The sequence below is a fragment of the Dactylosporangium sp. NPDC051087 genome (assembly GCF_055586325.1).
In genome coordinates this window covers 318,671-432,132 of the sequence record NZ_JBVJIJ010000002.1, presented here as the reverse complement: position 1 = coordinate 432,132, position 113,462 = coordinate 318,671, and the positions used below count along the sequence as shown (strand labels likewise).

Genomic DNA, 113,462 nt, shown 5'->3' with positions numbered 1-113,462 from the left:
AAGGCGACCGTGCTCTTCCAGTACGACACCGCCAAGAAGCAGTGGCTCGCCATCTCGGGCGGCACCGACAGCGTCTGCGCCGGGCACGCGCCGGCCGCGGTCGTCAAGAAGCTCAAGAACTGCTGATCGCCGGGGCTGCCCAATAGTCCCGCTTTATGGTCACATAGGTCATGGATCGTGAAGTACTGCTCCGGCTCCTCGACGAGGCGCCGGGGGAAGCGTTCGTGGCCTGCAAGGACGCGATCAGGGCCGGCGCGGACTACGTCGTGTGGGACGACACCGTGCCGGCCGACCAGCTCGCGCGCAGCTATTCGCGGCGGGCCCAGCACATGGCGAAGATCGGCACCCCGATGCTCGGCGGCGACGACGCGATCGCCGAGCTGCGGGTCTCGGGCGACCGGCCGCTGCGCATCGGCGAGGCGAAGGTCGAGGACCCGCCGACGCACTTCCAGCTCTTCCTCACCGCCGACGCAACCCGCGTCGTGGCCTGTTTAGGCATCGACCAACGTTGACGTAGCAGGATGTCAGGGTGGACGCACTGCTCGACGCCGACGGTCTCGCCCGACTTCGTGAGGCGCTGACCTCCGCCCGGTACACCTCCCAGGGCATCAAGGACCTGCTGGGTGAGCCCGCGACGGCCGCCCTCGCCCGTAACGACTTCCGCGCCGCGCTCAAGCGCACCGAGGAGCAGCCGGGCCGGCTGTCCACCCTCGTGCGGCTGTTCGTCTGCGGCCAGACCGAGCCGCTCGACGCGGTCGCCGACGCCCTCGCACCCCTGCCGATCGCGGGCGCCCTGCCGCTGCTGGAGGCGGACGGTGCCGGCGTACGGGCCGCGGTGGAGCTGGAGCCGTACGGGGACTGGTGGGTGGTGGCCGACCTGTCCGCCGGCATGCGCCCCGGGCGGCCGCTGCCCGGCGACCACGTGCTCGGCATCGGCGGCGCCTCCACGACCCTGGCCGCCGCCACGCTGCGCGGCCCGGTGGCCACGGCGCTCGACCTGGGGACCGGCTGCGGCGTGCAGGCGCTGCACCTGTCGACGCACGCGGCGAAGGTCACCGCGACCGACCTGCTCCCCCGGGCGCTGCGGTTCGCCGCGACCACCGCCGCCCTCAACGGCCTGGACTGGGAGCTGCTGCACGGGGACCTGACCGCGCCGGTCGCCGGGCGCCGCTTCGACCTGGTCGTGAGCAACCCGCCGTTCGTCGCCGGGCCGGGGACGACGGATCACACCTACCGCGACTCCGGCCGCCCGGGCGACGCGGTCTGCGCCGAGCTCGTCGCCGCCGCGCCGGGGCTGCTCGCCGACGGCGGGCACATGCAGTTCCTGGCCAACTGGCTGCACGTCACCGGCGAGTCGTGGGAGGACCGGGTCGCCGACTGGCTCGCCGGCACCGGACTCGACGCGTGGGTGATCCAGCGTGAGGTCTCCGACCCGGTGGCGTACGTCAACCTGTGGCTCAGCGACGCCTCCGAGGACCCGTCGCGCCAGCCGGCGATCGCCGCGGCGTGGCTGGACTGGTTCGACGCGCAGAAGGTCGACGCGGTCGGCTTCGGCCTGATCACCCTGCGCGCCGGCGGGCACGACGACCCGACGGTGCGCATCGAGGACCTGCGGCAGACCGTCGACGGGCCGCTCGGGCCGCTGATCGGCGACTGGTTCGCCCGGCAGGACTTCCTGCGCTCCGGCGACCTGCTCGGCACGCGCTTCTCCGCCGCGCCGGGCCTGCGCCTGCGGCAGGAGGCGACCCAGGGCCCCGACGGCTGGGAGGTGGGTCAGCAGGTCCTCAGCCTGCCCGACGGCCTGCGGTGGAGCGAGGAGGTCGACCCGGTCGCCCTCACCCTCGTCGGCGCCTGCGACGGCACGGTCGCGTTGCGCGACCAGGTCGACATCCTGGCCGCGGCGCACGAGGTACCGGCGGCCGTCCTGGCCGACGTCGCGGTGCCGCTCGTCGCGCACCTCGTGGAGCGCGGCATCCTCCTGCCCGCCTCATGAGGGCGCTGGTGCAGACGGTCGGCCGCGCGTCGGTCACCGTCGAGGACCAGGTGGTGGGATCCATCGGGTCCGGCCTGCTCGTCCTGGTCGGTGTCACGCACACCGACACGGCCGCGACCGCGCAGACGCTCGCCCGGAAGGTGCACGAGCTGCGCATCCTGCCCGAGGAGCGGTCCGCGGCGGACCTGGGCGCGCCGCTGCTCGTCGTCTCGCAGTTCACGCTGTACGGCGACGCGCGCAAGGGCCGGCGCCCGACGTGGATCGCCGCCGCCCGCCCCGAGGCCGCGGAGCCGCTCATCGAGGCGTTCTGCCAGCATCTGCGAGATCGGGGCGCAACGGTGGAAACCGGCCGCTTCCGGACCCACATGCTGGTCGAGAGCGTGAACGTCGGACCGCACACGGTGATGCTCGAAATCTGAGACTCACGGATTCGTGCCACGGCTCCGCCGCCTCACCGCCACTTCACGCCCGCTGGGCGAAGCTTCTCCCGTAGGAATGATCGCGCCACTTGTCAAGGCAGCACACGGGAGGCGAGCGAAGTGGCCCAGCCGCTGAGTGACACCACGGAGTTCAACGCAGTCGACGTCGAGACCGACGAGCAGCACGAGCCCCAGATCGACAACACGGGCGTCTCAGCGGACCTCGTTCGCGCATATCTCAACACCATCGGGCGCACCAAGCTGCTCACCGCCGAGCAGGAGGTCGACCTCTCCAAGCGGATCGAGGCCGGGCTCTACGCCGAGGAGAAGCTGTCCGCGGGCAACGTCCACCCCGCCTGGATGAACACCTACGAGGTCGTCGTCCGCGAGGGCCGCGCCGCGAAGGCGCACCTCCTCGAGGCCAACCTGCGGCTCGTGGTCAGCATCGCCAAGCGGTACACCGGCCGCGGCATGGCCTTCCTGGACCTCATCCAGGAGGGCAACCTGGGCCTCATCCGCGCCGCGGAGAAGTTCGACTACACCAAGGGCTACAAGTTCTCCACCTACGCGACCTGGTGGATTCGTCAGGCGATCACCCGCGCCATGGCCGACCAGGCCCGGACCATCCGGATCCCGGTCCACATGGTCGAGCAGGTCAACCGCATGGTCCGGGTCCGCCGCGACCTCGCCGCCACCCTCGGCCGCGAGCCGGTCGTGGCCGAGGTCGCCGCCGCGCTCGGCATCGAGGAGTACCAGGTCATCGAGCTGATCTCCTACGACCGCGAGCCCGTCAGCCTCGACCAGGCCGTCGGCGAGGACGGCGAGAGCGCGCTCGGTGACTTCGTGGCCCGCATCGACCCCCGCGAGGAGCCCGCCGACAGCGTCTCCCAGGGCATGCTGAAGTCCGAGGTCGAGATCGTGCTGTCGACCCTCTCCCAGCGCGAGCAGGCCGTGATCCGGCTGCGCTTCGGCCTGGACGACGGCCGCCAGCGCACGCTCGACGAGGTCGGCCGCGAGTTCGGCCTGTCCCGCGAGCGCATCCGCCAGATCGAGAAGGTCACCCTCCTCAAGCTCCGCCACCCGTCGCGCGCCAAGCGCCTCGAGGCCTACGCCAGCTGACGTTCACCTCACTCAACGCGCCTTGATCGACAGGAACCTGCGGCTGCGGCGACAGCCGGACGTCCCTGTCGATCAAGGCGTTCGCCGTCTCCGCGCCCGGACGCCACCGGCTTCAGGACGGGACGAGGCGGCGGGGGCCGCTGTCCGGGCGAGGGATCGGGGACGCGAAGGTCGCGGTGGCGTGCAGGACGGCGAGGCCCTCGGGGCGGGCCAGGATCGGGTTCAGGGACAGGGAGGACAGCGCCGGCTGGTCGTCGACCAGGCGGCCGACGCGCAGGAGCAGGTCCGCCAGGGCGTCCAGGTCGACGGGGGCGGAGCCGCGGTATCCGGTCAGCAGCGGCGCCGCACGCGGGGCGCGGACGAGGTCGGCCGCGTCGTGGTCGGTGAGCGGCGCGGGGCGCCAGGCCCGGTCGCCGAGGAGGTCCGCGGCCTCGCCGCCCAGGCCGAAGCCCACGACCGGGCCGAAGGCGGGGTCGTCCACGACCTCGACGACGCAGGCGACGCCCGGGGCGACCATCGGCTGGACGAGGACCTCGACGCCGCGGCCGAAGAGCCGTTCGAGCTCCTGGTACGCCTCGGCGACGAGGTCCGGCGACGTGAGGTTGAGCCGGACGGCGCCGAGGTCGAGGCGGTGCCGCCAGGGCTTCGTGGCCACCTTCAGCGCGACCGGCAGGCCCAGCGCCGCGGCGACCGGCACGACCTGGTCGCCGGCGGCCGGCCGGGAGGGGACGACCGGGACGCCGTACGCGGCGAGGAGGTCGTCGACGTGCTCGACGAACGGCGCGGGCGGGAACGTGGGCACGGTCCCGACGGGTGATCGGCGCCAGGCGGCGTAGCGGGCGACCCGGCCCAGGGCGCGCACCGCCTCCTCGACCGCCGGGTAGGTGGGCAGCGCGGCGGGGTCGCCCGAGCGGTACGCGGGGGCGACCGCGAACGACGGGTCGGCGGGCAGGACGACGGCGAGGGGCCGGCTGGACTCGAGGGCGGAGGTGCGCAGCAGCTCCGCGACGCCGAACTCGCCGGGGACCGCCAGTGCGGGGGCGTACGCGGCGACGACCGCGTCGACCGAGTCGTCCGCGAGCGCGTCCCGCACGGCCCGGACGAATTCCTCGTCGCCGACGGAGGGGCCGAGGTCGCGGACGGAGGCGACCCGCAGCCCGGCGGCCGGGGCCTTCGCGACGGTCAGGACGCCGAGCGCGGCGGCGTTGGTGACGACGGCGATGCGGTCGCCGGTCGGCAGGGGCTGACCGGCGATGAGCAGTCCGACGTCGAAGAGCTCGGCGACGGTGTCGACGCGGATGACGCCGGAGCTGGCGAAGAGGGCGGCGACGCCGCGGGCGTCGGGACCGGTGGTGACGGCGTCGAGCGCCGGCGGGCGTACGGGGCTCGCGACGGCCGCGACCGGTTTGCGCCGGGCCAGCTCGCGGGCGATGCGGGCGAACTTGCGGGGGTTGCCGAAGGTCTCCAGGTAGAGCAGGACCGCGTCGGTCTGGGGGTCGTCGCGCCAGTACTGGAGTGCGTCGTTGCCCGACACGTCGGCGCGGTTGCCGGCCGAAACGAAGGTCGACAGCCCCAGGCCGCGGCGGTCGGCCTCGGCGAGCAGGGCGGTGCCGAGCGCGGCGGACTGGCTGAAGAAACCGACCCGCCCGCCCCGCGGCAGCAGCGGCGCGAGGGTCGCGTTGAGCGCGACGCCGGGGTCGGTGTTGGCGATGCCCAGGCAGTTGGGGCCGACGAGGCGCATCCCGCGGCTGCGGACCGCGCGCAGCAGCGCCGCCTGCGCCTCGGCGCCGGCCGGGCCGGACTCGGCGAAACCGGCGGAGACGACGACGAGCCCGTGGACCCCCGCCGACGCGCAGTCCTCGACCACGGACGGCACCGCTTCCGCCGGTACCGCCACCACCGCCAGATCGACGGGGGCCGGATGACCGGCGAGGGCGGCCACCGCCGGCAGCCCCCCGACCTTGGCCGCCGACGGGTGGACGGGGACGATCGGGCCGGCGAACCCGGCGGCCTTCAGGTGGGCGAGGATGGCGGCGCCGATGCCGGTGCCGTCGGACCGGGCGCCGTAGACGGCGACGCCGCGCGGGTTGAGCAGGCGGCCGATGGAGCGGGCCTCGGCGCGCTGCTCGCGGGCCCACTGCACGCGCAGCGAGTCGGGGGTCGCGGCGATCGGGAACCACAGGTGCACGACGCCGTCGGAGAACTCGCGCTCGATGCGGAAGCCGGCGGCGACGAAGACGCGCAGCATCGCCTGGTTGATCGGCAGGACGTCGGCCTCGAACTCGGTGATGCCCTCCTGCGACGCGGCGGCGACGAGGTGCTCGATGAGGACCGAGCCGATGCCGCGGCCCTGGTGCGCGTCCTCGACGACGAACGCGACCTCCGCCTGGTGCGATCCGGTGCCGAGCCGCTCGTAGCGGCCGACGGCGATGAGCTCGCCGCCGTGCTCGATGACGAAGGCTTCCCGGTCGTGGTGGTCGACGTTGACGAACCGGTCCAGGTCGCGCTGGGGGATCCGCGGGTACGCGGAGAAGTACCGCAGATACCGGGTCCGCTCGGAGAACCGCGAGTGCAGTGCGACGATCCGGTCCGCGTCGTCGGGGCGGATCGGTCGCAAGTGGACGGTCGTGCCGTCGGAGAGCAGGACGTCCGCGGCCCGCTCCGGTGTTTCGGTCACGCCTTCATGGTGCCACCGTCCGGTTTAGTACCGTGTCCGGATGATGCTCACCCCTGCCGACGTGCAGGCCGTCCGGTTCACGAAGGCGGCGTTCGGCAAGCGCGGCTACGACGAGGACGAGGTCGACGCGTTCCTCGACGTGGTGGCGCAGGCGCTGACCGCCTTGCAGGACGAGCTGTCGATGCTGCGGGGCACGCCGTCGCCGGACACGTCGTTCGGCACGTCGACGGCGGCCGAGTCGGCGATGCTGGCCGAGCTCGACCGGATCAAGCAGCGCCTGACCCGCCTCGAGGAGGCGGCGGTCCGCAGCTAAGGCGTGTTTGGTCAGTGGATGCCGGGCTGCGGCGGGTCTCGCTCCGACCCCACTGACCAAGCACGCCTTAGTCCCGCGGGTCGTGGGGGTCCAGGCCGAAGTACGGGAAGGTCGCCGTGCGGGTCGCCATGACGGCCCGGTCGACGGCGTCCGGGGTCTGCCCCGGCACCCACGGCGTCCACTCCCCCGAGCCGCCGTCGGTCATCGACGCGGGCACCGGGTGCCCGGGGCGTCGCCTCGCCGCGAGGGACCGCCACGACTGCGGGGTCTCGGTCGCCGGGTCGAGCGCCTCGCCGGTGACGACCGCGAGGAGGTGCGTCCAGGCCCGCGGGACGCATTCGACGAGCGCGTATCCCCCGCCGCCGCTGGCGACCCACTTGCCGCCGGCCACCTCGGTCGCGAGGTCGCGCAGCGCGAGGTACGCGGCCCGCTGCCCGTCCACCGTCAGGCGCAGGTTCGCCAGGGGGTCGTGCCGGTACGTGTCGGCGCCGCACTGCGTGAACAGCAGCTGCGGCCGGAACGCGCGCAGCACCCCCGGCACGACGGCGTGGAACGCGCGCAGCCAGCCGGCGTCGTCCGTGCCGGCGGGAAGCGCGACGTTGACGGCCGAGCCCTCCGCACCCGGCCCGCCGGTCTCGTCGGGGAAACCGGTCCCCGGGAACAGCGACCGCGGCGACTCGTGCAGGCTAACGGTGAGGACCCGCGGGTCGTCGTAGAAGATCTCCTGCACGCCGTCGCCGTGATGGACGTCGATGTCGACGTACGCGACGCGTTCGGCGCCGAGCTCCAGCACCCGGGCGATCGCGACGGCGGGGTCGTTGTAGACGCAGAAGCCGGCGGCGCGGGCGGGCATCGCGTGGTGCAGCCCGCCGGCGACGCTGACCGCCCGGTCGGCCTCGCCGAGCCAGACGGCCTCGGCGGCGGCTCGGGTGGCGCCCGCGATCAGGGCGCTGACGTCGTGCATGCCGGCGAACGTCGGGTTGTCCGACGTGCCGAGGCCCATGATGTTCAGCCGCCGGCCGGTCGACGCGGCCCTGACCACGGCGATGTAGTCGGGGTCGTGCACGGTGCCCAGGATGTCGTCGCCGGCCTGCTCCGGGGCCCGCAGCGTGACCCCGTCGCGGTCCAGGACGCCCAGGTCACGGGCGAGCGCCATGGTCAGCTCCACCCGGACCGGGTCCAGGGGGTGCTCGCCCATGTCGTACCGCAGCAATGCGTCATCCCACATGACCAGCGTGTTCACGTGACCGCCCCCTCCTCTGCAGTGTGCGCAGGCACCCTGCGCGCGCCGGTAGGATTGAGCGAAGCGGAGACCCCCGCTTCCCACACCAGCTCGGCGACGACGGCACCGTCCAAGATCGCTTGGTTGGCTGTCACGTTCCAATCTTGACGTACGCGACGATTACCATCGCGTACCGGGAGGGCAAGGCAGTGAACGACCTGGTCGATACCACCGAGATGTATTTGAAGACGATCCTGGAGCTCGAGGAGGAGGGCGTCGTCCCCAAGCGCGCCCGCATCGCCGAGCGGCTCCACCAGAGCGGCCCCACCGTCAGCCAGACCGTCGCCCGCATGGAGCGCGACGGCCTGCTGATCGTCGAGGGCGACCGCCACCTCGCACTGACCGACGAGGGCCGCGTCCACGCGGTCGCCGTCATGCGCAAGCACCGCCTCGCCGAGCTGCTGCTGGTCAACGTGATCGGCCTGCCGTATGAGGAGGCGCACGAAGAGGCGTGCCGCTGGGAGCACGTCATGAGCGACGCCGTCGAGCAGCGGGTCTATGAGCTGCTGGGCCGCCCGACCCGTTCGCCGTATGGCAACCCGATCCCGGGACTGGAGGGCCTCGAGGGCAGCGCCACGCCCAAGGACCCGTCCGACCCCGAGCGCAACCTCGCCTTCCCCGGCCTCGCCGGCGCGGTCGTGGTGAGCCGGATCTGCGAGAGCGTCCAGACCGACGCCGACGTGCTGCGCCAGCTCCACACCGCCGGCATCGACCCGGGCGCCACGGTCACCGTCGCCCAGGAGCGTGACGGCGTCAGCATCGACCGGGCCGGCGAGCGCATCCGCCTGCCGCGCGAGGTCGCGTCGCGGGTGTTCGTAGCAGCGCACTGATGCATCCCGGCTGCACCGTCCAGGAGCTCGTGGACCGGGTCGCCGGCAAGTGGAGCGTGTGCATCCTCGTGGCGGCCGCCGACGGCCCGATCCGGTTCACCGAGCTGGAGCGGGCCATCAGCGGCATCAGCCGCCGCATGCTGACCCTCACGCTGCGCAACCTGGAGCGTGACGGGATGCTCGTGCGGACCGTCTACCCGACGGTCCCGCCACGGGTCGAATACACCCTCACCCCGATGGCCGCCGAGCTGCACGCCGCCCTCCTCGCCATCACCACCTGGGCAGAACGCCACCGCGAGGACGTCGCCGCCGCCAGGGCGCAGTACGACGCCCGCACCTGAGCTTGCATGAGCATATGGCCGTATGTAGGCTCGGCGGCGCGTGGCGTGCCCTAAAATGGGCTGGACGAGGAAGGAGCACGGCATGACCGCCGTCCCAAATCTGCCGCTCGGGTCGCTCACGTTGCAGGACGTGACAGCGCTCGCCGCGGCTGATGACCAGCACCGGTTCGAGCTGGCCGAGGGGAATCTCATCGTCATGCCGCCGGGGACCTTAGGGCACCAACGGATCAGTGCGCGGCTACATATCTGGCTCGACCGAACGTTCGGGGAACGTGTTTACGCCACCCCCGGCGTCCAGACGTCCGAGGACAACCGCAACGGACGCATTCCCGATCTCGTTGTGACGCAAGGCGACATCTCACCGCACGACGTGTGGCTCGCTCCAGCGTCGGTGCTGCTCGCGGTCGAGATCGTGTCGCCAGGGTCGGAGCGGACCGACCGTTGGTTCAAGCCGGCCGAGTATGCCGATGCCGGGATCGAGCACTTCTGGCGGGTCGAGCCCGACGACACGGTGCTGCGGTTTCAGCTCGTCGACGGGGCGTACAAGGAGATCGGCCGGGAGCCGCTGGAGGCGCTGCTCGCCGGGGAAGTGTCCGACCTGGACTGAGACGCGGGACACACGGTGTCACGTTCGGCGGGCTGAGCCGTCAGGTAGGCCATGAAGCGAACAGTGCTCGTCACCGGTGCGACCGGGACGCTCGGGCGGGACGTCGTCGACGTCCTGCGGGAACGTGGCCATGACGTGCGGGGTCTCAGCCGGTCCAAGCCGGGCTACGCGCACGGCGACCTGCTCACCGGCGAAGGGCTCGCCGCGGCCCTCGAAGGGGTCGACGTCGTGGTGCACGCGGCCACCGACGGGCGCAGGGACGTCGCCGCCACCGGGACGCTGATCAGAGCGATGAAGGATCATGGCGGCCCGCAGCTGGTGTTCGTGTCGATCGTCGGGGTCGACAGGATCCCGTTCGGCTACTACAACGCCAAGGTCGCCATCGAGAGGATGGTGGCCGCGTACGGCGGGACGAGCCTGCGGGCGAGCCAGTTCCACGACCTGGTGCTGAGCTTCGCGAAGGTGATGACGAAGCTGCCGCTCGTCGGGTTCTACCCGGCGTTCGACCTGCGGCCGGTCGAGGTGCACGACGTGGCGGTGCGGCTCGCGGACATCGTCGGGGGTGAGCTGCCGGCGCGGCCGGCGGACCTGTCCGGGCCCGAGCGGCGCAGCGCCCGCGACCTGTGGCGGGCGTATCTCGCCAGGGCCGGGAAGCGGCGGCTGCTGATCCCGGTGCGGCTGCCCGGGAAGGCGTTCCGCGCGCTGCGGGCCGGCGCCGGCACGGGACCCGGCGGCGGCACGGGCACGTGGGAGCAGTACCTGTCACGCACCCTGTGAGTGGCGGATCCGCCGCAGCCCCACGGCGGCGGCGACCCCGGCGGCGGCCACGTCGGCGACGGTGAAGAGCAGGCGCGACACGAGCGTCAGCGCCCACGCCGTCGCCCACGGCACGCCGAGGCCGGCCAGCGCCAGCGCCATCAGGAACTCCCGCGCGCCGAGGCCGGACGGTGCGACGATGACGAACGTGCTGATGCTCATGGCGAGGGCCATCGCGAACACGCTGCCGGCGACGCCCGAGACGCCGGGCAGGTGCGAGCGGACCAGGAACCACACGTGCACGCCCGCCGCGAGATAGCCGGCGACGCACCACGCGGCGCTCGACAGGATCGGCCGCCAGGTGATCGGCCGGTCCAGCGGCGGGCGGCGCAGCACCCGCATGGCCCGCCCGACGATCCAGGTGAGCAGCGGCGGGTAGCAGCAGGCGACGGCGAACGGCAGCAGGATGATCGACGCCCACACGGCGAGCGAGCCGAACACCTCGTGCCCCGAGGCCTTGATGCCGTCGAGGGCGGTGCCGAAGCCCGGCGCGGTGAGGACCAGGCCGGCCGTGACGCCGAGGCCGCTGACGAGGACGGAGCCGATGAAGACCTTCGCCCGGGACACCCCGGCGCGGCGGCCGAGCTCCATCTGCACCACATACGCCCACACGGAGCCCGGCAGGTATTTGCCGAGCGAGCCGACGAGCATGATCGGTGCGGCGTCGCGGACCCGCAGCGGGTGGTCGATGCTGCCGACCATCGCCCGCCACGCCATCATCGTCGTCCACAGCGAGACGACGGCGGCGAGCAGCGAGACGATCAGCGACGGCCACGACAGTGCGCGGAACGTCGCCTGGACGTCGGGCCACTGGTCGACGGTGGTGGCGACGATGAAGTAGACGATGCCGGCGGCGGCGAGGACCCGGACGGCGGTGATCAGTCGGGCCCGCCACGGCCTGGCCGGTGCCACTTCGACGACAGGCTGACCCACGGACGGGAACGCTAGCACGGCTACGATGCGACAGTTGGAGCCCAAGGAGGCAGCGTGCGGTACGTGGTCATCGGCGGGGGCATCGTCGGCCTTGCGACGGCGCACCGGCTCACCCTCGAACACCCCCACGCCGAGGTCACGGTCGTGGAGAAGGAGCAGACCTGGGGGGCGCACCAGACGGGGCACAACTCCGGCGTCATCCACGCGGGCGTCTACTACAAGCCCGGCAGCCTCAAGGCGACGCTGTGCAAGGCCGGCAGCGCCTCCATGGTGGACTTCTGTCGGGAGCACGACATCCCGCACAAGGTCACCGGCAAGCTGATCGTGGCGACCGACCCCGCCGAGCTGCCCCGGCTGCGCAGCCTGCACGAGCGGGCCGTCGCCAACGGGCTGCCGGCCAGGCTGGTCGACGCCGACGAGGCCCGCGAGTTCGAGCCCGAGGTCGCCTGCGTGCAGGGCATCCACGTCGCCTCGACGGGCATCGCCGACTTCGGCGCCGTCTGCGTGACCCTCGCGACACTGCTGGAGAAGGCGGGCGCGACGCTGCGCCTCGGCGCGCGGGTGACCGGCATCTCGACCCTGCACGGCGAGACGGTCGTGCACACGACGGTCGGCGACATCTTCGCCGACGTCCTCGTCAACTGCGCGGGCCTGCACGCCGACCGGGTCGCGAAGATGGCCGGGATCCACCCGCCCGCCCGGATCATCCCGTTCCGCGGCGAGTACTTCGAGCTGCGACCCGACCGGCGGCACCTGGTCAACGGGCTGATCTACCCGGTCCCGGACCCGCAGTTCCCGTTCCTCGGCGTGCACCTGACGCGCATGGTCGACGGCAGCGTCCACGCCGGCCCCAACGCGGTCCTCGCCACCGCCCGCGAGGGCTACTCGTGGTCGCGGATCCGCCCCGGTGACGTCGCCGACACGATCGCCTACCCCGGCATGTGGCAGCTGGCCCGCCGGCACCTGCGGTACGGCCTCACCGAGGTCCGCCGTTCCCTGTCCAAGAAGCGCTTCGCCGACAGCCTGGCCCGCCTGGTGCCCGCGGTGACCGCCGCCGACCTGGTTCCGGCGTCGGCGGGTGTACGAGCACAGGCCATCACCCGGGACGGGGCGCTCGTCGACGACTTCCTCATCGTCGCCGAGGGCAGGCAGGTCCACGTGCTCAACGCCCCGTCACCGGCCGCGACCAGCTCACTGGAGATCGCGAAACACATCGTCGACCGCCTGCCGTCCTAGGCGGTAGGGTGCGCGCGTGCGAACGGTGGTCGCCGCGCTGGCGGTGCTGATCCTGCTCACTGGCTGTGACGACGCGGGCGCGAACCCGCCTGCCGCCGCGCCGTCGACCGCCCCGGCCGCCGCCGCGGGCGGCGCGTGCCAGCTGCTCGACTTCCCGGTCGTCAACGCGAAGCTCGGCCTCGACCTGGGTGTCGCCGCGGCCGCGACGCAGGAGAACACGTTCACCTGCGTGCTCCAGCCGGCGAAGGCCGCCGCCCCGGACCTGATCCTGTCGGTGACCGCCACCACGATCGGCGCCGACATCTACACCGGCGCCGTCCAGCCCAAGGGCGCCGACTCGGTCGAAGGCCTGGGCGCCGCCGCGTACCAGCGCCCGACCCCGGCCACGGCAGCCACCGGCCCCGGCGCCGAGGTGGGCTGGCTCGCCGGCAACAAGCGCATCATCCAGCTGTCGGTGCGCCTTCCCGCCGGTACCGGCGACGACAAGGCGGCCGAACTGCTGCCGAAGCTCGTCGAGCTCGCCAAACTCATCGACCTCAGCAGCCTGTAGGCGCCGGCGCGGCCGCTCCGGCGAGGTCGCGGACGATGTCCAGGAAGTCGGCGACCGGGGGTGGGACCGTGCGGCCGGCGAGGGTGGCGGCCAGGACGGTGCGGGGTGGGACCTCGTCGGGGTGCAGGGCGAGGAGGCGGACGTCGGCGGGGGCGGCGCGGGCGGCCAGGGCCGGCACGAGGGTGACGCCGAGCCCGGCGGCGACGAAGCCGAGCTTCGCGGTCCACTCGGCGGCGACGAAGTCGATGCGGGGCCGGAAGCCGAGTCGCACGCTCGGCCCCAGCAGGGTTTCCTCCGGTGACGCCGAGCCCGCGATCCACGCCTCGTCCGTGAGGGCGGCCAGCCGTACCGGCGACGCGGACGCCAACCGGTGCTCCCGCGGCACGGCGAGGAGGACGGGCTCGTCGAGGACGTGGTGGGTGCGCAGGCGCGGGTCGTCGAACGGGCGGTCGGCGCCGGTCGTCACGAGGACCACGTCGGCGTCGCCGGCGAGCAGTGCGGCGAGGAGGCGGCCGGTGACGCCCTCGACGAGCGAGAGGCGGACGCCGGGGCGGGTGGCGCGGAAGCGGGCCAGGGCGCGCGGGACGAGCGCGGCGTCGGCGGTCGCGAACGCGCCCACGCGCAGCCGGCCGGCGGTGCCGGCGTGGACGGCGGCGACGTCGCGGCGGGCGAGGGCGAGCCGGTCCAGGATCGCGGTCGCGTGCTCGAGCAGGCAGCGGCCCTCGTCGGTGAGGGCGACGCCGCGGGGCAGCCGGTCGAACAGGCGCGCGCCGACCTCCAGCTCCAGGGCGGCGATCTGCCGGGACACGGCCGACTGGGTGTAGCGCAGGGTCGTGGCGGCGCCGGTGATCGAGCGCTGCCGGGCGACCTCCCGGAACACGTCCAGCATCTCCGTCTGCATGCCGTCGACATTCGCATAGCGCATGGCAGCGATGCCAGACATTCGCTGGTCGCATCGCTGGGTCGCGCCTACGGTCGACGGCATGCAGAAGATCGCCGTGCTCGGACTCGGGCACATGGGGGCGCCGATCGCCCGGCGGCTGGCGGCGCACGGGTTCGCCGTCGCGGGCTGGAGCCGCACGCCACGCCAGGTCGAGGGGGTCGTCATGGCGGGGTCGGCGCGGGAGGCCGTCCGCTCCGCCGAGGTCGTCATCACGATGCTCACCGACGGGCCGGCCGTCCTGTCCGTCGCCGCGGGAGCGGGCATCCCGGCCACCGCGACGCTGGTGGACATGTCGACGATCGGGCCCGACGCGGTCCGTGCCCTCGCCCGCGCGCTGCCGGCGGGGGTGGACCTGGTCGACGCGCCGGTCGCCGGCAGCACCGGGGCCGCCGAGGGTGGCACGTTGCGCATCTTCGCCGGTGGTACGACGGCGGCCGTCGACCGGGTCGCGCCGGTCCTCGCCACGCTCGGGGAGGTCCGGCGGTGCGGCCCGCCGGGCAGCGGGGCGGCGATGAAGGTGGTCCTCAACACCGCGCTCGTGACCGCGATCGCGGCCCTGACCGAGGCGCTGCAGGTCGCTGACGCGGTCGGGGTGCCCCGCGCGGACGCGCTCGAGGCGCTGCGCGCGGGACCGCTGGGCAACGCGGTCGCGCGCCTGTCCGGCGGGCGGGTCGCGCACTTCCCCGTCCGGCTGGCGGCCAAGGACCTGGCGCTCAGCGTCGCCGGCCGCGACCTGCCGGTGGCCGCCGCCGCCGGGCTGCATCTGGCCGCCGCGGACCCGGAGGCGGACCTCACCTCGATCGTTGCTGGAGGATCCTGATGCTCACCATCGACAACCCCGCCGGCGTGGCGCCGCCCGTCGGCGCGTATTCGCAGGTCGCCCGCATCGACGTCGGCACCGGGGCGCTGCTGTTCCTGTCCGGGCAGATCGCCCTGTCCGACGACGGCGAGCTCGTCGGCGCCGGTGACATGCACGCCCAGGCCACCCGCGTCTTCGAGCTGATCGGCGCGCTCCTGGCGGCGCACGGCGCGGCGTTCGGCGACGTGGTCAACGTCCGCACGTTCCTCACCGACATGTCGACGCTGCCGGAGTACGGCCGGGTCCGCCGCGCCCTGTTCACCGGCGTCCCGCCGACCAGCACCACCGTCGAGGTGTCGAAGCTCTTCCGCGACGGGGCGCTGCTGGAGGTCGAGGTGGTGGCGGCGGTCGCCGCCTGACCCGTCCTGACCTGATCCTTACGTTGTCCCGCGGGGAGCGCTTACCCGCGGGACACACCATTTCCGCCATGAGACGAACCATCGCCGTCGCGCTCGCGATCGGGCTGCTGTTCGCCGGCGGCTGCGCACGTCAGGCCCGCCGCGACGCCGTTTCCACCCCGTCCACCGTGACCGTGCCGGCGTCCACCGGTCCCGTGCGGCCGTCGCAGGCGACCGACGCCGGTTCCGGCTCCGGTGCCGCATCGGTGGACGAGCTGCTCGACCAGATCGACGCGCAGCTGTCCGGTGACGCCCAGCCCGCCGACGACGAAGACTGAGAGGGACCGACACCGTGAAGCGCACCCTGATCGCCCTGACCCTGATCCTCACCGCCGTGCTGGTCCCGGGCACCGCCTCGGCCGAGCCGTCCGCGCGGCCGCTGGACACCGCCAAGAACGCCGTCGTCACCCGGATCGACAAGCGGCTCGACGCGCTGAAGAAGTTCGAGACGACCCTGGCCGCCGCGAAACAGGTCCAGCCCGCGCACCGCGACAACCTCACGAAGCTCATCAGCGACCAGCGCGCCGGCCTGACCACCCTGAAGACGAAGGTCCAGGGCGAGACGACCGCCGCCGCCGTGAAGGCCGACGCCCAGTCGATGGTGTTCGACTACCGCGTCTTCGTCCTCACCGGCCCGAAGGTCCGCCTCACCGCGGCCATCGACACCGAGCTCGCCGTCATCACCAAGCTGCGCGGCCTGCCGGGCGCCGACACCGCGAAGCTCGACACGATCGAGTCGACCCTCAAGGGCAAGGTCGACACCCTCCTGGGCGTCAAGCCGGGCCCGGACGCCACCGCCGTCAAGTCCCAGCTCCAGCCGGTCCGCGCCGCCGCCAAGACCGCCCACACGGACCTGAAGGCCCTGCGCAAGACCAAGAAGTAGGCGCCGCCCAGGATCAGGCGCGGAGGATCTCGATCCTCGCGGTGGGGTGGCGGAGACGGAGTGACTCGGCCCGGTGCTGGGCGTCGTCCGAGAGGGCGAGCAGGCGCATCGGGCCGGGCATTCTCGCGACCACGGCGTCGAGGCGGTCCGGGGAGTTGATCGGGCCGACGTGGTACGTGGCCGTGGCCATCTCGCCCGAGGTGCGGTGCAGGGTCGAGATGAACAGGGTCAGCCGGTACGAGTCGTAGCCGGGGTCGTCGCCGATGACGACGGTCGGCGGGCCGGGCGGGACGGCGAGGGCGGCTCTGGCGTAGAAGAGCTGGTCCGGGCCCGCGCCGGCCAGCCAGGTGGAGCTGGTGTCGAGGTGCTCGCGCTGCTCGCCGGCGCGTTCGCCGCCGATGAGGGCGACGATCGCCATGAGGACCGACGCGGTCCGCAGGTGGGACGGGGTCAGCCCCTGGCGGGGCAGGTGCAGGGCGAGCGCGCCGGCGCCCGCCAGGAGCAGGGCCAGGACGAGGAACAGGGCCTTGTTGGCGTAGTACCCGCTGCCGGACCCGAAGAGCCGCTGCACGGCCAGCATGCCGACGGCGAAGCCGGCCACGGGGACGAAGATCAGGGCGTACGAGCGCCAGATCCGGCTCTTGCGGCCGCGCCTGGTCAGCATGCCCGACGCGACGAGGCACAGCAGCACGACGAGGCCTTCGCGGCCGACCTTCAGGGAGCCGACGCTGAGCAGCGCGCCCGCCTGGCCCGCGACGAGGACGCCGATGGCCAGGGGCACGGCGCTGGTGACGGCGATGGCGAGCGCGAGGGCGGGGATCGCCCGGCCGTGGTGCCGCCGGCGTTCCCGCATCAGCCACAGGATCGCGGCGAGGCCGACCGGCGGCAGGTACAGGTAGTACGTGAACCCGACCGCCGCCAGGAGGGACGCGACGAGCAGCAGCTGCTGGCGCCGCCGTGGCACCGGCCGGACGAGGACGGTCAGGAGCATGAGCGCCTCGGCGAGGCCCAGGACCTGGCTCGGGTAGCCGAACCGGACGAGGTCCAGCAGCTCGCCGAACGCGCACAGCCCCGCGATCCCGGCCGCGACGACGGCGGTGCGGCCCGGGGTGAGGCCGCCCGCGCCGATCCACTGCGCCGCCCAGACGAGGGTGGCGGCGAGCAGCACGTACCCGGCCGCGACGAACGCCAGGTAGTGGTCGAACATGCCGGCGCCGGTGCCCTGCGCCGCGGCGGAGGACCTGACGAACCCGTCGAGCAGCGCGGCCGTCAGGTGCTCGCCCTGCGGGTAGGACACCATGCCCTCGTAGATGAGGGACTTTCCTGCCTCCGGGCGCTGGAAGACGTACCCGCCGACACGGCGGATCGCGTCGAACAGCGCCGCGTGCCGGGCGAGGTCCTCGCCGTCCATGACGAGCCCGAGCCGCCCGGCGCGGCCGCCACGCAGCAGCGGCCAGGCGACCACGGCGCCGACGGCGGCGACCGCGAGCAGGGCGATCCCGTCGGTGGCACCTGGGCGCGGCAGCCGGGGCCGGCGGCCGGTCCTCGCGGCGGCGACGATCAGCACGGTGGCGCCCGCGCCGCCGGCGGTCACCGGATGCAGCCCCCACGGCCAGACGGCGAACGCGAGCGCGGCGAGGCAGGTGAGGCCGAGCAGCAGCCCGGTGGCGAGCATCAGCCGGTCGAGGACGGTCCTGCCGCCCCGCAGGAGCGCGGCGGTGCCGACCAGGAGCAGCGGCGGCACGAGGTACGCGACCCCGGCGAGGTACAGCAGGGCGATGACCAGCCACGCGCCCGCGACCAGGGCGGCGATGCGCAGTTGCTTGGGTGGGTTCCGCGTCGTGAGCGCGTCTGTCGTGAGGGTGTCCGTCGTGAGGGTGTCCGTTTTGGGGGGAGCGGATACTGACACAACTCACTTAACGACGAAGTCGGTCATCTGGTCGTTTGTCAGGATGTGTTGGCTGACCGGTACTCGCCCCGCGCGAACGCTCTCGGGTTCCTGCGGTTGTGTCTCGCCCTCGCGGTCCTGGCCGGCCACTCCTGGCCGCTGGGCGCGGGCCGGGCGACGCCGGGACTGGACCTGTCCCGCGGTCAGGCGGACGTGGGAGCCCTGGCGGTCGACGGGTTCTTCGTCCTGTCCGGCTTCCTCGTCACGGCCAGCGCGGCCCGGCTGGGCGCGGTCCGCTTCGCGTGGCACCGCTGCCTGCGGATCTTCCCCGGCCTGTGGGCCTGCCTGCTGCTCACCGCCGCTTGCGCCGGATTTTTCACGACATTTCCTGAGGCATTCTCGTTCGCCTGGGGCAACGCGCTCGGGCAGCCGCACCGGTGGGGCATCGGCACGCTGTTCAGCGACACCCCCTACGGCCGGCTGACCGGCGGCGGGTCCGTCGTCAACGGCTCGCTGTGGAGCCTGTCGTTCGAGCTCTTCTGGTACGGCGTCTTCACCGCCCTCACCGCCTGCGGCGTGATCCGCCGCTCCCCGCGCCTGATCCTGCTGCTCACCGCCGGCGCGTACGCGGTCCTGCTCAGCGACTTCCTCCACCAGCTGCCGCACACCGCCCGCACCGTCCCACAACCCCGCGGCGCCTTCGGCCCGATCCCGCTCTTCGGCTCGCTCAACACCCAGACCCTCGTCTACCTCGGCTTCCTGTTCCTGCTGGGTGCTTCGGCGCAGCTGTACCGACACCGCATCCCGATGAACGGGATCCTGGCGGCCTGCGCGGCCGCGGTGCTGCTGACCACGCTGCGGTTCGGCGCCTTCCACGTGCTCGGCTACCCCGCGTACGCCTACCTGCTGCTGTGGCTGGCCTGCACGCTGCCCCCGTGGACCCACCGCATCGGCCGCACCCACGACTACTCGTACGGCATCTACATCTACGCGTTCCCGACCCAGCAGACCCTCGCCACCCTCGGCGTGCACCACTGGGGCCTGCCCGCGTACGTCGCCGTGTCCGCCCTGGCCACGACGCTGCTCGCGGCCGCGTCCTGGCACCTGGTGGAGCGCCCCGCGCTGACCTTCAAGGACTGGACCCCGGGCCCCACCCACAGCGACCCACCCCGACGCCCGCCGGCCCCTGAACCGGCCGCCTCCGGGATCACACCTCGTGATGTCCGGCTGGGGCGATAGCGGCACCGGTTTCATCATTGGCGATGCCGAACGGGACATGGACGCTCGGCGCCGCCCGCGAGGTCGACAGCAGGTGCGTCGGCTGGTCATCGAAGAAGATGTGCGGCTTCAGGATCTCGACGACCTTGCCCTTGTCCACCCCGCCGAGGAAGAAGGCGTCGTTGACCGTCACACCCCATGCCTTGAGACTGGCGACCGCCCTCTCGCGTGACGGCGCGTTGCGCGCCGTCACGATGGACACGTGCAGGCGTATGCGATATTTCTCGTCGGCTGACTTCCTCGCCTCTTCTCGCCGCTGGATCTGGTTGACCTGCCGCAAGAAGTCCCGCAATGGCCCTGGCGAATGCGGAGTCCCCGCATTCGCCTGCAGAGGTCGTTCAGCGAGAGAAGGCGCTTGATGAACGGGAAGGCAACACCCGGGGCGAGGAAGTTGTTCAGGTTCTCTTCCTGATACTTCCGGTAGGCCTCCTCGCCATCTCGACGGAAAACCTCATCCGACGCCTTCAGGTCGAACAGCGCACTGGACGCGATTCCGACCACCAGACAGTTGTCGAGGTCGTAGGCCATCTGGTCTCCAGGAAGTGCGCGATCAGTTCGGGCGGAAACCGGCGACCGCCCGGACCCTGTGTGGGCCCGGGCGGTCGTGGTGCAACGAGGACCTGTCAGCTGCAGCCGCTGGTGGAGCCGCAGCCCTCGCAGACGTAGCAGCTGCCGGCCGGGCGCATCTTCGTGCCGCAGGTGAAGCACAGCGGAGCGTCGGCGGCCTTGCCCTGGACCAGTTCGAGCAGCTCGGTCGACGAGCCGACCTTGCGCGGCGCGGCGACCTCGACCGGCTTCGACGCCGGCTTCGTGGCCGCTTCAACCGGGGCGGAGTTGCGCATCTCGGTCAGGTCGACGTCGGGCTCGCCGGCCTCGGCGCGCAGCTGGGCAGCCCGCTCCGCGGACGTGAGGATCCCCAGCTCCGACCGGGTGTCGAAGTCCAGGAAGTCCAGGGCGAGGCGCCGGAAGATGTAGTCCATGACGGACGACGCCAGGCGGATGTCCGGGTCGTCGGTCATGCCGGCCGGCTCGAAGCGCATGTTGACGAACTTGCTGACGTAGGTCTCCAGCGGTACGCCGTACTGCAGGCCGATGGAGATCGCCACGGAGAAGGCGTCCATGACGCCGGCCAGGGTGGAGCCCTGCTTCGACATCTTGAGGAAGACCTCGCCGAGGCCGTCGTCCGGGTACGACGACGCGGTCAGGTACCCCTCGGCGCCGGCGACGGAGAACGACACGGTCGAGCTCGGGCGCTTCTTCGGCAGCCGCTTGCGGACCGGGCGGTACTCGATGACCTTCTCGGTCTTCACGACCTCCTGCACGACGGGCTCGGCCACCTCCGGAGCCTTCTTCGCGGCGGAGGAGGACACCGCGGACAGCGGCTGGCCGACCTTGCAGTTGTCACGGTAGATCGCGAGGGCCTTGAGGCCGAGCTTCCAGCCCTGGAAGTAGATCTCCTCGACGTCCTCGACGGTGGCCGCCTCCGGCATGTTGACCGTCTTGGAGATGGCGCCGGAGATGAAGGGCTGGATCGCCGACATCATCCGGACGTGGCCCATCGGGGCGATGGTGCGCTCGCCCATGGCGCAGTCGAACACGCTGTAGTGCTCGGCGCGCAGGCCGGGGGCGTCCACGACGTGGCCGTGCTCGGAGATGTGCTCGACGATGGCCTCGACCTGCTCCTCCTGGTACCCCAGGTTGCGCAGGGCGCGCGGGACGGTCTGGTTGACGATCTGCATCGAGCCGCCGCCGACGAGCTTCTTGAACTTGACCAGGGCCAGGTCCGGCTCGACGCCAGTGGTGTCGCAGTCCATCATCAGGCCGATGGTGCCGGTCGGGGCGAGCACCGAGGCCTGCGAGTTGCGCCAGCCGTTGCGGGCGCCGATCTCGTTGCCCCGGGTCCACTCCGCCGTCGCCGCGGCCTTGATCGCGACGTCGACGCCGCCGACCGTGCTGATCGCGTCGTTGGCGGTGGCGTGCTGGCGCATGACCCGCTGGTGCGGCGTGGCGTTGCGGGCGTAGCCGTCGTACGCGCCGACGATCCCGGCGAGCTCGGCCGAGCGGCGGTACGCCGTGCCGGACATGAGGCTGGTGATCGTCGCGGCGACCGCGCGGCCACCGTCGGAGTCGTACGCGAGGCCGCTGGCCATGAGCAGGGCGCCGAGGTTGGCGTAGCCGATGCCGAGCTGGCGGTACGCGCGGGTGGTGGCGCCGATCTTCTCGGTCGGGAAGTCGGCGAAGCAGATCGAGATGTCCATCGCGGTGATGACGAACTCGACCGACTTCACGAACTTCTCCACCGCGAACGTACCGTCGGCGTTGAGGTACTTCATCAGGTTGAGCGACGCGAGGTTGCAGCTGGAGTTGTCCAGGTGCATGTACTCGCTGCACGGGTTGGACGCGGTGATCCGGCCGGTCTCCGGGCAGGTGTGCCACTCGTTGATCGTGTCGTCGTACTGGATGCCGGGGTCGGCGCACTCCCACGCGGCCTGGGCGAGCTTGCGGAACAGCTCGCGGCCCTTGACCGTCGACACGACGCTGCCGTCGAGGCGTGAGCGCAGCGCGAACTCGGCGTCGTCCTCGATGGACTGCATGAACTCGGCGGAGACCCGGATCGAGTTGTTGGCGTTCTGGTACTGGACGCTGACGATGTCCTTGCCGCCGAGGTCCATGTCGAAGCCGGCGTCACGCAGGGCGCGGATCTTGTTCTCTTCGCTGGCCTTGGTCTCGATGAACTCCTCGACGTCGGGGTGGTCGACGTCCAGGATCACCATCTTGGCCGCGCGGCGGGTCGCGCCGCCGCTCTTGATCGTCCCGGCGGACGCGTCAGCGCCGCGCATGAAGCTGACCGGGCCGCTGGCGGTGCCGCCGCTGCTGAGCAGCTCCTTCGAGGAGCGGATGCGGGACAGGTTGACGCCGGAGCCGGAGCCGCCCTTGAAGATCAGCCCCTCTTCCTTGTACCAGTCGAGGATGCTGTCCATCGAGTCGTCGACGGCGAGGATGAAACAGGCGCTGACCTGCTGCGGCGACTGGGTGCCGACGTTGAACCAGACGGGCGAGTTGAAGCTGAACACCTGGTGCAGCAGCATCCACGTGAGCTCGTGGGCGAACACCTCGGCGTCGGCGGGCGTCGCGAAGTAGCCGTTGTCCTCGCCGGCCTTGCGGTACACGGTCACGACGCGGTCGATCAGCTGCTTCAGCGACCACTCGCGGGCGTCGGTGCCGACCGCGCCGCGGAAGTACTTGGTGGTGACGATGTTGGCCGCGTTCACGGACCAGGAGTCCGGGTACTCGACGCCGCGCTGCTCGAAGTTGATCGAGCCGTCGCGCCAGTTGGTCATGACGATGTCGCGACGCTCCCACGTCACCTCGTCGTAGGGGTGGACCCCCTCGGTCGTCCACACCCGCTCGACGCGCAGGCCCTGTGCCTCTTTGCGCGACGCTGCCTTGGTCTTCGTCTCCCCCGCCATCCGCGGCCCCCTCAGTGTCTTCTCTTTTGTGTTGTCGTTCTCGGCGTTGGTACGACCTGCGCTCAGCCGACCGGTTCGGCGGCGCGCTCCCCCTGTGACGGTGCTGCCTGATGCTGTGTGGCGCTGGCCGGCCGGTTCGACGCGGCCCGCAGCGACGCGATCTCACGTTCGAAGTCCTGCAGCGAGTCGAACGACCGGTAGACGCTCGCGAAGCGGAGATACGCCACCTCGTCGAGCTCCCGCAGCGGCGCGAGGATGGCCAGGCCGACCTCGTGGCTCGGCAGCTCGGCGGCGCCGCGGGCGCGGACGGTCTCCTCGACCTTCTGCGCGAGCACGGCGATCGCGTCCTCGTCGACCGGGCGGCCCTGGCACGCCTTGCGGACCCCCGCAATGATCTTGGTACGGCTGAACGGCTCCGTCACACCGCTGCGCTTGACGACGGCGAGGACGGCTTCCTCAACGGTGGTGAACCTGCGGCTGCATTCGGGACAGGACCGACGCCGGCGGATGATCTGGCCGTCCTCGGCTTCCCGGGAGTCGACCACCCGTGAGTCGGCGTGGCGGCAGTACGGGCAGCGCATGCGGTGGCCTTCCAGTCTACGTCGGATATGTCCGGATAAAACGCACGCGAACGCCCAGCGGGCGGCCTTTGGCGCTGGCCTCCGCTGGTTGTCACCGTTGGTAAGGGTGATTGCCGAATCCACAACCTGTGGACGACTTACAACCCTGTAACTACTACATCTAGGGGTAGACGCTATGCCGACGCCTACGCGGACGCAAGTTGATCCGCGAATTCCACCCCACGCGTGTCACGCGCCACATCATCTGGCGTTGGCGTGATGTTCGTTTGCCCTGATCAGCGTTGCCGTGGCAGGGTCAGCCGCTGCCCGGCGTCGACACTGTAGCCGTCCAAGTGGTTGAGACGGCGGATCTCCTCCATGGTCGCGTCGCGCCCACGGCCCCCCGAGTGCCGGGTCGCGATGTCCCACAGGGTGTCGCCCGGCTGCACGATGACGACCGGCGCCGCCCCCGGCGGGTCCGCCGCCTGCCCCGGCACCGCGACGAGCGTGAAAATCCCGCCCGCGACGGCGAGCAGCAGGCAGAAGAGCACGACACGTCCCCTGCGGGTGAGCCGGATGGGTGGGTTTCGCGGGTGTCGTCGCATCTCAGCCCTCGATTCCGTACAGCCGTTCGATCGAACGGACGTACGATGGTCTACCAGAGCGGGAAGACCCGAGTCCAGCAACACGCCGAAAAATCGGCGCGCCACGTAGTACAGATGTTTGAAACTGTCACACCTCGGCGATACGGTGATCCACACACGATCGAGACGATTGATCGGGATACCCGAAATTTGCGACAGCCGGTGCCGTCACATCCGGTGACGGACGAGGTGGCGGGCCGACCCAACGGCCCGTCCGCACCAGCGGCCTCCCACCGCTGGTGCCAACAAGAGGGAGGACGACGTGTCAGCCGACGACCGCACCGACGATTCCGCCGAGGTCACCGCGATCGGCAGCGGCACCAGCCGCCGGGCCGGCACCCGCCGCCGCGGAGGCGAGCCGGAGATGCGCGCGGTCACCGCGGTGGTCAGCGCCTTCCCAGACCTGTTCGCCGCCGACCTGACCGTCCGCCAGCGGCGCATCCTCGAGTTCATCCGCAGCGCCGTGGACCGCAACGGCTATCCCCCGAGCGTCCGCGAGATCGGCGAGGCCGTCGGCCTGGTGTCCCCTTCCAGCGTCGCCTACCAGCTCAAGGAGCTGGAGCGGAAGGGCTACCTGCGCCGCGACCCCAACCGCCCCCGCGCCGTCGACGTCCGCCCGCCGAGCGAGCTCGTCTCCGTCGACGAGGAGGCCGAGCGCGCCGCCCGCCCCGCCCCCGCCTACGTGCCCGTCCTGGGCCGCATCGCCGCCGGTGGCCCGATCCTCGCCGAGCAGGCCGTCGAGGACGTCTTCCCGCTCCCCCGCGAGCTCGTCGGCGAGGGCACCCTCTTCATGCTCCAGGTCAAAGGCTCCTCCATGATCGAGGCGGCCATCTGCGACGGCGACTGGGTCGTCGTCCGCCAGCAGCCCAACGCCAACAACGGCGACATCATCGCGGCCATGATCGACGGCGAAGCCACCGTCAAGACCTACCGCAACCGCGACGGCCACATCTGGCTCATGCCGCAGAACCCGGCCTTCGACCCCATCGCCGGCGACCACGCCACCATCCTCGGCCGCGTCGTCACCGTCGTCCGCCGCATCTGACCCACTCCCGGCCGCCGGCCCCACCGGTGGCCGTCTCAGCACCGCACATCCGCCGTTCCGGGGCGTTGCCCGGGGCCGGCGGTCGCCGGGACCGTTGTCGGACCGGTCCCGGATCGAGAATGGCCCGCTCGGCCTCGCCAGGCCGAGGCGGGCCTTCGCGTCTCCGCCCTTTGCCTGCCGCCCACGTTCGCCCTTGCCTGTCGCCGGCCCATGCCTGTCGCCCCGCGCTGTGGCCGGCCCGCGCTGTGGCCGGCCCGCGCTGTGGCCAGCCCGCGCTGTGGCCAGCCCCTGCTTATCGCCCACGCTGTGGCCGGCCCTCGTTCGCCCGCGCTGTGGCCAGCACCTGCCTGTCACCCACGCTGTGGCCGGCGCTTGTCTGTCACCCACGCTGTGGCCGGCGCTTGTCTGTCGCCCGCGGTGTGACCGAAACGAGCGGCCCCGCCGTGCGACTGGATGCCGGACAGGCGACCAGTCGGCCTGCGGCGCCCTGCGTTCGGCCACGCTGCTGTCCGGGCGGCGGTTGCACCCGTATCCGGGCGGCAGTCGCACCCGTGTCTGGGTAGTGCGTGCATCCACCGACGCCGGGTTCGGCCTGGTCGAGCGGCTCGCTCACGGCCGCAGAGGGCACCGCGTCCAGGCCCGGGCCACCGCCTCGGCCCGGCCGCCACAGAAAGCACTACGCCGGGTCAGCCACCGCCTTGATCTGCCCGCCGCCGGGAACACCGCCTCCGGCCAGCCACCACTCCGGTCCACCCGCCGCCGGGAGCAGAGCATCCCAGCCAGCGCCTCGATCGGCTCGCCACAGAGACCACCGCACCCGGCCGGCCACATCTCGGCCGGCTACAGCTCGCTCGACCCGCCACAGAGACCACCGCACCCGGCCGGCCACCATCCCGGCCAGCCACCGCCTCGCTCAGCCCATCGCAGAACGCCTGGCCAGCCACCATCCCGGCCAGCCACCGCCCCGCTCGACCCGCCACAGAGACCACCGCACCCGACCAGCCACCACCCCACTCAGCCCATCGCAGAGAACACCCCCACCTGGCCTCCATCACCCGGGCCAGCCACCGCCTCGGTCCGCCCGTCGCAGAGAGCACCGCACCGGGTTCAGCCGCGACTCCCGCCTGCCGGCTGCTGAGGTCGCGGCCCAGGTCTCCCGGACACGACGGCCATCGCCTCCGACTGGCCGCCGCGGTTCCCAGCGCCACCGCCAGCGCCTCCAGCCGTCCCGCGGCGACCGGCGGACCCGGCCAGGGCCGCCAGGTCCGCTCACGGGCGCGCTCACCCGAATGAGCCGGCCGCACAGCTCCGGTCAAGCCGTCCACCTGCGAGTCCAGACCCGGCCGCGGCGCCGTCCGGCCTTCGAGCGGCATCCACCGGCCGCCGAACGGCCCGGCGCTCCCCTCCCGCAGCAGCCGCGGGGAGGCGCGACTGCCCGGAAAACGACGTTGACCACTACACGCCGCGGCGTGTAGTGGTCAACTTTTCTATGTCGGACGGGCTCGGGGTCCCGTCACTGGAGAAGTCGCGGGTCAGCCGGTGTGCTCGGCCATGGCGAGGAACTTGCGCTTGGACTCGAGGGCCTTCTCGGCCTCCTTGATGCGGCGCTGGTCGCCGGCGGCCTGGGCGGAGGCGAGCTGCTGCTCGGCCCGGGCCACCTGCTCCCGCATCTGGGCGAGCAGGGGGCTCGCCTCCGGCGGGGTGCGGCGCCAGGCGGCGTCCATCGCGGTCTTGACCTTGTCCTCGACGACGCGGAGGCGGCGGTCGAGGCCGGTCTGGGCCTCGCGCGGGACGCGGCCGACCTCGTGCCAGGCGGCCTGGATGTCGCGGAGCTTGGCCTGGGCGCCCTTCGGGTCGCCGTCGACGTCGAGGGCCTCGGCGTCGACGAGGAGCGCCTGCTTGGCGTCGAGGTTGCCCTTGAACTCGGCGTCGCGGGCGGTGAAGACCTCGCTGCGGCGCTTGAAGAAGGAGTCCTGGGCGGCGCGGAACCGCTCCCAGAGCTTCTGCTCCGTCTCCTTCGCGGCGCGGGGGGCGGCCTTCCACTCGGTCATGAGGTCCTTGAGGCGGGCGGCCGTCGCGTTCCACTCGGTGGACTCGGCGATCTGCTCGGCCTCGACGACCAGCTCCTCCTTGCGACCCTGGGCCTGCTTGCGGCTGGCGTCCAGGGTGGCGAAGTGCGCGCCGCGGCGGCGGGTGAAGGCGTCGCGGGCGGCCGCGTAGCGCTTCCAGAGCTCGCTCTCGGCCTTCTTCTCGACGCCGTGGATGGACTTCCACTCGTCGAGGATCTCCTTGAGCCGGTCGCCCGCGGTCTTCCAGCCGGTGGCGTCGGCCGCGATGGCCTCGGCCTCCTCGACCAGGGTGGTCTTGCGGGTGAGGGCCTCGGCGCGGGCGGCGTCGCGGGCCGCGCGGGCGGCGCCCGCCTTCTCCTCGGCGATCGAGGTCAGCTTGTCGAGGCGGGCGGCGAGCCCGTCGATGTCGCCGACCACGTGGGCCTCGTCCAGGCCGCTGCGCAGTCGCTTGATGGTGGACAGCGACTGACCTGCGTCGGCCGCGCCGCTGCCGAGCCGTGCCTCGATCAGGTCGACCTCGGTCACCAGGTCGGCGAACCGGCGGGCGAAGTGGGCGAGGCCCTCCTCCGGTGTGCCGGCCTGCCACGATCCGATGGCCCGCTCTCCGGCTGCCGTCTTCACGAAGACGTTGCCGTCAGCGTCGATCCGTCCAAACGTCGTAGGCTCGCTCATCTGCCATCCTCGCTCCCGGCGTCCGTGGGATCGGGTATCCCACCGTTACGCCGCCATCGCACAGCAAAGTTCCCCATGGCATTCTCACAGGTGTGCCCCGGGGCTGGTCGAGGGCCTGCGGCCGAACCGTGACCATTCCGGTGCCGAATGGGTCGCGCGATGCCGCCGAGACCGTCCCGACTACCGTTGTCCCGTGCCGTTCGCCGCCGCCGCAGTCTGCCCACATCCGCCGATGCTCGTGCCCGAGGTGGCCGCTGGGGCCGCCGGGGAGCTCGACGAGCTGCGTGCCGCCTGCCGCGTCGCGGTGGCGCACCTGGCCGGCGCCGAGTCACTCGTCGTGGTCGGTGCCGACACGATGACGGTACGCCGTGAACCCCCGTTCGGGGGAACCCTCTCCCCCTGGGGCATCGACATCCGGGTCGGCGCGCCCACCGGGGACCCGCTGCCGCTGAGCCTGCTGATCGGCGCCTGGCTGGTCGAGGACGACAAAAACCGAAATTTCGGAAATGTTCAGTACCAGAGCATCGCCGCCGACGCGACGCCGGACGAGTGCGCGGCCCTGGGCAGGAGCATCGCCGGCACCGGCGCCGCCATCCTCGTCATGGGCGACGGCTCCGCCTGCCGGGGTGAGAAGTCACCGGGTTATGACGACCCGCGGGCCGAGGGCTTCGACACGGCCGTCGCCGACGCCCTCGCCAAGGGGGACACCAGGGCGCTGCTCGGCCTGGACCCCGCCCTCGCCGCCGAGCTGCTGGCCGGCGGCCGCGCCGCGTGGCAGGTGCTGGCGGGCGCCGGCGCGGAGCAGGGCACGGGGCACGGCGCGGGGCACAGGACGACCGAGCTGCTGCACCACTCCGCCCCCTACGGCGTCGGCTACCTCGTCGCGAGCTGGCGGTGACCCGCGTCGTCGCGGTCGTCGGCCCCACCGCGGCGGGCAAGTCCGCGCTGAGCATCAGGCTCGCCCACGAGCTCGGCGGTGAGGTGGTCAACGCCGACTCGATGCAGCTGTACAAGGGCATGGACATCGGCACGGCCAAGCTCACCCTGACCGAGCGGGACGGCGTGCCGCACCACGTCCTCGACATCTGGGACGTGACCGAGCCGGCCAGCGTCGCGGTGTATCAGGAGCTCGCCCGCGCGGCGATCGACGACATCGCCGCCCGCGGACGGGTCCCGCTCCTGGTCGGCGGCTCGGGCCTCTACGTGCGGGCCGTCCTGGAGGACTTCGACTTCCCCGGCACCGACCCCGCCCTGCGCGCCGCCCTGGAGCAGGAGCTCGCCGAGGTCGGTCCGCGGGTGCTGTACGACCGGCTGCGCAGCACCGACCCGGAGGCGGCCGAGCGCATCCTGCCCGGCAACGGCCGCAGGATCGTCCGGGCCCTGGAGGTCAACGCGCTGACCGGCACGACGTTCACGGCGAGACTGCCTTCGCAGCCGCGGCCGGTGTACGACGCCCTGCAGCTCGGCGTCGACGTGGACACGGCGGTGCTGGACGCGCGGATCGAGGCCCGCGTCGACGGGATGTGGGCGGCCGGCCTGGTCGACGAGGTGCGCGCCCTGGAGGCCAAGGGCCTGCGCGACGGCAGGACGGCCGGCGCCGCGCTCGGCTACAAACAGGTGCTCGACGACGAGGCCACCGCCCGGGCGGAGACGGTGCGGGCCACCAGGCGGTTCGTGCGCCGGCAGCGGTCCTGGTTCCGCCGGGACGACCGGATCGTGTGGCTCGATGGTGGCGCTGACGACATCGCCGCAGCGGCGCTGGGGGTCGTGCGGCAAGATTGACGCCATGCGCTTCGCCAAGGGACATGGAACGGGCAACGACTTCGTCATCCTGCCCGACCCCGACGGCGTGCTGCCGTTGACGCCCGCGTTCGTCGCCGCGCTCTGCGACCGCCGGCGGGGCATCGGCGCCGACGGCGTCCTGCGCGTGGTCCGCAGCGCCGCCCACCCCGACGCCGAGGCGTCCGCGGGGACGGCCGAGTGGTTCATGGACTACTGGAACGCCGACGGCTCCCAGTCCGAGATGTGCGGCAACGGCGTGCGCGTCTACGCCCGCTATCTCGCCGAGGCCGGCCTGGTCGCCCCCGAGGGGTCGTTCAACCTGGTCACCCGCGCGGGGGTGGTGCCGGTGACCATCGGTGAGGAGATCGCCGCCGGCATGCCGATCCCGCGGGTGTACGTCCGCAGCGAGGCCACCAGCGAAGGCCGCACGTTCGGCGGCACGGCCGTGGACGTCGGCAACCCGCACCTGGTCTGCCCCGTCGACGAGCCCACGCTGGAGCGGCTGGACCTGACCCGCGCGCCCGGCATCGACCCGCTGATCTTCCCGGCCGGCGTCAACGTCGAGTTCGCCGCCGCCGGGTCCCCGCCGGCCGGCGCCGACCTGTACCGGCGGATGCGCGTCTACGAGCGCGGCTCCGGCGAGACGCAGTCGTGCGGCTCCGGGGCGTGCGCGGTCGCGGCGGTCGCCCTCGAGCACGCCGGCCTGGAGACCGGCGTGGTCGTCGTGGACGTGGCCGGCGGCCGGCTGACGATCACGCAGACGGCGTCGGAGTTCCTGCTCGCCGGCCCGGCCGTGATCGTCGCCCACGGTGACGTCGACGCCCAGGCGATCCGCCAGCTGGCCCCGACCTTCTAGACCCGCGGCCCGGCTCCCGCGCGTTCCACGACCGCTCCGCCCGGCGTTCCGGCCGCGCTGGTCGGCGGGCAAGCCCCGCTGGTCGGCGGGCCACAACCGCTCCGCCCGGCAGGACACCCGGCACCGCGTGGCTGCCCGGCCCTGCCGCTCTGATCGGCGCGCCACAACCGCTCCGCACGCCGGCCGCGCTGGTCGGCGCGCGACAACCGCTCCGCCGGGCGTTCCGGCCGCCCTGGTCGGCGCGCGACAACCCCGCCGCCCGGCGCGACGACCAAAGCCGTCGGCGCGCCGGGACGCGGCAGGGGCAGGTCAGGGCCGCTCGACGGGGGCCGGGATCGTGGACGGCTCGCCGTCCACCGTGCTGTCCAGGTGAGGACCCTTCGCGGCGGCCCTGACCGCGGCGGCGACCGCGGGGGCGACCCGCGCGTCGAAGACGCTGGGCACGATGACGCTCGGGTTGAGCTTGTCCTCGCCGACGGAGTCCGCGATCGCCCGGGCCGCCGCGATGGCCATCGCCTCGGTGAACTCGCGGGCCTGCGCGTCGAGCATGCCTCGGAACACGCCGGGGAAGGCGAGGACGTTGTTGATCTGGTTCGGCTGGTCGGAGCGGCCGGTGGCGACGATGGCCGCGTGCTCGCGGGCCTCCCGCGGGTCGACCTCCGGGTCGGGGTTGGCCAGGGCGAACACGATCGAGTTGGGCGCCATCGTGGCGAGGTCGTCGCCGGTGAGCAGGTTCGGCGCGCTGACCCCGATGAAGACGTCCGCACCGCGCAGCGCGCCCTTGAGGTCGCCGGCGTAGCCGGTCTTGTTGGTGTGCTCGACCAGCCACGGCCAGGCGCCGGTGAGGCCGGGCAGGTCGCGGTGCAGGGCGCCGGGCCGGTCGGTGGCGATCACGTCGCCGACGCCCTGGCGCAGCAGCAGCTTGATGATCGCCGTGCCGGCCGCGCCGGCGCCGCTGACCACGACCCGGATGTCGCTCATGGACTTGCCCACGACGCGCAGCGCGTTGGTGAGCGCGGCCAGGACGCAGATGGCGGTGCCGTGCTGGTCGTCGTGGAACACGGGGATGTCCAGCATCTCCCGCAGCCGCTCCTCGATCTCGAAGCAGCGCGGCGCGGCGATGTCCTCGAGGTTGATGCCACCGTACGCCGGGGCGATCGCCCGCACGATCGAGATGATCTCCTCGGTGTCCTGCGTGTCGAGCGCGACCGGCCACGCGTCGACGCCGCCGAACCGCTTGAACAGCGCGGCCTTGCCCTCCATGACGGGCATCGCGGCGGCCGGGCCGATGTTGCCCAGGCCGAGCACGGCGGAGCCGTCGGTGACGACCGCCACCGTGTTGCGCTTGATCGTGAGGCGGCGGGCGTCGTCGGGGTTCTCCGCGATCTGCAGGCACACGCGGGCCACGCCGGGCGTGTACGCCCTGGACAGCTCGTCACGGTTGCGCAGCGCGACCTTGGGAGTGACCTCGATCTTACCGCCGAGGTGCAGCAGGAACGTGCGGTCCGAGACCTTGCGCACGTCGACCCCGTCGAGCTTCTCCAGGCAGGCCACGACCTGCTCGGCGTGCGCGGAGTCGGCGGTGTCGCAGGTCAGGTCGACCACGACCGCGGTGCTGTCGGAGTCGACGACGTCGACCGCGGTGACGACGCCTCCCGCCTCACCGACCGCGGTGGTGAGCCTGCCGATCGCCGAGGCGTCGGCACGGACGGAGACACGGATCGTGATGGAGAACCCGGCGCTGGGCAAACGGTGCGTGGCAGTCGTCACGTCACCCATTCTTATCCCCCGGCCCGGGTGACCGGTGCGGGGGGACATATCAAGTGCCACAAAGCCGGTGAGGTGTCACGATTGGGGGGTCATACAGATCGGAACAAGGAGAACCTGTTGCGAGCAACCGCCGCAGAAACCTGGGAGATCGCCGATGACGGCGACGGCCTGGAGCTCGAGGAGCGGCATGCGCTACGCCGTGTCGCCGGTCTGTCGACCGAGCTCGCCGACGTCACCGAGGTCGAATACCGCCAGCTGCGCCTCGAGCGGGTCGTGCTCGTCGGGGTGTGGACCGAAGGCACCGCCACCGACGCGGAGAACTCCCTCGCGGAGCTCGCCGCCCTCGCCGAGACCGCCGGGTCGCAGGTCCTCGACGGGCTGATCCAGCGCCGCGGCCGGCCCGACTCCAGCACCTACATCGGCTCCGGCAAGGTCGACGAGCTGCGGGCCGTGGTGCAGAGCACCGGCGCCGACACGGTCATCTGCGACGGGGAGCTGTCCCCCTCGCAGCTGCGGACCCTGGAGGCGAAGGTCAACGTCAAGGTCATCGACCGGACGGCGCTGATCCTGGACATCTTCGCCCAGCACGCGAAGAGCAAAGAGGGCAAGGCCCAGGTCGAGCTCGCGCAGCTGCAGTACTTCCTGCCGCGACTGCGAGGCTGGGGTGAGGCGCTGAGCCGGCAGGCCGGTGGCTCGGCCAGCGGCAACGGCGGCGTGGGCCTCCGCGGTCCCGGTGAGACCAAGATCGAGACCGACCGGCGCCGGATCCGCACGAAGATCAGCCGGCTCAAGCGGGAGATCGCCGCGATGGCGACGATCCGCGACACCAAGCGGGCCACCCGGCGCCGCAACAGGGTGCCCAGCGTCGCGATCGCCGGCTACACCAACGCGGGGAAGTCGAGCCTGCTCAACCGGCTCACCGGCGCGGGCGTGCTGGTCGAGGACGCGCTGTTCGCCACGCTGGACACCACGACGCGGCGCTCGCGCACCGACGACGGCCGGCTGTACACGCTGTCGGACACCGTCGGGTTCGTCCGGCACCTGCCGCACCAGCTGATCGAGGCGTTCCGCTCCACCCTGGAGGAGGTCGCCGAAGCCGACCTCGTCCTGCACGTGGTGGACGGCGCCCACGCCGACCCGGAGGAGCAGGTCCGCGCCGTCCGCGAGGTCCTCGCCGAGGTCGGTGCGGATGCCGTACCGGAGCTGCTGGTCGTCAACAAGATCGACGCCGCCGACGAGGAGACCCAGCTGCGGCTGAAGTCCCTGTGGCCGGACGCGGTGTTCGCCTCGGCGCGCACCGGCTCGGGCATCGACGCGGTCAAGGCGGCGCTGGAGCAGCGGCTGCCGTGGCCGGCGATCGAGCTGACGGCCGTGGTGCCGTATGAGCGCGGCGACCTGGTCGCGAGGGTTCACACGATCGGGGAGGTCCTCGAGACCGCGCACCTGGCCGAGGGCACGCGGATCCGGGCGCGGATCAACGAGACCCTGGCCGCGGAGCTCGCCCCATTTGCCGTGAAGTCGTAGATTCGTCCGATCACTGCGAGTGAGAGCCGGACCGGGCGCACCCACATCTGGTCCGGCTCTGCCAGACTTGTCCGATGCGACAGCGGGTTGGCCTGGCCATCGGTGCGGCTTGTAGTGCGGTGACGAGTCTGTTCCTGGGGCTTGCGGCGCCCGCCGCGGCGGCCCCGAGCCCCTCGGCCAACACCGGCCAGGCACCGGTTGAGGGTGCGGGTCAGAAGGTCTGCACCCCCGACTCGTCCAAGATCAACGAGATCTCCGGCCTCGTCGCGACCGCCACCGGCTACTACGCGATCAACGACAGCGCCCCCGCCGGCGGCAAGGCCAGGATCTTCACGCTCGACGCCGCCTGCAAGGTCGTCGGCACCCCGGTCAACTACGACCCGACCGCCCGCGACCCCGAAGACCTCGCGATCGACAAGAACGAGACGCTGTGGATCGCCGACATCGGCGACAACACCGAGGCCTCCGGCGGCAGCGCCACCCCCCGCCCGACCGTCGCGGTGTGGACCCTGGCCAAGGGCGCGAAGGCACCGGTCATCAACCGTCTCGCGTATCCGGACGGCAAGAAGCGCGACGCCGAGGCCATGCTCCTGGGCGGCGACGGCCTGCCGATCATCATCACCAAGGACCCCATCGGCGAGGTCTGGGTCCCCGAGGGCCCCCTGCAGCCCAACACCAGCAAGGGCGTCAAGCTCAAGCAGGTGGGCACGTTCGCGCCCCAGGAGACGAAGACGCCCAACCCGCTCTCCTTCCTCGGCGTGAAGGCGATCACCGGCGCCGCCTCCTCCCCCGACGGCTCCCGGGTCGTCATCCGCACCTACTCCGACGCCTACGAGTTCGACGTCCAGGGCGGCGACGTCGTCAAGGCCATCACCACCGGCAAGCCGCGCATCACGCCGCTGCCCAACGAGGCCCGCGGCGAGGCGATCACCTACTCGACCGACGGCAAGCAGTTCATCACCGCCTCCGACGTGCCCTCCGAGCAGACGGCGCCGATCCTCAAGTACACGCCGCAGAACGTCACTCCGGGCAAGGGCGGCGGCGCGGTCCTGCCCACCCCGAAGCCCGACGACCGGTCGTTCCTGGAAGACCTGACGCTGCAGGACATCACCTACATGGTGGCCGCCATCGGCATCGTGGGGCTGCTGCTCGTCGTCGCCGGCATCATCGGCATCCGCCGCTCCCGCGCCACCCGCCGCGCCGCCGCCGGGTCCGGCCCCGCCCGCGGCTCGGCACCCCGCCCCACCGGCGACGACCTGCCGCCCGACGACGGCGGCACCGGCAACGTCTACGGCGCCCGCCCGGCCGCCTCGGCCGCCCGCGGCGCGACCGCCCCCGGCGGCACCGTCTACGGCGCCGGCGGCGGCCAGTCCGACCCGCGCGACTTCGACCACCAGCCCGGCTATGACCAGCCGCGCGGCTACCCGCCGGGCCCCCAGCAGGGCGGCGGCGTGTATGGCGCCCCGCAGGGCGGTTACGACCAGCGCGGCGTCTACGGCTCAGGCCGCCCCGGCGACCAGGGCGGCTACGAACGCGGCTACGCCCCACACCGCTGACCCGCACGCTCGCAGCCGTGGCGGCGGCCGGCTACGGGTCCGGGGTGCGCGCGAGCGCCCATCGGCCGAATCGCACGCCGCCGCTCAGCTCGACGCCCGCACCCTCACGGCCGCAGTCCGCGCCCATGACGGCGGCCGGCCACGGGTCCGGGGTGCGCGAGCGCCCATCGACCGAATCACACGCCGCCGCTCAGCTCGACGCCCGCATCCTCGCGGCCGCGGTCCGCGCCCGTGACGGCGGCCAACTACGGGTCCGGGGTGCGCGTGAGCGTCCATCGGCCGAATCGCACACCGTCGCTCAGCTCGACGTAGGGATCGGCCGCGAGCCGGTAGTCGCCGGGGTCGAGGTCCAGCAGGATTCCCGGGGGCACCGTCGGGCGACGTCCGGGGCGCAGCATCGGGGACGGGGCCGGGCACGGCAGGGACGAACTCGCTGCCGTAGGGGCCGAAGCCGTCGAGGGCGGCGGTGAACACGGCGAGGCAGCCGCTGCGCAGCGTGATCGCGTCGGCGCCCCAGGTGCCGAGGTGCCGGTGCCCCAGCGCGGCGGGCAGGGTGATCGGGTAGTTGCGCCCGGCGGCGAAGGCGAAGGCGACCGTGCCGTGGCCGAAGACCACCCCTCGTCGCTGGGGCGGCCGTCGATGGCGATGAGCGCGGCGCGGCCGGCCCCGACCGGGATGCTGGTCACGTCCTCGTCGAGCTCGCAGACCGCGTCATATGCGTCGTCGGTGTGCCCGAGCCAGGACGCGCGCAGCGTCGCGTCCACGGCCATGAACACGTCGCCGTTGGTGTACACCCGGCCGGCGTGCACCCACACCACGGCGGCCCTCCTCAGCGGCGGGTCAGCAGGAGCGGGCGGGTGCGGCCGACGGGGGCGGGGTGCCGATGGTGGGCATGCCGAGGGAGACACCCGGGGTGCGGGTGACCCGGCCGGCCTCCCAGGCGTCGCCGGCGCGGGTGCGGCGGTGGGACAGCAGGGGGCCGTCGGCGTTGAGGTGGTGCGGGGCGGCATAGGTCACCGTGGTGTGCACGATGTCGCCGGGGCGCAGGGTGAGCGACGGGTCGGCGGCGAAGTGCACCAGGCGCCCGTCCCGCGCGCGGCCCGACATGCGGCCGGTGGCGCCGTCCTTGCGGCCCTCACCGACGGCGACCAGGACCTCGACCGGCGTGCCGACGAGCTTCTTGTTCTCGTCCCAGCTGATCTCCTCCAGGGTGGCGATCAGCCGGTCGTACCGCTCCTGCACGACCGCCTTCGGCACCTGCAGGTCCATGGTGGCGGCGGGCGTGCCCGGGCGCTTGGAGTACTGGAACGTGAAGGCGCTGGAATACCGGGCCTCGCGGACCACGTCCAGGGTGCGCTCGAAGTCGTCGTCCGTCTCGCCGGGGAAACCGACGATGATGTCGGTCGTGATCGCGGCGTCGGGCATGGCGGCCCGGACCTTGGCGATGATGCCCAGGTAGCGCTCGGCGCGATACGAGCGGCGCATCGCCTTCAGGACGGGGTCGGAGCCGGACTGCAGCGGCATGTGCAGGGAGTGGCAGACGTTGGGCGTCTCGGCCATGGCGGCGATGACGTCGTCGGTGAAGTCCTTCGGGTGCGGGCTGGTGAAGCGGACCCGCTCCAGGCCCTCCACGTCGCCGCAGGCCCGCAGGAGCTTGCCGAAGGCGAGCCGGTCGCCGAACTCGGCACCGTAGGAGTTGACGTTCTGCCCGAGGAGGGTCACCTCCAGGACGCCTTCCGCCGCGAGGGCGCTGACCTCGGCGAGGATGTCGCCGGGGCGGCGGTCCTTCTCCTTGCCGCGCAGCGCGGGCACGATGCAGAAGGTGCAGGTGTTGTTGCAGCCGACGGAGATCGAGACCCAGCCCGCATAGGTCGACTCGCGCCGGGTAGGCAGCGTCGAGGGGAACACCTCGAGCGACTCGAGGATCTCGACCTCGGCGGCCGCGTTGTGGCGCGCGCGCTCCAGCAGCACCGGCAGCGAGCCGATGTTGTGGGTGCCGAAGACGACGTCGACCCACGGGGCCTTCTTGACGATGTCGCCGCGGTCCTTCTGCGCCAGGCAGCCGCCGACGGCGATCTGCATGCCGGGCTGGGCGAGCTTCGTCGGGCGCAGGTGGCCGAGGTTGCCGTAGAGGCGGTTGTCGGCGTTCTCCCGCACGGCGCACGTGTTGAACACGACGACGTCCGGCTCCGCGTCGGCGGGCACCGGGACGTAGCCGGCGTCCTCGAGCAGGCCGGAGATGCGCTCGGAGTCGTGGGCGTTCATCTGGCAGCCGTAGGTGATGACCTTGAAGCTGCGAGGGGTCTCAGTCATAGCAGCGAGAAGTCTAGCCGCCGACGTGCTCACCGGCGGTATCCACCAGCCCCGGCAGCACCACGTCGGACGCTTCGCGGGGCGGGCGGATCGCGCTGACCGAGACGTAGCCGTCCAGCAGCCACGCGTCGTCGCTGCCGGGCTCCGCACCGTGGTCGCTCTGCTCGAGGGACATCCGCACGTACCCGTGGCCCTGCTCCATCAGGACCATCTGCACGGTGCCGAACTGCGCGAGGGTCGCCCGGCGGATGCCGCGCAGGTCCCCGGCCTCCAGGTTGGGCACGTTGACGTTGAGCACGTATTCGTCGGACAGCAACGGCAGCAGGTCGCCGGCGACCTCGGCCGCGGTGTCCCAGTACTCGTCCTGGTCCCCCTCAGGCGCCCGGAAGGGGATGTCCAGGGAGACCGCCATGGCGCGGCAGCCGTTGGCGACGGCGGTGAACGCGGCGCCGACCGTGCCGGAGTGCAGGACGGCCGCGCCGGTGTTGGGTCCGCGGTTGATGCCGGACAGGATCACGTCCGGCTCGGCCCCGTACGCGCCCCTGGTCGCCATCAGCGCGATGAACGCCGGCGACGCGGAGACGGCGTACGTCGGCACGCCCGCGAACAGCGGCGGACGGACCTCGGTCGCGATCAGCCCGTCGGCCTCGACTCCGGTGAGCGAGCTGCCCGAGCCGCTCGCCTCGCGGGCCGGGGCCGCCACCACCACGTCGTGCCCGAGACGGACCGCCATCTCGGCGAGGGCGTGCAGGCCGGGGCTGTCGATGCCGTCGTCGTTGGTCACCAGGATGCGCATGGTCATCATTGTGACAACTCCCGGCCGTTATCCGTCCGTGACCGCTATGCGGCCGTTCGTGGGCATCGCCACCGCTACCGTCGAGCCACCGAAAGAGCCGAGACGCGATGGGGCGGATGATGACGGACGAGCCTTTGATCGTGCTCAGCGGCGTCAACAAGTGGTTCGGCGAGCTGCATGTCCTCAAGGACGTCAATCTCTCGATCGCCCGCGGCGAGGTCGTGGTCGTGATCGGCCCGTCGGGCTCGGGCAAGTCGACGCTGTGCCGGGCGATCAACCGGCTGGAGCCGATCAACAACGGCGACATCGTGTTCGACGGCACCAGGCTGCCGGAGGAGGGCAAGCCCCTCGCGCGGCTGCGCAGCGAGGTCGGCATGGTGTTCCAGTCGTTCAACCTGTTCGCGCACAAGACCATCCTCGAGAACGTGATGCTCGGGCCGGTCAAGGTCCGCAAGGAGAAGGCGGACGTGGTGCGGGAGCGCGCCATGGGCCTGCTCGACCGGGTGGGGATCGCCGCGCAGGCGCAGAAGTATCCGGCGCAGCTGTCCGGCGGCCAGCAGCAGCGGGCCGCGATCGCCCGGGCCCTGGCGATGCAGCCGAAGGCGATGCTGTTCGACGAGCCGACGAGCGCGCTGGACCCGGAGATGGTCGGCGAGGTGCTCGACGTCATGACGGGCCTCGCGGGCGAGGGCATGACCATGGTCGTGGTCACGCACGAGATGGGCTTCGCGCGGCACGCCGCGAACCGGGTCGTGTTCATGGCCGACGGCCAGCTGGTCGAGGAGGCGGACCCGAAGACGTTCTTCGCCAACCCGCGCACCGACCGGGCCAAGGACTTCCTGTCGAAGATCCTCACGCACTAGAAGACCTCCTAAAGCACACGAACGACGCTCTATAGGCGCACGAAGAAGCAAGAGACCCACCGGAAGGGGATAGCGACCATCATGCGAATCACGCGGATCGCCGCGGCAGCCGCCGCCGTCACGCTTGCGCTCGGCCTGGCCGCCTGCGGCAAGGAGGGCACGCCCGCGCCTTCGGCCGAGGGCGGCAGCTCCGGCGCTGCGGCGCCGGCCAGCGACGCCTGCACCTCGTCGGGCACCACGTTCACGCCGGCCACCGGCGTGGCGATCACGGGCAGCCCGACGTTCGACCGGATCAAGGCGGCCGGCAAGGTCGTCATCGGCGTCAAGTTCGACCAGCCCAACCTGGGCTACAAGGACGCCTCCGGCAAGCGCTGCGGCTTCGACATCGAGATCGCCCAGCTGATCGCCTCGAAGCTCGGCTTCGACGCGTCGAAGATCGAATACAAGGAGATCGCCTCCGCCAACCGTGAGACGGCGATCAAGGGTGGCGAGGTCGACTACTACGTCGGCACCTACTCGATCACCGACAAGCGCAAGGCCGACGTCTCGTTCGCCGGCCCGTACTTCGTCGCCGCGCAGGACCTGCTGGTCCGCAAGGACGACTCGTCGATCACCGGCTCCGACTCGCTGCAGGGCAAGACCGTCTGCTCCGCGACCGGCTCCACGCCGATCCAGCGGGTCCGCGACCAGAAGCTGACCGACAAGATCGTGGAGTTCAAGACCTACTCCGAGTGCGTGTCGCAGCTGCTGGACAAGAAGGTCGACGCGGTCACCACCGACGACGCGATCCTGAAGGGCTTCGCGGCGCAGGCGCCGTCGCAGCTGAAGGTCGTCGGCAAGCCGTTCCTCGACCCGACCACCGGCAAGGCCTACCCCGAGAAGTACGGCATCGGCCTGGGCCACGACGACAAGGCCCTGCGGGACTTCGTCAACGCGTCCCTCGAGGCGGCGTTCGGCGACGGCACCTGGCAGAAGGTCTACGACGGCACGCTCGGCAAGTCCGGCTCGGCGGGCAGCCCGCCGGCGCTCGAGAAGTACTGATCCTGCAGTAGTACGGGGCGCCGCCCGGCAAGGCGGCGCCCCACCCTTATGCGCGGCGAAGCGGAGGTGACGGCGTGAACGAATTTCTCCACGTCCTGACGGACAACTGGGATGTCATCGGCTCCCACTTCTGGGAGACGGTCCAGCTCTTCCTGATCTCCGCCGTCGGGTCGATGGTGGTCGGCACGCTGCTGGCCGCGATGCGGGTCTCCCCCGTCCCCGCGCTGCGCGCGTTCGGCAGCTCCTACGTGCTGCTGCTGCGCAACACGCCACTGACGCTGGTCTTCGCGCTGCAGGTGTTCGCGCTGCCGAAGCTCGGCGTCACGTTCGAGTTCTTCACCGGCGCGTGCATCGCCCTGACCGCCTACACCAGCGCCTTCGTGTGCGAGGCGCTGCGCTCCGGCATCAACACGGTGCCCGTCGGGCAGGCCGAGGCGGCCCGCGCGCTGGGCATGACGTTCACCCAGGTGCTGACCAACGTGGTCCTGCCGCAGGCGTTCCGCACGGTCGTGCCGCCGCTGGTCAGCGTGCTCAACGCGATGCTGAAGAACACCACCGTCGCGGCTGGCTTCTCGGTCGCCGAGGCGGGCGCGATCACGTTCTACCTGTCCGAGCGCGGCGAGAACCAGATCTACGGGCTGCTGTGGGTCGCCATCGGGTTCCTCATCCTCGTCGTGCCGCTCGTGACCCTGCAACGGATGCTGGAACGACGCTGGAAGGTCGCGCGATGAGCGGGCCGCAGCGGAGCGAGGAGCCGCTCATCATGATCGCAGCATTCGGCTCAGGCCGACGCCGGAGCGCAGCGGAGGTGGCGGTATGAGCAACGTTCTTTACGACCTGCCCGGCCCGAAGGCGCGGCTGCGGTACCGCCTGATCGGCATCCTGAGCGCGCTGGGCATCGTCGCGCTGATCGCCTACATCGTCTGGCGCTTCTACGACACCGGCCAGTTCGAGCCGATCCGCTGGGAGCAGTTCGAATACGCGCAGACCCAGCGCGACCTGATCGACGGCTACCTGACCACGCTGCGCGCCGCCGGCACCGCCGCGGTGCTCGCGCTGGCCCTCGGCGCGCTGCTGGCCACCGGCCGGCTCAGCGACCACGCGGTCTTCCGGGCGCCGACCTCGGCCTTCGTCGAGCTGTTCCGCGCGATCCCGCTGCTCATCCTGATCTTCTTCGCGTACTACGGCCCGATCCAGCTCGGCTACAAGGTCGGCGCGTTCTGGCCCCTCGTCATCGGCCTGACCCTCTACAACGGCGCGGTCCTGTCGGAGATCTTCCGAGCCGGCATCATCGCCGTCGCCCGCGGGCAGTCCGAGGCCGCCTACGCGCTCGGCATGCGCAAGACCCAGGTGATGACGTCGATCCTGCTGCCGCAGGCGGTCCGGGCCATGCTCCCCGCGATCATCAGCCAGCTGGTGGTCCTGCTGAAGGACACGGCGCTCGGCTTCATCATCCAGCTGCCGGAGCTGCTGTACTACGGCAAGCAGTACGGCGGCCGGTTGACCTTCGGCTTCCCGTACGTGCCCGGCTACCTCGTCGTCGCCGCCGTGTACATCGGCACCTGTGCCCTGCTGTCATGGTTCGCCTTCTGGCTGCAGAAGCGGCTCATGGGCGGCCCGAAGCAGGTCAAGACGACCGCGAAGGCCGTCAAGCTGGCCGACGTCGGACAGTCCGTGTGAGCCACCCGGTTGATTGGCAACGTTGCGCGTAATACGTACGCTGCGCGGGTGGCGGACACCGGCTTTCGTTTGGGCATCGACTTCGGCACCTCGAACACCGTCGCCGTGCTCCGCTGGCCGGACGGCCGCACGAAACCGCTGCTCTTCGACGGCTCGCCGCTGCTGCCCTCCGCCGTCTACGTCAACGCCGACTACAGCATCCTCACCGGCCGTGACGCGGTGCACTCGGCGCGCCTGCAGCCGCACCGGTTCGAGCCGTACCCGAAGCGCCGCGTCGAAGAGGGCACCGTCTGGCTCGGCGAGCAGGACGTGCCGGTCATCGACCTCGTCGCCGCCGTCCTGCGCCGGGTCGCCGCCGAGACCTACCGGGTGGCCGGCTCGCTGCCCAGCGAGGTCAACCTGACCCACCCGGCGACCTGGCCGCCGCAGCGCCGCCAGACGCTGTCGCAGGCCGCGACGTCCGCCGGGTTCCCCGGGCCGTTCCTGTCGTCGGAGCCGGTCGCCGCCGCGTCCTATTTCGTCGGTACCGTCGGCACCCACGTCCCGGTCGGCGGCATCGCCGTCGTCTACGACTTCGGTGCCGGCACCTTCGACGCGAGCGTGGTCCGCCGCAACGCGGGCGGCGGCTTCGACGTCCTCGCCAGCGAGGGCCTGCCCGACGCCGGCGGCCTCGACGTCGACGCGGCCGTCGTGGCCTACCTGGGCCGGGCGTTCACCGGCCGCGAGGGCGACCAGTGGCACCGCCTCACCAACCCGGAGAGCGAGGCCGACCGGCGCGCCGCGTGGCAGCTGTGGGAGGACGCGCGGCTGGCCAAGGAGATGCTCAGCCGGGCCGCCACCACGTACGTGCACGTGCCGCTCTTCGACGAGAGCGTGCCGATCGGGCGGGAGCAGCTGGAGCAGCTGGCCCGGCCCATCCTGGACCGGACCGTCACGGCGACGCAGCTGGCGGTGTCCGCGGCGGGTGTCTCCGGGCAGCCGCTTGCGGCGGTGTTCCTGGTCGGCGGGTCGTCGCGGATCCCGCTGGCCGCGACGCTGCTGCACCGGTCGTTCGGGCTGGCGCCGACGGCGATCGAGCAGCCGGAGCTGGTGGTCGCGGAGGGCGCGCTGCACCTGGCGCCGCCGACCGGGCGGGCGCACGTGGCGGGGATGCCGGCGGGGCCTGTCTCGGGTGCTTCGGGGCCGTTCGGGCCGGTGCCGTCGTCGCCCGGGCCGTCGTCCGGTGGTGCCGCACCTACGTCGGGGGTTCCCGCGTCGGGGGTTCCCGCGTCGGGGGTTCCCGCGTCGAGCGCACCGTCGTCGGGCGGGCCTTCGTCGGGCGGGCCGGTCAGCGGGGATGTCGCGGCGGCGCCTGTTTCGGCGACGCCGGTGTCGCCGGGGTTCAGCATGCCGTCGATGGCGCCCGGGTTGCCGCCGCTGCTGCAGACCGGGTCGATGCCGGTGGTGCCGGGTGCGTCGCAGCAGCCGCCGGTGTACCAGCAGCCGCCGGCGCAGCAGCCACCCGTGCAGCAGCCGCCGGTGCCGCCTCAGGTGCAGCAGCGACCGCCAGTGGTGCCACCTGTGCAGCAGCCGCCCGTGCAGCAGCCGCCGGTGCCGCCTCACGTGCAGCAGCGGCCGCCGGTCGTGCCGCCTGTGCAGCAGCCGCCCCTTTACCAGCAGCCACCCCTCCAGCAGCCCCCCATGCAGCAGCCCCCCGTCCAGCAGCAGCCGCCCATGCAGCAGCCGCCGTTGCAGCGGCCTCCCGTGCAGCAGCAGCCGCCGGCGATCGGGTATCCGGGGGCGGGTCAGCCGCCCGTGTCAGGGCCGCCCACGCCGCCGCCGGCCGTGGGGTTGCCGCCGTTCGGGGCGCCGGCCGGTGGCCGCCCGATCTCCGGTCCCCCGATGACCGGGCAGCCGCCGATGGCCGGGCAACCGCCGATGGCCGGGCACGGCGCCGCTGGGCCGCCGGTGTCCGGGGTGCCGTCCGTTTCCGGGCCGCCCGCGCAAGGGTGGCCGGGCGGAGGGCAGGCGTATCCGGTCCGCCCCGCTCGGGGGCGCGGCGCGGGCGCGCTCATGGCGGTCGGCGGGGGCGTCCTCGCGCTGCTGCTGCTCGTCGGGGGCATCGTGTGGTTCGCCAACCGGGACGGCGGCGGGGGTGAGCCGGGCGGTGGTGGCACCGGGCCGTCCAACCAGGCCGGGCCCGCGGCGTCGCCGGCCTGCGGGCACAAGGTCGCGTTCCTGGGCATCCTCGCCGGGACCGGATCCAAGGACAGCAACGGCATGCGCAACGCCGCCAAGCTGGCCGTCGACGACTACAACGCCAAGCACGCCGGGTGCAACGTCGGGTTCGCGGAGTTCGACACGAAGGGCACCGAGGAGGGCAGCAAGCTCGCCGCGGAGGACCTGGTCGCCGACAGCGAGGTGATCGGCGTCGTCGGCCCGGCGTACCGCACCGAGCTCCTCGCCGCGGGCCCCATCCTGGAGAAGGCGGGCGTGCCGTTCTTCACGCCGTTCGCGCCGGACGTCGACCTCTCGGCGAAGGGCTGGACCACGTTCCACCGGCTCGTCGCCACCGACAAGGAGCAGGCCGCGGCCGGCGCCCGCTACATCAAGAGCACCATCCGCGCCTCGAAGGTCGCCGTGGTCTACGACGACTCCGACTTCGGCGGCGTCGCCCGGCAGGCCGTGTCGGGCGCGCTCGGCAGCGCGGTCACCACGAGCGTCGCGATCCGCAAGGCGGACAAGGACTTCACCGCCCCCGTCGGCCAGGTCACGAACGCGAGCCCCGAGGTCGTCTACTACGCCGGCGAGTCCGACGCCGGCACGCCGTTCCTGAAGGCGCTGCGGACCGCGAAGCCGACCATCCAGATCATCGTCAGCGACCGGCTGTTCACCCAGCTGTTCGTCGACACGCTGGTCAAGGCCGCCGACGGCATCATCGTCACGTGCCCGTGCATCCCGAGCGACCGGGCCGGCGGTGACTACGCGTCGCGCTACCAGGCCGCGTACAAGACGACCGCCGGCTACTACGGCCCCGAGGCGTACGACGGCGCCAACATCATCCTGGAGGGCTTCACCGCCGGGAAGGCGACGCGCTCCGACATGCTGGCGTTCGTCGGCAAGTACGAGGGGAAGGGCGTCGCGCGGTCGTACAAGTTCGCGTCGAACGGCGACCTGGCGGTCCCCGACCCGGCGATCTGGTCCTACAAGATCACCAGCCCGTACACGTCCGCCGAGGCCGTCATCGCCCCGTAGCCCGTCCCCATGATCCGGAAGAGTTTTCGTCGCTATGACGACCAAAAGTCTTCCGGATCATGGGGGTGCTCGCGGTCGATCACGGCCGCAGGTCGTGGCCGGGCAACTGACGGCGGCGGGAAAGGTCAGGCCCGCCAGGGCCTGACCGGCGGCTGACGGGAGCGACGGACCCCCGCCACGACGGACGTGAGCAGGGATGCGCTTGCTCTTGTTCTTGCTCTTGTTCTTGCTCTTGTTCTTGCTCTTGGGCTTTTCAGCGGGCGATCTCGGTGACCCTCGACTCGCGGACGACGGTGACGCGGATCTGGCCGGGGTAGGTCAGCTCCTCCTCGATCTGCTTCGCGACGTCGCGGGCGAGGACGGCGGCGCCGATGTCGTCGACGTCGTCGGGGCGGACCATGACGCGGATCTCGCGGCCGGCCTGCATCGCGAAGACCTTCTCGACGCCCGACTTGCCGGCGGCGATCTCCTCGATGCGTTCGAGGCGCTTGACGTACGCCTCGAGGCTCTCGCGGCGTGCGCCGGGGCGGCCGCCGGAGCAGGCGTCGGACGCCTGGGTGAGGACGGCCTCGATGGTCTGCGGGAGGACCTCGTTGTGGTGCGCCTCGATGGCGTGCACGACGTCCTCGGACTCGCCGTACTTGCGGGCCACGTCCGCGCCGATCAGCGCGTGGCTGCCCTCGACCTCGTGCGTGAGCGCCTTGCCGATGTCGTGCAGGAACGCGCTGCGCTTGATCGGCTTGGGGTCCAGCCGCAGCTCGCTGGCCATGATGCCGGCGATGTGGGCGGTCTCGACGAGGTGCTTGAGCACGTTCTGGCCGTAGGAGGTCCGGTACCGCAGCCGGCCCAGCAGCGTCATCAGCTCCGGGTGCAGGTCGGTGATGCCCACCTCGACGAGCGCGTCCTCCGCGGCCCGCATGCAGAGGCGTTCGACCTCGTGCTTGGCCTGCTCGAACACCTCCTCGATCCGGTGCGGGTGGATCCGCCCGTCGAGCACCAGCTTCTCCAGCGTGAGCCGGCCGATCTCCCGGCGCACCGGGTCGAAGCACGACAGCAGGACCGCCTCGGGCGTGTCGTCGATGATCAGGTTGACCCCGGTCGTCGACTCGAACGCCCGGATGTTGCGGCCCTCACGGCCGATGATCCGGCCCTTCATCTCGTCGCTCGGCAGGTGCAGGACGCTGACGACGCTCTCCGCGGTCTGCTCGCTGGCGACCCGCTGGATAGCGTCCACGACGATGTGCCGGGCCCGCTGGTCGGCGGTGTTGCGGGCGTCGTTCTCGATGTCACGGACCAGGAGGGCGGCCTCGCGCTTCGCCTGCGCCTCGATCGTCTCGATGACCTCGACCCGGGCGGCGTCGGTGGTGAGGCCCGCGACCCGCTCCAGCTCCTCGCGGTGCCGCTCCTCGCCCGCGGCGATCTCGACCTCCCGGCGGGTGAAGGCCGCCTCCCGCTCGAGCAGGTCGGCCTCGGTGCCGGTGATGCGCCGGTCGCGCTCGGCGAGCCGCTCGGCCTCCTCGGCGAGCAGGCGCTCGCGCTCGTCCAGCCGGCGCTGGCGCCGCTCCGCGTCCTGCGACTGCTCCTTGGCCACGGTGGTGAGCTGGCTGACCTCACGCTCACCGGCGCGGCGCGCGGCGGCGCGGGCCTGCTCGGCGTCGACCTCGGCCTGCCGGTGGGCGCGCTCCAGCAGCGAGTCGGCCTCGGCCCTCGCCCCGTCGAGGATGCGTCGCGCCTCCGACCGCGCGGAGCTGGCTTCCGCTTTGGCGGCGGCCGCTTCGGTACGGGCAGCGGCGGCCACCGCCCGTGCCTCGTCCACCGCCGCGGTGGCGTCCTCGGCGGCGGTCCGCAGTGACGCGAGGGAGTGCTCCTGCCGGTCCTTCTCGGCGAGGAACGCGGGATCCTCGGCGACGGGCTGAACGGGCACGGTGGCGGCGGAGTGCAGCCGGCGCATGACCTTCAGCGAGACCACCAGCGCGGCGAGGACGCCGAGGCCGATGACGACGACCACGACGACGAGCGCGGCCTGCAGGCCGGTCACGCGGTCACCTCGGCTGCGGCGGTAGCGGCTTTCGTTTCGCTCGCGGGTCCCGTTTCGCTTGCGGGTCGTGCTCCGCTTGCGGGTCGTTCGCAGAGGATGACAGGGGCGCACTCCGTCACGACGTCACCTCGCTCCGCTCGGCGCTGCGCAGGGTCGCGCAACGCGGGATGTTGTGGAGGAGACGCCCGACCACACACACTGCCATCAAGATGTATCAATATCGGGACACAGGGTGACCCCGATGACCGGTCAACGGCCGCCACCTCCCGCAAGGCGCGGCGCTTATATGTCGTGCGTAAACGTTGCTGATCTGTGACGCGATCTATGTTGTGCGGTAAACCCGCGGTGGTTGGGCGGTCTCCATCTGGTAACGCCGAGGCTAGGTCTTGAAGGGCGCTTCGGTCAAGGACTCATGATCGGGCACCATAAGGGACGTACGTCCGTCAAGACCCTTGCCAGCCGAAACACCCTACCAGCGACATTTGACCAGAACTTTCCGGCATGTCGGTCGCAGACGGGTCGAGATTGTCGACGACCTGTAGTCACCCGGACGCGCGGCGCTGAACTCCTACCTCCGTACGTCTGCAATCATTCCACCACACACGGTGCGCCGACCAGCCACCGCATCGACGCCTGTCGCATTCCTAGGGTTCTCCTCAGCACGGCCCGGGGTCGGTTCCATGTGGCGGACAGCCATATGGCGGCACATGGCCGCACGTGACCGCGCGGACACGACGGTGAACGCTCACATCCGAAACTCGTCGGTCACGCACGGTGCACGCGACGACCGGTCAGGACGGTGCGCCGGGGACGGCGCTCACCCTCGTGGCAGCGGCGCCGACGACGGTTGCGCCGGGTCGTTTCGGACGCGACGTCGTGGAGTCAGCATCCGGACACAGGACGGTGCCGATCGGCCACTGCCCGACCTCGCGCCGCCGGCGCCCGGGCGTGTGCATCACCTCCCGCAGGCGACGTGCTCCTCACTGCCGGTCCTGCCTCGACCCGCGGTCTGCACGGCCCGCGCTTCATCGGGCCCACGATCCCGCCGGCTTGCATCTTGGCCGAGCTGTGCGGCTTTGCGAGGGCAGGCCGCGTACGTCCACGTGTCGACCAGGTGACTCCTCCAGTCCATCGGCGCGGGCCGGCCAGCGGGGGCCGGGGTCAGCGCGGGACCGGGTCAGCGCGGGTCGGGGTCGATGGCGGCGTCGGCGAGGGCGTCGGGGTCGATGCCGTCGGCGAACTCGGCGGCGTCGGCTCGTTCGGCGAGGCCTTCCTTGACCAGGCGGATGGCCAGGCCGGGTGGGTACCCCTTCCTGGCCAGCATCCCGACCAGCCTGCGGAACACCGCCTCGGGGGCGGCGTTGGACTCCACACGGAGCCGCCTGGCGACCAGAGCTCTGGCGGTCTGCTCCTCCACGTCCGGGTCGAGCTCGTCGAGCGCCTCACCGACCTCGTCGGAGGAGACACCTTTGCGGCGCAGCTCCCCCGCGAGGGCCCTGCGCGCCAGGCCCTTGCCGTGGTGCCGGCTGGCGACCCACGCCCGGGCGAACGCGGCGTCGTCGATGATGCCGACCTCGTCGTACCGGTCGAGGATCTCATCGGCGATCTCCTCCTCGACACCGCGCTTGCGCATGGCGGTGGCGAGCTCGAGCCTGGTCCTCGGCCGGACGGCGAGCTGACGGAGGCAGATCTCCCTGGCCGCTTCCCTCGGATCGAGCGGCGCGGGCGGTGGCCCACCCCGCCGCCGGGAACCACCGCTCCGGCCGGACGCGTCCTGCGGCTCGCGGTCGCCCTGAGGGTCGGAGCCGTCGTTCTGCTGCCTGGCGCCGCCCGACCAGGCGGGACCACTCTTCCGCCCGGAGCGCCGGCCACGGCCCCTGCCGGAACGTTCGCCGGAGTCGTAGCCCTCCCCCGAACCGAATCGCCCCCCGGTGGCGGGTTCCTCCGCCGAGCCGAACCGCCCGCCGGTGGCGGGATCTTCCGCAGGGTCGGGGTGTCCGTCCGGGTCGCGGTCCACTGCCGGGTCGGGGCGTCCGCCGGCGTCACGCTTCCTCGCCGGGCTGCGGCGTCCGCCGGCGTCACGGTCAACCGCGCGCCCGCCCGGGTCACGGTCCACCGCGCGGCCGCTGGTGTCGCGGTCCGCTGCCGAGCCGGAGGCGGACGACGACTTCCCGGCGGCCGGGGACGTGGAGCGGCCGGGCGGGATCTTGCCGGCGGTCCCGGTCTCCGGGTCGGCGAGCCAGGCGGGCAGAGGGATGGGGCCGGTGGACCCGGTCGCCGGAACTCTGGACCGGCCGGGCGGAACCTGGCCGGGAGGAGCGTCGAGCCAGGCGGGAGGCGGCACACGTTCGGGCGGCTCAGCCCCGGGAACGGCCGGCCAGCCGGGTGGGATCTTCTCCGCGGTCGCCGGCCAGGGGGACGGACCGTCGCCGGTGTCGTCGGATCGAGGCGCGGGGGGCGCGGCACCGCCAGGCCCGGGAGCCGTCCGCCACCCGGGCGAGGTGTCGTCGGCGGCGTCCCGTGAAGGCGCCCGGCGCGGGTCCGGCGCGGTGATGGCGCCGCCCGGCTGGGCCTCGGCGGACAGCCAGGGGTTGTCGTCGCTCATGTCGGCGAACCGCCAGGGCTTGCCACTCGCGGGCGCGGCGGACCTGGGCCCGTCCGGCAGATCAGCACCTGATCCGGGGTCACCCGACGCGGAAGCACGTGGATCGGACGAGGAGGCGGCGACCTCAACGTCCGCAGACGCAGGAGCCACGGACGGCCCGGAGCCAGGCGCACCGGACGAAGAGGCTACGACCTCCACGTCCGCAGAATCAGGAGCCACGGACGGCGCGGAACCAGGCGCACCGGACGAGGAAGCGGCGACGTCAACGTCCCCGGAAACGTCCGCAGACGCAGGGACCGCTGGCGGCGCGGGCTCGCCCGGCGCGGCAGCAGGAGGCGCAGACGCAGCAGACCCCTGCCCGCCCGGCGGAACATCGGGCGGAACCGCGGCAGGCTCAGCGGTGTCGAGCGGGTCGGTCGGCTGCTGGCTGGGACTGCTGGAACGCCGCCTGCCCGGCACGGGCACACCTCCGAAACCGCGAACCGCTCCTGCCAAGCGTCACGGCGAGCGGCGAAACCTGCATGACAAAGCCCTCACAAGACCCTCCGCCAACACCGCGGGCGGGGCCGGCCGCGGGACAAACCTCCAGAAGAAGCGGAGGTCCTCCCGCGGACCGGCACCGAACGCCGTGGGTCGCGCGAAGGTTGGAGCGGGCGAGGGAAGGCGCCGGTCAGAAGTCGACCGGGACCACCTCGGGGCCGCCGGCCGCGTCGGTGGCCTGGCCGACCCCGACGCCCAGCTTCTCCTTGATCTTCTTCTCGATCTCGGCGGCGACGTCGGGGTTCTCCCGCAGGAACTTGCGGGAGTTCTCCTTGCCCTGGCCGAGCTGGTCGCCGTCGTAGGTATACCAGGCGCCGGCCTTGCGGATGATCGTCTGCTCGACGCCGACGTCGATGAGGGAGCCCTCGCGGGAGATGCCCTTGCCATACATGATGTCGAACTCGGCCTGCTTGAACGGCGAAGCGACCTTGTTCTTCACGACCTTGACGCGGGTGCGGTTGCCCACCACGTCGGTGCCGTCCTTGAGGCTCTCGATGCGGCGCACGTCGAGGCGGACCGACGAGTAGAACTTCAGCGCGCGGCCACCGGTCGTGGTCTCCGGGCTGCCGAACATGACGCCGATCTTCTCGCGGAGCTGGTTGATGAAGATGGCGGTGGTGCCGGAGTTGTTGAGGGCACCGGTGATCTTCCGCAGGGCCTGGCTCATGAGGCGGGCCTGGAGACCCACGTGGCTGTCGCCCATCTCGCCCTCGATCTCGGCGCGCGGCACGAGGGCGGCGACGGAGTCGATGACGATGATGTCGAGGGCGCCGGAGCGGACCAGCATGTCGACGATCTCGAGGGCCTGCTCACCGGTGTCCGGCTGGGAGACGAGCAGCGCGTCGGTGTCGACGCCGAGGGCCTTGGCATAGTCGGGGTCGAGGGCGTGCTCGGCGTCGATGAACGCCGCGATGCCGCCCTGGGCCTGCGCGTTGGCGATGGCGTGCAGCGCCACGGTCGTCTTACCGCTGGACTCCGGCCCGAAGACCTCGATGACCCGGCCGCGGGGCAGCCCCCCGATGCCGAGCGCGACGTCCAGCGCGATGGAGCCGGTCGGGATCACGGACATCGGAGCGATGACCCGCTCGCCGAGCCGCATGACCGAGCCCTTACCGAACTGCTTGTCGATCTGCGAGAGGGCGAGCCCGAGCGCCTTCTCCCGGTCAGGTTGCACTGCCATGTCCGTCACCCCTGAGTTCGCGGTCTTCGTCGGCGTTCGTTTATTCACGCTGACAAGGTAAGCGCCGGGTATGACAAAAAACCGGCACCGACGCCTGAGGACACTACCCGTACATCTGTACGATCAACGAAGCGACACGCCAAAATTCATCACCGCAGCCTGCTGGGAACACGCTCCGGGTATGCGGCGACCACAGCGCGCCACACGACGGCGGTGTCCTCGCCACCTGCGAGCGCTTCCTTGATGGTCCGGCCGTCGAGTTGGGTCAGCACCTGGTCGTTGGCGACGCTGCCGGCGTATGCCACGCCGAACACCTCTTCCAACCGCTGCCAGAAATCCGTCAGTCGCACGCGGCCAAGACTAAGACCTCCGCAGCACCGACGCCGCCAGCGGCACCACGGCGATCCCCGCCAGGATGGACAACGTGGCGAAGCCGGACAGGTCGACCACGACCCCGGCGAGCGCACCCGCGGCGGCCGCCGAGACGCCCATGATGACGTCGGACAGGCCCTGCACGCCGGAGCGCTCCGCGACGGGCACGGACTCCGACAGCAGCGTGGATCCGGCCACCATCGTGCAGCCCCAGCCGGCCCCGAGCAGGCCCATCCCGATCGCCAGCCGGACGGTGTCCTCTCCGGCCGTACCGCTGAGCGCGCACGCCGACGCGAGCAGCACGACGCCCGTGAGGATCACCGGTTTGCGGCCGAACCGGTCGGCGGCCCAGCCGATGAGCGGCGACAGCGCATACATGCCCGTGATGTGGATGCTGATCACCAGCCCGACGATGCGCAGCAGGTCGCCGTGCGCGTGCACGTAGTCGCCGATGTGCACGGGTGTCATCGACATCACGCCGACCATCACCACGTGCCCGACCGCCACCGCGGACACCCCGAGCCGCGCGCCGGCGCTCGCCCGTACCGTCGCGAACGCCGACTTCCACGAGGCCGGCCGCTCCGAGGGGTCGGACGCGGCCGCCGACCGCCGGGCCGTCAGCAGCGGGTCCGGGCGCAGCAGCACGAACAGGGCGACGGCGCCGAACGTGAACGCCACGGCGCTGAACAGGTACGGACCCGCGTACTCCGGCAAACCCCACGGCATCGTCACCTGGTCCGCGAACGGCGCCAGGTTCGGGCCGGCCACCGCCCCCAGCGTCGTCACCCACACGACCAGCGACAGATGCCGCGCCCGGCGGTCACTGTCGGCGAGGTCGACCGCCGCGTACCGCGACTGCAGGTTCGCCGCCGACGCCCCGCCGAACAGGAACGTGCCCACGAACAGCAGCGGCACCGACCGCAGCCACACCGCGGCGACCACCAGCAGCGATCCGAGCACGCCGGCGCTGTAGGCGAAGACCAGCCCGGGGCGCCGCCCGCCGGTGCGCATCAGCCGGGTCGCCGGGATCGCGATCAGCGCGGCGCCGATGACCGCGGCGCTGCCGGACAGCCCCGCCGCGGCCGGTCCGGCCATGTCCGCGGCGAGCAGCGCACCGATCGACACCCCGCTGGCGACGCCCAGCCCTCCGACGGCCTGCGTGGGGATGAGCAGGCCGAGGGTGCGTCGCTGCAGCGCGGGGATCTCAGGGGCGTCGATCACGGTGCCATCCTCGCGTAGGCACCGCGACGCGCACCACTCCTTACTTCCGACGGGTCGCGACCTAGACGCACGCCTCCAGCAGTGCCGCCAGCGCCAGCACCGCGTCGGCCGCGTCGTCGCCTGTGGCGGACACCACCACCGGCGTGCCCGCGCGCGCGTTCAGCCCCATCACGCCGAGGACGCTCCGGGCGCTGACCCGCCGCTCCCCCGCGATGATCTCGACGGTGCTGGTGAAGCCCGCCGCCGCCCGTACCAGTGCCCCGGCCGGTCGGGCGTGCAGGTCCGCCGGGAGCACCACGGTCGCCTCAGAGCTTGCGGACATCGCGGGCCTCCGTCGCGGCGGAGATGCATTCCGCGAGGTCGGCGCCGGTCCCGGCCAGTACCGCGGCGGCCACCGCACCCTCGACGAACGGCGCGTCGACCAGGGTGGCCGTGTTGGCGACCCGGTCCTCGAGCACGGTCTGCGCGGTGAGGACGGCGCTGCCGAGGTCGGTCAGGACCAGCACCCCGGCACCCCGGTCGGCCCGGTCGATCGCCACGAGGATCCGGTCGTAGCTGGTGCCGAGGCCCCCGTCGTCGGTGCCTCCCGCCGCCTCGATCGGCACCTCATCGCCCGCCACCTGCACGAGCATGTCCCGCAATCCGTGCGCCAGGCGTTCGCTGTGCGAAACCAGCACTATTCCCACCATGTGTGCCACAGGGCAATGCTATGCAGGGTCGGTACCGCCAAAATGCTAGGCATGAAGAAGTTCATCAACGATCCGGACGACGTCGTCCGTGAGGCGCTCGCCGGGATGGCCGCCGCGCACCCTGAGCTGCGCGTGGACCTCGACGAGCAGATCATCGTCCGCGCCGACGCGCCCCGCCCGGGCAAGGTCGGCCTCGTCTCGGGCGGCGGCTCCGGTCACGAGCCGCTGCACGGAGGGTTCGTCGGGCCCGGGATGCTCGACGCCGCCTGCCCCGGCGAGATCTTCACCTCGCCCGTCCCCGACCAGATCCTGGCCGCCACCAGGGCCGTCGACGGCGGCGCCGGGGTCGTGCACATCGTCAAGAACTACACCGGCGACGTCATGAACTTCGAGATGGCCGCCGAGGACGCGGAGATCCCGGTCGAGAGCGTCCTGGTCGACGACGACGTCGCGGTCGACGGCTCCACCTGGACCGCCGGCCGCCGTGGTACGGGTGCGACGCTGCTGGTCGAGAAGATCGCGGGCGCGCTCGCCGAGGAGGGGGCGGCCCTCGCCGCGGTCGCCGCGGTCGCCCGGGACGTCAACGCGCGGTCGGCGTCGTTCGCGATCGCCCTGACCGCCGGCACCACCCCGGCCGCCGGCAAGCCCGGGTTCGACCTGCCCGAGGACGAGATCGAGGTCGGTGTCGGCATCCACGGCGAGCCCGGCCGCGCCCGCGAGAAGCTGCGGCCCGCGCGTGAGCTCGCCTCCCGCATCGTGGAGCCGATCCTGACGGCCAAACCGCTGGAGGCCGGAAGCCAGGTGATCGTGCTCGTCAACGGGCTCGGCGGCACGCCGCTGCTCGAGTTGTACCTGATGTTCAACGAGGTCAACCGGTTGCTGGCCGACGCGGGTGTACAGGTCGTGCGCAGCCTCGTCGGCAACTACGTCACCAGCCTGGACATGGCCGGGATCTCGCTGACCGTGTGCCGGGCCGACGACGAGCTCCTGCGGCTCTGGGACGCCCCGGTCCGCACCGCCGGCCTGCGGTGGGGTGCCTGACGTGGACGCCGCACAGGCCCGCGCGTGGGTCACCGCGATCGCCGCGTCCGTCACCGAGCACGCCGCCGAGCTCGGCGACCTCGACGCCGCGATCGGCGACGGCGACCACGGCGTCAACCTGCGCCGCGGGTTCGACGCGGCGGTCGCCGCCCTGGCCACGTCCGATGCCGACACGGCCGGGGCGGTGCTGACGAAGACCGGCACGACCCTGGTGTCGAAGGTCGGCGGCGCGTCGGGACCCCTGTACGGCAGCATGTTCCGGGCGCTGGGCAAGGCGTTGTCGTCCGGCGACGCCTCCTTCGCGGACGGTCTGCAGGCCGGGCTGGACGCGATCGTGCGGCTCGGCAAGGCCTCGCCCGGGGACAAGACGATGGTCGACGCGCTGACTCCGGCCGTGGCCGCCTACGCGGCCTCGGGACCCGACGCCGCCGCCGAGGCGGCCCGGGCGGGGGCCACCGCGACGATCCCGTTGCAGGCGCGCAAGGGCAGGGCGTCCTACCTCGGCGAACGCAGCACCGGCCATCAGGACCCCGGTGCCACGTCCACCGCGCTGATCTTCGCCGCGCTCGCCTCGGTCTCGGGCTGACCTGGTCACACGCCCAGGCTGCGGCCGATGATCTCCTTCATGATCTCGGTCGTGCCGCCGTAGATGGTCTGCACGCGGCTGTTCAGCCAGGCCTTCGCGACCGGGTACTCCATCATGAAGCCGTACCCGCCGTGCAGCTGGACGCAGCGGTCCGCCACCTTGTTCTGCAGCTCCGTGGTCCACCACTTCGCCTTGGCCGCGTCGGCGACCGTCAGCCGCCCGGCGTTCTGCTCGACGATGCAGTGGTTCAGGAACGTCCTGGCGATCGTCACCTCCGTGTCGAGCTCCGCGAGCACGAACCGGTTGTGCTGGAACGACCCGATCGGCTTGCCGAACGCCTGCCGCGTCTTGGCGTAGTCGAGCGTGATCGCCAGGACGTGCTCGGCCGACGCGACCGCGGCGACGGCGATGCCGAGCCGCTCCCTCGGCAGGTTCGCCATCAGGTGGTAGAACCCGGAGTTCTCCTGGCCAAGCAGGTGGTCGGCGGGGATGCGGCAGTCGTCGAAGAACAGCTCGGCGGTGTCGTTGGCCTTCAGCCCGACCTTCTCCAGGCGCCGCCCGCGCGTGAAGCCCGGCGTGCCCGTCTCGACCACGAACAGACTGATGCCGTGCGCCCCCTGCGCCGGGTCCGTCTTCGCCACGACGATGACGAGGTCGGCGAGCTCACCGTTGGTGATGAACGTCTTCTGCCCGTTGAGGACCCACTCGTCCCCGTCCCGCACCGCCGAGGTCCGCACCCCGGCGAGGTCGCTGCCGGCGCCGGGCTCGCTCATCGCGATGGCGGTCACGATGTCCCCGGAGCAGAAGCCGGGCAGCCACCGCTTCCGCTGGTCCTCGGTGGCCAGATCCGTCAGGTACGGCGCGACGACGTCGTTGTGCAGCCCGAACCCGAGCCCGGACGCACCCGCGGCGACGATCTCCTCGACGAGGACCGCGTTGAACCGGAAGTCCTTCTGCCCGCCGCCGCCGAGCTCCTCGTCGACGTCCATGCCGAGCAGCCCGGCCGCGCCGGCCTTGCGCCAGACGTCCCGGTCGACGATGCCGGCCCTGTCCCACTCGTCGTTGTGCGGCACCGCCTCGCGGGCCAGGAACGCCTTGCACAGTTCCCGGAAGGCTTCGTGCTCGGCTTCGTAGAGGTGCTGTTCCATGACGTGCAGTGTTGTCCGTGAGACGCGGTCTCGCCTAGGCCCCGCCCCCGCGACCGCACCGCCGCGGCTTCACGGGTCGCTGGTCAGAGGCCGAGCATGCCGTAGAGGTGGTCGGGGAGGGGTTCGGCGCCGGTGGGGGCGGTCGTGGTCATGGTCGTGCCGAAGTCGGAGTAGGTGGCGGTGACCGGGTTGTCGGGGATCTCGACCTTCACGGACACGAGCCGGTCCTGGTCGTCGACGGCCGCCTCGAACGGGATTCTCCTGGCGACGTCGCCGAGCTGCATCACCTGCGGGATGTTGACGGGGCCCCAGGTGGTCACGCGGGTCATGTCGACGGTGCCGGTGTAGGAGCGGTTCTCCCGGCGGATGTCGTGGGTGGCGGCGATCAGCGCCTGCACGCCGGTCGGGTCCTTGGTGGCGCTGAGGCCGAGCGACCCGGGCCTGGTGATGCGGGCGGGGTCGACGCGGAACCAGGTGGCGCCGTCGAAGCCGGGCAGCGGCAGGCCGGTCAGGCGCGTGTACGCGGAGCCCCGCACCCCGAGAGTGTCGATCTTCAGGGTGGCGCCGTCGGAGGTGACGCTGACCGTGGCGTCGAGCAGGTCGGCGATGGGGTCGACGCCGCCGGTGTAGCTGCCCTCCTTGGCGACCACCTTGAACTTGTAGCCGCCGGTGGTCAGGGCGCGCAGGCTCTTCGCCAGCTCGCTCTGCGTCGGCGCCACCGACGGCCCGGTGTCCGGCCGCGGCGACCCGTCCTTGCCGAACGAGCACCCGGCCAGCGCGACCGCCGCGACCAGCGCGGTGACCAGCGCGGCGGTCAGCACCCTGGCACGCCCGGCGGTCACCGCCCCGGCGCGCCCGCCGGCCAGCACCCCGGCGCGCCCGGCGGTCGTCGCCCCAGCGCGCCCGGCGGTCAGCACCGCGGCGTGCGCGGCGGTCACCGCCCCGGCGCGCGGGGCGGTCCGTGGGCGGGCGGTCGGGCGCCCGGCGGGGGACGGTCGTCGCGGCATCGGGGTCAGCCGTTGAGCAGGCCGTAGACGGCGGCGGGGGCGGCGAGCACGTCGGCGGCCTTGGGCGCGGCGACGGTGACCGGCTGGCCGTGGCCGGTGTAGTCGACGGTCAGCGTCTGCTCGGCGACCGTGCCATAGGCCGGGACCGTGATCTTCAGCGAGACCAGGTGCTTGCCGTCGAGCGTGGCGGTGAACGGCGCGGACTTCGCCTTGTCGCCGAGCGCCTGCAGCACGGCGGCGTCGTCGATGCCGAGGTCACCGCCGCCGGTGAGGTCATAGGTGCCGGTGATCGTGGCCGGGTCGGACTGGGTCGCGGTGGTGACCCGCCCGAGCACGCCCTGGCTGGCGGTGGGGTCCTTCGTCTCGATGAGCCCGATGATCGCGTCCTTCTTGATCTTCGAGCGATCCAGCTTGTACCACTTCTTGGCGTTGACGCCCGTGGTCGGGATGCTGGTCTTGAAGTAGTAGTCGGCGCCGAGCGCGATGCCCTCGATCGTGTATTTGACCCCGCCGGCGGCGACCCCGTCGACCTTCACCTGCTGCTTGCCGGTGGGGTCGATCGAGCCCGTGAACGTGCCCTCGGGGATCTTCATCGAGTAGCTGTAGGTGCCGGCGCCGAGGTCCTGCACGGCCGCGGCCAGCGTGTCCTTGGCGGCGGGGGTCTGCGACGCGCCGCCGGCGCCCTTCGAGGCGCTGCTGGTGGTCTTGTCGTCGTCGCCCCCGCAGGCGGTCACGAGTGCCAGTGCGACCGCCGTGACAGCGATGCCGACCGTCCTGAACGTGCTGGTGCGCATGTCATTCCCCTCCTTGATGACGCGCCCTGAGAACGCCACTGTCTACCCAACAGCCCGCGGACGACTTCGGGTGCGTCGATGGCCACGGAACCCTGCGACCACTCACGGAGACTAGCCGCCGGGTCCGACAATTCCGCCCCGCGGGTCACACCTGCCGCCGGGACGAGCCGGTGAGCCGGCGCGTCACCGCGTCGGCGACCCGTCCCGCGTCGCGAGGGTCGAGGGTGGCCGTGGTGATACGGATCGCAGGGGGTGTGAGCAGCCGGTACATGGATCCTGGTGCCACGGCGATGCCGTCCTCGCGCAGGCCCGCGACCATCGACGTCTCGTCGGGGACCGGCAGCCAGACATTGATCCCGCTGACGCCGCGGGCCGGCAGATCGCCGAGCGCGGCGCGCAGCGCCTCCCGCCGGGCCGCGTAGACGTCGCGGGCCCGGTCGACCGCGGCCGTGGCGTCCGGGTCCTGCCACAGCGCGACGACGAGGCGTTGCAGGACGGTGGAGACCCATCCGGCGCCCAGCCGCATGCGTCCCTCGATCCGGGCGATGGTCACGTCGTCGCCGACGACCGCCGCGACCCGCAGGTCCGGCCCGTACGGCTTGGACAGCGACCGGATGTAGGCCCACGCACCGGATGATCCGACGAGCGGGTGTGCTCTGTCGTGCGCCAGTTCGGCCGCGTGGTCGTCTTCCAGGACCAGCAGCTGGCGGTACGTGCCGAGCAGCCGGCGAAGGACGGCGGCCCGCCGTGCGGAGATCACCGCGCCGGTGGGATTCTGGGCGCGGGACGTCACGACCAGTCCGGCCACGCCGGCGCTCAGCGCTGCCCGCAGGCCCTCCTCGGTGGGTCCCTCGTCGTCGACGGGGACCGGCACGGGGGTGAAGCCGAGCGCCGCGACCAGGTCCAGAAGGTTGGCCCAGCCGGGGTCCTCGACCGCGACCTTGTCGCCGGGGCGCAGGTGGGCGACGAGGGCCCGCTCGATCGCGTCGAGCGCCCCGCCGGTCACGGTGAGCCGTCCGGAGGGGATGCCGTCGGCGGCGAAGCGCTCCCCCGCCAGGTCGAGCAGCTCGGGCAGCGGGCCGCCACCGGCGTAGCCGACCGCGGGCATGGCCTCGGCGAGCCGGATAAGATGTGGCGCGTACATCGGCAGCAGGCTCTGGTCGGGGCCGCCGCTGGCCAGGTCGAGGGCGCCGGAGGGCACGGCGAGCCCGTGGAGGCTCCGCCTGGCGACCGGCGGGCGTGGCCGGACCCGGGTGCCGCCGCGGCCGGCCGTCTCGACCAGCCCCCGCTCGCGCAGCGCCCGATAGGCGGCGGCGACTGTGGCTGGGCTCACACCGAGGTCGCCCGCGAGGGCCCGGACCGACGGCAGCGCGGCGCCCGGGTCCAGCTCACCGGTGCGGATGCCGCTCTCGACGCTGGCCGAAATCTGGGCTGCCGTGGCGCCCGTCGGCTGATACTGTACTGCCACAGTTTCGAGATTGTACTAGAACAAACGAGGTCGCGGTGGAAACCTATCAGAAAACACCACGGACGACGCCCAACCGGATGAGCGAGCGCGCGTCGTATGACGCCGACCTGGTGCACACCGTCCTCGACGAGGCCTACGTCTGTCATCTCGGGTTCGTCGTCGATGGCGAGCCGCGGGTGCTGCCGACCCTGCACGCGCGCGTCGGCGACACGGTCTACCTGCACGGATCGACCGGGAGCCGGGCGCTGCTCGCGGCGCGTGACGGCGGTCTGCCGATCTGCGTGACCGCGACGCTGATCGACGGACTGGTCCTGGCCCGTTCCCAGTTCCACCACAGCGCCAACTACCGGTCGGTCGTCGCGCACGGCACCGCGCGCCTGGTCACCGACCCCGCCGAGCGGGAGCGGGCGTTCGCGGCCCTGGTCGACAAGGTCGCGCCCGGTCGTGCCGCGGACAGCCGCCCGCCCAACGCGAAGGAGCTCGCGCAGACAGCGCTGCTGGCCCTGCCGTTGCGGGAGGTGTCGGCGAAGGTCCGCACAGGCGGCGTCAGCGACGATGAGCAGGACCTGCCCTTGTCGCATTGGGCGGGTGTGGTGCCGCTGAAGCTCGTCGCCGGGGTGCCGGAGCCGGCGCCGGGCGTGCTGGTGCCGGTGCCGGCATACCTGCGCCCTTCCGGGTCCGGCTGGCTGGGCGCGCCGACGCTGCGCGGACAGCACGTCGTGATCGAGCCGCTCGACGCGTCGCACACGGCGGGCCTGTTCAAGGCCCTGGACGACGCCGAGGTCTGGACGCATCTCACCGTCGCCCGGCCCGCCTCGGCCGGGGAGATGGCCGCGATCGTCGACGCCGCGCTCAAGGACCGGACGCGCACGCCGTTCGTCCAGAAGGACCCGCGGACGGGAGAGATCCTCGGCAGCACCTCGTACTACGCGATCGACGAGGCCCGCCGCTCGATCGCGATCGGGCACACGATGCTCGGCCGCCCGCACTGGCGCACGGCGATCAACACCGAGTCGAAGCTGCTGCTCATGTCGCACGCGTTCGACACCCTCGGCGCGATCCGGCTCGAGTGGCACACCGACATCCGCAACGAGCGCTCCCAGAAGGCGATCGCCCGGCTCGGCGCCGAGCGTGAGGGCGTGCTGCGCGCGCACCGGCAGCGGCCCGACGGCAGCTGGCGCGACACGGTCTGCTTCGCGATGCTGGCCGGCGAGTGGCCCGCCGCGCGGGAGCGTTTGACGGCCGGGGTCCGCTGACGCTCGGCGTGACCAACCCGTGGACCTATCTGCTCGGCACCGCCGCCATCGTGCTGCTGCCCGGGCCGAACTCGCTGTATGTGCTGTCCGTGGCCGCCCGCCGCGGTGTCCGGGACGGGTATCGCGGCGCCGCCGGGGTCTGGCTCGGCGACGCGGTGCTCATGACGCTGTCCGCCGGGGGCGTGGCCTCGCTGCTGCACACCTATCCGTGGCTGTTCGTCCTGGTGAAGTACGCGGGAGCCGGCTACCTGGCGTATCTGGGCATCCGGCTGGTGCTCGACACGGTCCGGCGGCTGCGGGCGCCCGTCGCGCCGGGGCCGCAGGAGCGGGAGGAGCCGGCGGACCGGCCGTTCCGGCGGGCGCTGGTGATCAGCCTGCTCAACCCGAAGGCGATCCTGTTCTTCGTGTCGTTCTTCATCCAGTTCGTCGATCCGGAGTATCCGTATCCGGCGGTGAGCTTCCTGCTGCTGGGCATCGTCGCCGAGGTGCTGAGCGCGATCTACCTGACCGTGCTGATCTTCGCGGGGCGGTATCTCGCGGAGCAGTTCCGGTCTCGGCGCGCGCTGGCCGCCGGGCTGAGCACCACGGTCGGCGGGCTGTTCCTGGCGTTCAGTCTCAAGCTGGCGACGGCGAGCCTGTCGTAGCGTCCGCGCCCCGCAACGCATGGAGGGTCCCCCACTGGTTCATGGGGGACCCTCTTCGCTGCCCGGCCAGGCAAGTTCTCTCAGTGCTCCACGATCAGGTCCGCTCGCCCCAGTTCGCGGAGGAGGTCGTTGACGACGCGGTCGTCGTCGCCCTGGCGGCGGCGCTCGGCGGGGGCGCGGCCACCGGTCAGCAGCGCCAGTCGGGCGCCTCCGCCGGATCGGGCCGGACCGGCACCGGCGCCGCGGTAGACGAAGTAGTGCACGGCGGCCCGCACGCGGGCCCGGTCGACCGCGCTCGACCTGGCGGTGTCGGCGATCAGCTGGCGCAGCGCGGTGGCCATCCGTTCGGCGTGCCCGACCTCCGCGGCGCCGCGCCCGGTGCGCATGGCGGCGAGGTAGGCGTCCAGCTGGCGCAGCAGCACTTCCGACTCCTGGCGGACCGCCCGCTGGGCGATCGTGCGCTGTGCTGCCACCGGCTGCTCCTGTGTTCTGGGGATTGGCACACTTTAGCCAAACTCCCCCTTTCGTACAAATCGGACTAATCCTATCGGCGGCGTCGGCCGGTCCGGGGAAAGTGTCGTACCCCGGGGGCAGGATGGAGGCATGGATGAGCTGGGTCGGTTCGGGGCGGCGACACGTGAGTGGTTCGGTGCGGCGTTCGCGGCACCGACCGCCGCACAGGCCGGGGCGTGGCAGGCGATCAGCGCCGGCCGGCACGCCCTCGTGGTCGCGCCGACCGGCTCCGGCAAGACCCTGGCGGCGTTCCTGTGGTCCCTCGATCAGCTGGCCGCCAAGCCTGACGTGGAGGCGGCGAAGCGCTGCCGGGTGCTGTATGTCAGCCCGCTGAAGGCTCTCGCGGTCGACGTCGAGCGCAACCTGCGGGCGCCCCTGGCCGGCATCCGGCAGGCGGCCGCGCGGCTCGGCCAGGAGCCACCCGACATCAAGGTCGGCATGCGCACGGGCGACACCCCCGCCGACGAGCGGCGGGCGTTCACCAAGACCCCGCCCGACATCCTGATCACCACGCCCGAGTCGCTGTATCTGCTGCTCACCTCGCAGGCCAGGGAGTCTCTGCGCAGCGTCGAGACGGTGATCGTCGACGAGGTCCACGCGGTCTGCGCGACCAAGCGCGGCGCGCACCTGGCCCTGTCCCTGGAGCGGCTCGACGCGCTGCTGGAGCGCCCGGCGCAGCGGGTCGGCCTGTCCGCGACCGTCCGCCCGATCGACGAGACCGCCAGGTTCCTCGGCGGGTCCGCGCCCGTCGAGATCGTGCAGCCGCCGAGCGCCAAGACCATCGAGGTCGAGGTGCAGGTGCCCGTCGAGGACATGACCGCCCTCGGTGAGAGCGACCCGTCCGAGGACGACGACGGGGCCCCCCGCTCCGCCTCGATCTGGCCCGCCGTGGAGGAGCGGGTGCTCGACCTGATCGAGGGTCACCGCTCCACGATCGTGTTCACCAACTCGCGGCGCGGCGCCGAGCGGCTCTGCGCGAGGATCAACGAGCTGGCCGCCGCCCGCGCCGGCATTCCCACGCCGGCCGCGCCGAGGACCCCGGCGGAGATGATGGCGCAGGCCGGCACCGCCAACGGCGCGGCGCCCGTCGTGGCCCGCGCCCACCACGGCAGCGTGTCCCGCGAGGAGCGCAAGCACATCGAGGAGGCCCTCAAGTCGGGTCAGCTGCCGGCGGTGGTCGCCACCTCCAGCCTGGAGCTGGGCATCGACATGGGCTCCGTCGACCTCGTCGTGCAGATCGAGGCGCCGCCGAGCGTCGCCGCCGGCCTGCAGCGGGTCGGCCGGGCCGGGCACCAGGTCGGCGCCGTCTCCCGCGGCGTCGTGTTCCCGAAGCACCGCGGCGACCTCGTCTCCTGCGCCGTCGTCGCCGAGCGGATGGTCGAGGGCGGCATCGAGGAGCTGCGCTATCCGCGCAACCCGCTCGACGTCCTCGCCCAGCAGATCATCGCGATGGTCGCCATGGAGCCGTGGCACGTCGACGAGCTGGCGGCCCTGGTGCGCCGCACCGCCGTCTTCGCCGACCTGCCCGAGTCCGCGCTGTTCGCGGTGCTCGACATGCTCGCCGGGCGCTATCCGTCGACCGCGTTCGCCGAGCTGCGCCCGCGCGTCGTGTGGGACCGCACCGACGGCGTCCTCACCGGCCGGCCCGGCGCCCAGCGCCTCGCCGTCACCAGCGGCGGCACCATCCCCGACCGCGGCCTCTTCGGCGTGTTCCTGGCCGGCGCGGAGAAGGCCGCCCGGGTCGGCGAGCTCGACGAGGAGATGGTCTACGAGTCACGCGTCGGCGACGTGTTCCTGCTCGGCTCCACCTCGTGGCGCATCGAGGACATCACACCCGACCGGGTGCTGGTCTCACCCGCCCCGGGCGCCGCCGCGAAGATGCCGTTCTGGAAGGGTGACTCCCCCGGCCGACCGGTCGAGCTGGGCCGCGCGATCGGCGCCCGGTTGCGCGGTTTCGTGAAGGCCGGCGACGAGACCGCCCACGCGCAGCTGCGCTCCGGCGGGCTCGACGAGTGGGCCGCCGACAACCTCCTGGCCTATCTGCGCGAGCAGCGCGAGGCGACCCGCCACCTGCCCGACGACCGCACCGTGCTGGTCGAGCGGTTCCGCGACGAGCTCGGCGACTGGCGGATGACCGTCCACTGTGTCCTCGGCGCCCGGGTCAACGCGCCGTGGGCGCTCGCGATCGCCCGCCGGCTCAACGAGCGCTACGGGGTCGACGCACAGGTCATGCCCAGCGACGACGGCATCGTGGTCCGGCTGCCCGACGTCGCCGACGAGCCGCCGGGCGCCGACCTGGTCGCGTTCGACCCCGACGAGATCGCCGGCATCGTCGAGGAGACCGTCGGCACGTCGGCGATGTTCGCCGCCAGGTTCCGCGAGTGCGCCGCCCGCGCCCTGCTGCTGCCCCGCCGCGACCCGCGCCGCCGCCAGCCGCTGTGGCAGCAGCGGCAGCGCTCCGCCCAGCTGCTCGACGTCGCCCGCGACTACGCAGACTTCCCGATCACGCTCGAGGCCGCCCGCGAGTGTCTGCAGGACGTCTTCGACGTCGCCGGGCTCGTCGGCGTCATGCGCGACATCGCCGGCCGCAAGCTCCGCCTCGTCGAGGTCGAGACGCCCCGGCCGTCGCCGTTCGCGCGGTCGCTGCTGTTCGGCTATGTCGGCGCGTTCCTCTATGAGGGCGACTCCCCGCTCGCCGAGCGGCGCGCCGCCGCGCTCGCCCTCGACCCGACGCTGCTCGCCGAGCTCCTCGGCCGGGTCGAGCTGCGCGAGCTGCTTGACCCCGAGGTCGTCACCGAGACCGAGCGGACCCTGCAGTGGCTCGGCGAGCAGCGCACCCCGCGCGACGCCGAGGACGTCGCCGAGATGCTCCGCGTCCTGGGCGACCTGTCCGACGCCGAGCTCACCGCCCGCGGCGCCGACCCCGCCTGGGCCGCCGAGCTCGGCGCGCAGCGCCGCGCGATCCAGGTCCGGGTCGCCGGCGAGCCGCGCTGGGCCGCCGTCGAGGACGCGGCCCGCTTCCGCGACGCGCTCGGCGTGGCCCTGCCCGTCGGCCTGCCCACCGCCCATCTTGAGCCGGTCGCGGACCCGATCGGCGACCTCGTCACCCGCTATGGGCGCACGCACGCCCCGTTCAGCGCGGCGACCCTGGCGGCCCGCTTCGGCCTCGGTGTCTTCGTCGTCGAGCAGGCGCTGCGCCGCCTGCCGTCGATGGTCTCCGGCGAGTTCACGCCCGGCGGCGCCGGCACCGAGTGGTGCGACGCGGAGATCCTGCGGCTGCTGCGCCGCCGGTCCCTGGCCGCGCTGCGCCGCGAGATCGAGCCCGTGCCGCCCCGCGCCCTGGCCCGCTTCCTGCCGCAGTGGCATCAGGTCGGCTCGTCCCGCGCCCGCGGCATCGACGCGGTCGCCGCCGCCGTCGAGCAGCTCCAGGGCATCCCGATGCCGGCGTCCGCGTTGGAGCGGCTGATCCTGCCCGCCCGCGTCGCCGACTACACGCCCGCCTATCTCGACGAGCTGTGCGCCTCGGGCGACCTGCTGTGGTCGGGCGGCGGCGCCATCGGCGAGCACGACGGGTGGGTCAGCCTCGCCTTCGCGGACACCGCGCCGCTGCTCCTGCCGGCACCGGCCGAGGTGGGCGGCCCGGTGCACGACGCGATCCTCACGGCGCTCGCGGGCGGGCAGGCCCTGTTCCTGCGCACGCTCGGCGAGCGGGTCAACGAGATCCTCGCGTCGGCTCCGCCCGCTGCGGCGCTTCCGCCCGAGCCAGGGTCCGCCGCAGGCGCCGCGGGACGTCCGGCCCGGTCCCGGAAGGCCGCCTCGACGCCTCCACCGACGATCGTCGCTTCGTCTTCGTCTTCGTCTTCGTCTTTGCCTTTGCCGCCGCCCGCCGCGTCGGGAGCCGCGTCGCCCGCGCCCGGGACAGCGTCACCCGCCGGTGCGGTCCACGCGGAGGACGGGGAGGTCGTGCCGCCGCCGATCCCCGTCGCGAGGCTGCGGAGGGCCAAGGCGGTGCCGGGCTCCATCAGCGACACGCTGCGAGGTGTGGAGGCGTCGCTGCACGCCGCCGCGACAGATCCGCCGGGCGGTGGCACAGCAGGCACCCGCACCGACGGTGCCGGGCCGGCGGGCATCGGAGCCGCAGGCATCGGAGCCGCGGGCATCGGAGCCGCGGGCATCGGAGCCGCGGGCATCGGGTCGGCGGGGTTCGTCAGTGAGGCGGAGCTGCTGGACGCCGTGTGGGACCTGGTGTGGGCGGGCCTGTTGTCCAACGACACGCTCGGGCCGTTGCGGGCGAAGCTCGGCGGCGGCGGGGCGCACAAGGCGAAACCTGCCGCACCCCGGTCGCGGTATCGGCGGGCCGGGATCGCGGCGGCGCGGGCGTCCCTCGCGACCGGGCGGTCCGGGCCGCCGACGGGGGCGGGCCGCTGGCACCGGCTGCCGGACCGGGACCTCGACCCGACCCGGCGGGCGACGGCCAACGCCGAGCTGCTCCTCGACCGGCACGGGATCGTCACCCGCAGGGCGGTGATGGCGGAGGACCTGCCGGGAGCGTTCGCCGGCGTGTATCCGGTGCTCGCCGCCATGGAGGAGCGCGGCGCCGCCCGGCGTGGCTACTTCGTCGAAGGGCTCGGGGCGGCGCAGTTCGCGCTGCCGGGCGCCGTCGACCGGTTGCGGGGCGGCACCGACAGCCGCGACGCGCTGGTGCTGGCCGCCACGGACCCGGCCAATCCGTATGGCGCCGCGTTGCCGTGGCCCGAGCGGGTCGTCGACGCCGGCGACGGGGAGCGTTCCGGGCACCGGCCGGGCCGCAAGGCGGGCGCGCTCGTCGTCACCGTGGGCGGCGACCTCGTCATCTATGTGGAGCGCGGCGGCAGGACCCTGCTGTCGTATGTCGAGGACACCGACCTGCTCGCCCTCGCCGCGAAGGCGCTCGCCGACGCCGTCCACGGCGGAGCGCTCGGCGCCATGTCGGTCGAGCGCGCCGACGGCGAGTCCATCCACGCATCGGCACTCGGCGAAGCACTGTCCGCCGCCGGGTTCCGCACCACGCCGAAGGGACTGCGCCTACGCAACTGACCCACCACACTGGGCAGGACGACGGCGGATGGGCTCCGCCTACGCAGTTGAGCCACAAGGCGACGGACTCCGCCTGCAGAGTTGAGCCACTGGCGACAGGGTTCGCCTGTCGCAGTTGAGCCGCAGGGCGACGGGCTCCGCCAGCGGAGCCGAGCCACGGGCGGCGAGGCGAGCGACAGAGCGACCACAGCGACAGAGCGACCACAAAAGCAGAGCGACCACAAAAGCAGAGCGACCACAAAAGCAGAGCGACCAGAAACAGGAGAGGGGGCCGGCGCGGTGATCGAGTCGGTGGACGGGCGGCGGGAGTCGCTGTTCGAGTATGCCGGTGGGGCGCCGGCGTTCCAGGCGCTGGCGGCGGCGCTGCATGAGCGGTGTCTGGCGGATCCGGTGCTCAACCATCCGTTCTCGCATCCGGGGCAGCATCCTGAGCACGTCGAGCGGCTCGGGATGTATCTGGCGGAGGTGTTCGGTGGACCGCCCGTGTATTCGCAGACGTGCGGCACGCACTTCGGGGTGCTGGACCTGCACGCACGGCAGGGGGCTGACGACGACCTCGGGGAGCGGTTCCTGCGGTGCTTCGTGCTCGCCTGTGACGACGCCGGGCTGCCCGGCGATCCGGAGTTCCGCGGTGCGCTGCGGGACTACATGACCTGGGCGGCGGCGGACGTCATGCAGTATTCCCCGGCCGGGTCGCAGGTGCCCGCCGGCGTGCGGATGCCGCACTGGACCTGGGAGGGACCGCGCTGAGCCGGCCCGTCAGCCATGTGGGCGGTGCGGCCGGTCGGATGTGGCCGGTCGCCGCGTAGAGGCGTTCGGCCGGCGGGTCCGCAGCGTCGTGCGGATGTGGCCGAGTCCGTGGACCGCGCGGAAGCCGTGCAGGTGTGGCCGAGTGCGTGGACCGCGCGGAAGAGGTGCCGGCCGTAGCCGCTCATCGCGTCGGGCTCACCGGATGCGGCCCGCCCGGCTGCGACAGCGGGCGACGTGGCGATCAGGACCTGGGCGGCGAGCTTCTCCGTGACGCGGTCCGGCGTTGTGGGGTGGGAGGGAGACCACGGGCCAGACCTCGACCTCCGCAGCGTCACCACTGCAGCACCTGGCGGGTCAGTGGGGTCAGCCGCTGGCAGAGGGCGGGTCGGGGCCAGGTGACGTCGCGGAGCTCGTCGTCGTACGAGCGCCAGTACAGGCCGCTGCCGTCGTGGTCGAAGTAGGCGTGCGACTCGTACGCGGAACGGTGCAACGGATCCCGGATCCAGGCGTTCGGGTGCATGAGGCCCCAGGACGGCGGGCCCATCGGCATGTAGCCGCTGACCAGCAGCGCGCGGTGGTCGCCGATGGCGCGCAGGGCGTCGACCGCCTGCTGGGAGGCGCGTTCCCAGAGCAGGGCACCGGCGCGGCCGTCGGCGGCGAGGCGGGTCGGTTCGTTGAGCAGGCCGAGGCCGATGACGGCCGGGTCGTCCGCGGCGGGCGCCATGCGGCGCCAGAAGTCGGCGAGCGCGGACGTCGGCAGGCCGGGGCCGCCGAGGCGCAGCAGGGTCTGCTGGTGCGGGCCGCCGCCGAGGGCGAAGTCGCCGTATCCGTGCAGGTCCAGCACGACGAGCAGCCCGGCCTCGCTGGCGTGGGCCAGCGCGCCGCGGACCCGGGCGACCTCGGAGGAGGACAGCGGTCCGAAGGGGACGGGCTGGAGGCGTTCCCAGTTGACGGCGAGCCTGATGAGTTTGACGCCGCGTGAGGCGAGGAACTCGTAGCTCGACGGCGTCTCGTAGGTGTAGTCGGCCCCGTACCGGCCGGGGTTGGCGCTGCCGAAGCCGCCGTTGACCTCGGAGGTGGCGAAGGAGCCGGCGGCGAGGTTGACGCCGCGCAGGTAGCCGGCGGTGCTGGGGTGCCGTTCGACGACGTGTGCCTGTGGGCCGGCGACGTCGACGTCCATGCCGTGCGCGACGGGACGGTAGACGGCCATCGGATAGTTCGCGGGCCAGGTGCCGGCGGCCCACGCGGTGACGGGCAGCCCGATCGCGTCGGCGGCGGAATACCACGCCTCGGCGACCCCGGTCCACTGCGCGGCGTCGCGGTCGGCGGGCCAGCCCATCTCCCCGATGAAGCCGGTCGCGTCGTTGCGGCGCAGCCAGGCGGAGAAGTTGGCGAGCCCGGCGACGGCCCTGGCCTGCACGACGTCCCGCGTGCACACGGTCTGCGGCAGCCGGGGCCACGTCACCGGCACGAGCAGCGCCACCATCAGCAGCAGCACCATTGCCAGCGCCGGACCTTTGCGTGCCACGGCACGCCACTGCCCGGCGCCGCGCGGGTCACACCTTCCTTGCGACGCCCCCGTATACGGAGACCTGGGTGTCGGTGACGTCCGGCGACACCTGCGCGTCGGGGCGCCACTTCGTGACCAGGGGCAGGCCGGGCTCGACGAGCTCCAGGCCGGTGAAGAAGCGGGCGATGTCGTCGTGCGGGCGGACCTGCATCGTCACGCCCTGCCGGGCGTAGATGGCGGCGACGTGCTCCCAGGCGACCGGGTCGAAGTCGCCGGTCAGGTGCGACAGCGCGAGGTAGCTGCCCTTCGGGAGGGCGTCGACGAGCTCCTGCACGATGGCATACGGCTCGTCGGCGTCACCCACGAAGTGCAGGATCGCGATGAGCAGCAGCCCGACGGGCCGGTCGAAGTCGATGACCTCGCGCAGCTGCGGCGAGTCGAGGATGCGCCGGACGTCGCGGAGGTCGGCGTCGATGTATTCGGTGCGTCCCTCCGGTTTGCTGGTGAGCAGGGCGCGGGCGTGGGCCAGGACGATCGGGTCGTTGTCGACGTAGACGATCCGGGAGTCCGGGGCGATCGCCTGGGCGACCTCGTGCACGTTGGGTGACGTCGGGATGCCGGTGCCGATGTCGAGGAACTGCCGGATGCCGGCCTCGCCGGCCAGGAACTCGACGGCCCGGCGGAGGAAGGCCCGGTTCTCCCGCGGGGGGATGCGGCTGTTGGGGTTGGCGCGCAGGCCGGCCTCGGCGGCGCCGCGGTCGGCGGGGAAGTTGTCCTTGCCGCCCAGCAGGAAGTCGTAGACCCTGGCCGGGTGCGGCCGGTCCGCCTGCAGGTCGACCGGCTCATGGGTCTCGTCCGGCTTGGGCTTCATCCAGTCGGCGCCCGACATGTCCCACGCTCCGTCACAATCGATCTGTTTGGCCGCCTGGATCATATGCCGGACATCACCCTCGGTCACTCCTCCGCACGTACTGCGGCCGCATCGTCACGACGGGTGCGTGACGGTGACGTGGTCGCCGGCCCGGACCCGCAGCATGTCGGCGGCGCTGCCACCGTTGACGGCGACGGCGAGGTGGCCGGCGGAGTCGGTGAACGCGACCAGCCCGCCGGGTGGGGCGTCGCCGAACGTCCCGCCGACGACCGCCGGGCGGCCGTTGACCAGCACGTCGCCCCCGTCGAACGGCGTGGTGGCGGCGAGCTGCAGGTTGCCGAAGCGGTCCACCGTCAGCACCTCGGCCGATACGCCGCCGGGCAGGGCGAGCAGGTGCGGCGGCGGTAGTCGTACCAGCGCGGCGGCCTCGTCCCCGGCGGCCGGCAGCCCGGCGCCCGTGGCGAGCCGGGCGGCGACCGGCGCGAAGACGTCGCGACCGTGGAACGTGCGTGACACCTCCGGCGCGAACCAGGCCGTGTTCGTGAGGTGGACGGCGCGCCGGATGCCGCCGAGGGCCTCCGCCGCCGGGATCAGCAGGCCGTTGTCCGGTCCGACGAGGAACCCGCCGTCGGCGGCCTCGATCGCGATCGGGCGGCGGGCGGTGCCGACACCGGGGTCGACGACGGCGAGGTGCACGCCGCGCGGCAGCGACGGCACGGTCTGCGCGAGGACGTGCGCGCCGCGTGTGACGTCGCCGGGCGGCACGAGGTGCGTCACGTCGATCACTCTGGCCGCCGGGGCGAGGCGCGCGATTACGCCGTGGCAGGCTGCGACGAACCCGTCGTCGAGCCCGTAGTCGGTGGTGAACGAGATCCAGGCGGGGTCCATCGGGATAGTGTCTGACGCATGCGGCTCTGCGTCTTCATCGAACCCCAGCTCGGCGCGACGTACGAGGACCAGCTGGCGTTCGCCCAGCGGGCCGAGCGGCTCGGGTTCGAGGGCTTCTTCCGCTCCGACCATTACATGGCGACCCGTGGCGGTGCGCCCGGACCGACCGACTCGTGGGTGACGCTCGGCGCTCTCGCCCGTGAGACGTCGACGATCCGGCTCGGCACGCTGGTGTCGTCGGCGACGTTCCGCTACCCCGGGCCGCTGGCCGTCGCGGTGGCGCAGGTCGACGCGATGAGTGGCGGCAGGGTCGAGCTGGGGCTGGGCACCGGCTGGTACGACCGCGAGCACGCCGCGTACGGCATCCCGTTCCCGCCCGTCGGTGAGCGGTTCAGCCGGCTCGAGGAGCAGCTGGAGATCCTGACGGGGTTGTGGTCGACGCCGGACGGCGACACGTTCAGCTACGAGGGTCGCTACTACGACCTCGTCGAATCGCCGGCGTTGCCGAAGCCCGCGCAGCGGCCCGGACCGCCGATCATCATCGGCGGCAAGGGGCTCAAGCGGACGCCGAGGCTGGCCGCGCGGTTCGCCGACGAGTTCAACGTGCCGTTCTCGTCGCTGGCCGAGACCAGCGCGTCCTACGACCGGGTCGTCGCGGCGATCGAGGCCGAGGGGCGCGACGGGCGGGCGCCGATCGTGTTCTCGTTCGCGCAGACCGTCGTGTGCGGCGCGACGGACGCCGACGTCCGGCGCCGGGCCGAGGCGGCCGGGCTCGACCCGAACGGGCCGCCGGCGTCCGGCGGGCAGCTCTACGGCACCCCGGCGCGGATCGCGGAGCAGCTGTCCGACTTCGTGAAGGCCGGCGCGTCGCGCGCGTTCCTCCAGATCCTCGACATCCACGATCTCGACCAGCTGGATCTGCTCGCCGAGGAGACGGCCCCGCTGCTCCCATAAGGTAGGCAGGTGCCCGAAGGCGACACCGTCTGGAACACCGCCCGCGTGCTCGACACCCTCACCGGCCACGAGCTGACCCGTAGCGACTTCCGGGTGCCGAAGCTCGCGACGACGGACCTGTCCGGCTGGCGGGTCGCGGAGTCCGCCAGTCACGGCAAGCATCTGCTGCTCCGGCTCACCCGCGAGCCCGGCCGGGCCTTCACGCTGCATTCGCATCTGCGGATGGACGGCGCCTGGCGGGTGTACCGGCCGGGCGAGCGCTGGACCGGCCGGGCCGCGCACCTGATCCGGGTGGCGTTGCACGCGGAGCCGGCCGTCGCCGTCGGCTTCCACCTGCACGAGCTCGCCCTGGTGCCGACCGCGGAGGAGCACCGGCTGATCGGCCACCTCGGCCCCGACCTGATGGGCGACGGCTGGGACCCGGCCGAGGCGGTCGCCCGGCTCGCCGCCCGGCCCGACCGGCACATCGCCGACGCGCTGCTCGACCAGCGCAATCTCGCCGGCATCGGCAATTTGTACAAAGCGGAGGTGCTGTTCCTGCGCGGCGTCAACCCGTGGACGGAGGTCGGCGCGGTGCCGGACCTGCCGGCGATGGTCGGTCTCGCGCACCGGCTGCTCAATTCCAACCGGGGCCGGTGGACGCAGACGACGACCGGTTCGCTGCGCCGGGGGGAGACCAACTGGGTGTTCGAGCGCTCCGGACGCGCTTGCCGCAGGTGTGGTACGACCATCGAACGCTGGACCGGCGGCGACCATGACCGGATCACCTACTGGTGCCCGCACTGCCAGCCGGTTGTCGGAGCGCCACCCGGCCCGTAGGCTGCGAACCCGCTGGTCACCGCGCTTTCGCGGCGGCGCAGGGCGAGGGAGAAAGCGGACGTGCAGGGACTTCACCGGCTCGGTGCCACGGATCGGACGTTGCTGTGGGGCACCGCGGCGCTGATCGCGTTCACGCTCGGTGCCGTCACCGTCGCCCGGTCCAGCGGCGGGCCGGGCGTGGGCGGCACCGACGAGGCACGGCTCTGCTACAACTCGGCGGGCGTCGGCTCCGCGTGCCTGCCGTCGGCCCCGGCGGAGTTCGAGCCGGTCGCCGTCCCGTCCTCGACAGGGTCGCCGGCTCCCCCTGCCCCTCCCCCGGTGTCATCCCCGGCCGGGACACCGTCGCCGGCTCCCTCGGGCTCCACGGTCGTGGTCAAGCCGCCCGTGACCACCCGGCCGCCCGCTCCCAAGAAGACCGGGCCCGCCGCCTGGGCCGCCGGCGTCGCCTACCGGGCCGGTGCGCAGGTCACCTACCGGGGCGGCGTCTATGCCTGCCTGCAGCCGCACACGTCGCAGAGCGACTGGTCGCCGGTCGCGGCACCCGCGCTGTGGAGCCGAATGTCGTGAGGTTTACGCCCGCGCAGTGATCATTGCGGGCACGCTGTAGGGTCTTGGGCGTGACGCTGGGTGTGGTGTTGTACCGGTGGATCACCGGCTGAGCCGGCGGGGCCTGTTCGTCGGCTCGGCGGCCGCGTTTCTGGCTTCCGCGCTCGGCGCCTGCGACGGGACCCCGCTCATCACGCCGAGCCCGACGCCGACGGTGCGCCCGCCGGACGGCACGCCGCTCGCCGTCTGGGAGCTGACCGGCGGGCTCGTCGGCACGGCGATGCTCGCGCTGAAGGCGCCCCGGCTCGTCGTCTTCGGTGACGGTGACGCGATCGCCGACGCCGCGTACCGGTCCCGGCTGGACCCCGACCAGTTGCAGAGCCTCGCCTCCGGCCTGGTCACCGATCTCGGCTCCGACGACGCGAAGAAGCCGCGCAGCGCCGCCCCCGCGACGGCCGGCGCGCCGGTGACGAAGGTGACCGCCTGGTCGCCGGCGGGCACGCTCACGTTCACCGCCGAGGGTCTCGACGAGCTCAAGACCGACCACGTGTACGCCGACGTCCTCTACGACGCCCGTGACCGCCTCGCCGCGGTGCACAAGTCGGTGGCGGCGACGGCGCAGCCGTACCTGGCGGACCGGGTCAGGCTGGTCACCATGCCGGTCGACGGCGAGCCGGCCACGGTCAGCACCTGGCCGGCCGACGTGACGCTGCCGGCGGCCGACGCGGGCGGGCTGCGCAAGGCGGACCTGTCCGGCGACGCCGCCCGGGCGGTGGTCCGGGCGTTGACCCGTGACCTGGACCAGCGCGGCGCGTGGCCCGCCTACCAGACGACGGCGGGCGAGACGGTCCGGGCCAGCTGGCGTTACCTGCTGCCCTACGAGTAGCCCCGGGCCGCGCCGTGCGGTCAGGCAGTGGTCGGCCGCGGCACGGTCCGCAGGTCCGACAGCGCCTCGGCGACACCCTTCAGGAACGCCGTCGCGTCCGCGAGGTTGCCGATCGTGGCGCTGTCCTCCGCGACGCACCCGGCCGCCGCCGTGACGAACTGCTCGTATGCCGTGACGCCCTGCTCCAGCTGCGCCGCCAGGGCCGCGTGCGCGGGACGCAGCGACTCGCCTGCCGCGCCGAGGCCCATGGCCCGCTCGACCGACGCGGTCCGCTGGGCGAGGTCCCGCAGCGACTGCTCGGCGAGGGTCGCGTCGAGCACCGCCGCCTCCGCGTGCGGGCCGAGCCGCCCGACCAGCCCGGACAGCATCGTCGAGGCCCGGTCGAGGCGCCGCCACGGCTCGGCGACGGTGAGGCCGCGCAGCTTGAACGAGTCGCGTTGCCGGCCGAACTCGGCGATCGCGGTGCGTCCCGCGGGCATGCGGGCGACGATGCCGACGAGCTTCTCCTTGGTCTGGGCGCCGATCACGGCCGGGTCGGGCTCCGGCGGCACCGGCAGCGCCCGGAAGGCGCGCAGGTCGATCCACCGCCAGACGGCGATCGCGATCGAGCCGCCGGCTCCCGCGGCCCAGAACGCGTCGGGCAGCCCGAGGCCGCTGTACGGCACGAGGACCGCGGTGGCGCCGGTGAGCAGCCCGGCCCGCACGGACCAGCCGCGCGCGGAGCGGTGCAGCTTCCGCAGTCGCTTCAGGTGCTTGGTCCGGTCCGATGCCATGGCCCCCGCTCTCCTTTCAGAAGGGTGCGTCGTCAGCTCGCGCTGGCGGCGTCCCCGGCCTGCTTGTCCTTGCTCAGCCCGGCCCGGATCTCGTCCAGGCGGGCGACGCTCGCGTCCTTCGGGCCGGCGGCCGTCGCGGACGGCGTGCCGGGCGCGGCGGCGAGCTGCTCGCCGGCCATGCTCGCGCGGATCTGGTCCAGCCGGGAGCTGCCGGCCATGTCGAGCGTGGTGCGCTGGACCTCCAGCATCCGCCCCTCGACGGAGTTGGAGGCGAGCTCGGCGCGGCCCATCGCGTTGGCGTAGCGGCGCTCGATCTTCTCGCGCACCTCGTCCAGCGACGGCGTGTTGCCGGGGGCGGCGAGGCCGCTCATCGACTCCAGGGACTTCGCGACGGTCTCCTGCATCTTGGCCTGCTCGAGCTGGCTGAGCAGTTTGGTGCGCTCGGCGAGGCGCTGCTGCAGCAGCATCGCGTTGTTCTCCACCGCGCGGCGGGCCTGCGCGGCCGCGTTGAGGGACTGGTCGTGCAGCGTCTTCATGTCTTCCATGCCCTGCTCGGCCGCGACGAGCTGGGTGGCGAAGATCTGCGCGGTCTGCTCGTATTCGGCGGCCTTCGCCTCGTTGCCCTCGGCACGGGCCTTGTCGGCGAGCAGGAGCGCCTGCCGGGCGGAGCCCTGCAGCTTCTCGACCTCGCCCATCTGCCGGGACAGCCGCATCTCGAGCTGCCGCTGGTTGCCGATCACGGCCGCGGCCTGCTGCACCAGGGCCTGGTGCTGCCGCTGCGCGTCCTCGATCGCCTGCTGGATCTGCACCTTCGGATCGGCATGCTCGTCGATCTTGGCGCCGAAGAGCGCCATCAGGTATTTCCAGCCCTTAACGGCGGGATTGGCCATCTCGCGGTCCTCTCTGCGCCTGCACTACGAAGGTGCGCCTTCCATCGTGTCAGGCGAGCGCTAGAGCGTCACGCCCGATGGGTGGTCAAACGGGGGAAGAAACCGGTTATATCTGTACAAATGGCGCGCACCTCAGGGTGATCTCAGGGAAGCGCACTACTGCGCCTGCCCTCCCGCCAGGGTCGTCCGCGACAACCGCTCCGCCTCGGCCAGCCCCTGCCTCAACCCTTCCAGGTCCCCGGTGAGCTCGGCCACCTTCACCGCGGTCAGCGACGCCCCGCCGTCCGACGTCGCGTGCAACGCGAGCAGCTCCGCCATCCGCGCGACGAGGCCTTCCAGCCCCAGTACCGCCGCCTGCATCCGAGCCAGGAGCATCTCGCGGGCGTCGTGCAGCCGGCGGGCCACGTCGAGCTGGTCGGTCACCGCGCGCAGCGCCCGCTCCCGCTCGGCCCGCAGCGGCCCCGGCGCCAGGCCCTGCAGCCCGCGCCGCAGCTGCGCCCGGTCGTGCTCCAGGCGCGCCAGGTCGATGCCGGCCGCCGTCCGCTCGATCACGGTGACCTGACCGGCGAGCTTGGCGAGATCGTCGAGCGCCTCGGCCGCCTGCCCGTCGACCCCGGCGACCTGCGCCCGCACACCGGCGTCGGCCGGGCTCTCCGCTTGCCGGTGCAGCGTCTGTACGGCCACCCGGGCCCGCTGCGACCACCGGTCGGCGTCGCCACCGCGGGACGGGGCAGGCAGGCCCGGCACCGTGAGCGGCCGCGCGGGCGTGCGGTCGGTGAGCACGCCGAGCCCGACCCGGATGCCGTAGACGGCCGCGGCGACGGCGAGGCCCACCGGCACCCCGGCCAGCAGCCCGGCCGGGGACAGGGCAGCGGCGACGGCACCGCCCAGGCCGCCCAGCACACCGGCCGCGACGAGCCCCCACGGCTCGGTCAGCTGCTCCCTCGCACCCACTCGCCCTCCAGGGATCAGAAGTTGCTCAGGACGTTCACGAGCACCTTGTCGATGGTGGTCGGGTCACTCGCGTCGTACGCCGCGGCCCGCGACGCCGCCGAGATCCGCTGCAGGACACCGAGGTCGGCCTGACCGCCGTACGCGATGGTGAACACCCGCACCGGGACCTCCTTCTCGGCCGTGTCGACGTCGCGCACCAGCGCGGCCAGGTCGCTGTCCTTGGCGTACTCGTTCTTGCCGTCGGTCAGCACCACCACCGCGTTGATCCGGGACGGGTCCGCCGACGCCGCGAGCTTCTGCTGCGCCGCGCGGGTCGTCGCGTACAGCGCCGTCCCGCCCTCGGCGCTCAATCCCTTGACGACCTGCTCGATCTTCGCCCGGTTCGCCGACAGCGCACCGACCTCGACCCGCGACATGTACGGCGTCGCCGCCCCGCCGACCTCGGTCGAGAACGTCCACAGGCCGACCTCGTCGTCCGGCGCGAGCAGCCCCAGCGCCTGCAGCGCCGCCGACTTCGCCAGCTCCAGCCGGGTCTGGAGATTGCTGCCGGCGCTGGTGTTCATCGAACCCGACACGTCCAGCACCAGCAGCACCCTGGCCCGCTTGCGCTGCGAGTCCCAGGTCTTGAGCGCCCTGTCCAGCACCACCGGCGACGGCGGGTCGATCACCGTGAACGCCGCGTCCGGCAGCAGCCCATTCGCCCTGCTCAGTCCCGCGCCGCCCTTGCCCTCGTACGTGCGGAAGGCCGCGTCGGTGAACCGCCGCTGCCGCTCGGGGTCCCGCACGAACGCCAGGAAGTCCTCGGCGGCCGCCTTCTGCTCGTCGCTCGCGGTGCTCAGCACGACGAACGGGTGGTCCGACAGGAGCGTGCCCTCCTTGGGGTACACCGCGACCAGCGGCACCCGCGGCTTCGCGCCCTTGCCCGCGAGGGCCGGGTCACCGGTCGGGTTGCCCTGGTTGAAGTCGTAGACCGACTTCTCCTCGATCGCGACCGCGCTGATGTAGTTGAGCCCGCGCCCGGCCTGGTCGGCGGCCGCGAGGTTGGACAGGAACGTCAGCGTCGTGTCGCCGTAGTGCACCACGCCCGACTCGACCGACCGGACGTACTGCAGCACCTTCGGGTCGGCGAGGTCCTTCTCGGTCAGGTCCGTCGACCGGCCCGTCGCGGCGAAGTACGCGCCGACGGTCGCGTTCAGCCCGGACGTGGAGAAATGCGGGTTGGTCTTGCCGAGCTTGAACCGGCCCCACTCCGGGTGCCCCTTGGAACCCCAGCCCTGCGGGTCGTTGCTCAACCCCAGCACGTCCGACCAGCCGATCGGCTTGTCCGGCCAGCCCAGCGCCTCGGCCATCGGCTTGGGCAGGGCGAGCACCAGCGGCGACTGCGCCACCGTCGGGATCTTCCCGTCCGGCACCAGGCCGCCCTTGTCCGTCACGGACAACCGCTGCCGCAGCAGCTCCACCCACGACGAGGCCGCGGGCGTCCACACCTGCGGGACCGGCCCGTCCCGGCCCTCGTCCCAGCCGGCCGCCAGCGCGTCGAGGGCCGCGCCGGACGCCTTCGACGTCACGTGCGGGTCGGTGCACTTCCCGCCGAACCGCCGGTCCGCCCGGATGTACTCGTCGGCCATCTGCCCGAGCAGCGCCGCCTTCTCACTCGACGCGCTGATCTCGAGCGGGACGCACCCCTCACGCCGCTGCGCCGACCGCCCCTCCGGATCGCCGCCGCCGCTGTCCCGCTTGGCGAGCACGATGTACACGCCGAGGATCGCGACGATCCCGACCACGATCGCGATCACGATCGGAAGAGGATTGCGTCGCCGGGCCGGGGCGGGGAAGGTCACGGGTCGCCTCCACGAGGTTGATCACGCCGTCCGGCGTGTGACCAGTGTGGCAGGTGCGCTCTACGCCACCCGCCCACCTGCGCCTCCGCAAGCCCCCACCCGCCCCTGCGGGCCTGATGGAAGCTCTTGAACCAGCGACGGCGGCGCGCCACGACGTCGGCACCTCGACGGCGGCGCCGGGACGAACGGATCGCGTCATGGTCGTTTTGTTTTGCACCAGCGACGGCGGCGCGCCACAACACAGGTACCTCGACGGCGGTCAGGGGTGAGCGCGGAGGTGGGACGTCACCCCAGGCACGGCACCCAGGGTGACCACGCCACCCCATCGCGCGGCCGCCAGGCCGCGCGGAACCATCGGCCCAGCGAATGGCCGCCCCCACACGGGCCGGAGAACCGTAAGCGCCGTCGCTGGTTCCATACCCACGATGGGCTGAGCTGTTGAACCCGAACGACGGGCATGCGGCAGCCGGCGATCGGCGTCATGGGCACGTCGCTGCGAGCTTGCGGTCAGGTTGTGGTCACGCTGCGACCATGTCCGGTCCAGCGCACATGTCGTGGGGTCAGGCGGCGTAGACGACTTCCCGCGGGTTGCGCGTGGCGCGCAGCGTGGTGCGGAGCGGGCCGTCGTGGTGGACCGCGACCGACAGCTTCGCGTCCACGCTGACCTTGGACTTCGGCGCGCCCCGGCCGCTGATGCGGGCCTCCGGCGCCGATGGTCCCGCGGCGGCGGGAGCGGGCTCCGGCACGGCGGACTCCGACGCGGCGTCGGGCGCACCCACCGGGACGAGCACGCGTGGCAGGTCCTCGGCCGTGGCGAGCGTGTCGCTCACATCGCGCAGCACCTCGGACAACGCGGCCCCGAGCGCCTCACAGATGGCGGCCAGCAGCTCGCTGGACGCCTCCTTCTGCCCGCGCTCGATCTCGGACAGATAGCCGAGACTGACGTTGGCGGCGGTCGACACCTCGCGCAGGGTCCGGTGCTGGGCCTGCCGCCGCGCACGCAGCGCGTCACCGATCACTCGACGAAGCAGCACCTTGGCACCCCCTCTGAGGCAGTCCGCGAATGGCTTGCCCGCGAAAACTGGTACCCGCCACGGTACCTGGTGCGGCGCCGATCGACACCCTACCCCGCCGTTATCGCGAGGTGATGGTGATCGCGAGCCGCTCGGCGAGGAGCGTGACGGCAGCGTCGACGGCCCCGGAACGCACCTGCGGGCGGTCACCCGGGAGGGTGAGTTCGCGGACCGCGGCATGTTCGGGGAGGGGTCCGGCGACGGCGACGTAGACCCGGCCGACGGGCTGGTCACCCTGCGGATCAGGGCCCGCGACGCCGGTCGTGGCGGCGGCCCAGTCGGCGCCGCAACGCTCCCGGGCCCCGGCGGCCAGGGCGGCCGCGACGGACGGATCCACGGGTCCGTGTGCGTTCAGCAGCGGCGTCGGTACGTCCAGCAACGCCGCCTTCAGTTCGGTCGCATACGCGACGACGGCGCCGCGGAACACCGCGCTCGCTCCTGCCACCGCGACGAATTCGGCGGCGAGGAGCCCGCCGGTGAGCGATTCGGCGACGGCGAGCGTCTCACCCCGGGACTTGAGGGTGGCGAGGACGTCCGCCGCGGCGGTCATGCGTCCTCGCTCCGCTCCGGGCGCCTGACCCACAACCGACCCGCCCATGACCGGCCCGAGCCGCTGCGCTGGCCGGTCGGTCATGCGACGGGCTCGTCCGCGGCCGGGGCGACGGCGGGCGCCGCGACCGGGGCGCTGAGCATAGGGTCCTGCGGCGCCAGGCGGTCGGTGCCGCCGAAACCGTCCTGGCCGCCGCCGGCGGCTCCGTCGGAGTTCCCCGCGCGCCGGCGCAGGGAGTCGCGGCGCACCCGGTACGCCCGCAGGACGTAGTCGAGGCCGGTGACGACGGTCACGATGAGCGCGCCGGCCATGAGCCACGGACCGACCGCGGCGAGCCAGTCGGGCAGCGGGGTGAGATACCACCCGATCGCGAGGATCTGCAGCGCCGTCTTCGCCTTGCCGCCCCGGCTCGCGGGGATGACGCCGTGCCGGATCACCCAGAAGCGCAGGGCGGTGACCCCCCACTCGCGCACGAGGATGAGGACGGTCACCCACCAGGGCAGCCGCTCGTACAGCGACAGCAGGACCAGCGCCGCGCCGGTGAGGGCCTTGTCGGCGATCGGGTCCAGGACCTTGCCGAACGAGGTGACCAGGTTGTGGGTGCGGGCGACCCACCCGTCGACGTAGTCCGTCGCCGACGCGACCACGAAGGTGAGGCCCGCCGCGAGCTGCCAGCCGGTGTCGGTCATCCGGCCCGCGACGACGAAGACGACGAAGACCGGGACGAGCACCATCCGCACGACGGTCAGGACGTTGGCCGCGTTGAGCAGAGGGACGGGCTTCACCACCGTCATGAGTCCGCCGGACTGATCATCTCGATCGGGACGGCGACCAGGTCGACGCCGACGCTGTCGACGACCTTGGCCCGGACCAGGTCGCCGGGGCGCAGCTGGAACGGGTCGAGCCCGTCCCCGGCGACGAGGGTGGTGGAGCCGTCGACCTCTGGCGCCTGGTGCGCGGCGCGGCCCTCGACCGAGTCGTCGAGCTGGTAGTCGACGAGGACGTCGACGTGCGAGCCGATCCGGTCGGCGGCCCGCTGCGCGCAGAGCTCCTCGGCGAGGGCGCTCATCCAGTCGTACCGCTTCTTGATGTCGCTCTCGGACACCTTGTCGGGCAGGTCGGCGGCCTCGGTGCCGTCCTCGTCGCTGTAGTCGAACACGCCGACCGCGTCGAGGCGGGCCTCGGTGAGGAAGCGGGCCAGCTCGTCGACGTCCTCGCGGGTCTCGCCGGGGAAGCCGACGATGACGTTGCTGCGGGCGCCGGCGTCGGGGTCGAGCTTGCGGACCGACTCGAGCAGCTCCAGGAAGCGCTCGGTCGAGCCGAAGCGACGCATCCGCCGCAGCACGGGCTCGCTGGAGTGCTGGAACGACAGGTCGAAGTAGGGCGCGACGCCCGGCGTGGTGGCGATCGCCTCGACCAGGCCGGGGCGGGTCTCGGCGGGCTGGAGGTAGGACACCCGGACCCGGACGATCCCGCTGACGGCCGCGAGCTGCGGCAGGAGACGCTCCAGCAGGCGCGGGTCGCCGAGGTCCTTGCCGTACGACGTGGAATTCTCGCTCACGAGGACGAGCTCCCGGACGCCGGTGGACGCGAGCCACTCGGCTTCAGCGAGGATCTCGTCGGGGGTCCGGGACACGAACGCGCCACGGAACGACGGGATCGCGCAGAACGTGCACCGCCGGTCACAGCCGCTGGCCAGCTTCAGCGGCGCGACCGGTCCCTTCTCCAGGCGCTGCCGCATCACGCCGCGCAGGTGCGCCGGCAGGTTGCCCGCGGCGTGTCCCGGCACGACCACCTCGGCCGTCGCCGCCTGCTGCCGGGCGACCGGGGTCAGCGGGAGCAGGGTGCGCCGGTCGCGGGGCGCGTGCGACGCGATCGTCTCGCCGGCGAGGATCGCGTCGAGACGCGCCGCCATGTCCGGATAGTGGTCGAAGCCGAGCACCGCGTCGGCCTCGGGCAGCTCCCCGGCGAGCTGCTCGCCGTAGCGCTCGGCGAGGCATCCGGTCGCGACGACCTTGGCGCCGGTGTCGGCCGCCGCGAGCAGCGTGTCGATCGAGTCCTGCTTCGCCTTGGCGACGAACCCGCAGGTGTTGACGACGACGACGTCGGCGTCGGTGCCGTCGGTGGTGACCGCCCAGCCACCGGCGGCGAGCCGGGCCGCCAGCTCCTCGGAGTCCACCTCGTTGCGGGCGCAGCCGAGGGTGAGCAGGGCGACGCGACGCTCAGCGTTGGTGGGCATGCTGTCGAGGGTACCGGGCGGATCGGGGCTCAGGCTGCGGGGAAGGGGTCGCGGAACGTGAACGCATCGGGTGACGCCCCGTTGCGCCGCAGCAGGTCCAGCCGCTGCCCCGCCTCGACCACGGTGGGAACGTGCCCAGCCGGGATCCACCAGTTGACGGCATACACGTCCCCGAGTGGCACGAACCACTCGCGCCGCCGTCGCAGCACGTCGAGGTGACCGCTGCGGAACGTGAAATCGCGCAGCGCGTCGAGGCTCTCCCACACCGACAGGTTGACGATCAGGTCGTCCCCGAACGGCCGCAGCGACGTCGCGTCGGCGCCCCCCTCGTCCACGAGCCGCCAGACGAACCCGGGCCACCCGTCGGCGAGGGCGTTGATGCGGTCCAGGTCGCCGTAGAAGCCGGCCATGCGGGGGTCGTCCTTGGGCCCGACGGTCCGCCCGATGTTGAGCTGCGCGAGGTGTGAGGTCATGCCGGCATTCTAAAACCAGTAGTCATTGTTTTTGGTACCGCTGAACGGTCACACAGCACCCCTCCGGCCGGGGATCGATGCTCACGCGGTCACCGAGAGCCCCCTCCAGCATCGCGAGATTCGCCCCGCACACGAGCGCCGCATGGGTCCTCGCCACACCGTCGAACGGGCAGTTCCGCAGCCGCCACACGGCACCGTCCTCGTACGGCTCGTACCCCAGGCCCCTGAGCAGCGCCTCGTCGTCCTCCGGGCTCCCCGGCGCCAGCCGGGCCCCCTGCCGGCGGGCGGCCTCGTACAGGACCGGCTCGATCCCCGCCTCCTCGACGGCGTCGGCGAACACGGTCGCCAGAGTCCGGTAGTCCCGCGGCGGCAGGCTCAGCTCATGCTCGGCGGCGGCCCTCCTGTACAGCTTCGACGGTCGCCCCGAGCCCGGCCCGCTGCGCCCGTTGACCCGCGCGAACGACACCTCGACGAGCCCCGCCTCGGCCAGCCGGTCCAGATGGTGCGCCGCGAGGTTCCGCCCGATGCCGAGCGCGTCCGCGACCGCGTTCCGGCTGACCGGCGCCCCGGCAGCGGCCACGTGCTCGTACACGGCCCGGCGCTGCGGCTCGGCGAGCGCGGCGATCGCTGCGGCATCCACCCGACCAACTATCCCAGCAGGGCCGCCACCACCGTCAGGGTCACCATCGACACCGCCGTCGAGGCGACGACCGCGTCACGGGGGAAGCGGCCGTCGACCCCGTACGCGCGGGCGAACACGAACGTGTTCTGCGCCGTCGGCAGCGCCGAACACAGGACCGCCGCGAACACCGCGTCGCCGTGCAGGCCGAAGACGTACCTGGCGAGCACGAGGCACACGACCGGCTGCACACACGACTTGAGCAGCACCGACAACGCCACCTCGGCGGGCCGGGCCGGAATCTGGTCGGGGGCGGCGGTGCGTACCAGCGACAACCCCAGAGCGACGAGCGCCGACGGCACGGCCGCGTCGCCCAGCAGCGTGACCACCCCGGCCAGCAGCCGCGGCAGGTCCACCCCGGCGGCGCCGAGCAGCACCCCGGCCACACAGGCCAGCATGACCGGACTGCGCAGCGGCACCGTGGCCAGCCGCCGCCACCGCCCCGCCCCCTGCTCGTGCCGGGCGAGGTCGAGCGTCCCCAGGATCACCGGCGTCAGGACCGTCGTCTGGATCAGCAGCACCACCGCGATGAACGACGCGTCCCCGAGCACCTGCACCGCCACGGGGATGCCGAGGTTGCCCGCGTTGACGTACCCGGCCGCCATCCCGGCGATGGCCTGCTCCCCCAGCGGCCGGTGGAACACCCACCGCGCGACACCGATGCCGACCGCGCCGACCACGACCGTCGCCCCCGCGAACGCGGCGACCCCTCCACCCGCGAGCCCCGTGATCGGCTGCCTGGTCAGCGTGTCGAGCAGCGCCGCCGGCATCGCCACGTAGAACACGAACCGCCCGAGCACGTCGACCGCGCCGAACCCGAGGACACCCGTGCGCCCCGCCACGTACCCGACGCCGGTGAGTGCCCAGATCGGCACGAACGCCGCTAACACGCCCGCACCGGACGATCCCGGGCCGGCGGCGGCTGGTGACCCGTCACCGGCAGGTCCCGGCGGTCCGGGGGCAGCATGCCTGCCCTGCCTGCCCGTCCGCCCACGTCACGTCACCTCGCCTGTCGCCGTGCCGCCCTCTCCCCCGGACCTTCGCACCCGTCCACCCGGCGGCTGCCGCATCCCCCGCCCGGAGTGCGCAACAGCACTGGCTTGCGCCGCGACCGGTTGCCCCACGCCCGTGGACCTCTTGCCGACCCCGCCGGGCGGACCCTGCCCGTCGTGCACCTCGCACACGTCCTGCGGACTTGCACGAGCCGCCTCCGCGGGACGGGCAGATCACCGCCCTCGAAGGCCCGACGTACGCGGCGCAGACCGGCCGGCGGCTCGCGGTCTTCGCGGCCGAGGCCATGCGCACCCGGCGCCCGTGTGGCGGCGTATCCGGCCACTGCCGGTCGGACCACCGTCATCACGACCCGGCATGTACTGCCGCGACGATCCGGGCCCGCAGGTTCGTGGTCGACCGGGGCGGACCAAGGGCCATCCGCGGCTGCTCGGCCGCCGCGCGGGCAGCGGACGATCCCCTCGACCGGCTTCGTGGCCGCCGGGTCTGCGTGGCGGTCCGGCGGCCACGGGCGGAACGGAGCCTCGCAGCCCCCGGGCATCACGAGGGCACCGACGACCGTCGACACCTCACCGGCACGGCCCGCGCCACCGGACCCGCCGCGCCGGAAGCACTCACCACCAGGAACGCGAACCGAGCAGCGGCGCAGCCGACCGCCACCGACAATCGCCTGCACCTCACCCGGCTCGGCCAGCGCCGCGCCGTCAACCCCTCACCACCAGGACCACTGGCCGACAGGAACAGCGCGACCCGGCCGGTGCAACGGGCCGGCCCGCGACGGCACACGCGTCCGGTGCGGTGGGCGACCTCAAGCGTGATCGGGAAGTCGCCGTGGTCGCGGGCGACGTCGAGCAGCGATGGTCGGCATCTCACGGCGGACGAGCCGGGTGCGCTGCTGGGCCGACCGCTGCCGCAGCTGCCACACCGGCTGGCGGTGGCAGGCCCGCGAGCCCCTGGCGTCCGCACCACCCGAGAACGGGTCGCGGCGAGACAGGAGCAACGCGGGGGCGGAGCACTGCCACAGCGGCCAGCGGCGCGGGTCGCGGGGCCCTCGGCGCCCGCACCACCCGAGAACGGGTCGCGGCGGGACAGGAGCAACGCGGGGGCGGAGCACTACTGCTACCACAGCGACTGACGGCGGCACGGGTCACGCGAGGCAGCAGCGCACGGGCGGAACCTCGCGGAACCTCGTGCCGACGGTCTCCTCGACAACTCCGGCGATCCCACCGGGGTCGAACGCGACAGGTCAGCGCCGGGCGGCTCGTCAGCCACGTCGGGCAGCCGGACCACGATGCCGTCATCACTGGGCATCACCTGAGCGTCGACCCCATGACGCTCGTCGGGGCGGCGGGCGATCGCGAGCGCCCACGACACGTCGACAATGCGGCCGCGGGACCGACGAGCGGCGGGACCCAGTCGTCGGTGGTGGCATTCACGGGACCGACGAACAGCGGAAACTGGCCGTCACCGAAACGGCAGGACCTCGCCGCAGTCGACGCCTTCGGTGACCAGGAGCAGTCGTCGTCGCCCTCGGTAGCATCCACGCGACCGACAAACAGCGGAAACTGGCCGTCACCGAAACGGCAGGACCTCGCCACAGTCGACGCCTTCGGTGACCAGGAGCAGTCGTCGTCGCCCTCGGTGGCATCCACGCGACCGACAAACAGCGGAAACTGGCCGTCACCGAAACGGCAGGACCTAGCCGCGGTCGACGCCTTCGGTGACCAGGAGCAGTCGTCGTCGCCCTCGGCAGCATTCACGCGACCGACGAACAGCGGAAACTGGCCGTCGCCGGATCGGCAGGAGCTGGTCGTGCCCGCCGCTTTCGGCGACTGGGAGCTATTCGTCGTCGCCTTCGGTGGCTTTCAGGGCGCCCAGGACCTCGGGGAGTTCGTCGGGCTTGATGAGGACGTCGCGGGCCTTGGAGCCTTCCGAGGGGCCGACGATGCCGCGGGTCTCCATCAGGTCCATGAGGCGGCCCGCCTTGGCGAAGCCGACCCGCAGCTTGCGCTGCAGCATCGAGGTGGAGCCGAACTGGCTGGTGACGACGAGCTCGATCGCCTGGAGCAGCAGGTCGAGGTCGTCGCCGATCTCCTCGTCGACCTTCTTCTTGGCGTCCTCGGGCTTGGTGGTGACGCCTTCTCGGAACTCGGGCTCGCGCTGGTCCTTGCAGAACTTGACGATGTCGTTGATCTCGGTCTCGCTGACCCACGCGCCCTGGATGCGGATGGGCTTCGAGGCGCCCATGGGCAGGAAGAGGCCGTCGCCGCGGCCGATCAGCTTCTCGGCGCCGGGCTGGTCGAGGATGACGCGGGAGTCGGCGAGCGACGACGTCGCGAACGCCAGGCGCGACGGCACGTTGGCCTTGATCAGGCCGGTGACGACGTCGACGCTGGGGCGCTGGGTGGCGAGGACCAGGTGGATGCCGGCGGCGCGGGCGAGCTGCGTGATGCGGACGACCGAGTCCTCGACGTCGCGCGGCGCGACCATCATCAGGTCGGCGAGCTCGTCGACGACGACCAGCAGATACGGATACGGCCGGATGACCCGCTCGCTGCCCGGCGGCGCGGTGATCTGCCCGGCCCGGACCTTGCGGTTGTAGTCGTCGATGTGCCGGACCCCGGCGGCGGCCAGGTCGTCATAGCGCATGTCCATCTCGCGCACGACCCAGTCGAGGGCGTCGGCCGCCTTCTTCGGGTTGGTGACGATCGGCGTGACCAGGTGCGGGATGCCCTCGTAGCTGGTCAGCTCGACCCGCTTCGGGTCGACCAGCAGCAGCCGGACCTCGTCGGGCGTGGCCCTGGTCAGCAGCGACACCAGCAGCGTGTTGAGGCAGCTGGACTTGCCCGCGCCGGTCGCGCCGGCGATCAGGATGTGCGGCATCTTCGCCAGGTTGGCCACCACGTAGCCGCCCTCGATGTCCTTGCCGAGGGCGACGATCAGCGGGTGGTGGTCGGAGGCCGCCACGCGGGAGCGCAGCACGTCGCCGAGCGCGACATTCTCCCGGTCGGGGTTGGGGATCTCGACACCGACGGCGCTCTTGCCGGGGATCGGGCTCTGGATGCGCACGTCGGGCGACTTCACCGCATAGGCGATGTTGCGCGACAGGGCGGTGATCCGCTCGACCTTGACGCCGTGGCCGACCTCGACCTCGTAGCGGGTCACCGTCGGGCCGCGGGTGAAGCCGGTGACGAGGGCGTCGACGCCGAACTGCTCGAACACGCCCTGCAGCGCGGCGGTCACCTCGTCGTTGGCGCGGGTGCGGCCGCGCGGCGCGTCGCCGGTGCCGAGCAGGTCGGGCGGGGGCAGCTTGTAGTCGGCGTCGGTGAGCGCGAGCTGCTCGGCGCGGGTCGGCAGCGGCGAGTGCTCCGGCGGGTCCTTCTCCCGCTCCTTCGCCTTCTTCCGCGAGCCGGTCGCGGGGCGGGGCAGCACCACCGTGTCGTGCACGATCGCGTCGTCGTCGAGGCCGAGGTCGGGCGCCGAGGCGTCATAGCCGAGCGGGCCGCCGTCCTCGTCGTCGAGGGGGTGCGGCAGTGAGGCCTGCCGGCGGCGGGGCGGCGACTTGCGGGCCGGGCGGGGCTCCGGCTCGTCATACAGCTCCTCGAACTCCTCGTCGACGTCGAGGGTCGGGTCCTCGACGCGGCCGAGGGCGAGGTCGCGCAGCTGCCGCCAGCGGTGCGGGATGCGGCTGATCGGGGTGGCGGTGACGACCAGCAGGCCGAACCCGGCGAGCATGAGCAGCAGGGGCACGGCGACCCAGGTGGTGACGGCCTTGTCGAGCAGGCCGCCGCCGGCGCGGCCGAGCAGGCCGCCGGCCTTGTCCATGAGCGCCGGATTCTCGGGGCCGCCGGCGGCGAGGTGCATGAGGCCGGTGCCGCCGATGAACAGCGCGCTCCAGCCGACGAGGCCGCGGCCGCGGTGCTCGTCCTCGGGGTCGGAGCGCATGACCCGGATCCCGCCGACGAGCAGCAGGACCGGGAGGACCGCGGAGGCGCCGCCGATGAACGTGTGGCAGATCCCCGCGAGCCAGTGCCCGACGGGGCCCGCCGACTGGAACCACAGCGCCGCGGTGAGCAGCACGGAGAGGCCGATGAGGGCCAGGCCGGCGCCGTCGCGGCGGTGCGCGGGGTCCAGCTCGCGGGCATTGGCGGCCTGGCGGCCGACGGCACGGGCGGCCCAGCCGACGCCATGCGCGACACCCATCCAGACCGCGATCATGCCCCGGCCGAGCAGCCCCAGCGGGGTGGCGACGACCGCGCCGCCGCGCCGCCGGGACGCCGCCGTGCGGCGCACGGGCGTCGCCCGCTTCGCCGGGGTCCGCCGTGTCGCCGCCGTGGAGGCGGTGGCGGTGGCCGGGGTCCGCTTCGCCGGAGTTGTCCGCTTGGACGGCGTGCTCGATCCGCCGCGGGTGCTGGAGGTGCCACCGCGGCCGGCCTGAGAGGTGCGGCCCGCCATGGTCACACCGTAGCGGTAGGCTCCGACATTTCTTCGGAGCCGGCACTCGTGTTCCGGCGCTTTCTGCGGTGCACGAAGATCCCCGCATAGGAGACGGCGATCACCACCCCCACCAACACCTGCAACAAATGGGTGTAGCGCTCCGGGTAGAGGACGCCTTCGATGTACTGGTCGATGAAGCCCTTCCCGACGCCGGTCTCGCCGGCCTTACGGCGGGCCCAGTGCTCGACCAGCGTCAACGGGCAGGTGAGCGGGATGCTCACCACGGCGAGGCCCCAGGCGGCGGCCGCGAGATGCGGCCACAACGCCCTGGGCCACCGCCAGGCGAGGAACCCGCCCAGCACCACGTAGGCCAGGAAGCAGAAGTGCAGGACGAGCACGGTGGACGCCAGCACCTCGTACATTTCCGGCTAGACCTCCACCACCGTCGGGACGATCATCGGGCGGCGCCGGTAGGCCTCGTTGACCCAGCGGCCGACCGTGCGCCTGACGATCTGCTGCAGCTGATGCGGATCGGTGATGCCCTCGGTCGCGGCCTTGTTGAGCGCCTCCGTGACCAGTGGCAGCACCGCGGCGAACACCGCCGGGTCGTCGGAGAAGCCCTTCGCCGACACCGTCGGTCCGGCGACGACCTTGCCGGTCACCGAGTCGATGACCACCGTCGCCGCGATGAACCCGCCGTCTCCCAGTATGCGCCGTTCCGTGAGCAGCGACTCGCCCACGTCACCGATGGCGAGGCCGTCGACGTAGACGTACCGCGACCGGATGTGACCGACCAGGGAGGCCTTGCCGTCGACGAGGTCGACGACGTCGCCGTCCTCGCAGAGCACGACCCGGTCGTCGGGGACACCGGCGTCGCGGGCCAGCTGCGCGTGCGCCCGCAGGTGCCGCCACTCGCCGTGCACCGGCATGAAGTTGCCCGGCTTGACCACGTTGAGCAGGTACAGCAGCTCACCGGCAGGCGCGTGCCCGGACACGTGGACCTTGGCGACGTCCTTGTGCACGACGAGCGCGCCAGCCCGGGACAGCTGGTTGATCACCCGGTACACCGCGGTCTCGTTGCCCGGCACCAGCGACGACGCGAGCACGATCATGTCGCCCTCGCCGATCTGCACGTGCCGGTGATCGCCGTTGGCCATCCGGCCCAGGGCGCTCATCGGCTCGCCCTGCGACCCGGTCGACATCAGCACGACCCGGTCCTCGGGCAGCCCCATCGCCTCGTCGATCGGCACCAGCAGCCCCGCCGGGATCCGCAGCAGCCCCAGGTCGCGGGCGATGCCCATGTTGCGCACCATCGACCGGCCGATCAGGGCGACCTTGCGGCCGTGCAGGTGCGCGGCGTCGAACACCTGCTGGACCCGGTGCACGTGCGACGCGAACGACGCGACGATGATCCGGCCCTTGGCCCGGCCGAACGTCCGCTCCAGGACCGGGCCGATCTCCCGCTCCGGGGTGACGAACCCGGGGATCTCCGCGTTGGTCGAGTCCGACAGCAGCAGGTCGACGCCCTTGGCGCCGATACGGGCGAACCCGGCGAGGTCCGTGATGCGGCCGTCGAGCGGCAGCTGGTCCATCTTGAAGTCGCCGGTGTGCAGCACGGTGCCGGCCGACGTGGTCACGGCCACCGCGAGCGCGTCGGGGATCGAGTGGTTGACCGCGAAGAACTCGCACTCGAACGGCCCGAGCCGCTCGACCTGGCCTTCCTTGACCGTCAGCGTGTACGGCTCGATGCGGCGCTCGGCGAGCTTCGCCTCGACCAGGGCGAGCGTGAACTTCGACCCGACGAGCGGGATGTCGGGCTTGTGGGCGAGCAGATACGGCACGGCACCGATGTGGTCCTCGTGGCCGTGGGTGAGCACGATCGCCTGAACCTGGTCGAGCCGGTCGAGGATCGACGAGAAGTCGGGCAGGATCAGGTCGACGCCCGGCTGCTCGACGTCGGGGAAGAGCACCCCGCAGTCGATGATGAGCAGCTTGCCGTCGTGCTCGAACACCGTCATGTTGCGCCCGATGGCGCCCAGCCCGCCCAGCGGCGTGACCCGCAGGGCTCCTGGCGTGAGTGGTGGCGGTGGTTCGAGCTCGATGTGTGCCACTGTCATAGGGCCACTCCGAGGTCGTTGTGATGAGCCATCTGGTCCGCGGTGCCGATCGTGCGGCCCGCCTCAGCGCAATCCTCCCGCAGCCGCCCGAGCTCCGCCGCGTTCGCCGACACCAGAGGCGGGCGCACCGGCCCGGCGGGAAGGCCCAGCAGCGTCAGGGCGGCCTTGGTGAGGATGACACCCTGCGTGCGGAAGAATCCGCAGAACGCGGGGAGCAGTTGCAGGTGCAGCGCTCGAGCACGGGCGACGTCGCCCTCCTCGTGCGCCAGGATCATCCGCTTGGTCTCCGGGCCGAACACGTGCGTCGGCACGCCGACCACCCCCACGGCACCGACCGACAGCAGCGGCAGGGTCAGCTTGTCCTCACCCGAGTAATACGCCAGGTCGGTCCGCTTGATCACCCAGGCGCTCTCGCCGAGGTCGCCCTTGGCGTCCTTGACCGCGACGATCCGCTCGTGCTCGCCGATGCGGCACATGGTGTCGGTCTCGATCGCGACGCCCGTCCGGCCGGGGATGTCGTAGACCATCACCGGCAGCGCGGACGAGTCCGCGATCGACCGGAAGTGCTGCAGGATGCCCGCCTGCGGGGGCTTGTTGTAATACGGCGTGACGACGAGCAGCCCGTCGGCGCCCGCCTTCTCCGCGGCGCGGGCCAGCTCGATCGTGTGATGCGTGTCATTGGTGCCGACGCCGGCGATCACCGTGGCCCGGTCGCCGACCGCCTCGATGACGGCCCGCAGCACCTGGTCCTTCTCGGCGTCGCTGGTCGTCGCCGACTCGCCGGTGGTCCCGTTGACCACCAGGCCGTCGTGCTCCTGGTCGTCGACCAGGTGAGCGGCCAGCCGCGCCGCACCGTCGACGTCGAGCGAGCCGTCAGCACGGAATGGCGTCACCATCGCGCTGAGCAGCCGGCCGAACGGCCGGCCGGGGTCGGAACCGGTGCGTGTCATACGCACAACCTAGCGGACGCCTTCCGGTCGCTCAGCTCAAGATTCCCAGCTGTACTGGGCGGCGGCGACCTCGGTGCCGTCCGCGAGGGTCGTGATGGTGAAGTCCGCGAATACGTTGGGCGCCACGCGCTGCAGTTCCTTGAGGCAGGCGATCGCCACCTCGCGGATCTCCACATCCGCCGCCTCGGTCGCGCGCATGGTCACGAAGTGCCGCCACGCCCGGTAGTTGCCGGTCACCACGATCTTCGTCTCTGCCGCGTTGGGCAGCACCGCCCGCGCCGCCTGCCGGGCCTGCTTGCGCCGGCTCGTGCCGTTCTCGACCTCGCTGAACCTGGCCTCCAGGCCTTCCAGCAGCTCGTTGTAGGCCCGCAGCGCCGCCTCCGACGCCTCGACGAACACCTTGTGCAGCGCCGGGTCCTCGGCGATCACGTCGGGCTCGACCATCTGGGCCTCGCGCCCCGGCACGTACCGCTGCGACAACTGCGAGAAGGAGAAGTGCCGATGCCTGACCAGCTCGTGCGTGAACGACCGCGACACGCCGGTCAGGTAGAACGTGACGGTCCCGTGCTCCAGCACCGACAGGTGCCCGACCTCGAGGATGTGGCGCAGATAGCCCTCGTTGGTGGCGGTCGCCGGGTTCGGCTTCTTCCACGACTGGTAGCACGCCCGGCCCGCGAACTCAGCGAGGGCCTGACCACCGTCCGCGTCGGTCTCCCACGGGACGTCTGCGGGAGCTTCGAAATGCGTCCAGGCGATCGCTTTGGCGGAGAGCATTTTACGAGGGTACTAAACAAACATCCAGGAGAATGGCGCCCAGGGCAGGTTGCGTGCGACGGACCACACCAACCACACCACGAGGAAGCCGATGAGCGCGCCGCTGGACAGCCGCATCGTGGGCAGCACCCGCCGGCCGGCCAGCCGGTTGAGGGTCCAGCTCACATACATGTAGACCAGGAACGGCGTCGCGAACACCATCATCGCGTGGTGGTGCGCCGCCGCCGGGATGTCGCCGTGCAGCAGATACCAGGCGGCGCGGGTGCCACCGCAGCCCGGGCAGTCGAACCCGGTGAACAGCTTCATGACACACGTCGGAGCGGCCGTCGCACTGGTCTCGGTCGGCCGCATCAGCAACGTGTACGCCACACCGCCGGACAACAGCGCCGTCAAGCCGAGCGGCGACACCCAGCGGGGCATCCGCTCGGCCAGCCGCGCGATCCGCCCCTTCGGCGGCGCGACGTAGCTGTACTGGTAAGCGTGCGGCGGGAGGTCCTGCCCAGGCTGCTGCTCCACGCCTGCCTGCGGCGCACCGGCGAACGCCGCCAGCCCGTCACTGCTGGGCGCGGCCTGAAGGGGTGACGTCACGCCATTCACGCTACACCGCGCAGGCCAGCCCGCCAGGGGCCGCACGACCGGACCGGCGGCGCCGCGCGGTCCAGCCCGGCGCCGCAGCAGCACCGGTGCCGGCCTCGCCACCGCCTGTGCTGACCGCCCGCCGGGACTGGCTCCGCGGTCGTCCGCTCAGCACCGCCGCCTGCCGAGGCCGGCCGCAGCCGAAATCGGTGTCACAGTGCCGACCGGGACAGCGCCCACCGTCAGTCAGGCACTCAGCGCCGCGCCGGCGGCCCCTGCAGCCGGCCAACGTGCGAAGCGTCAGCAATCACCCGCTCAGCACCACACCACCGGCCAGGCGCTCACCCCGTCGCCGCGACCGGGGTCGACGGCAGACAGGCCGGGGACGGTGGCGTCGCTGGCCGACGCGGCCGTGTGCAGGGTGACGGTGGCGAGGCCGGCGGCGCGCTCTCCCGCTCAGCAGCCGCGGCCGAATCGACCGCGGACAGCACTCCCGGTCATGCCGAACGACCGGGACAGCTCCCCCCACCGGCAGCCAGGCATCTGGCGCCCCGCCACTAGTGAGACACACGGCGTCGCGCCAGACCGGCCGGCAGTCGCAGGCTCAGCGCCGCGCAGACGGCAGCAGGATCAGGCGCCGCGCCGGCAGCCGTGGATTCGGCGGCGCGGTGGGTGGGGTCAGGTGGTCATCGCCTTGGCCAGGTCGACGGCGAAGTCGCCCGCCACCGGCAGGTCGACCCGCTCCAGGCCCAGCCACCCCGCGAACCTCCGCAGCTCCACCCACAGCGCCTCCGCCACCTCACCCCGCGAAGGTGCGCCGCGGCCGGTGAGGGGCTCCACCCACGCGGCCGGGACCAGCAGGGTCGAGGAGCGGCGGTCCGCCTTCAGGTCGACCCGGGCGACGAGCCGGTCGCCGAGCAGGAACGGCAGCACGTAATAGCCATAGAGGCGCTGCAGGGGCGGGACGTAGATCTCGATGCGGTAGGTGAAGCCGAACAGCCGTGCCACCCGGGCCCGCTCCCACATCAGCGGGTCGAAGGGGCTGACCAGGGTCGCCGCCCCGATGCGGCGCGGGTTGGGCGCCTCGTGGTGCAGATAGGCGCGGGGCTGCCAGCCCTCCACCTCGGTGGGGACGAGCTCCCCGGCCTCGACCAGCTCGGCGATCGCGGTGCGCGCCCCGGCGAGCGGCAGCCGGAAATAGTCGCGCAGCTCCGCCTCGGCGGCCACGCCCAGGGCGCGGGCGGCGACGCGGACCAGGTCGCGGTAGGCGTCGGCGGGCTCCGGGGTGGGCGCGGCGAGGACCTCGGCGGGCAGGATGCGCTCGGGGACGTCATAGACCCGGGCGAACGACGCGTTGCGCGCGGCGACGCTGACCTCGCCGGTGTAGAAGAGCCACTCGATCGCGGTCTTGGTGTCCGACCAGTTCCACCCCCAGTGCTCCTTGCTGCGGGGGCCGGCGAGGTCGCCCTCGACCTCGTTGGCGGTGATCGGGCCCTTGGCGCGGATGTCCTCGAGGACCCGGCGGATCAGCTCGGGCTGCTCGCGGGCCATCTTGACCATGCGGCCCCAGGCGGCGCCGGACTGCATCCGCCAGCGCAGCGCCGGGTGCAGGTGGACCGGGACGAGCGACGCCTCGTGGGCCCAGTATTCGAACAGCTCGCGGGGGCGGCGATAGGCGAGCCGGTCGAGCAGCTCGGTCGGATAGGGGCCGAGGCGGCTGTATGCGGGAAGGTAGTGCGCGCGCTGGACGACGTTGACCGAGTCGATCTGCAGCAGGCCGGTGCGGCCGATGACCCGCTTCAGGTGGCGCCGCTCGGGGACGCCCGCCGGGGCCCGGTCGGCGAAGCCCTGAGCGGCGAGAGCGATCCTCCGCGCCTGCGTGAGTGTCAGCACCCCGCGAGGTTATCGCCGGGGTACGACAAAAAAGGGCGGCCCCGGTCCGGGGCCGCCCTTGATGCGGAAATCTATGCGCCGACGAGCGGCCGCTCTCCAGCGTCCTTGGCTTCGAACGCGGCGCTGACCCGCCGGTCGATCTCCACCAGGTCGGGGACGTCCTCGACGACCGGACCGGTCGACGTGGCCGGGTTGGCCGTGCGGGGCGGGCCGGAGCTCTCCGAGGCGGGCTCGCGGATCGGCAGCGTGATCAGCAGGGCGATCATCAGCAGCACGTAGGCGTTGCCGCCGATCAGGCCGAGACCGTCGAACTTCATGTGGAACGCCCACGGCGTGCGGCTGCACAGCAGCAGGTACGAGAACACCGCGAAGATCATGATGTGGCGCCTGCGGCGGGCGTCGCCGCTCTTGTCGGTCGCGTGGTCCAGCAGGACCGCGATCGACGGCAGCACCCACACCAGGTGGTGGATCCAGCTGATCGGGCTGACCATGCAGCCGACGAGACCGGTCAGCGCCAGGCCGGCGAGCTCGTCGCCCGCCTTGACGGCCTTGCGGACCCGCCACGCCCAGACGGCGAGGGCGCCGACCACCAGCAGCAGCCACAGCGGCTTCATCGGGTCGGGGTTGAACAGCCGGGCGACGAGACCGCTGAGCGCCTGGTTGGACACGAACGTGGCCGAGCCGACGCGGTCGGTGTTCCACATCGCGTCGGTCCAGAAGACCCGCGAGGCGTCCGGTGCGAAGGTCGCGGCGGCCCAGGTCGCGGCGGCTGCGGTGGCCGTGGAGACGGCGGCCGCACGCCAGCGGCGGGTGACCACGAGGTACAGGATGAACACGCCCGGCGTGAGCTTGATCGCGGTGGCCAGGCCGATGCCGATGCCGCCGAGGCGGGAGCCGCCACGGACCAGCAGCAGCAGGTCACCGACGACCATGAACAGCAGCAGGATGTTGACCTGGCCGAAGTTGACGGTCTCGCGCACCGGCTCGAAGGCGGCGACCAGGCCGAAGGCGATGGCCAGGGAGAACCAGAACTGCCAGCCCTGACGCTTGATCACCGGGCCGATGAGCCAGGTGATGATGAAGCCGAGCGCGACGACGTTCATCGTCACGCTGATCGCGATCGCGGTGTGCCAGCCGATGAGCGCCATCGGCGACATCAGGGCAGCGGCGAACGGTGGGTAGGTGAAGCCGTACGGCGTGCCGGGGACCAGGTAGTCGTAGATGTCGCCACCCTTGTTCACCCAGTAGTCCATGGCGCCGTAGTAGACCTTCAGGTCGAAATACCCGTTTCTCGCCGCGGCCACGTACAAGAAGGCCCATACGACGGCCCACACGGCCGCCACGATGAGGACCTGCTTGACCCGGGGCCGAAGCTTGGGCCGGACGGCCGTCAACACGGCGACTCGTCCTCGCTCCGCCACTTGTGCTGCCCTCCATCGCTCGTTGCTGGCTTTACCTGCTGCCTGGCTCAACGGTTGCTCGGGTCCAACTGTGACGAGCCGGCGCTACCCCGCCACGTGGCTCTTCACACAAAATCCGTAGGCTGCTGCGTCATGACGCTCGGGTTCGTCCGACCGGCGCGACTCGACGACGTCGTCGAGATCACGCGCATCCAACTCACGACCTGGCGGGTCGCCTATCGGCGACTGCTGCCCCAACACATCCTCGACCAACTGGACGAGGACTGGATTACCCGCAGGTGGCGAGACGCAATCACGGAACCGCCGACCCCTGAGCACCGGGTCCTGGTCGCGGTGGAGCAACAGGAGTCGCCCGGCGCCGGACCGACCTCAGCATACGTCGTGGGTTTTGCCGCGTCAGGTCCTGCAGACGACACCGCGCTGGCTCCGGACGAAGATCACACCGTCCTGACGAAGGCCGCCGCCATCACCGATGTCCTGGTTGAACCCCGCTGGGGACGACGCGGCCACGGCAGCCGTTTGCTGGCGGCTAGTGTCGATTTATGGCGTACTGACGGATTTACGACAGCCCTGGCGTGGACGTTCGCCGACGACCGTGTTACGCGTCGATTTCTGGAGAGTTCCGGCTGGGCCCCGGACGGGGTCAGCCGGTCACTCGATGTTGATGATCTGCTCGTCCCGCAGATCCGGTGGCATGCGTCACTCGAGACCGAAGAAGCCCCTGTCGTTACCTCGATGTGACCCTGTTGCGCCCGAATTGGGGCCTCTGAATCCCACTATTTGGAAACATCAGAGTGAACGCGAAACGGTTACACAACGTGACGCTAGTCCAGCAGCGGGCCGAGCCCGACCGTCAGTCCCGGCCGTGACACGACGGCGCGGACGGCGAGCAGGACGCCCGGCATGAACGACTTCCGGTCGAACGAGTCGTGCCGGATGGTCAGCGTCTCCCCCGCGGCACCGAAGAGGACCTCCTGGTGCGCGACGAGCCCCCGGGCCCGCAGCGAGTGCACCGGCACGCCCTCGACGTCGGTGCCGCGGGCCCCGGCCATCTCCTCGGAGGTCGCGTCCGGCACGGGTCCCAGCCCCGCGGAGGCCCGCGCCTCGGCGATGAGCTGCGCGGTGCGCAGCGCGGTGCCGCTCGGCGCGTCGATCTTCTGCGGGTGGTGCATCTCGACCACCTCGACCGACTCGAAGTAGCGGGCCGCGCGGGCCGCGAACTCCATCATCAGCACGGCGCCGACGGCGAAGTTGGGCGCGATGACCACGCCGACGCCGGGTTTGTCCGCGAGCCAGGACCGCACCTCATCCAGCCGCGCCGTGGTGAAGCCGGACGTGCCCACGACCGCGTGCACGCCGTGGGAGACGCACCAGCGCAGCGAGTCCATCACCACATCGGGTGTGGTGAAGTCGACCAGGACATCGAGATCCTCGACGAGTGCGTCACCGACGTCCAGCGACGCCACCAGCGAAAGATCGGCACTCGCGGAGATGGCCTGGCACGCCTCGGTGCCCATGCGGCCGCGCGCGCCGAGCACGCCGACCCTGATCTTTGCAGTCACGCGGGATAACTTATCCCAACGCTCCAGCGAAGGCGTTGTCGTCGAAGTCGCCGATCACGGCGAGGGACATCGGCCGGGACAGCAGCTCAGCGGCCACCTGACGGACCATCTCGGGCGTGACCAGGTCGACCTGGCGCAGCACCTCGTCGACGGACATCAGCTCGTCGTACAGAAGCTCACCCTTGCCGAGGCGGCTCATCCGCGACCCGGTGTCCTCCAGGCCCAGCACGACCGCGCCCTTGAGCATGCCCTTGCCGCGCTCGACCTCGGCGTCGGTGACGCCCTCCGCCGCGACCCTGGCCAGCTCGTCCCGGGTGATGGAGAGGACCTCTTCGACCTTGCCGGGCGCGCAGCCGGCGTAGACCCCGAAGAGCCCCGCGTCGCTGTACTGCGACGTGAACGAATAGACCGAGTAGGCCAGCCCGCGCTGCTCACGGATCTGCTGGAACAGCCGGCTCGACATGCCGCCGCCGAGGACGTTGTTGAGCGCGCCGACGGCGAAGCGGTTGTCGTGCTGCCGCGGGTAGCCCACGCAGCCGAGCACGAGATGCGCCTGCTCGGTGTCCTTGTTGCGGACCACGATCTGCCCGGAGCGGGTCGGCACCTTCGTGGTGCGGGAGCGCCGCGGGGCCGGGTCGGCGGCGACCGTGAGGCCCTCGAAGGCCGCGCGCACCGCCTTGACGACCTTCGCGTGGTCGAGGTTGCCCGCCGCGGCGATCACCATCTGCGACGGCCGGTACCGCCTGCGGTAGAAGCTGTCGATCTGCTTGCGGGTCAGCGCGGAGATGCTCTCCACGCTGCCGGAGATCTGCCGGCCCAGCGGATGGTGGCCGTAGATCGCCTCGGTGAAGACGTCGTGCACCTCGTCGCCGGGCTCGTCGTCGTGCATGGCGATCTCCTCGAGGATCACGCCACGCTCGGTCTCGACGTCCGCGTCGGTCAGCACCGAGTCGATGACCAGGTCACACACCACGTCGATGGCGAGCGGCAGGTCGGCGTCGAGCACCCGCGCGTAGTAGCACGTGTACTCCTTGGCGGTGAACGCGTTGGTCTCCCCGCCGACCGCCTCGATCTGCGAGGAGATCTCCAGCGCGCTGCGCCGCTTGGTGCCCTTGAACAACAGGTGTTCGAGGAAGTGGGAGACCCCGGACAGTGCCGGGGTCTCGTCCCGTGAGCCGATGCCGACCCAGACGCCGAACGACACGCTGCGCATCGACGGTATCGCCTCGGTCAGGATGCGCAGCCCGTTGGGCAGCACGGTGCGGCGCACCGTGCCACCCAGCGGGTCATCTGCCAACGTCTGGGTCAGCGGCCGACTCACCATGTCTCAGCTGTGCCGGTTCCGCCGGCGACGGAACTCGCCACCGTCCTCGCCGCCGTCGCCCTCTTCCGAGGAGGCGGGCGCCTCCGAGGAGGAGGACGGCGCGGAGGACTGGCGCGGAGCCCGGTCCCCACGCTCGCGGGAGCGGGGGCCACGGTCGCCGCCGCGGTCACGGCCGGAGGGCCGCTCACCGCCGGAGCCGGACGGCGCGCCGCCACCGGCCGCCGCGGCCTCCGCCGCAGCGGCGGCCTCGGCCTCGGTCAGCACCTTGTCCAGGTAGATCTTGCCGCGGTTGTCGATGTCCGCGATCTGCACCTCGACCTTGTCGCCGACGTTGAGGAAGTCCTCGACCCGGTCGACGCGCTTGCCGTTGCCCACCTTGGAGATGTGCAGCAGGCCGTCGCGGCCGGGCAGCAGCGAGATGAAGGCGCCGAACGCGGCCGTCTTCACCACGGTGCCGAGGAACTTGTCCCCGACCTTCGGCATCGTCGGGTTGGCGATGGCGTTGATCCGCTCGACGGCGGCCTCGGCCGACGGGCCGTTGGTCGCGCCGACGTAGATCGTGCCGTCGTCCTCGATGCTGATCTCGGCGCCGGTCTCGTCCTGGATGGCGTTGATGGTCTGACCCTTGGGCCCGATCACCATGCCGATCTTGTCGACGGGGATCTTGACCGTGGTCACCCGGGGCGCGTACTGGCTCATGCCGGCCGGCGACTCGATCGCCTCGGCCATCACGTCGAGGATGACGTGCCGCGCGTCGTGGGCCTGCTGCAGGGCGCCCGCGAGGACGTCGGACGGGATGCCGTCGAGCTTGGTGTCCAGCTGCAGCGCGGTCACGAAGTCACGGGTGCCGGCGACCTTGAAGTCCATGTCGCCGAACGCGTCCTCGGCACCGAGGATGTCGGTGAGCGTGACGTATTCCGTCTTGCCGTCGACCTCGTCGGAGATGAGGCCCATCGCGATGCCGGCGACGGGGGCCTTCAGCGGCACACCCGCGGACAGCAGCGCCATCGACGACGCGCAGACCGAGCCCATCGACGTGGAGCCGTTGGAGCCGAGGGCCTCGGAGACCTGGCGGATCGCGTAGGGGAACTCCTCGCGGGCCGGCAGGACCGGGATCAGGGCCCGCTCGGCGAGCGCGCCGTGGCCGATCTCGCGCCGCTTCGGCGAGCCCACCCGGCCGGTCTCACCGGTCGAGTACGGCGGGAAGTTGTAGTTGTGCATGTAGCGCTTGGACTTCTCCGGCGCCAGGGTGTCCAGCGTCTGCTCCATGCGCAGCATGTTGAGCGTGGTGACACCCAGGATCTGGGTCTCGCCGCGCTCGAACAGCGCCGAGCCGTGCACGCGGGGCAGGACCTGCACCTCGGCGGTCAGCGGCCGGATGTCGCGCGGGCCGCGGCCGTCGATGCGGACCTGCTCGCGCAGGACCCGGGCGCGGACCTCGTTCTTGGTCAGCGACCGCAGCGCGGCGCCGATCTCCTTCTCGCGACCCTCGAAGCCACCGGCGAGGCGCTGGAAGGCGGCCTCCTTGATCCGGTCGAGGGCCTCCTCGCGCTCCGCCTTGGAGGAGATGCGCAGCGCCTCGGACACCTCGTCCTTGACGGCGCCGGACACGGCCTCGTAGGCGTCGGGCTGGTAGTCCAGGAAGGTCGGGAACTCCTGCACCGGCTTCGCGGCGACCGCCGCGAGCTCGGACTGGGCCCGGCACAGCTCGCGGATGGCGGGCTTGGCGGCCTCCAGGCCACCGGCCACGACCTCCTCGGTCGGGGCGGGCGCGCCACCGGCGACCAGCGCCACGGTGTGCTCGGTCGCCTCGGCCTCGACCATCATGATCGCGACGTCACCGTCGGGGAGGGTCCGGCCGGCGACGACCATGTCGAACGTCGCCCGGGCCAGCTCCTCCAGGGTCGGGAAGGCGATCCACTGGCCGTCGACGTGCGCCATGCGGGTCGCGCCGATCGGGCCGGAGAACGGCAGGCCCGACAGCTTCGTCGACAGCGACGCGGCGTTGATCGCCACGACGTCGTAGGGGTGGGCCGGGTCGAGCGCGAGGATCGTCTCGACGACCTGGACCTCGTTGCGCAGGCCCTTGACGAAGCTCGGGCGCAGCGGCCGGTCGATCAGGCGGCAGGTGAGGATCGCGTCCTCGCTCGGGCGGCCCTCGCGGCGGAAGAACGAGCCGGGAATGCGGCCCGCGGCATACATCCGCTCCTCGACGTCGACCGTCAGCGGGAAGAAGTCGAACTGGTCCTTCGGGGACTTGCCGGCCGTGGTCGCGGACAGCACGACGGTCTCGCCGAGCTGCGCGAGGCAGGAGCCCGCGGCCTGGCGCGCCAGCCGGCCCGTGGAGAAGGTGATCTCCCGGGTGCCGAACGTGCCGTTGTCGATGACCGCGGTGCTGAAGTGCGTACCGAGAGTGCTCTGCTCGGTCATGTGGTGTGGTGCTCCTTCGGGTTGTGGTGCGCCCAGGCGGAGCTGTCTGCGGCCGGTCTTCGATCGAAGCTCACGGGGCTGATCTGCCCGGAAGCCACTACCGAGGACCGGTGCGCCGACGCGCTCGGGCGGGGCGACTGGTTACAAACAGGCGGCTGGTTCACATACCAGTGTGTCACTACACGAAGGGGAGCGACGCATGGACGCCGCTCCCCAACGTACGTGTCGTTATCGCCGCAGGCCGAGCCGCTCGATCAACGAGCGGTAGCGGGCGATGTCGCTGCGCTGCAGGTAGTTGAGCAGACGGCGGCGACGGCCGACCAGCAGCAGCAGGCCACGCCGGCTGTGGTGGTCGTGCTTGTGCTTCTTGAGGTGTTCGGTGAGGTCCGCGATCCGCTTGGTCAGCATCGCGACCTGGACCTCCGGCGAGCCGGTGTCCCCTTCGACGGTCGCGTACTTGCCCATGATCTCGGTCTTCTGCGCAGAGTCGAGCGCCATGTTCTCCCTTAAAGGTTGGTTCTCATCAAGGTCGGGCCCGCGGCGTCGTGCAGGCAGCCTGACCTCCGCCGGTCACCCGGCGTCGACACAAGGCTAACAGACGGGACGTTCCAGCACCCGTCTGGCCTGTTCGACGTCGTCGCGGATCTGCTCGATCAGCGGCTCGACGCCCGTGTACGTGCGCTGCTCACGGAGGCGCTCGACGAAGTCGACAGCGATCCGCTCGCCGTAGATGTCGCCGGAGAAGTCGAGGATGTAGGACTCGACCCGCCGCTCCTTGCCGGAGAACGTCGGGTTGGTGCCGACGGACACGGCCGCCCGGTGCGGCTCGTTGTCCCGGTCGCGGGTCACCCAGGCGGCATAGATGCCGTCGGCCGGGATCGCGGCGTTCGCCGAGGTCAGCAGGTTGGCCGTGGGGAAGCCCAGCTCACGGCCGCGCTGGTCGCCGCGCACGACGACGCCCTCGACGCGGTGCGGGCGGCCCAGCGCGCGGGCGGCGGCGACGACGTCACCCGCGTCGACGCAGGCCCGGATGTAGGTCGAGGAGAACACGGTGCCCTCGTCGGCGACCAGCGGCGCGCCCTCCACCCCGAAGCCGAAGGTGCGCCCGAGCCGGTGCAGCAGCTCCAGGTCGCCGGCGGCCTTGTGGCCGAAGCGGAAGTTCTCCCCCACCACGATCTGCGCCGTGTGCAGGTGCTCGACCAGCGCGTCGTGGACGAACGCCTCCGGCGACAGCCGCGAATACTCGACCGTGAACGGGATCACGCACAGCACGTCGACGCCGAGCGACTCCATCAGCTCCGCCTTGCGGCCCGGCTCGGTCAGCACCGCCGGGTGCGACCCGGGCCGCACCACCTCGGACGGGTGAGGGTCGAAGGTCAGCACGACCGACCGCACGCCCAGCTCGCCGGCCCGCTTCACGACGTGCCCGATCACCTGCTGGTGCCCCCGGTGCACGCCGTCGAAGACGCCGATCGTGGTGACCGCGCGCCCCCAGCCACCCGGCGCCGCCTGAGTTCCCCGCCACCGCTGCATGCGTCCGAGCCTAACTCCTGCTTCCGCCGCGGCAGGTGTACGGGTGGAGCCCCGGCATCCGGGCTACGGCACGAGGACGATCTCGGGACGCGCCCTGCCGTCCTTCTCCCGGACGATGGCCAGCACGCTGCCGTCGGGTGCGAAGACCGCATACGGCCCGGCGACCCCGACCGGGGCGAGCGACCCGCCGTGCGACAGCGTCTTCGCCTCGACCTCGTCGGCGTCGCGGCGCGGGAAGCAGCGGGCGGCGGCGGCCGGCAGCGGCATCGTGACCGGGTCCTCACGGTCGGCGAGCTCGTCCAGGGTCGCCGCCTCGGCCAGGGTGAACGCGCCGACGGCGGTGCGGCGCAGCGCGGTCAGGTGCCCGCCGACCCCGAGCGTCGCGCCGAGATCCCGGGCCAGGGCGCGGATGTAGGTGCCGGACGAGCAGGCGACGTCCACGTCGACGTCGACGCCCTCGGGCGAGCGGCTGATGCCGAGGACGTCGAGGCGGGCCACCGTGACCGGCCGGGCCTGCAGCGCGACCTCCTCGCCGGAGCGGACCCGGTGGTACGAGCGGACCCCGTTGACCTTGATCGCGGACACGGCGCTGGGCACCTGCAGGATCTCCCCGCGCAGCGGCGCGAGCCCGGCGTGCACGTCCCCGTCGGTGACCCCGCTCGCGTCCACTGTGGACACGACGTCGCCCTCGGCGTCGTCGGTGACGGTCGCCTGCCCGAGGCGGATCGTGGCGCGGTACTCCTTGGTGCTGCCGATGACGTACGTGAGCAGGCGGGTCGCCTTCTCCACACCGATGATGAGCACCCCGGTCGCCATCGGGTCGAGGGTGCCGCCGTGCCCGACCCTGCGCGTCCTCGCCAGGCGCCGCATCCGCGACACCACGTCGTGCGAGGTCATCCCGCCGGGCTTGTCCACGACGACGAGCCCGCCCTGCGTTGCTGCCTTCTGCGCCACGACGGGACAGCCTAGCCAACGCCGTGCACGGCCAGGGTGTGCCACAGGTACTTCAGCAGTTGCAGCGTCGCCGGATCGGCGTGGGACTCCCGCGCGGCGCGGCCGATCAGCTCCGCGTCGACGAAGGGCCGCTCGTACCGCTCGCACAGCCGCACCGCGAGCGGCCGCACCTGCGGACCCCGGAAGTCGTCCGGGACGTCGCGCGGGGTGAGCCGCGATCCCGGCCGCCATTCGAGCTTGACGCCGTAGCGGGTCGCCAGGGTCTGTGCCGCCGACAGACGGCCGGCGAAGCTGTCGTCGAGGACGAGCGCCTCGACGTCGGCCGCGAGGTCGACCGGGCCGTGCACCTGCGCCTCGACGTAGTCGTCGAGCGGTCCAGCCGAAGCGACGTGGTCGGGCAGGCCCGTCAGTACTGACGCCATCGCATCGAACACGCCCGCCGCCGCCGGCTCGTGGAAGCTGTCGCCCAGGGTGAACGTCGTGCGCGCGCCGACCTCCGGGCGCAGGCGAAGGTGCGCGGAGCCGAAGCGGCGGGCGGCGCCGGCCGGGTGGCGCGCCAGGTCGAGGGCGCCGTACTTGGGCCGGTCCGCGGGCGTGACCCCGGGCCGCTGGTAGGCGCCGCCGAACATGCGCCGCTCCCAGCGGTCGCGGTCCCCGCCGGGGTGGGCGGTCAGGCCGCCGTTGGAGATGCCGGTCTCGAACTGGCTGCGGAAGCGGCCGTCGGCGAGCAGCCCCTCGATCACGGTCCGGCCGCCGGCGTCGATCCGGTCCGGATGGAAGTTGATCGTCACGACCGCGTCCGGCGGCTCGGTCCGCGGCCCGCTCCCGGCGCGAACGTATGCGAGGGCCTCGAGCTGGGCGTAGGTGAGCCGGGCGTCCATGGGCTGAGGTCACTCCCCGCTGCGTGGTGAGCTACGATGGGTAGGAGTCCGACAGATTATTTTTTCGGTTGTGCTAGTGTCAATGAGCAGTGCGACGACACGACGTGGGAGTGTGTCAGCGCACCGCGCCGGTGACCGCCCATTTTTCGCCCGCGAGACGCCACAGCAGGCCGCCCAGCCGCAGCGCGATGAACAGGCACAGGGCGATCCACACCCCGCGCAGCCCGGCGTCGAGCAGGTAGGCGAGCCAGATGCCGGGCAGGAAACCGCCGAGCGCCGACACGAACGTGAGGTTGCGCAGGTAGCGGACGTCGCCGGCGCCGAGGAAGACCCCGTCGAGGGCGAACACCACGCCCGCGGCCGGCATCATCGCGACGAACCACCACCAGGCGGTCTTCGCCTGGGCGTACACCTGCGCGTCGGCGCCGAACCAGGGCCGCACGGTGCCGAGGGCGGCCGCGACCAGGAACGCGAACGCGACGCCGGAGACGAGCCCGGCCACGGTGATGCGGCGGGCGAGCAGGTGCGCCTCGTCGACCCGTTCACCGCCGAGCGCGGCCCCGACGAGGGACTGCGCGGCGATCGCGACCGCGTCGAGGGCCAGCGCGGTGAAGAAGAACAGCTGGATGGCGATGAGGTGCGCGGCGAGGCTGGCGGTGCCGAAGCGGGCCGCGACCGCCGACGCGGACAGGAAGCACGCCTGGAAGGCGGCACCGCGCAGCAGCAGGTCCCGGCCGAGGGTCAGCTGGTGGCGGATCACCGCGAACTGCGGGCGCAGCGCGACGCGCTCGGTCAGCAGCGCCCGGACGAACAGCAGCCCCCCGGCGGTCTGCGCGACGACGTTGGCGACGGCGGAGCCGGCCAGGCCGAAGCCGAGCGGGTGGACCAGCAGCGGGCAGAGCACGGCGGACAGCGCGTTCGCGCCGAGCACGTAGTAGAGCGGGCGGCGGGTGTCCTGGACGCCGCGCATCCAGCCGTTGCCGGCGGTGCCCAGCAGCAGGCCGGGCGCGCCGAGGGCGGCGATGCGCAGCCAGTCGGCGGCGCCGTCGGCGACCGGGCCCGGGGACCCGGCGACGGCACGGGTCAGCGGCCCGGCGAACACCTCGAGGACCACCATGATGACGACCCCGCCGGCGAACGCCAGCCAGGACGCCTGGACGCCCTCCTCGACCGCGGCGGCGCGCTGGCCGGCCCCGAAGCGCCGGGCGGCGCGGCCGGTCGTGCCGTAGGCCAGCACGTTGCCGAGCCACACGGCGAGCGCCATGATCTGCCCGCCGATCGCCAGGGAGCCGAGCTCCTCGCGGCCGAGATGACCGACGACCGCCGTGTCCACCAGGACATACAGCGGCTCGGCGGCCAGCACCACGAGCGCCGGCAGAGCGAGGGCGGCGACACGACGCATCACGGTCACCGCGTCAGCGTAAGGAGTTACCTTCCGCCACGCTACTTACTCATGCATGACTCCGGGCGATCAGCCCCGGCGGTCCATCGACATCTGCAGGGCGGCGCGGGCGCGCTCACGCGTGTCGGAGGTCGGCTCCTGCGGCTTGGGCTGGGGCTTCGGCTGCTCGGGCATGACGCTGGTCTCCTGACTGCCGGCGCTGCTGACAGCGCGGCTGACGGCACGGTTGGTGTGTTGACGGTCCGATCGCAGGGACGCCGGGGTCACCGGCGGCCGCGCCAACGCACGACCAGGAGACCGACGATGGGTGGTGTCGGCCTGAAACGTGGATCGGTGGTTCGGCATCTGATTCCTCGCTGACGGCGGCTGTTGCCTGTCGGGGCCGTGGGACGCCCGCCGCCGGGTTCCGCTGGAAGCGGTCAGGCCCGGGACGGGCGGCGAAGAATTCGTACGATGCGCATGTTGACTAAGTTATCGTTCAGTTCCACGATGTGCGACGTCATCCCGCGATCTGGACGGGGTTACCTGCGGGTTCACCTGTCGGAAGGACGTCAGCCGGCCGTTCAGCGGGCGAGAAAATGCCAGCCCAGCCACCACCAGAAGCCGAACATCGCGATCCGGCCGACGGGCAGCGGACCCACCCGGTAGCGCATGACGACGCCGCAGACCTCACCGAGCGTCGGCACCCGGGAGCCCTCCCGGCGGGCGGCGACCTCGACCGCGGCGAAGAGGCCCAGCGACACGGCGAACGCGGCCGCGATGGCCGCCTGCGCGAGCGTCATACCGCCACCTCCAGTACGTTCCGACGCCGGCCGCTCATCGGCGCACCATCGCCCAGAAGGCCCACAGCCAGCCGAAGTAGGCGGCGGCGCGGGCGAGGTAGTGCTCCAGCAGGGGATCCATGAGCCGGGACAGCGTCGGATAGGCCCGCGAGCCGATCAGGAACGTGACGCCCTCGACGACCGCGAAGAGCCCGACCGGCACCAGCCACCACACCGCCGCCCGGGGCAGCCGCGCCGGCGCCGGGCGTCTCGGCACCGCCGAGGACATACCCAGCCACAGCAGCGCACCACCGGCGCCGAGGACGAGGAGGTTGGCCCGCAGGGAGAACGACGGCAGCGCGCCGCCCACGAGCGCGATGAGGGCGAACACCGGTGCCAGCACGGCCGGACGGGTCCAGGCCCGGTCGACCCCCGCAACCAGCTCAGGTCGGTCCATACATCGATTGTCACCGCAGCGACACCCGCTGTGCCAGCGATGTCGGCCCTGGATTAACCCTGATCCAGGAGCACGACCCGGTCCGTGAGCGCGGCGCGGACGGACGCCATGACCGACTCGACCGTGCCGGCGGCGCTGAAACCGGCCGCGAAGCGGTGCCCGCCGCCGCCGAGCCCGACCGCCACGGCGCTGACGTCGACGGCGCCCTTGCTCCGCAGCGAGACCGACCACTCCCCCGGGCCGACCGGCTTCACCACACACGCGACGTCGGCCTCCGCGACGCAGCGCACGGAGTCGATGAGCGCCTCCACGGCGCCGGCGGGCTGGTCGAACTCGGCCAGGTCGGCGAGCGTCACATAGGTCCACGCGAGGCCGAGCCCGCCCGCCGGCTCGAGGGCGGTGCGGGCCAGGGCGACGCCGAAGAGCCGGATCGCGCCGAAGGGCCGGGTGTCGAACAGGCGGCGGGAGATCTCACCGACGGGGATGCCGGTGGCGATGAGCCGGGCCGCGAGCTCGTGCACCGCCGGGGTGGTCGAGCCGTGCTTGAACGAGCCCGTGTCGGTGGCGAGTGCGACATACAGGCATTCGGCGATCTCCGCGTCCAGCGCGACGCCGAGGCGGCTGAGCAGGCCCTCGGCGACGACCGACGTCGCCGCCGCGGTCGGGTCGATGAGGTTGACCGCCCCGAACCCGGGGTTGGACGCGTGGTGGTCCAGCACGATGCCGACCGGCGCGGCGGTCAGCAGCCCGGCGAGGGCGCCGAGCCGCTCGATGCTCGCCGCGTCGAACACCAGCATCGCGTCGGGCGCCCGCACGGAGCCCGACGGCACCAGCAGCGACACGCCCGGCAGCTCGTCGAAGGGGGCGGGGACGACCATCGGGCCGGGGAACGTCGCCTCGATCAGCAGGGACGGGTCGAGGCGGCGCAGGCCGAGCGCGAAGCCGAGCATGCTGCCGAGGGCGTCACCGTCGGGGTTGACGTGACAGGCGAGGAGCACGCGGGAGCCCGGGGGCAGGCCGCGCAGCGCTGAGACCGCGGCGGCCCACTCCCCGGGCGAAGGTTGCGGTGCGGTCACCGCCGGTCCTGGCCGACGACGACCTCGTCGTCAGCGCTGTCCGCCCCCAGGTCGTCCTCGTCCTCGAGCTTGTAGGGCTGGGCGTCGCCCGCGTAGTGCGCCCCGGCGGCTCGTCGCTGGACCTCCGCGTCGGCGCTACGGGCGGTCGCCAGCAGGTCGTCGATGTGCTTCACGTGCTCGGTCACGTCGTCGTGCACGAACGAGAGACTCGGGGAGTGCCGCAGCCCGAGGGCCTTGCCGACGGTCGAACGCAGCAGCCCCTTGGCGCTCTCCAGCGCCGCCGCCGTGCCCGACTGTGCCGTCGCGTCACCGAGCACCGTGTAGAAGACGGTCGCCTCGCGCAGATCAGCGGTGATCCGCGCGTCGGTGATCGTGATCATGCCCAGTCGAGGGTCCTTGACCTGTGTCCGCACCACCGATGCGACGAGCTCCTTCACGCGCTCAGCGTGCCGGCGCACCTTTGCCGGATCCGTCATCTCGAACACCTCCGCAGCCAAAACGATCTGACCAACGCTCTGACAGTACCCGCGCCGCGACCTGGAGGCCGGTTGCGGAAGTCAGGTTTACTCGTCATCGTCACCGTGCAGCCGGCGGCGCACGGAGAGCAACTCGATCTCGGGCCGGCCGGCGACCGCCCGCTCGATGGTGTCCAGGACCTCGCGCACGTGCGCGGCCTCGGCGGCGACCACAGCGACGCCGAGCTCGGCGCGTCCGTGCAGGTCGAGGGCGCCCACCTCGGCGACGGACACCTCGAACTTGCGCAGATAGGCCACCAGGGGACGCACATAGGCCCGCTTGGCCTTCAGCGAGCGCGAATCACCGGGCAGGAGCATGTCGAAGACCGCGGTTCCGGTATACACGGCCCAAGATCCTAACGACTCCGGGAGAGCCTGGCCACCAATAACGGGGGCGGCGCGACCGGCAGCGGCGCGGCGTCCTCGACGATCGGGCGGGGGGTGCGGCGCGGCAGCCCGGCGCCGGCGCCGCCGCCGCGGCCCGGATAGACATATCGCGTGCGCGGGTCGACGGCGTCGAGCGCGGCGACCACCGCCGGCAGCTGCCGGAAGCGGTCCCAGTCGTCGTCCTCGGCGAAGCCGAGCTCCAGCACGACCCCGAACGGCTCGGCCTGCCAGATGAAGTCGTGGGCGCCGTGCGTGACGGCGGCCTCCAGCAGCGACCTGGACCAGGCGTCGCGCCACTGCCGCGCCGGGTTCTCCCCGTCGCGGACCTCGATCGACCACCAGACGAGGTTCATGACGCATCGACGGTACGCCGGAATCCAATATCAAAGAAAGGGCCGCCGCGGAATCCGCGGCGGCCCCTCTCAGCTGGGCGGCGTCAGCCGCGCGGCTTCTCCCGCAGCTCCCAGGTCTCGATGACGTCACCGAGCTGGATGTCGTTGAAGTTGCCGAGCGTGATACCGCACTCGAAGCCCTCGCGGACCTCGGTGGCGTCGTCCTTGAAGCGGCGCAGGCCCGCGATGGTGAGGTTGTCGGAGATGACAGCCCCGTCGCGGAGCAGGCGCGCCTTGCTGTTGCGCCGGATGAGCCCGGTGCGGACGATGCAGCCTGCGATGTTGCCGAAGCGCGACGAGCGGAAGACCTCGCGGATCTCCGCCGTGCCGAGCTCGACCTCTTCGTAGATGGGCTTGAGCATGCCCTTGAGCGCGGTCTCGATCTCCTCGATGGCCTGGTAGATGACGGTGTAGTACCGGATCTCCACGCCCTCGCGGTCGGCCAGCTCGCGGATGCGACCCTCGGCCCGCACGTTGAACCCGATGACGATCGCGTCGGACGCGCTCGCCAGGTTGACGTCGTCCTGCGTGACGGCGCCCACGCCCCGGTGGATGATCCGGAGCTGGACCTCGTCGGCGACGACGATCTTGACCAGTGCGTCCTCGAGCGCCTCGACCGAACCCGAACCGTCACCCTTGAGGATGAGGTTGAGCGTGGTCTTCTCGCCCTCCTTGAGCTGGTCGAACAGGTTCTCCAGCGTGACCCGGCCGGTCCGCGTGGCCATCTCGGCCGCGCGGCGGCGGGCCTGCCGCTGCTCGGCGATCTGGCGTGCGGTGCGGTCGTCGTCGGTGGCGAGGAACGTGTCACCGGCGCCGGGCACCGAGGTCAGACCGAGCACCAGGACCGGACGGGCCGGCCCGGCCGACGGCACGGGCGTGCCGTTCTCGTCGAGCATCGCCCGGACGCGCCCGTAGGCACGGCCGGCGACGATCGAGTCACCGACGTTGAGCGTGCCCTTCTCCACCAGCACGGTGGCGACGGGACCACGGCCACGGTCGAGGTGCGACTCGATCGCGATGCCCTGCGCCGGACCGTCGATCGGCGCGCGCAGGTCGAGCGCGGCGTCGGCGGTCAGCAGCACGGCCTCGAGGAGACCCTCGATGTTGATGCGGCTCTTCGCGGAGATGTCGACGAACATGGTCTCGCCGCCGTACTCCTCGGCGACCAGGCCGTACTGCGTCAGCTCCTGACGCACCTTGGCCGGGTTGGCGTTCTCCTTGTCGATCTTGTTGACCGCGACCACGATCGGCACCTCGGCCGCCTGGGCGTGGTTCAACGCCTCGATCGTCTGGGGCATGACGCCGTCGTCGGCCGCGACCACCAGGACCACGATGTCCGTGGCCTGCGCACCACGGGCACGCATGGCGGTGAACGCCTCGTGACCCGGGGTGTCGATGAAGGTGATCGCGCGGTCCTCGCCGTCCTCGCCGTGCGGCACGTGCACCTGGTAGGCACCGATGTGCTGGGTGATGCCACCGGCCTCGCCGGCCACGACGTTGGTGGAGCGGATCGCGTCGAGCAGCTTCGTCTTACCGTGGTCGACGTGACCCATGACGGTCACGACCGGCGGACGGATGACCAGGCGCTCCTCGTCGACGTCGGCATCGATGTCGATGTCGAAGCGCGCGAGCAGCTCGCGGTCCTCGTCCTCGGGGCTGACGATCTCGACGTTGAAGCCCAGGTGCTCACCGAGCAGCAGCAGCGTCTCGTTGGTGCACGACTGGGTCGCCGTCACCATCTCACCCAGGTTGAACATCTCCTGGACGAGCGAGCCCGGGTTGGCGTTGATCCGGTCCGCGAAGTCGGACAGGGAGGCACCCTGCGGGAGCCGGATCGACTGACCCTGACCCCTGGGAGCGCCCGAGCCCATCGTCGGCGCGGACAGGTTGTCGAACTCTTGTCTGCGCTGCTTCTTGGACTTGCGGCCACGCGTCGGCCGGCCACCGGGACGCCCGAAGGCACCCGCGGCACCGCCGCCACGACCACGGCCACCGGCACCGCCGCCACCGGGACGACCGGCACCGCCGACGCCCGCGCCGGGCGCGCCGCCACCGCCACCGGGACGGAAACCGCCACCGGCACCGCCACCGCCGCCGCCGCCACCGGGACGGAAACCGCCACCGGCACCGCCGCCACCGCCGCCACCGGGACGGAAGCCACCGCCACCGCCACCGCCGGGACCGCCGGGACGACCGCCACCGCCACCGGGGCGGAAGCCGCCACCGGCACCGCCGCCGCCACCCGGGCGACCGGGACGGTCACCGGGGCCACCGGCCGGGCGACCCGGACGCTGGCTCGGCATCTGCGACGGGTTGGGCCGGGGGCCGCCCATCGAGGCCGGGTTGGGCCGCGGAGGCATGGCGGCCGGGTTCGGCCGCGGGATGTTGCCGCCCGGGGCGGGCCGCGCCGGAGCGCCGCCGGAGACACCGAACGGGTTGTTGCCCGGGGAACGCGCCGGCGGGCGAGCGCCGCCGGGACGGGGCCCCTGGCCTGG

Annotated in this window: 101 protein-coding genes and 5 pseudogenes (2 of these 106 running past the window's edge); 40 read left to right on the top strand and 66 right to left on the bottom strand. The window is 72.3% G+C overall.

Features of this window, described 5'->3' with window-relative positions:
• The 5 genes from ACZ6TV_RS05470 to sigB form a co-directional block, all read left to right on the top strand.
• Window positions 1-126 carry the final stretch of a hypothetical protein gene (locus ACZ6TV_RS05470; RefSeq protein WP_465295647.1) on the top strand. The gene continues 312 nt to the left of window position 1, outside the view, so 126 of the gene's 438 nt are visible here — the last part of the coding sequence; its start codon lies off the left edge, out of view; it ends in the stop codon at window positions 124-126.
• Between the two features lie 44 nt (window positions 127-170).
• Window positions 171-512, top strand: coding sequence for a hypothetical protein (locus ACZ6TV_RS05465; protein ID WP_465295645.1), 342 nt, complete (start codon window positions 171-173; stop codon window positions 510-512).
• Window positions 513-529: 17 nt separating this feature from the next.
• A complete protein-coding gene (locus ACZ6TV_RS05460) occupies window positions 530-1,993 on the top strand; it encodes a DUF7782 domain-containing protein (protein ID WP_465295643.1) in 1,464 nt (487 codons plus the stop codon).
• Window positions 1,990-2,412, top strand: a complete 423-nt coding sequence (dtd, locus tag ACZ6TV_RS05455) for a D-aminoacyl-tRNA deacylase (RefSeq protein ID WP_465295641.1) — start codon at window positions 1,990-1,992, stop codon at window positions 2,410-2,412. The genes ACZ6TV_RS05460 and dtd overlap by 4 nt, the downstream gene beginning before the upstream one ends.
• A gap of 120 nt (window positions 2,413-2,532) precedes the next feature.
• Entirely contained in the window at window positions 2,533-3,531 is a 999-nt protein-coding gene (gene sigB, locus ACZ6TV_RS05450; protein WP_465295639.1) for an RNA polymerase sigma factor SigB, read from the top strand.
• A gap of 112 nt (window positions 3,532-3,643) precedes the next feature.
• Here sigB and ACZ6TV_RS05445 read toward each other — a convergent pair whose 3' ends face one another.
• Window positions 3,644-6,208: a bifunctional acetate--CoA ligase family protein/GNAT family N-acetyltransferase gene (locus tag ACZ6TV_RS05445; RefSeq protein ID WP_465295637.1), complete on the bottom strand. Its 2,565-nt coding sequence runs from the start codon at window positions 6,206-6,208 to the stop codon at window positions 3,644-3,646.
• Between the two features lie 40 nt (window positions 6,209-6,248).
• Here ACZ6TV_RS05445 and ACZ6TV_RS05440 point away from each other — a divergent pair, with 40 nt between their 5' ends.
• On the top strand, window positions 6,249-6,521 hold the full coding sequence (locus tag ACZ6TV_RS05440) for a DivIVA domain-containing protein (RefSeq protein ID WP_465295635.1): 273 nt from the start codon (window positions 6,249-6,251) through the stop codon (window positions 6,519-6,521).
• A 67-nt stretch (window positions 6,522-6,588) separates the two neighbouring features.
• Here the strand turns inward: ACZ6TV_RS05440 and ACZ6TV_RS05435 are convergent, their stop codons facing one another.
• Window positions 6,589-7,749, bottom strand: coding sequence for an acetoin utilization protein AcuC (locus ACZ6TV_RS05435; protein ID WP_465296126.1), 1,161 nt, complete (start codon window positions 7,747-7,749; stop codon window positions 6,589-6,591).
• 203 nt (window positions 7,750-7,952) lie between these two features.
• Between ACZ6TV_RS05435 and ACZ6TV_RS05430 the strand changes: the two genes are divergently transcribed.
• The 4 genes from ACZ6TV_RS05430 (at window position 7,953) to ACZ6TV_RS05415 (ending at window position 10,358) form a co-directional block, all read left to right on the top strand.
• Window positions 7,953-8,633, top strand: coding sequence for a metal-dependent transcriptional regulator (locus ACZ6TV_RS05430; protein WP_354787143.1), 681 nt, complete (start codon window positions 7,953-7,955; stop codon window positions 8,631-8,633).
• Window positions 8,633-8,974, top strand: a complete 342-nt coding sequence (locus ACZ6TV_RS05425; RefSeq protein WP_465295633.1) for a winged helix-turn-helix transcriptional regulator — start codon at window positions 8,633-8,635, stop codon at window positions 8,972-8,974. Before ACZ6TV_RS05430 ends, ACZ6TV_RS05425 begins: the two co-directional genes overlap by 1 nt.
• An 82-nt stretch (window positions 8,975-9,056) precedes the next feature.
• Window positions 9,057-9,581 carry a Uma2 family endonuclease gene (locus ACZ6TV_RS05420; protein ID WP_465295631.1) on the top strand — a complete coding sequence of 175 codons (525 nt, stop codon included), beginning with the start codon at window positions 9,057-9,059 and terminating at the stop codon, window positions 9,579-9,581.
• A gap of 51 nt (window positions 9,582-9,632) precedes the next feature.
• Window positions 9,633-10,358 carry an SDR family oxidoreductase gene (locus tag ACZ6TV_RS05415; RefSeq protein ID WP_465295629.1) on the top strand — a complete coding sequence of 242 codons (726 nt, stop codon included), beginning with the start codon at window positions 9,633-9,635 and terminating at the stop codon, window positions 10,356-10,358.
• Here ACZ6TV_RS05415 and ACZ6TV_RS05410 read toward each other — a convergent pair.
• Window positions 10,344-11,330, bottom strand: coding sequence for a lysylphosphatidylglycerol synthase transmembrane domain-containing protein (locus ACZ6TV_RS05410; protein WP_465295627.1), 987 nt, complete (start codon window positions 11,328-11,330; stop codon window positions 10,344-10,346). The two genes, ACZ6TV_RS05415 and ACZ6TV_RS05410, sit on opposite strands and share 15 nt — an antisense overlap.
• A gap of 54 nt (window positions 11,331-11,384) precedes the next feature.
• On the opposite strand from ACZ6TV_RS05410, the gene lhgO reads away from it, so the two are divergent.
• Window positions 11,385-12,566 carry an L-2-hydroxyglutarate oxidase gene (gene lhgO, locus ACZ6TV_RS05405; RefSeq protein WP_465295625.1) on the top strand — a complete coding sequence of 394 codons (1,182 nt, stop codon included), beginning with the start codon at window positions 11,385-11,387 and terminating at the stop codon, window positions 12,564-12,566.
• Between the two features lie 16 nt (window positions 12,567-12,582).
• Complete coding sequence (locus ACZ6TV_RS05400) at window positions 12,583-13,116, top strand: hypothetical protein (RefSeq protein WP_465295623.1); 534 nt, start codon at window positions 12,583-12,585, stop codon at window positions 13,114-13,116.
• Here ACZ6TV_RS05400 and ACZ6TV_RS05395 read toward each other — a convergent pair.
• A complete protein-coding gene (locus ACZ6TV_RS05395) occupies window positions 13,103-14,041 on the bottom strand; it encodes a LysR family transcriptional regulator (RefSeq protein WP_465295621.1) in 939 nt (312 codons plus the stop codon). The genes ACZ6TV_RS05400 and ACZ6TV_RS05395 overlap by 14 nt on opposite strands.
• Before the next feature lie 58 nt (window positions 14,042-14,099).
• Here ACZ6TV_RS05395 and ACZ6TV_RS05390 point away from each other — a divergent pair, with 58 nt between their 5' ends.
• The 4 genes from ACZ6TV_RS05390 to ACZ6TV_RS05375 all read left to right on the top strand — a co-directional run bounded on the left by ACZ6TV_RS05390 (window position 14,100) and on the right by ACZ6TV_RS05375 (window position 16,199).
• Complete coding sequence (locus ACZ6TV_RS05390) at window positions 14,100-14,879, top strand: NAD(P)-dependent oxidoreductase (RefSeq protein WP_465295619.1); 780 nt, start codon at window positions 14,100-14,102, stop codon at window positions 14,877-14,879.
• Window positions 14,879-15,277, top strand: a complete 399-nt coding sequence (locus ACZ6TV_RS05385) for a RidA family protein (RefSeq protein WP_465295617.1) — start codon at window positions 14,879-14,881, stop codon at window positions 15,275-15,277. The genes ACZ6TV_RS05390 and ACZ6TV_RS05385 overlap by 1 nt, the downstream gene beginning before the upstream one ends.
• 68 nt (window positions 15,278-15,345) lie before the next feature.
• The gene (locus ACZ6TV_RS05380) at window positions 15,346-15,594 is read left to right on the top strand and encodes a hypothetical protein (RefSeq protein ID WP_465295615.1); all 249 of its coding nucleotides are present in this window, start codon (window positions 15,346-15,348) and stop codon (window positions 15,592-15,594) included.
• A gap of 14 nt (window positions 15,595-15,608) precedes the next feature.
• The gene (locus ACZ6TV_RS05375) at window positions 15,609-16,199 is read left to right on the top strand and encodes a hypothetical protein (RefSeq protein WP_465295613.1); all 591 of its coding nucleotides are present in this window, start codon (window positions 15,609-15,611) and stop codon (window positions 16,197-16,199) included.
• A gap of 13 nt (window positions 16,200-16,212) precedes the next feature.
• Here ACZ6TV_RS05375 and ACZ6TV_RS05370 read toward each other — a convergent pair whose 3' ends face one another.
• On the bottom strand, window positions 16,213-18,108 hold the full coding sequence (locus ACZ6TV_RS05370) for a hypothetical protein (protein ID WP_465295611.1): 1,896 nt from the start codon (window positions 18,106-18,108) through the stop codon (window positions 16,213-16,215).
• A 45-nt stretch (window positions 18,109-18,153) separates the two neighbouring features.
• Between ACZ6TV_RS05370 and ACZ6TV_RS05365 the strand changes: the two genes are divergently transcribed.
• Complete coding sequence (locus tag ACZ6TV_RS05365) at window positions 18,154-19,326, top strand: acyltransferase family protein (RefSeq protein WP_465295609.1); 1,173 nt, start codon at window positions 18,154-18,156, stop codon at window positions 19,324-19,326.
• Here the strand turns inward: ACZ6TV_RS05365 and ACZ6TV_RS05360 are convergent.
• The 5 genes from ACZ6TV_RS05360 to ACZ6TV_RS05340 form a co-directional block, all read right to left on the bottom strand.
• Window positions 19,295-19,645, bottom strand: a complete 351-nt coding sequence (locus ACZ6TV_RS05360) for a 5'-nucleotidase (protein ID WP_465295607.1) — start codon at window positions 19,643-19,645, stop codon at window positions 19,295-19,297. The two genes, ACZ6TV_RS05365 and ACZ6TV_RS05360, sit on opposite strands and share 32 nt — an antisense overlap.
• On the bottom strand, window positions 19,555-19,893 hold the full coding sequence (locus ACZ6TV_RS05355) for a 5'-nucleotidase (protein WP_465295605.1): 339 nt from the start codon (window positions 19,891-19,893) through the stop codon (window positions 19,555-19,557). Before ACZ6TV_RS05355 ends, ACZ6TV_RS05360 begins: the two co-directional genes overlap by 91 nt.
• Before the next feature lie 95 nt (window positions 19,894-19,988).
• Window positions 19,989-22,835, bottom strand: a complete 2,847-nt coding sequence (locus tag ACZ6TV_RS05350; RefSeq protein WP_465295603.1) for a vitamin B12-dependent ribonucleotide reductase — start codon at window positions 22,833-22,835, stop codon at window positions 19,989-19,991.
• Window positions 22,836-22,897: 62 nt separating this feature from the next.
• The gene (gene nrdR, locus ACZ6TV_RS05345) at window positions 22,898-23,416 is read right to left on the bottom strand and encodes a transcriptional regulator NrdR (protein WP_354787107.1); all 519 of its coding nucleotides are present in this window, start codon (window positions 23,414-23,416) and stop codon (window positions 22,898-22,900) included.
• A 275-nt stretch (window positions 23,417-23,691) separates the two neighbouring features.
• Window positions 23,692-23,946, bottom strand: a complete 255-nt coding sequence (locus ACZ6TV_RS05340; protein WP_465295600.1) for a LysM peptidoglycan-binding domain-containing protein — start codon at window positions 23,944-23,946, stop codon at window positions 23,692-23,694.
• A gap of 457 nt (window positions 23,947-24,403) precedes the next feature.
• On the opposite strand from ACZ6TV_RS05340, the gene lexA reads away from it, so the two are divergent.
• A complete protein-coding gene (gene lexA, locus ACZ6TV_RS05335; protein ID WP_465296124.1) occupies window positions 24,404-25,084 on the top strand; it encodes a transcriptional repressor LexA in 681 nt (226 codons plus the stop codon).
• Window positions 25,085-26,616: 1,532 nt separating this feature from the next.
• Here the strand turns inward: lexA and ACZ6TV_RS05330 are convergent.
• A complete protein-coding gene (locus ACZ6TV_RS05330; RefSeq protein WP_465295598.1) occupies window positions 26,617-27,825 on the bottom strand; it encodes a DUF349 domain-containing protein in 1,209 nt (402 codons plus the stop codon).
• Window positions 27,826-28,057: 232 nt separating this feature from the next.
• Between ACZ6TV_RS05330 and ACZ6TV_RS05325 the strand changes: the two genes are divergently transcribed.
• Genes ACZ6TV_RS05325 through dapF form a run of 3 tightly spaced genes read left to right on the top strand, consistent with a single transcriptional unit; the run spans window position 28,058 to window position 30,463 of the window.
• Complete coding sequence (locus tag ACZ6TV_RS05325) at window positions 28,058-28,723, top strand: class III extradiol dioxygenase subunit B-like domain-containing protein (protein WP_465296122.1); 666 nt, start codon at window positions 28,058-28,060, stop codon at window positions 28,721-28,723.
• Window positions 28,714-29,607, top strand: a complete 894-nt coding sequence (miaA, locus tag ACZ6TV_RS05320; RefSeq protein WP_465296120.1) for a tRNA (adenosine(37)-N6)-dimethylallyltransferase MiaA — start codon at window positions 28,714-28,716, stop codon at window positions 29,605-29,607. The genes ACZ6TV_RS05325 and miaA overlap by 10 nt, the downstream gene beginning before the upstream one ends.
• Before the next feature lie 4 nt (window positions 29,608-29,611).
• Window positions 29,612-30,463 (top strand): diaminopimelate epimerase, encoded by an 852-nt coding sequence (dapF, locus tag ACZ6TV_RS05315; protein ID WP_465295596.1) that lies wholly within the window; start codon window positions 29,612-29,614, stop codon window positions 30,461-30,463.
• 309 nt (window positions 30,464-30,772) lie between these two features.
• On the opposite strand, the gene ACZ6TV_RS05310 is transcribed toward dapF, so the two are convergent.
• A complete protein-coding gene (locus tag ACZ6TV_RS05310) occupies window positions 30,773-32,233 on the bottom strand; it encodes an NAD-dependent malic enzyme (protein ID WP_465295594.1) in 1,461 nt (486 codons plus the stop codon).
• Between the two features lie 117 nt (window positions 32,234-32,350).
• Here ACZ6TV_RS05310 and hflX point away from each other — a divergent pair, with 117 nt between their 5' ends.
• Together hflX and ACZ6TV_RS05300 are read left to right on the top strand one after the other, a co-directional pair.
• Window positions 32,351-33,757, top strand: coding sequence for a GTPase HflX (gene hflX, locus ACZ6TV_RS05305; RefSeq protein ID WP_465295592.1), 1,407 nt, complete (start codon window positions 32,351-32,353; stop codon window positions 33,755-33,757).
• Window positions 33,758-33,876: 119 nt separating this feature from the next.
• Window positions 33,877-35,313, top strand: coding sequence for a hypothetical protein (locus tag ACZ6TV_RS05300; protein ID WP_465295590.1), 1,437 nt, complete (start codon window positions 33,877-33,879; stop codon window positions 35,311-35,313).
• 245 nt (window positions 35,314-35,558) lie between these two features.
• Here the strand turns inward: ACZ6TV_RS05300 and ACZ6TV_RS05295 are convergent, their stop codons facing one another.
• The 3 genes from ACZ6TV_RS05295 to surE are packed head-to-tail and all read right to left on the bottom strand — an operon-like array spanning window position 35,559 to window position 38,422.
• Window positions 35,559-36,131 carry a hypothetical protein gene (locus ACZ6TV_RS05295; protein WP_465295588.1) on the bottom strand — a complete coding sequence of 191 codons (573 nt, stop codon included), beginning with the start codon at window positions 36,129-36,131 and terminating at the stop codon, window positions 35,559-35,561.
• 22 nt (window positions 36,132-36,153) lie between these two features.
• Window positions 36,154-37,626 (bottom strand): tRNA (N6-isopentenyl adenosine(37)-C2)-methylthiotransferase MiaB, encoded by a 1,473-nt coding sequence (miaB, locus tag ACZ6TV_RS05290; RefSeq protein WP_465295586.1) that lies wholly within the window; start codon window positions 37,624-37,626, stop codon window positions 36,154-36,156.
• A 13-nt stretch (window positions 37,627-37,639) separates the two neighbouring features.
• Window positions 37,640-38,422 carry a 5'/3'-nucleotidase SurE gene (gene surE, locus ACZ6TV_RS05285; RefSeq protein ID WP_465295584.1) on the bottom strand — a complete coding sequence of 261 codons (783 nt, stop codon included), beginning with the start codon at window positions 38,420-38,422 and terminating at the stop codon, window positions 37,640-37,642.
• Window positions 38,423-38,538: 116 nt separating this feature from the next.
• Between surE and ACZ6TV_RS05280 the strand changes: the two genes are divergently transcribed.
• From ACZ6TV_RS05280 to ACZ6TV_RS05260, 5 genes are all read left to right on the top strand, one after another.
• Window positions 38,539-39,285, top strand: coding sequence for an amino acid ABC transporter ATP-binding protein (locus ACZ6TV_RS05280; RefSeq protein WP_465295582.1), 747 nt, complete (start codon window positions 38,539-38,541; stop codon window positions 39,283-39,285).
• Window positions 39,286-39,366: 81 nt separating this feature from the next.
• Entirely contained in the window at window positions 39,367-40,326 is a 960-nt protein-coding gene (locus ACZ6TV_RS05275; RefSeq protein WP_465295580.1) for a glutamate ABC transporter substrate-binding protein, read from the top strand.
• Window positions 40,327-40,400: 74 nt separating this feature from the next.
• Window positions 40,401-41,057, top strand: a complete 657-nt coding sequence (locus ACZ6TV_RS05270) for an amino acid ABC transporter permease (protein WP_465295578.1) — start codon at window positions 40,401-40,403, stop codon at window positions 41,055-41,057.
• An 85-nt stretch (window positions 41,058-41,142) separates the two neighbouring features.
• Entirely contained in the window at window positions 41,143-42,006 is an 864-nt protein-coding gene (locus ACZ6TV_RS05265) for an amino acid ABC transporter permease (protein ID WP_465295576.1), read from the top strand.
• 48 nt (window positions 42,007-42,054) lie between these two features.
• A complete protein-coding gene (locus ACZ6TV_RS05260) occupies window positions 42,055-45,240 on the top strand; it encodes an ABC transporter substrate-binding protein (RefSeq protein ID WP_465295574.1) in 3,186 nt (1,061 codons plus the stop codon).
• 253 nt (window positions 45,241-45,493) lie between these two features.
• Here ACZ6TV_RS05260 and rny read toward each other — a convergent pair whose 3' ends face one another.
• The 7 genes and pseudogenes from rny to dhaM form a co-directional block, all read right to left on the bottom strand.
• Window positions 45,494-47,191, bottom strand: coding sequence for a ribonuclease Y (rny, locus tag ACZ6TV_RS05255; RefSeq protein ID WP_465296118.1), 1,698 nt, complete (start codon window positions 47,189-47,191; stop codon window positions 45,494-45,496).
• A 1,264-nt stretch (window positions 47,192-48,455) separates the two neighbouring features.
• Window positions 48,456-49,085: pseudogene (locus ACZ6TV_RS05250) on the bottom strand (regulatory protein RecX); the annotation flags it as partial.
• 1,468 nt (window positions 49,086-50,553) lie between these two features.
• Window positions 50,554-51,603: a recombinase RecA gene (gene recA, locus ACZ6TV_RS05245; RefSeq protein ID WP_465295572.1), complete on the bottom strand. Its 1,050-nt coding sequence runs from the start codon at window positions 51,601-51,603 to the stop codon at window positions 50,554-50,556.
• A gap of 149 nt (window positions 51,604-51,752) precedes the next feature.
• The gene (locus ACZ6TV_RS05240) at window positions 51,753-51,953 is read right to left on the bottom strand and encodes a DUF3046 domain-containing protein (RefSeq protein WP_465295570.1); all 201 of its coding nucleotides are present in this window, start codon (window positions 51,951-51,953) and stop codon (window positions 51,753-51,755) included.
• A 10-nt stretch (window positions 51,954-51,963) separates the two neighbouring features.
• A complete protein-coding gene (locus ACZ6TV_RS05235) occupies window positions 51,964-53,196 on the bottom strand; it encodes an MFS transporter (RefSeq protein ID WP_465295568.1) in 1,233 nt (410 codons plus the stop codon).
• A gap of 61 nt (window positions 53,197-53,257) precedes the next feature.
• A complete protein-coding gene (locus ACZ6TV_RS05230; RefSeq protein ID WP_465295566.1) occupies window positions 53,258-53,518 on the bottom strand; it encodes an HPr family phosphocarrier protein in 261 nt (86 codons plus the stop codon).
• Window positions 53,502-53,885, bottom strand: coding sequence for a dihydroxyacetone kinase phosphoryl donor subunit DhaM (gene dhaM / locus ACZ6TV_RS05225; RefSeq protein WP_465296116.1), 384 nt, complete (start codon window positions 53,883-53,885; stop codon window positions 53,502-53,504). Before dhaM ends, ACZ6TV_RS05230 begins: the two co-directional genes overlap by 17 nt.
• Before the next feature lie 51 nt (window positions 53,886-53,936).
• On the opposite strand from dhaM, the gene dhaK reads away from it, so the two are divergent.
• The gene (dhaK, locus tag ACZ6TV_RS05220; RefSeq protein WP_465295564.1) at window positions 53,937-54,926 is read left to right on the top strand and encodes a dihydroxyacetone kinase subunit DhaK; all 990 of its coding nucleotides are present in this window, start codon (window positions 53,937-53,939) and stop codon (window positions 54,924-54,926) included.
• A gap of 1 nt (window position 54,927) precedes the next feature.
• Window positions 54,928-55,512, top strand: a complete 585-nt coding sequence (gene dhaL, locus ACZ6TV_RS05215) for a dihydroxyacetone kinase subunit DhaL (protein WP_465295562.1) — start codon at window positions 54,928-54,930, stop codon at window positions 55,510-55,512.
• A 5-nt stretch (window positions 55,513-55,517) separates the two neighbouring features.
• Here dhaL and ACZ6TV_RS05210 read toward each other — a convergent pair whose 3' ends face one another.
• The 4 genes from ACZ6TV_RS05210 to ACZ6TV_RS05195 all read right to left on the bottom strand — a co-directional run bounded on the left by ACZ6TV_RS05210 (window position 55,518) and on the right by ACZ6TV_RS05195 (window position 59,929).
• Window positions 55,518-56,660: an acyl-CoA dehydrogenase family protein gene (locus tag ACZ6TV_RS05210; RefSeq protein WP_465295560.1), complete on the bottom strand. Its 1,143-nt coding sequence runs from the start codon at window positions 56,658-56,660 to the stop codon at window positions 55,518-55,520.
• Window positions 56,661-56,743: 83 nt separating this feature from the next.
• Complete coding sequence (locus ACZ6TV_RS05205; RefSeq protein ID WP_465295558.1) at window positions 56,744-57,667, bottom strand: hypothetical protein; 924 nt, start codon at window positions 57,665-57,667, stop codon at window positions 56,744-56,746.
• A gap of 5 nt (window positions 57,668-57,672) precedes the next feature.
• Entirely contained in the window at window positions 57,673-58,461 is a 789-nt protein-coding gene (locus tag ACZ6TV_RS05200; protein WP_465295556.1) for a hypothetical protein, read from the bottom strand.
• A 145-nt stretch (window positions 58,462-58,606) separates the two neighbouring features.
• Window positions 58,607-59,929 carry an aminotransferase class I/II-fold pyridoxal phosphate-dependent enzyme gene (locus ACZ6TV_RS05195; RefSeq protein WP_465295554.1) on the bottom strand — a complete coding sequence of 441 codons (1,323 nt, stop codon included), beginning with the start codon at window positions 59,927-59,929 and terminating at the stop codon, window positions 58,607-58,609.
• A gap of 77 nt (window positions 59,930-60,006) precedes the next feature.
• On the opposite strand from ACZ6TV_RS05195, the gene ACZ6TV_RS05190 reads away from it, so the two are divergent.
• Window positions 60,007-61,185: a bifunctional pyridoxamine 5'-phosphate oxidase family protein/GNAT family N-acetyltransferase gene (locus ACZ6TV_RS05190; protein WP_465295552.1), complete on the top strand. Its 1,179-nt coding sequence runs from the start codon at window positions 60,007-60,009 to the stop codon at window positions 61,183-61,185.
• Window positions 61,182-61,829 (top strand): leucine efflux protein LeuE, encoded by a 648-nt coding sequence (gene leuE, locus ACZ6TV_RS05185; protein ID WP_465296114.1) that lies wholly within the window; start codon window positions 61,182-61,184, stop codon window positions 61,827-61,829. The genes ACZ6TV_RS05190 and leuE overlap by 4 nt, the downstream gene beginning before the upstream one ends.
• A gap of 80 nt (window positions 61,830-61,909) precedes the next feature.
• On the opposite strand, the gene ACZ6TV_RS05180 is transcribed toward leuE, so the two are convergent.
• Entirely contained in the window at window positions 61,910-62,302 is a 393-nt protein-coding gene (locus ACZ6TV_RS05180; protein ID WP_465295550.1) for a hypothetical protein, read from the bottom strand.
• A gap of 130 nt (window positions 62,303-62,432) precedes the next feature.
• On the opposite strand from ACZ6TV_RS05180, the pseudogene ACZ6TV_RS05175 reads away from it, so the two are divergent.
• The 3 genes and pseudogenes from ACZ6TV_RS05175 to ACZ6TV_RS05165 form a co-directional block, all read left to right on the top strand.
• Window positions 62,433-66,045 (top strand): annotated as a pseudogene (locus tag ACZ6TV_RS05175) (Lhr family ATP-dependent helicase); the annotation flags it as partial.
• Between the two features lie 518 nt (window positions 66,046-66,563).
• Window positions 66,564-67,418, top strand: a pseudogene (locus ACZ6TV_RS05170) (Lhr family helicase); the annotation flags it as partial.
• A 279-nt stretch (window positions 67,419-67,697) separates the two neighbouring features.
• Window positions 67,698-68,168 carry a globin domain-containing protein gene (locus ACZ6TV_RS05165; RefSeq protein ID WP_465295548.1) on the top strand — a complete coding sequence of 157 codons (471 nt, stop codon included), beginning with the start codon at window positions 67,698-67,700 and terminating at the stop codon, window positions 68,166-68,168.
• A 331-nt stretch (window positions 68,169-68,499) separates the two neighbouring features.
• On the opposite strand, the gene ACZ6TV_RS05160 is transcribed toward ACZ6TV_RS05165, so the two are convergent.
• The 3 genes from ACZ6TV_RS05160 to ACZ6TV_RS05150 all read right to left on the bottom strand — a co-directional run bounded on the left by ACZ6TV_RS05160 (window position 68,500) and on the right by ACZ6TV_RS05150 (window position 71,437).
• Window positions 68,500-69,669 (bottom strand): glycoside hydrolase family 5 protein, encoded by a 1,170-nt coding sequence (locus ACZ6TV_RS05160; RefSeq protein WP_465295546.1) that lies wholly within the window; start codon window positions 69,667-69,669, stop codon window positions 68,500-68,502.
• A 55-nt stretch (window positions 69,670-69,724) separates the two neighbouring features.
• Entirely contained in the window at window positions 69,725-70,567 is an 843-nt protein-coding gene (locus ACZ6TV_RS05155; RefSeq protein ID WP_465295544.1) for an SAM-dependent methyltransferase, read from the bottom strand.
• 96 nt (window positions 70,568-70,663) lie between these two features.
• Window positions 70,664-71,437 carry an SAM hydrolase/SAM-dependent halogenase family protein gene (locus ACZ6TV_RS05150; protein WP_465295542.1) on the bottom strand — a complete coding sequence of 258 codons (774 nt, stop codon included), beginning with the start codon at window positions 71,435-71,437 and terminating at the stop codon, window positions 70,664-70,666.
• A gap of 18 nt (window positions 71,438-71,455) precedes the next feature.
• Between ACZ6TV_RS05150 and ACZ6TV_RS05145 the strand changes: the two genes are divergently transcribed.
• From ACZ6TV_RS05145 to ACZ6TV_RS05130, 4 genes are all read left to right on the top strand, one after another.
• The gene (locus ACZ6TV_RS05145) at window positions 71,456-72,391 is read left to right on the top strand and encodes an LLM class F420-dependent oxidoreductase (RefSeq protein ID WP_465295540.1); all 936 of its coding nucleotides are present in this window, start codon (window positions 71,456-71,458) and stop codon (window positions 72,389-72,391) included.
• 9 nt (window positions 72,392-72,400) lie between these two features.
• Window positions 72,401-73,210 carry a DNA-formamidopyrimidine glycosylase family protein gene (locus ACZ6TV_RS05140; protein WP_465295538.1) on the top strand — a complete coding sequence of 270 codons (810 nt, stop codon included), beginning with the start codon at window positions 72,401-72,403 and terminating at the stop codon, window positions 73,208-73,210.
• A 60-nt stretch (window positions 73,211-73,270) separates the two neighbouring features.
• Complete coding sequence (locus ACZ6TV_RS05135; RefSeq protein WP_465295536.1) at window positions 73,271-73,777, top strand: carbohydrate-binding protein; 507 nt, start codon at window positions 73,271-73,273, stop codon at window positions 73,775-73,777.
• A gap of 76 nt (window positions 73,778-73,853) precedes the next feature.
• Window positions 73,854-74,642, top strand: coding sequence for a hypothetical protein (locus tag ACZ6TV_RS05130; RefSeq protein ID WP_465295534.1), 789 nt, complete (start codon window positions 73,854-73,856; stop codon window positions 74,640-74,642).
• A 20-nt stretch (window positions 74,643-74,662) separates the two neighbouring features.
• On the opposite strand, the gene pspM is transcribed toward ACZ6TV_RS05130, so the two are convergent.
• The 21 genes and pseudogenes from pspM to ACZ6TV_RS05025 form a co-directional block, all read right to left on the bottom strand.
• Window positions 74,663-75,415 (bottom strand): phage shock envelope stress response protein PspM, encoded by a 753-nt coding sequence (gene pspM / locus ACZ6TV_RS05125; RefSeq protein WP_465295532.1) that lies wholly within the window; start codon window positions 75,413-75,415, stop codon window positions 74,663-74,665.
• Between the two features lie 32 nt (window positions 75,416-75,447).
• On the bottom strand, window positions 75,448-76,305 hold the full coding sequence (locus ACZ6TV_RS05120) for a PspA/IM30 family protein (RefSeq protein ID WP_465295530.1): 858 nt from the start codon (window positions 76,303-76,305) through the stop codon (window positions 75,448-75,450).
• Between the two features lie 156 nt (window positions 76,306-76,461).
• A complete protein-coding gene (locus tag ACZ6TV_RS05115) occupies window positions 76,462-77,259 on the bottom strand; it encodes a hypothetical protein (protein WP_465295528.1) in 798 nt (265 codons plus the stop codon).
• Window positions 77,260-77,273: 14 nt separating this feature from the next.
• Window positions 77,274-79,055: a substrate-binding and vWA domain-containing protein gene (locus ACZ6TV_RS05110; RefSeq protein ID WP_465295526.1), complete on the bottom strand. Its 1,782-nt coding sequence runs from the start codon at window positions 79,053-79,055 to the stop codon at window positions 77,274-77,276.
• Between the two features lie 605 nt (window positions 79,056-79,660).
• Complete coding sequence (locus ACZ6TV_RS05105) at window positions 79,661-80,134, bottom strand: helix-turn-helix domain-containing protein (RefSeq protein ID WP_465295523.1); 474 nt, start codon at window positions 80,132-80,134, stop codon at window positions 79,661-79,663.
• A gap of 100 nt (window positions 80,135-80,234) precedes the next feature.
• Window positions 80,235-80,723 carry a CinA family protein gene (locus ACZ6TV_RS05100; RefSeq protein WP_465295521.1) on the bottom strand — a complete coding sequence of 163 codons (489 nt, stop codon included), beginning with the start codon at window positions 80,721-80,723 and terminating at the stop codon, window positions 80,235-80,237.
• Window positions 80,724-80,962: 239 nt separating this feature from the next.
• A pseudogene (gene pgsA, locus ACZ6TV_RS05095) lies at window positions 80,963-81,517 on the bottom strand (CDP-diacylglycerol--glycerol-3-phosphate 3-phosphatidyltransferase); the annotation flags it as partial.
• Complete coding sequence (gene rimO / locus ACZ6TV_RS05090; RefSeq protein ID WP_465295519.1) at window positions 81,514-82,962, bottom strand: 30S ribosomal protein S12 methylthiotransferase RimO; 1,449 nt, start codon at window positions 82,960-82,962, stop codon at window positions 81,514-81,516. The gene rimO and the pseudogene pgsA, both read right to left, overlap by 4 nt.
• Window positions 82,963-82,991: 29 nt before the next feature.
• Entirely contained in the window at window positions 82,992-83,435 is a 444-nt protein-coding gene (locus ACZ6TV_RS05085; protein WP_465295517.1) for a DUF3291 domain-containing protein, read from the bottom strand.
• A 22-nt stretch (window positions 83,436-83,457) separates the two neighbouring features.
• On the bottom strand, window positions 83,458-84,075 hold the full coding sequence (locus tag ACZ6TV_RS05080; protein ID WP_465295515.1) for a helix-turn-helix transcriptional regulator: 618 nt from the start codon (window positions 84,073-84,075) through the stop codon (window positions 83,458-83,460).
• Window positions 84,076-84,083: 8 nt separating this feature from the next.
• The gene (locus ACZ6TV_RS05075; RefSeq protein WP_465295513.1) at window positions 84,084-85,004 is read right to left on the bottom strand and encodes an AEC family transporter; all 921 of its coding nucleotides are present in this window, start codon (window positions 85,002-85,004) and stop codon (window positions 84,084-84,086) included.
• Between the two features lie 1,243 nt (window positions 85,005-86,247).
• Window positions 86,248-86,499, bottom strand: a pseudogene (locus ACZ6TV_RS05070) (hypothetical protein); the annotation flags it as partial.
• On the bottom strand, window positions 86,436-86,885 hold the full coding sequence (locus ACZ6TV_RS05065; protein WP_465296138.1) for a hypothetical protein: 450 nt from the start codon (window positions 86,883-86,885) through the stop codon (window positions 86,436-86,438). The pseudogene ACZ6TV_RS05070 and the gene ACZ6TV_RS05065, both read right to left, overlap by 64 nt.
• 79 nt (window positions 86,886-86,964) lie before the next feature.
• Window positions 86,965-89,580 (bottom strand): FtsK/SpoIIIE family DNA translocase, encoded by a 2,616-nt coding sequence (locus ACZ6TV_RS05060; RefSeq protein WP_465295511.1) that lies wholly within the window; start codon window positions 89,578-89,580, stop codon window positions 86,965-86,967.
• 2 nt (window positions 89,581-89,582) lie between these two features.
• The gene (locus ACZ6TV_RS05055; RefSeq protein WP_465295509.1) at window positions 89,583-89,984 is read right to left on the bottom strand and encodes a DUF2784 domain-containing protein; all 402 of its coding nucleotides are present in this window, start codon (window positions 89,982-89,984) and stop codon (window positions 89,583-89,585) included.
• 6 nt (window positions 89,985-89,990) lie between these two features.
• Entirely contained in the window at window positions 89,991-91,679 is a 1,689-nt protein-coding gene (locus tag ACZ6TV_RS05050) for a ribonuclease J (RefSeq protein WP_465295507.1), read from the bottom strand.
• On the bottom strand, window positions 91,676-92,629 hold the full coding sequence (gene dapA, locus ACZ6TV_RS05045; RefSeq protein ID WP_465295505.1) for a 4-hydroxy-tetrahydrodipicolinate synthase: 954 nt from the start codon (window positions 92,627-92,629) through the stop codon (window positions 91,676-91,678). Before dapA ends, ACZ6TV_RS05050 begins: the two co-directional genes overlap by 4 nt.
• Window positions 92,630-92,665: 36 nt before the next feature.
• A complete protein-coding gene (gene thyX / locus ACZ6TV_RS05040; RefSeq protein ID WP_465295503.1) occupies window positions 92,666-93,403 on the bottom strand; it encodes an FAD-dependent thymidylate synthase in 738 nt (245 codons plus the stop codon).
• A 12-nt stretch (window positions 93,404-93,415) separates the two neighbouring features.
• Complete coding sequence (locus ACZ6TV_RS05035) at window positions 93,416-93,991, bottom strand: DUF2752 domain-containing protein (RefSeq protein WP_465295501.1); 576 nt, start codon at window positions 93,989-93,991, stop codon at window positions 93,416-93,418.
• A 666-nt stretch (window positions 93,992-94,657) separates the two neighbouring features.
• Entirely contained in the window at window positions 94,658-95,872 is a 1,215-nt protein-coding gene (locus ACZ6TV_RS05030; protein WP_465295499.1) for a winged helix-turn-helix domain-containing protein, read from the bottom strand.
• A gap of 71 nt (window positions 95,873-95,943) precedes the next feature.
• A complete protein-coding gene (locus tag ACZ6TV_RS05025; RefSeq protein WP_465295497.1) occupies window positions 95,944-97,269 on the bottom strand; it encodes a glycosyltransferase 87 family protein in 1,326 nt (441 codons plus the stop codon).
• Between the two features lie 156 nt (window positions 97,270-97,425).
• Here ACZ6TV_RS05025 and ACZ6TV_RS05020 point away from each other — a divergent pair, with 156 nt between their 5' ends.
• Window positions 97,426-98,034, top strand: a complete 609-nt coding sequence (locus tag ACZ6TV_RS05020) for a GNAT family N-acetyltransferase (protein ID WP_465295495.1) — start codon at window positions 97,426-97,428, stop codon at window positions 98,032-98,034.
• An 83-nt stretch (window positions 98,035-98,117) separates the two neighbouring features.
• Here the strand turns inward: ACZ6TV_RS05020 and dapB are convergent, their stop codons facing one another.
• The 15 genes from dapB to infB form a co-directional block, all read right to left on the bottom strand.
• Window positions 98,118-98,855 (bottom strand): 4-hydroxy-tetrahydrodipicolinate reductase, encoded by a 738-nt coding sequence (gene dapB, locus ACZ6TV_RS05015; RefSeq protein ID WP_465295493.1) that lies wholly within the window; start codon window positions 98,853-98,855, stop codon window positions 98,118-98,120.
• Window positions 98,856-98,865: 10 nt separating this feature from the next.
• The gene (locus ACZ6TV_RS05010) at window positions 98,866-100,179 is read right to left on the bottom strand and encodes a M16 family metallopeptidase (protein ID WP_465295491.1); all 1,314 of its coding nucleotides are present in this window, start codon (window positions 100,177-100,179) and stop codon (window positions 98,866-98,868) included.
• Between the two features lie 3 nt (window positions 100,180-100,182).
• Complete coding sequence (locus ACZ6TV_RS05005; protein WP_465295489.1) at window positions 100,183-102,609, bottom strand: polyribonucleotide nucleotidyltransferase; 2,427 nt, start codon at window positions 102,607-102,609, stop codon at window positions 100,183-100,185.
• Between the two features lie 228 nt (window positions 102,610-102,837).
• Window positions 102,838-103,107, bottom strand: coding sequence for a 30S ribosomal protein S15 (gene rpsO / locus ACZ6TV_RS05000; protein WP_465295487.1), 270 nt, complete (start codon window positions 103,105-103,107; stop codon window positions 102,838-102,840).
• Window positions 103,108-103,200: 93 nt separating this feature from the next.
• Complete coding sequence (locus ACZ6TV_RS04995; protein WP_465295485.1) at window positions 103,201-104,142, bottom strand: bifunctional riboflavin kinase/FAD synthetase; 942 nt, start codon at window positions 104,140-104,142, stop codon at window positions 103,201-103,203.
• Between the two features lie 63 nt (window positions 104,143-104,205).
• Window positions 104,206-105,096 carry a tRNA pseudouridine(55) synthase TruB gene (gene truB / locus ACZ6TV_RS04990; protein ID WP_465295483.1) on the bottom strand — a complete coding sequence of 297 codons (891 nt, stop codon included), beginning with the start codon at window positions 105,094-105,096 and terminating at the stop codon, window positions 104,206-104,208.
• 11 nt (window positions 105,097-105,107) lie between these two features.
• A complete protein-coding gene (locus tag ACZ6TV_RS04985; protein WP_465295481.1) occupies window positions 105,108-105,977 on the bottom strand; it encodes a DUF3626 domain-containing protein in 870 nt (289 codons plus the stop codon).
• 115 nt (window positions 105,978-106,092) lie between these two features.
• Window positions 106,093-107,379, bottom strand: a complete 1,287-nt coding sequence (locus ACZ6TV_RS04980; RefSeq protein WP_465296112.1) for an MATE family efflux transporter — start codon at window positions 107,377-107,379, stop codon at window positions 106,093-106,095.
• Between the two features lie 563 nt (window positions 107,380-107,942).
• Window positions 107,943-108,161, bottom strand: a complete 219-nt coding sequence (locus ACZ6TV_RS04975) for a DUF6186 family protein (protein ID WP_465295478.1) — start codon at window positions 108,159-108,161, stop codon at window positions 107,943-107,945.
• 34 nt (window positions 108,162-108,195) lie between these two features.
• Complete coding sequence (locus tag ACZ6TV_RS04970; protein ID WP_465295476.1) at window positions 108,196-108,597, bottom strand: hypothetical protein; 402 nt, start codon at window positions 108,595-108,597, stop codon at window positions 108,196-108,198.
• A 53-nt stretch (window positions 108,598-108,650) separates the two neighbouring features.
• On the bottom strand, window positions 108,651-109,673 hold the full coding sequence (locus tag ACZ6TV_RS04965) for a DHH family phosphoesterase (protein WP_465295474.1): 1,023 nt from the start codon (window positions 109,671-109,673) through the stop codon (window positions 108,651-108,653).
• Entirely contained in the window at window positions 109,670-110,149 is a 480-nt protein-coding gene (rbfA, locus tag ACZ6TV_RS04960; RefSeq protein ID WP_465295472.1) for a 30S ribosome-binding factor RbfA, read from the bottom strand. Before rbfA ends, ACZ6TV_RS04965 begins: the two co-directional genes overlap by 4 nt.
• An 87-nt stretch (window positions 110,150-110,236) precedes the next feature.
• A complete protein-coding gene (locus tag ACZ6TV_RS04955) occupies window positions 110,237-110,533 on the bottom strand; it encodes a DUF503 domain-containing protein (RefSeq protein WP_465295470.1) in 297 nt (98 codons plus the stop codon).
• Between the two features lie 11 nt (window positions 110,534-110,544).
• A complete protein-coding gene (locus ACZ6TV_RS04950; RefSeq protein ID WP_465295468.1) occupies window positions 110,545-110,928 on the bottom strand; it encodes a hypothetical protein in 384 nt (127 codons plus the stop codon).
• Between the two features lie 83 nt (window positions 110,929-111,011).
• Window positions 111,012-113,462 carry the 3' portion of a translation initiation factor IF-2 gene (gene infB, locus ACZ6TV_RS04945; protein ID WP_465295466.1) on the bottom strand. Its footprint extends 603 nt past the window's final position, so the window shows 2,451 of its 3,054 coding nt (coding positions 604-3,054); the start codon falls outside the window, past its right edge; it ends in the stop codon at window positions 111,012-111,014.

What these genes read in the sequence shown, in the direction of transcription:
- ACZ6TV_RS05465 (WP_465295645.1), top strand. Translation starts at nt 171, where the DNA reads ATGGATCGTGAAGTACTGCTCCGGCTCCTCGACGAGGCGCCGGGGGAA.
- dtd (WP_465295641.1), top strand. Translation starts at nt 1,990, where the DNA reads ATGAGGGCGCTGGTGCAGACGGTCGGCCGCGCGTCGGTCACCGTCGAG.
- ACZ6TV_RS05440 (WP_465295635.1), top strand. Translation starts at nt 6,249, where the DNA reads ATGATGCTCACCCCTGCCGACGTGCAGGCCGTCCGGTTCACGAAGGCG.
- ACZ6TV_RS05435 (WP_465296126.1), bottom strand. Translation starts at nt 7,749, where the DNA reads ATGTGGGATGACGCATTGCTGCGGTACGACATGGGCGAGCACCCCCTG.
- ACZ6TV_RS05425 (WP_465295633.1), top strand. Translation starts at nt 8,633, where the DNA reads ATGCATCCCGGCTGCACCGTCCAGGAGCTCGTGGACCGGGTCGCCGGC.
- ACZ6TV_RS05420 (WP_465295631.1), top strand. Translation starts at nt 9,057, where the DNA reads ATGACCGCCGTCCCAAATCTGCCGCTCGGGTCGCTCACGTTGCAGGAC.
- ACZ6TV_RS05415 (WP_465295629.1), top strand. Translation starts at nt 9,633, where the DNA reads ATGAAGCGAACAGTGCTCGTCACCGGTGCGACCGGGACGCTCGGGCGG.
- ACZ6TV_RS05395 (WP_465295621.1), bottom strand. Translation starts at nt 14,041, where the DNA reads ATGCGCTATGCGAATGTCGACGGCATGCAGACGGAGATGCTGGACGTG.
- ACZ6TV_RS05390 (WP_465295619.1), top strand. Translation starts at nt 14,100, where the DNA reads ATGCAGAAGATCGCCGTGCTCGGACTCGGGCACATGGGGGCGCCGATC.
- ACZ6TV_RS05385 (WP_465295617.1), top strand. Translation starts at nt 14,879, where the DNA reads ATGCTCACCATCGACAACCCCGCCGGCGTGGCGCCGCCCGTCGGCGCG.
- ACZ6TV_RS05380 (WP_465295615.1), top strand. Translation starts at nt 15,346, where the DNA reads ATGAGACGAACCATCGCCGTCGCGCTCGCGATCGGGCTGCTGTTCGCC.
- ACZ6TV_RS05355 (WP_465295605.1), bottom strand. Translation starts at nt 19,893, where the DNA reads ATGGCCTACGACCTCGACAACTGTCTGGTGGTCGGAATCGCGTCCAGT.
- ACZ6TV_RS05350 (WP_465295603.1), bottom strand. Translation starts at nt 22,835, where the DNA reads ATGGCGGGGGAGACGAAGACCAAGGCAGCGTCGCGCAAAGAGGCACAG.
- nrdR (WP_354787107.1), bottom strand. Translation starts at nt 23,416, where the DNA reads ATGCGCTGCCCGTACTGCCGCCACGCCGACTCACGGGTGGTCGACTCC.
- lexA (WP_465296124.1), top strand. Translation starts at nt 24,404, where the DNA reads ATGCGCGCGGTCACCGCGGTGGTCAGCGCCTTCCCAGACCTGTTCGCC.
- ACZ6TV_RS05330 (WP_465295598.1), bottom strand. Translation starts at nt 27,825, where the DNA reads ATGAGCGAGCCTACGACGTTTGGACGGATCGACGCTGACGGCAACGTC.
- ACZ6TV_RS05325 (WP_465296122.1), top strand. Translation starts at nt 28,058, where the DNA reads ATGCTCGTGCCCGAGGTGGCCGCTGGGGCCGCCGGGGAGCTCGACGAG.
- dapF (WP_465295596.1), top strand. Translation starts at nt 29,612, where the DNA reads ATGCGCTTCGCCAAGGGACATGGAACGGGCAACGACTTCGTCATCCTG.
- miaB (WP_465295586.1), bottom strand. Translation starts at nt 37,626, where the DNA reads ATGACTGAGACCCCTCGCAGCTTCAAGGTCATCACCTACGGCTGCCAG.
- surE (WP_465295584.1), bottom strand. Translation starts at nt 38,422, where the DNA reads ATGCGCATCCTGGTGACCAACGACGACGGCATCGACAGCCCCGGCCTG.
- ACZ6TV_RS05280 (WP_465295582.1), top strand. Translation starts at nt 38,539, where the DNA reads ATGATGACGGACGAGCCTTTGATCGTGCTCAGCGGCGTCAACAAGTGG.
- ACZ6TV_RS05275 (WP_465295580.1), top strand. Translation starts at nt 39,367, where the DNA reads ATGCGAATCACGCGGATCGCCGCGGCAGCCGCCGCCGTCACGCTTGCG.
- ACZ6TV_RS05265 (WP_465295576.1), top strand. Translation starts at nt 41,143, where the DNA reads ATGAGCAACGTTCTTTACGACCTGCCCGGCCCGAAGGCGCGGCTGCGG.
- rny (WP_465296118.1), bottom strand. Translation starts at nt 47,191, where the DNA reads ATGCGCCGGCTGCACTCCGCCGCCACCGTGCCCGTTCAGCCCGTCGCC.
- recA (WP_465295572.1), bottom strand. Translation starts at nt 51,603, where the DNA reads ATGGCAGTGCAACCTGACCGGGAGAAGGCGCTCGGGCTCGCCCTCTCG.
- ACZ6TV_RS05230 (WP_465295566.1), bottom strand. Translation starts at nt 53,518, where the DNA reads ATGTCCGCAAGCTCTGAGGCGACCGTGGTGCTCCCGGCGGACCTGCAC.
- dhaM (WP_465296116.1), bottom strand. Translation starts at nt 53,885, where the DNA reads ATGGTGGGAATAGTGCTGGTTTCGCACAGCGAACGCCTGGCGCACGGA.
- dhaK (WP_465295564.1), top strand. Translation starts at nt 53,937, where the DNA reads ATGAAGAAGTTCATCAACGATCCGGACGACGTCGTCCGTGAGGCGCTC.
- ACZ6TV_RS05210 (WP_465295560.1), bottom strand. Translation starts at nt 56,660, where the DNA reads ATGGAACAGCACCTCTACGAAGCCGAGCACGAAGCCTTCCGGGAACTG.
- ACZ6TV_RS05205 (WP_465295558.1), bottom strand. Translation starts at nt 57,667, where the DNA reads ATGCCGCGACGACCGTCCCCCGCCGGGCGCCCGACCGCCCGCCCACGG.
- ACZ6TV_RS05200 (WP_465295556.1), bottom strand. Translation starts at nt 58,461, where the DNA reads ATGCGCACCAGCACGTTCAGGACGGTCGGCATCGCTGTCACGGCGGTC.
- ACZ6TV_RS05190 (WP_465295552.1), top strand. Translation starts at nt 60,007, where the DNA reads ATGAGCGAGCGCGCGTCGTATGACGCCGACCTGGTGCACACCGTCCTC.
- ACZ6TV_RS05160 (WP_465295546.1), bottom strand. Translation starts at nt 69,669, where the DNA reads ATGGTGCTGCTGCTGATGGTGGCGCTGCTCGTGCCGGTGACGTGGCCC.
- ACZ6TV_RS05155 (WP_465295544.1), bottom strand. Translation starts at nt 70,567, where the DNA reads ATGTCGGGCGCCGACTGGATGAAGCCCAAGCCGGACGAGACCCATGAG.
- ACZ6TV_RS05150 (WP_465295542.1), bottom strand. Translation starts at nt 71,437, where the DNA reads ATGGACCCCGCCTGGATCTCGTTCACCACCGACTACGGGCTCGACGAC.
- ACZ6TV_RS05145 (WP_465295540.1), top strand. Translation starts at nt 71,456, where the DNA reads ATGCGGCTCTGCGTCTTCATCGAACCCCAGCTCGGCGCGACGTACGAG.
- pspM (WP_465295532.1), bottom strand. Translation starts at nt 75,415, where the DNA reads ATGGCATCGGACCGGACCAAGCACCTGAAGCGACTGCGGAAGCTGCAC.
- ACZ6TV_RS05120 (WP_465295530.1), bottom strand. Translation starts at nt 76,305, where the DNA reads ATGGCCAATCCCGCCGTTAAGGGCTGGAAATACCTGATGGCGCTCTTC.
- ACZ6TV_RS05100 (WP_465295521.1), bottom strand. Translation starts at nt 80,723, where the DNA reads ATGACCGCCGCGGCGGACGTCCTCGCCACCCTCAAGTCCCGGGGTGAG.
- rimO (WP_465295519.1), bottom strand. Translation starts at nt 82,962, where the DNA reads ATGCCCACCAACGCTGAGCGTCGCGTCGCCCTGCTCACCCTCGGCTGC.
- ACZ6TV_RS05085 (WP_465295517.1), bottom strand. Translation starts at nt 83,435, where the DNA reads ATGACCTCACACCTCGCGCAGCTCAACATCGGGCGGACCGTCGGGCCC.
- ACZ6TV_RS05060 (WP_465295511.1), bottom strand. Translation starts at nt 89,580, where the DNA reads ATGGCGGGCCGCACCTCTCAGGCCGGCCGCGGTGGCACCTCCAGCACC.
- ACZ6TV_RS05055 (WP_465295509.1), bottom strand. Translation starts at nt 89,984, where the DNA reads ATGTACGAGGTGCTGGCGTCCACCGTGCTCGTCCTGCACTTCTGCTTC.
- ACZ6TV_RS05050 (WP_465295507.1), bottom strand. Translation starts at nt 91,679, where the DNA reads ATGACAGTGGCACACATCGAGCTCGAACCACCGCCACCACTCACGCCA.
- dapA (WP_465295505.1), bottom strand. Translation starts at nt 92,629, where the DNA reads ATGACACGCACCGGTTCCGACCCCGGCCGGCCGTTCGGCCGGCTGCTC.
- thyX (WP_465295503.1), bottom strand. Translation starts at nt 93,403, where the DNA reads ATGCTCTCCGCCAAAGCGATCGCCTGGACGCATTTCGAAGCTCCCGCA.
- ACZ6TV_RS05020 (WP_465295495.1), top strand. Translation starts at nt 97,426, where the DNA reads ATGACGCTCGGGTTCGTCCGACCGGCGCGACTCGACGACGTCGTCGAG.
- ACZ6TV_RS05010 (WP_465295491.1), bottom strand. Translation starts at nt 100,179, where the DNA reads ATGGTGAGTCGGCCGCTGACCCAGACGTTGGCAGATGACCCGCTGGGT.
- ACZ6TV_RS05005 (WP_465295489.1), bottom strand. Translation starts at nt 102,609, where the DNA reads ATGACCGAGCAGAGCACTCTCGGTACGCACTTCAGCACCGCGGTCATC.
- rpsO (WP_465295487.1), bottom strand. Translation starts at nt 103,107, where the DNA reads ATGGCGCTCGACTCTGCGCAGAAGACCGAGATCATGGGCAAGTACGCG.
- ACZ6TV_RS04995 (WP_465295485.1), bottom strand. Translation starts at nt 104,142, where the DNA reads ATGCAGCGGTGGCGGGGAACTCAGGCGGCGCCGGGTGGCTGGGGGCGC.
- ACZ6TV_RS04985 (WP_465295481.1), bottom strand. Translation starts at nt 105,977, where the DNA reads ATGGACGCCCGGCTCACCTACGCCCAGCTCGAGGCCCTCGCATACGTT.
- ACZ6TV_RS04980 (WP_465296112.1), bottom strand. Translation starts at nt 107,379, where the DNA reads ATGCGTCGTGTCGCCGCCCTCGCTCTGCCGGCGCTCGTGGTGCTGGCC.
- ACZ6TV_RS04975 (WP_465295478.1), bottom strand. Translation starts at nt 108,161, where the DNA reads ATGACGCTCGCGCAGGCGGCCATCGCGGCCGCGTTCGCCGTGTCGCTG.
- ACZ6TV_RS04970 (WP_465295476.1), bottom strand. Translation starts at nt 108,597, where the DNA reads ATGGACCGACCTGAGCTGGTTGCGGGGGTCGACCGGGCCTGGACCCGT.
- rbfA (WP_465295472.1), bottom strand. Translation starts at nt 110,149, where the DNA reads ATGACGGATCCGGCAAAGGTGCGCCGGCACGCTGAGCGCGTGAAGGAG.
- ACZ6TV_RS04950 (WP_465295468.1), bottom strand. Translation starts at nt 110,928, where the DNA reads ATGAACCTCGTCTGGTGGTCGATCGAGGTCCGCGACGGGGAGAACCCG.